General features: G+C 70.6%; 117 protein-coding genes, 2 tRNA genes, 1 pseudogene and 1 riboswitch (2 of these 121 running past the window's edge). Of the genes and pseudogenes, 71 read left to right on the top strand and 49 right to left on the bottom strand.

The window, feature by feature from the left end:
• The 9 genes from coaD to ftsY all read left to right on the top strand — a co-directional run.
• A protein-coding gene (gene coaD, locus OG589_RS29630) for a pantetheine-phosphate adenylyltransferase (RefSeq protein ID WP_405141097.1) crosses the window boundary here: on the top strand, positions 1-226 show its final stretch. The gene continues 251 nt to the left of window position 1, outside the view; only the last 226 of its 477 coding nucleotides appear in the window; its start codon lies off the left edge, out of view; its stop codon occupies positions 224-226.
• A gap of 48 nt (positions 227-274) precedes the next feature.
• A complete protein-coding gene (locus tag OG589_RS29625; protein ID WP_405141095.1) occupies positions 275-847 on the top strand; it encodes a YceD family protein in 573 nt (190 codons plus the stop codon).
• 1 nt (position 848) lies between these two features.
• Positions 849-1,028, top strand: coding sequence for a 50S ribosomal protein L32 (gene rpmF, locus OG589_RS29620; protein WP_189161846.1), 180 nt, complete (start codon positions 849-851; stop codon positions 1,026-1,028).
• Between the two features lie 290 nt (positions 1,029-1,318).
• Positions 1,319-2,008 carry a ribonuclease III gene (gene rnc / locus OG589_RS29615; protein ID WP_392838110.1) on the top strand — a complete coding sequence of 230 codons (690 nt, stop codon included), beginning with the start codon at positions 1,319-1,321 and terminating at the stop codon, positions 2,006-2,008.
• 3 nt (positions 2,009-2,011) lie between these two features.
• Positions 2,012-2,926, top strand: coding sequence for a bifunctional DNA-formamidopyrimidine glycosylase/DNA-(apurinic or apyrimidinic site) lyase (gene mutM / locus OG589_RS29610; RefSeq protein WP_405141093.1), 915 nt, complete (start codon positions 2,012-2,014; stop codon positions 2,924-2,926).
• 20 nt (positions 2,927-2,946) lie between these two features.
• Entirely contained in the window at positions 2,947-3,222 is a 276-nt protein-coding gene (locus tag OG589_RS29605; protein WP_358555262.1) for an acylphosphatase, read from the top strand.
• Positions 3,223-3,411: 189 nt separating this feature from the next.
• Positions 3,412-3,606, top strand: coding sequence for a hypothetical protein (locus OG589_RS29600; RefSeq protein WP_262848107.1), 195 nt, complete (start codon positions 3,412-3,414; stop codon positions 3,604-3,606).
• Positions 3,607-3,858: 252 nt separating this feature from the next.
• Entirely contained in the window at positions 3,859-7,539 is a 3,681-nt protein-coding gene (gene smc / locus OG589_RS29595; protein WP_405152152.1) for a chromosome segregation protein SMC, read from the top strand.
• A 153-nt stretch (positions 7,540-7,692) separates the two neighbouring features.
• On the top strand, positions 7,693-8,871 hold the full coding sequence (gene ftsY / locus OG589_RS29590; protein ID WP_405141090.1) for a signal recognition particle-docking protein FtsY: 1,179 nt from the start codon (positions 7,693-7,695) through the stop codon (positions 8,869-8,871).
• Positions 8,872-8,917: 46 nt separating this feature from the next.
• Here ftsY and OG589_RS29585 read toward each other — a convergent pair whose 3' ends face one another.
• The 3 genes from OG589_RS29585 to OG589_RS29575 are packed head-to-tail and all read right to left on the bottom strand — an operon-like array spanning position 8,918 to position 11,852.
• Entirely contained in the window at positions 8,918-9,715 is a 798-nt protein-coding gene (locus OG589_RS29585; protein ID WP_405141088.1) for an ABC transporter ATP-binding protein, read from the bottom strand.
• Positions 9,712-10,824: a FecCD family ABC transporter permease gene (locus tag OG589_RS29580; RefSeq protein ID WP_405141086.1), complete on the bottom strand. Its 1,113-nt coding sequence runs from the start codon at positions 10,822-10,824 to the stop codon at positions 9,712-9,714. The genes OG589_RS29585 and OG589_RS29580 overlap by 4 nt, the downstream gene beginning before the upstream one ends.
• On the bottom strand, positions 10,821-11,852 hold the full coding sequence (locus tag OG589_RS29575; protein ID WP_405141084.1) for a FecCD family ABC transporter permease: 1,032 nt from the start codon (positions 11,850-11,852) through the stop codon (positions 10,821-10,823). Before OG589_RS29575 ends, OG589_RS29580 begins: the two co-directional genes overlap by 4 nt.
• A 106-nt stretch (positions 11,853-11,958) precedes the next feature.
• On the opposite strand from OG589_RS29575, the gene OG589_RS29570 reads away from it, so the two are divergent.
• Entirely contained in the window at positions 11,959-12,954 is a 996-nt protein-coding gene (locus OG589_RS29570; RefSeq protein ID WP_405141083.1) for an ABC transporter substrate-binding protein, read from the top strand.
• On the opposite strand, the gene OG589_RS29565 is transcribed toward OG589_RS29570, so the two are convergent.
• The gene (locus OG589_RS29565; protein ID WP_405141082.1) at positions 12,955-14,028 is read right to left on the bottom strand and encodes a PLP-dependent cysteine synthase family protein; all 1,074 of its coding nucleotides are present in this window, start codon (positions 14,026-14,028) and stop codon (positions 12,955-12,957) included.
• Positions 14,029-14,312: 284 nt separating this feature from the next.
• On the opposite strand from OG589_RS29565, the gene OG589_RS29560 reads away from it, so the two are divergent.
• Together OG589_RS29560 and OG589_RS29555 are read left to right on the top strand one after the other, a co-directional pair.
• Positions 14,313-14,909, top strand: a complete 597-nt coding sequence (locus OG589_RS29560; RefSeq protein WP_405141081.1) for a sigma-70 family RNA polymerase sigma factor — start codon at positions 14,313-14,315, stop codon at positions 14,907-14,909.
• A gap of 124 nt (positions 14,910-15,033) precedes the next feature.
• Positions 15,034-15,426 (top strand): RidA family protein, encoded by a 393-nt coding sequence (locus OG589_RS29555; protein ID WP_405141080.1) that lies wholly within the window; start codon positions 15,034-15,036, stop codon positions 15,424-15,426.
• A 47-nt stretch (positions 15,427-15,473) separates the two neighbouring features.
• Here the strand turns inward: OG589_RS29555 and OG589_RS29550 are convergent, their stop codons facing one another.
• Positions 15,474-16,310, bottom strand: a complete 837-nt coding sequence (locus OG589_RS29550) for an EamA family transporter (protein ID WP_405141078.1) — start codon at positions 16,308-16,310, stop codon at positions 15,474-15,476.
• Between the two features lie 83 nt (positions 16,311-16,393).
• Here OG589_RS29550 and OG589_RS29545 point away from each other — a divergent pair, with 83 nt between their 5' ends.
• From OG589_RS29545 to OG589_RS29535, 3 genes are all read left to right on the top strand, one after another.
• Positions 16,394-16,975: a helix-turn-helix domain-containing protein gene (locus OG589_RS29545; protein WP_405141077.1), complete on the top strand. Its 582-nt coding sequence runs from the start codon at positions 16,394-16,396 to the stop codon at positions 16,973-16,975.
• Positions 16,976-17,126: 151 nt separating this feature from the next.
• Positions 17,127-17,432, top strand: a complete 306-nt coding sequence (locus OG589_RS29540) for a hypothetical protein (RefSeq protein WP_405141075.1) — start codon at positions 17,127-17,129, stop codon at positions 17,430-17,432.
• A gap of 30 nt (positions 17,433-17,462) precedes the next feature.
• A complete protein-coding gene (locus OG589_RS29535) occupies positions 17,463-18,356 on the top strand; it encodes a polysaccharide deacetylase family protein (RefSeq protein WP_405141074.1) in 894 nt (297 codons plus the stop codon).
• Between the two features lie 247 nt (positions 18,357-18,603).
• On the opposite strand, the gene typA is transcribed toward OG589_RS29535, so the two are convergent.
• Entirely contained in the window at positions 18,604-20,457 is a 1,854-nt protein-coding gene (gene typA / locus OG589_RS29530; RefSeq protein ID WP_405141073.1) for a translational GTPase TypA, read from the bottom strand.
• Positions 20,458-20,963: 506 nt separating this feature from the next.
• Between typA and OG589_RS29525 the strand changes: the two genes are divergently transcribed.
• Together OG589_RS29525 and OG589_RS29520 are read left to right on the top strand one after the other, a co-directional pair.
• Entirely contained in the window at positions 20,964-21,770 is an 807-nt protein-coding gene (locus tag OG589_RS29525; protein WP_405141071.1) for an alpha/beta hydrolase, read from the top strand.
• A gap of 65 nt (positions 21,771-21,835) precedes the next feature.
• Complete coding sequence (locus tag OG589_RS29520) at positions 21,836-22,963, top strand: acetate/propionate family kinase (RefSeq protein WP_405141069.1); 1,128 nt, start codon at positions 21,836-21,838, stop codon at positions 22,961-22,963.
• A gap of 152 nt (positions 22,964-23,115) precedes the next feature.
• Here the strand turns inward: OG589_RS29520 and OG589_RS29515 are convergent, their stop codons facing one another.
• Entirely contained in the window at positions 23,116-24,552 is a 1,437-nt protein-coding gene (locus tag OG589_RS29515) for an aldehyde dehydrogenase (RefSeq protein WP_405141067.1), read from the bottom strand.
• A 396-nt stretch (positions 24,553-24,948) separates the two neighbouring features.
• On the opposite strand from OG589_RS29515, the gene OG589_RS29510 reads away from it, so the two are divergent.
• On the top strand, positions 24,949-25,848 hold the full coding sequence (locus tag OG589_RS29510; protein WP_405141065.1) for a coiled-coil domain-containing protein: 900 nt from the start codon (positions 24,949-24,951) through the stop codon (positions 25,846-25,848).
• A gap of 12 nt (positions 25,849-25,860) precedes the next feature.
• On the opposite strand, the gene OG589_RS29505 is transcribed toward OG589_RS29510, so the two are convergent.
• Positions 25,861-27,186 (bottom strand): GH1 family beta-glucosidase, encoded by a 1,326-nt coding sequence (locus tag OG589_RS29505; RefSeq protein WP_405141064.1) that lies wholly within the window; start codon positions 27,184-27,186, stop codon positions 25,861-25,863.
• 70 nt (positions 27,187-27,256) lie between these two features.
• On the opposite strand from OG589_RS29505, the gene OG589_RS29500 reads away from it, so the two are divergent.
• Positions 27,257-27,913: a TetR family transcriptional regulator gene (locus tag OG589_RS29500; protein WP_405141062.1), complete on the top strand. Its 657-nt coding sequence runs from the start codon at positions 27,257-27,259 to the stop codon at positions 27,911-27,913.
• Between the two features lie 87 nt (positions 27,914-28,000).
• Here the strand turns inward: OG589_RS29500 and OG589_RS29495 are convergent, their stop codons facing one another.
• Positions 28,001-28,930, bottom strand: coding sequence for an aldo/keto reductase (locus OG589_RS29495; protein WP_405141060.1), 930 nt, complete (start codon positions 28,928-28,930; stop codon positions 28,001-28,003).
• Positions 28,931-29,010: 80 nt separating this feature from the next.
• On the opposite strand from OG589_RS29495, the gene OG589_RS29490 reads away from it, so the two are divergent.
• Entirely contained in the window at positions 29,011-29,424 is a 414-nt protein-coding gene (locus OG589_RS29490; protein ID WP_405141058.1) for a MerR family transcriptional regulator, read from the top strand.
• Between the two features lie 123 nt (positions 29,425-29,547).
• Entirely contained in the window at positions 29,548-30,999 is a 1,452-nt protein-coding gene (locus OG589_RS29485; protein ID WP_405141057.1) for a peptidoglycan D,D-transpeptidase FtsI family protein, read from the top strand.
• 93 nt (positions 31,000-31,092) lie between these two features.
• Here OG589_RS29485 and OG589_RS29480 read toward each other — a convergent pair whose 3' ends face one another.
• Together OG589_RS29480 and OG589_RS29475 are read right to left on the bottom strand one after the other, a co-directional pair.
• A complete protein-coding gene (locus tag OG589_RS29480) occupies positions 31,093-33,066 on the bottom strand; it encodes an ABC transporter ATP-binding protein (protein WP_405141055.1) in 1,974 nt (657 codons plus the stop codon).
• Positions 33,067-33,200: 134 nt separating this feature from the next.
• Positions 33,201-33,344 (bottom strand): hypothetical protein, encoded by a 144-nt coding sequence (locus OG589_RS29475; protein ID WP_405141053.1) that lies wholly within the window; start codon positions 33,342-33,344, stop codon positions 33,201-33,203.
• Between the two features lie 789 nt (positions 33,345-34,133).
• On the opposite strand from OG589_RS29475, the gene OG589_RS29470 reads away from it, so the two are divergent.
• The 5 genes from OG589_RS29470 to OG589_RS29450 all read left to right on the top strand — a co-directional run bounded on the left by OG589_RS29470 (position 34,134) and on the right by OG589_RS29450 (position 40,276).
• Complete coding sequence (locus tag OG589_RS29470) at positions 34,134-35,774, top strand: ATP-binding protein (protein ID WP_405141052.1); 1,641 nt, start codon at positions 34,134-34,136, stop codon at positions 35,772-35,774.
• A 452-nt stretch (positions 35,775-36,226) separates the two neighbouring features.
• Positions 36,227-37,009: an AMP-binding protein gene (locus tag OG589_RS29465; protein WP_405141051.1), complete on the top strand. Its 783-nt coding sequence runs from the start codon at positions 36,227-36,229 to the stop codon at positions 37,007-37,009.
• A 156-nt stretch (positions 37,010-37,165) separates the two neighbouring features.
• On the top strand, positions 37,166-38,455 hold the full coding sequence (locus tag OG589_RS29460) for an ABC transporter substrate-binding protein (RefSeq protein ID WP_405141050.1): 1,290 nt from the start codon (positions 37,166-37,168) through the stop codon (positions 38,453-38,455).
• Between the two features lie 61 nt (positions 38,456-38,516).
• Positions 38,517-39,404, top strand: a complete 888-nt coding sequence (locus OG589_RS29455) for a carbohydrate ABC transporter permease (RefSeq protein WP_405141049.1) — start codon at positions 38,517-38,519, stop codon at positions 39,402-39,404.
• Positions 39,401-40,276, top strand: coding sequence for a carbohydrate ABC transporter permease (locus tag OG589_RS29450; protein WP_405141047.1), 876 nt, complete (start codon positions 39,401-39,403; stop codon positions 40,274-40,276). Before OG589_RS29455 ends, OG589_RS29450 begins: the two co-directional genes overlap by 4 nt.
• Here OG589_RS29450 and OG589_RS29445 read toward each other — a convergent pair.
• Entirely contained in the window at positions 40,216-41,271 is a 1,056-nt protein-coding gene (locus tag OG589_RS29445) for a winged helix-turn-helix domain-containing protein (protein ID WP_405141046.1), read from the bottom strand. The two genes, OG589_RS29450 and OG589_RS29445, sit on opposite strands and share 61 nt — an antisense overlap.
• 81 nt (positions 41,272-41,352) lie before the next feature.
• Here OG589_RS29445 and OG589_RS29440 point away from each other — a divergent pair, with 81 nt between their 5' ends.
• Positions 41,353-42,618, top strand: coding sequence for an MFS transporter (locus OG589_RS29440; RefSeq protein WP_405141045.1), 1,266 nt, complete (start codon positions 41,353-41,355; stop codon positions 42,616-42,618).
• 4 nt (positions 42,619-42,622) lie between these two features.
• Here the strand turns inward: OG589_RS29440 and OG589_RS29435 are convergent, their stop codons facing one another.
• The 3 genes from OG589_RS29435 to OG589_RS29425 form a co-directional block, all read right to left on the bottom strand.
• Positions 42,623-43,681, bottom strand: coding sequence for a zinc-binding dehydrogenase (locus OG589_RS29435; protein WP_405141044.1), 1,059 nt, complete (start codon positions 43,679-43,681; stop codon positions 42,623-42,625).
• A 281-nt stretch (positions 43,682-43,962) separates the two neighbouring features.
• Entirely contained in the window at positions 43,963-44,328 is a 366-nt protein-coding gene (locus tag OG589_RS29430; protein ID WP_405141042.1) for a hypothetical protein, read from the bottom strand.
• Between the two features lie 179 nt (positions 44,329-44,507).
• Complete coding sequence (locus OG589_RS29425) at positions 44,508-44,894, bottom strand: ATP-binding protein (RefSeq protein WP_405141040.1); 387 nt, start codon at positions 44,892-44,894, stop codon at positions 44,508-44,510.
• A gap of 191 nt (positions 44,895-45,085) precedes the next feature.
• On the opposite strand from OG589_RS29425, the gene OG589_RS29420 reads away from it, so the two are divergent.
• From OG589_RS29420 to OG589_RS29410, 3 genes are read left to right on the top strand one after another with little or no spacing between them, the layout of a single operon-like run.
• Positions 45,086-45,913 (top strand): Scr1 family TA system antitoxin-like transcriptional regulator, encoded by an 828-nt coding sequence (locus tag OG589_RS29420; protein ID WP_405141038.1) that lies wholly within the window; start codon positions 45,086-45,088, stop codon positions 45,911-45,913.
• Entirely contained in the window at positions 45,910-46,098 is a 189-nt protein-coding gene (locus OG589_RS29415) for a DUF397 domain-containing protein (protein WP_405152151.1), read from the top strand. The genes OG589_RS29420 and OG589_RS29415 overlap by 4 nt, the downstream gene beginning before the upstream one ends.
• The gene (locus tag OG589_RS29410) at positions 46,056-46,289 is read left to right on the top strand and encodes a DUF397 domain-containing protein (protein WP_405141036.1); all 234 of its coding nucleotides are present in this window, start codon (positions 46,056-46,058) and stop codon (positions 46,287-46,289) included. The genes OG589_RS29415 and OG589_RS29410 overlap by 43 nt, the downstream gene beginning before the upstream one ends.
• Positions 46,290-46,352: 63 nt before the next feature.
• Here OG589_RS29410 and OG589_RS29405 read toward each other — a convergent pair whose 3' ends face one another.
• Both OG589_RS29405 and OG589_RS29400 read right to left on the bottom strand, forming a co-directional pair.
• Positions 46,353-47,408, bottom strand: coding sequence for a LacI family DNA-binding transcriptional regulator (locus OG589_RS29405; RefSeq protein WP_405141034.1), 1,056 nt, complete (start codon positions 47,406-47,408; stop codon positions 46,353-46,355).
• 235 nt (positions 47,409-47,643) lie between these two features.
• Positions 47,644-48,435, bottom strand: a complete 792-nt coding sequence (locus tag OG589_RS29400) for an IclR family transcriptional regulator (protein WP_405141032.1) — start codon at positions 48,433-48,435, stop codon at positions 47,644-47,646.
• Positions 48,436-48,866: 431 nt separating this feature from the next.
• Here OG589_RS29400 and OG589_RS29395 point away from each other — a divergent pair, with 431 nt between their 5' ends.
• The 6 genes from OG589_RS29395 (at position 48,867) to OG589_RS29370 (ending at position 55,033) form a co-directional block, all read left to right on the top strand.
• The gene (locus tag OG589_RS29395; RefSeq protein WP_405141030.1) at positions 48,867-49,787 is read left to right on the top strand and encodes an ABC transporter substrate-binding protein; all 921 of its coding nucleotides are present in this window, start codon (positions 48,867-48,869) and stop codon (positions 49,785-49,787) included.
• A 104-nt stretch (positions 49,788-49,891) separates the two neighbouring features.
• Entirely contained in the window at positions 49,892-50,671 is a 780-nt protein-coding gene (locus OG589_RS29390; protein ID WP_405141029.1) for an ABC transporter permease, read from the top strand.
• Positions 50,668-51,453: an ABC transporter permease gene (locus OG589_RS29385; protein ID WP_405141028.1), complete on the top strand. Its 786-nt coding sequence runs from the start codon at positions 50,668-50,670 to the stop codon at positions 51,451-51,453. Before OG589_RS29390 ends, OG589_RS29385 begins: the two co-directional genes overlap by 4 nt.
• Positions 51,446-52,210 carry an ABC transporter ATP-binding protein gene (locus OG589_RS29380; RefSeq protein WP_405141027.1) on the top strand — a complete coding sequence of 255 codons (765 nt, stop codon included), beginning with the start codon at positions 51,446-51,448 and terminating at the stop codon, positions 52,208-52,210. The genes OG589_RS29385 and OG589_RS29380 overlap by 8 nt, the downstream gene beginning before the upstream one ends.
• A gap of 41 nt (positions 52,211-52,251) precedes the next feature.
• Positions 52,252-53,715 carry a benzaldehyde dehydrogenase gene (locus tag OG589_RS29375; protein ID WP_405152150.1) on the top strand — a complete coding sequence of 488 codons (1,464 nt, stop codon included), beginning with the start codon at positions 52,252-52,254 and terminating at the stop codon, positions 53,713-53,715.
• Between the two features lie 55 nt (positions 53,716-53,770).
• Entirely contained in the window at positions 53,771-55,033 is a 1,263-nt protein-coding gene (locus tag OG589_RS29370; protein WP_405141026.1) for a CynX/NimT family MFS transporter, read from the top strand.
• 102 nt (positions 55,034-55,135) lie between these two features.
• On the opposite strand, the pseudogene OG589_RS29365 reads toward OG589_RS29370, so the two are convergent.
• Positions 55,136-55,654 (bottom strand): annotated as a pseudogene (locus tag OG589_RS29365) (ABC transporter substrate-binding protein); the annotation flags it as partial.
• 205 nt (positions 55,655-55,859) lie between these two features.
• On the opposite strand from OG589_RS29365, the gene OG589_RS29360 reads away from it, so the two are divergent.
• Positions 55,860-57,005: a glycerophosphodiester phosphodiesterase gene (locus OG589_RS29360; protein ID WP_405141025.1), complete on the top strand. Its 1,146-nt coding sequence runs from the start codon at positions 55,860-55,862 to the stop codon at positions 57,003-57,005.
• Here the strand turns inward: OG589_RS29360 and OG589_RS29355 are convergent.
• Positions 56,956-57,465: a cysteine dioxygenase gene (locus OG589_RS29355; protein WP_405141024.1), complete on the bottom strand. Its 510-nt coding sequence runs from the start codon at positions 57,463-57,465 to the stop codon at positions 56,956-56,958. The genes OG589_RS29360 and OG589_RS29355 overlap by 50 nt on opposite strands.
• Complete coding sequence (locus OG589_RS29350) at positions 57,462-58,361, bottom strand: amidohydrolase (RefSeq protein WP_405141023.1); 900 nt, start codon at positions 58,359-58,361, stop codon at positions 57,462-57,464. Before OG589_RS29350 ends, OG589_RS29355 begins: the two co-directional genes overlap by 4 nt.
• Before the next feature lie 192 nt (positions 58,362-58,553).
• On the opposite strand from OG589_RS29350, the gene OG589_RS29345 reads away from it, so the two are divergent.
• A complete protein-coding gene (locus OG589_RS29345; RefSeq protein WP_405141022.1) occupies positions 58,554-59,570 on the top strand; it encodes a LacI family DNA-binding transcriptional regulator in 1,017 nt (338 codons plus the stop codon).
• A gap of 10 nt (positions 59,571-59,580) precedes the next feature.
• Here the strand turns inward: OG589_RS29345 and OG589_RS29340 are convergent, their stop codons facing one another.
• The gene (locus OG589_RS29340) at positions 59,581-59,958 is read right to left on the bottom strand and encodes a phage holin family protein (protein ID WP_405141021.1); all 378 of its coding nucleotides are present in this window, start codon (positions 59,956-59,958) and stop codon (positions 59,581-59,583) included.
• 142 nt (positions 59,959-60,100) lie between these two features.
• Here OG589_RS29340 and OG589_RS29335 point away from each other — a divergent pair, with 142 nt between their 5' ends.
• From OG589_RS29335 to OG589_RS29310, 6 genes are all read left to right on the top strand, one after another.
• Positions 60,101-61,105, top strand: coding sequence for an NADP-dependent oxidoreductase (locus tag OG589_RS29335; protein ID WP_405141020.1), 1,005 nt, complete (start codon positions 60,101-60,103; stop codon positions 61,103-61,105).
• 52 nt (positions 61,106-61,157) lie between these two features.
• A complete protein-coding gene (locus OG589_RS29330; RefSeq protein ID WP_405141019.1) occupies positions 61,158-61,433 on the top strand; it encodes a hypothetical protein in 276 nt (91 codons plus the stop codon).
• A 30-nt stretch (positions 61,434-61,463) separates the two neighbouring features.
• On the top strand, positions 61,464-61,862 hold the full coding sequence (locus OG589_RS29325; protein WP_405141017.1) for an OsmC family protein: 399 nt from the start codon (positions 61,464-61,466) through the stop codon (positions 61,860-61,862).
• Between the two features lie 613 nt (positions 61,863-62,475).
• Positions 62,476-62,619: riboswitch (cyclic di-AMP (ydaO/yuaA leader) on the top strand.
• 298 nt (positions 62,620-62,917) lie between these two features.
• On the top strand, positions 62,918-63,526 hold the full coding sequence (locus OG589_RS29320; protein WP_405141016.1) for a hypothetical protein: 609 nt from the start codon (positions 62,918-62,920) through the stop codon (positions 63,524-63,526).
• A gap of 123 nt (positions 63,527-63,649) precedes the next feature.
• Positions 63,650-63,726, top strand: a tRNA-Lys gene (locus tag OG589_RS29315).
• Positions 63,727-63,952: 226 nt separating this feature from the next.
• Positions 63,953-65,278, top strand: coding sequence for an erythromycin esterase family protein (locus tag OG589_RS29310; protein ID WP_405141015.1), 1,326 nt, complete (start codon positions 63,953-63,955; stop codon positions 65,276-65,278).
• Here the strand turns inward: OG589_RS29310 and OG589_RS29305 are convergent, their stop codons facing one another.
• Entirely contained in the window at positions 65,279-65,977 is a 699-nt protein-coding gene (locus OG589_RS29305; protein WP_405141013.1) for a hypothetical protein, read from the bottom strand.
• A 298-nt stretch (positions 65,978-66,275) separates the two neighbouring features.
• Between OG589_RS29305 and OG589_RS29300 the strand changes: the two genes are divergently transcribed.
• Complete coding sequence (locus OG589_RS29300; RefSeq protein ID WP_405141012.1) at positions 66,276-66,968, top strand: hypothetical protein; 693 nt, start codon at positions 66,276-66,278, stop codon at positions 66,966-66,968.
• Between the two features lie 20 nt (positions 66,969-66,988).
• Here the strand turns inward: OG589_RS29300 and OG589_RS29295 are convergent, their stop codons facing one another.
• Entirely contained in the window at positions 66,989-67,621 is a 633-nt protein-coding gene (locus OG589_RS29295) for a hypothetical protein (protein WP_405141010.1), read from the bottom strand.
• Between the two features lie 463 nt (positions 67,622-68,084).
• Between OG589_RS29295 and OG589_RS29290 the strand changes: the two genes are divergently transcribed.
• From OG589_RS29290 to OG589_RS29280, 3 genes are all read left to right on the top strand, one after another.
• Positions 68,085-69,032, top strand: coding sequence for a hypothetical protein (locus tag OG589_RS29290; RefSeq protein WP_405141009.1), 948 nt, complete (start codon positions 68,085-68,087; stop codon positions 69,030-69,032).
• Positions 69,033-69,119: 87 nt separating this feature from the next.
• Complete coding sequence (locus OG589_RS29285) at positions 69,120-69,341, top strand: hypothetical protein (protein ID WP_405141008.1); 222 nt, start codon at positions 69,120-69,122, stop codon at positions 69,339-69,341.
• Between the two features lie 236 nt (positions 69,342-69,577).
• Positions 69,578-69,781 carry a cold-shock protein gene (locus tag OG589_RS29280; RefSeq protein ID WP_405141007.1) on the top strand — a complete coding sequence of 68 codons (204 nt, stop codon included), beginning with the start codon at positions 69,578-69,580 and terminating at the stop codon, positions 69,779-69,781.
• Between the two features lie 176 nt (positions 69,782-69,957).
• Here the strand turns inward: OG589_RS29280 and OG589_RS29275 are convergent, their stop codons facing one another.
• Positions 69,958-70,422, bottom strand: coding sequence for a MarR family winged helix-turn-helix transcriptional regulator (locus OG589_RS29275; RefSeq protein ID WP_405141006.1), 465 nt, complete (start codon positions 70,420-70,422; stop codon positions 69,958-69,960).
• Positions 70,423-70,560: 138 nt separating this feature from the next.
• On the opposite strand from OG589_RS29275, the gene OG589_RS29270 reads away from it, so the two are divergent.
• The 5 genes from OG589_RS29270 to OG589_RS29250 all read left to right on the top strand — a co-directional run bounded on the left by OG589_RS29270 (position 70,561) and on the right by OG589_RS29250 (position 75,608).
• The gene (locus OG589_RS29270) at positions 70,561-71,667 is read left to right on the top strand and encodes an NAD(P)/FAD-dependent oxidoreductase (RefSeq protein ID WP_405141005.1); all 1,107 of its coding nucleotides are present in this window, start codon (positions 70,561-70,563) and stop codon (positions 71,665-71,667) included.
• Positions 71,668-71,883: 216 nt separating this feature from the next.
• The gene (locus OG589_RS29265; RefSeq protein WP_405141004.1) at positions 71,884-72,858 is read left to right on the top strand and encodes an ABC transporter ATP-binding protein; all 975 of its coding nucleotides are present in this window, start codon (positions 71,884-71,886) and stop codon (positions 72,856-72,858) included.
• 9 nt (positions 72,859-72,867) lie between these two features.
• Positions 72,868-73,623: an ABC transporter permease gene (locus tag OG589_RS29260; RefSeq protein ID WP_405141003.1), complete on the top strand. Its 756-nt coding sequence runs from the start codon at positions 72,868-72,870 to the stop codon at positions 73,621-73,623.
• Between the two features lie 28 nt (positions 73,624-73,651).
• The gene (locus OG589_RS29255; protein ID WP_405141002.1) at positions 73,652-74,443 is read left to right on the top strand and encodes an ABC transporter permease; all 792 of its coding nucleotides are present in this window, start codon (positions 73,652-73,654) and stop codon (positions 74,441-74,443) included.
• A gap of 124 nt (positions 74,444-74,567) precedes the next feature.
• Positions 74,568-75,608, top strand: a complete 1,041-nt coding sequence (locus OG589_RS29250; protein WP_405141001.1) for an alpha/beta hydrolase — start codon at positions 74,568-74,570, stop codon at positions 75,606-75,608.
• Positions 75,609-75,625: 17 nt separating this feature from the next.
• Here the strand turns inward: OG589_RS29250 and OG589_RS29245 are convergent, their stop codons facing one another.
• The 3 genes from OG589_RS29245 to OG589_RS29235 form a co-directional block, all read right to left on the bottom strand.
• The gene (locus OG589_RS29245) at positions 75,626-75,952 is read right to left on the bottom strand and encodes a putative quinol monooxygenase (RefSeq protein ID WP_405141000.1); all 327 of its coding nucleotides are present in this window, start codon (positions 75,950-75,952) and stop codon (positions 75,626-75,628) included.
• Between the two features lie 125 nt (positions 75,953-76,077).
• The gene (locus tag OG589_RS29240) at positions 76,078-76,782 is read right to left on the bottom strand and encodes a 4'-phosphopantetheinyl transferase (protein WP_405140999.1); all 705 of its coding nucleotides are present in this window, start codon (positions 76,780-76,782) and stop codon (positions 76,078-76,080) included.
• Positions 76,779-77,603: a metallophosphoesterase family protein gene (locus tag OG589_RS29235; protein ID WP_405152149.1), complete on the bottom strand. Its 825-nt coding sequence runs from the start codon at positions 77,601-77,603 to the stop codon at positions 76,779-76,781. Before OG589_RS29235 ends, OG589_RS29240 begins: the two co-directional genes overlap by 4 nt.
• 135 nt (positions 77,604-77,738) lie before the next feature.
• Between OG589_RS29235 and OG589_RS29230 the strand changes: the two genes are divergently transcribed.
• Together OG589_RS29230 and OG589_RS29225 are read left to right on the top strand one after the other, a co-directional pair.
• Positions 77,739-79,382 carry an ABC-F family ATP-binding cassette domain-containing protein gene (locus tag OG589_RS29230; RefSeq protein ID WP_405140998.1) on the top strand — a complete coding sequence of 548 codons (1,644 nt, stop codon included), beginning with the start codon at positions 77,739-77,741 and terminating at the stop codon, positions 79,380-79,382.
• A 53-nt stretch (positions 79,383-79,435) separates the two neighbouring features.
• On the top strand, positions 79,436-80,500 hold the full coding sequence (locus tag OG589_RS29225; RefSeq protein WP_405140997.1) for a C40 family peptidase: 1,065 nt from the start codon (positions 79,436-79,438) through the stop codon (positions 80,498-80,500).
• Positions 80,501-80,512: 12 nt separating this feature from the next.
• Here the strand turns inward: OG589_RS29225 and OG589_RS29220 are convergent, their stop codons facing one another.
• Complete coding sequence (locus OG589_RS29220; protein WP_405140996.1) at positions 80,513-81,208, bottom strand: MBL fold metallo-hydrolase; 696 nt, start codon at positions 81,206-81,208, stop codon at positions 80,513-80,515.
• A gap of 126 nt (positions 81,209-81,334) precedes the next feature.
• On the opposite strand from OG589_RS29220, the gene OG589_RS29215 reads away from it, so the two are divergent.
• Positions 81,335-81,625 carry a YiaA/YiaB family inner membrane protein gene (locus OG589_RS29215; protein ID WP_405140995.1) on the top strand — a complete coding sequence of 97 codons (291 nt, stop codon included), beginning with the start codon at positions 81,335-81,337 and terminating at the stop codon, positions 81,623-81,625.
• Between the two features lie 15 nt (positions 81,626-81,640).
• Here the strand turns inward: OG589_RS29215 and OG589_RS29210 are convergent, their stop codons facing one another.
• From OG589_RS29210 to OG589_RS29190, 5 genes are all read right to left on the bottom strand, one after another.
• Positions 81,641-82,270 (bottom strand): response regulator, encoded by a 630-nt coding sequence (locus OG589_RS29210; protein ID WP_405152148.1) that lies wholly within the window; start codon positions 82,268-82,270, stop codon positions 81,641-81,643.
• A gap of 14 nt (positions 82,271-82,284) precedes the next feature.
• A complete protein-coding gene (gene macS / locus OG589_RS29205; RefSeq protein ID WP_405140994.1) occupies positions 82,285-83,430 on the bottom strand; it encodes a MacS family sensor histidine kinase in 1,146 nt (381 codons plus the stop codon).
• 421 nt (positions 83,431-83,851) lie between these two features.
• A complete protein-coding gene (locus OG589_RS29200) occupies positions 83,852-84,154 on the bottom strand; it encodes an AzlD domain-containing protein (protein ID WP_405140993.1) in 303 nt (100 codons plus the stop codon).
• Positions 84,151-84,954 carry an AzlC family ABC transporter permease gene (locus tag OG589_RS29195; protein ID WP_405140992.1) on the bottom strand — a complete coding sequence of 268 codons (804 nt, stop codon included), beginning with the start codon at positions 84,952-84,954 and terminating at the stop codon, positions 84,151-84,153. Before OG589_RS29195 ends, OG589_RS29200 begins: the two co-directional genes overlap by 4 nt.
• Positions 84,955-84,973: 19 nt before the next feature.
• Positions 84,974-85,576: a GNAT family N-acetyltransferase gene (locus OG589_RS29190; RefSeq protein WP_405140991.1), complete on the bottom strand. Its 603-nt coding sequence runs from the start codon at positions 85,574-85,576 to the stop codon at positions 84,974-84,976.
• Positions 85,577-85,716: 140 nt separating this feature from the next.
• Between OG589_RS29190 and OG589_RS29185 the strand changes: the two genes are divergently transcribed.
• From OG589_RS29185 to OG589_RS29170, 4 genes are all read left to right on the top strand, one after another.
• A complete protein-coding gene (locus tag OG589_RS29185) occupies positions 85,717-85,986 on the top strand; it encodes a DUF6458 family protein (protein WP_405140990.1) in 270 nt (89 codons plus the stop codon).
• Between the two features lie 216 nt (positions 85,987-86,202).
• On the top strand, positions 86,203-86,595 hold the full coding sequence (locus OG589_RS29180) for a ChaB family protein (RefSeq protein WP_405140989.1): 393 nt from the start codon (positions 86,203-86,205) through the stop codon (positions 86,593-86,595).
• A 241-nt stretch (positions 86,596-86,836) separates the two neighbouring features.
• Positions 86,837-87,274, top strand: coding sequence for a hypothetical protein (locus OG589_RS29175; protein ID WP_405140988.1), 438 nt, complete (start codon positions 86,837-86,839; stop codon positions 87,272-87,274).
• Positions 87,271-87,534 carry a DUF4235 domain-containing protein gene (locus OG589_RS29170; protein ID WP_405140987.1) on the top strand — a complete coding sequence of 88 codons (264 nt, stop codon included), beginning with the start codon at positions 87,271-87,273 and terminating at the stop codon, positions 87,532-87,534. Before OG589_RS29175 ends, OG589_RS29170 begins: the two co-directional genes overlap by 4 nt.
• A gap of 155 nt (positions 87,535-87,689) precedes the next feature.
• Here the strand turns inward: OG589_RS29170 and OG589_RS29165 are convergent, their stop codons facing one another.
• The 4 genes from OG589_RS29165 to OG589_RS29150 all read right to left on the bottom strand — a co-directional run bounded on the left by OG589_RS29165 (position 87,690) and on the right by OG589_RS29150 (position 91,336).
• A complete protein-coding gene (locus OG589_RS29165) occupies positions 87,690-88,685 on the bottom strand; it encodes an SDR family oxidoreductase (protein ID WP_405140986.1) in 996 nt (331 codons plus the stop codon).
• 64 nt (positions 88,686-88,749) lie between these two features.
• Positions 88,750-88,962: a hypothetical protein gene (locus OG589_RS29160; protein WP_405140985.1), complete on the bottom strand. Its 213-nt coding sequence runs from the start codon at positions 88,960-88,962 to the stop codon at positions 88,750-88,752.
• A gap of 228 nt (positions 88,963-89,190) precedes the next feature.
• A complete protein-coding gene (locus OG589_RS29155; RefSeq protein ID WP_405140984.1) occupies positions 89,191-90,087 on the bottom strand; it encodes a glycosyltransferase family 9 protein in 897 nt (298 codons plus the stop codon).
• A 31-nt stretch (positions 90,088-90,118) separates the two neighbouring features.
• A complete protein-coding gene (locus OG589_RS29150; RefSeq protein ID WP_405140983.1) occupies positions 90,119-91,336 on the bottom strand; it encodes a glycosyltransferase in 1,218 nt (405 codons plus the stop codon).
• Between the two features lie 440 nt (positions 91,337-91,776).
• On the opposite strand from OG589_RS29150, the gene OG589_RS29145 reads away from it, so the two are divergent.
• Both OG589_RS29145 and OG589_RS29140 read left to right on the top strand, forming a co-directional pair.
• Positions 91,777-92,058, top strand: coding sequence for a BON domain-containing protein (locus tag OG589_RS29145; RefSeq protein ID WP_405140982.1), 282 nt, complete (start codon positions 91,777-91,779; stop codon positions 92,056-92,058).
• A complete protein-coding gene (locus tag OG589_RS29140) occupies positions 92,055-92,789 on the top strand; it encodes a metallophosphoesterase (RefSeq protein ID WP_405140981.1) in 735 nt (244 codons plus the stop codon). Before OG589_RS29145 ends, OG589_RS29140 begins: the two co-directional genes overlap by 4 nt.
• Before the next feature lie 345 nt (positions 92,790-93,134).
• Here OG589_RS29140 and OG589_RS29135 read toward each other — a convergent pair whose 3' ends face one another.
• The 4 genes from OG589_RS29135 to OG589_RS29120 form a co-directional block, all read right to left on the bottom strand.
• Positions 93,135-93,284, bottom strand: coding sequence for a GPGG-motif small membrane protein (locus OG589_RS29135; protein WP_189166679.1), 150 nt, complete (start codon positions 93,282-93,284; stop codon positions 93,135-93,137).
• Between the two features lie 164 nt (positions 93,285-93,448).
• Positions 93,449-93,949, bottom strand: a complete 501-nt coding sequence (locus OG589_RS29130; RefSeq protein ID WP_405140980.1) for a DUF6328 family protein — start codon at positions 93,947-93,949, stop codon at positions 93,449-93,451.
• Positions 93,946-94,194, bottom strand: a complete 249-nt coding sequence (locus OG589_RS29125; RefSeq protein WP_405140979.1) for a hypothetical protein — start codon at positions 94,192-94,194, stop codon at positions 93,946-93,948. The genes OG589_RS29130 and OG589_RS29125 overlap by 4 nt, the downstream gene beginning before the upstream one ends.
• Complete coding sequence (locus OG589_RS29120) at positions 94,191-94,724, bottom strand: DUF1360 domain-containing protein (protein WP_405140978.1); 534 nt, start codon at positions 94,722-94,724, stop codon at positions 94,191-94,193. The genes OG589_RS29125 and OG589_RS29120 overlap by 4 nt, the downstream gene beginning before the upstream one ends.
• Positions 94,725-94,847: 123 nt before the next feature.
• Between OG589_RS29120 and OG589_RS29115 the strand changes: the two genes are divergently transcribed.
• Positions 94,848-95,429: a hypothetical protein gene (locus OG589_RS29115; protein ID WP_405140977.1), complete on the top strand. Its 582-nt coding sequence runs from the start codon at positions 94,848-94,850 to the stop codon at positions 95,427-95,429.
• 225 nt (positions 95,430-95,654) lie between these two features.
• Here the strand turns inward: OG589_RS29115 and OG589_RS29110 are convergent, their stop codons facing one another.
• Positions 95,655-96,020 (bottom strand): PRC-barrel domain containing protein, encoded by a 366-nt coding sequence (locus OG589_RS29110; RefSeq protein ID WP_405140976.1) that lies wholly within the window; start codon positions 96,018-96,020, stop codon positions 95,655-95,657.
• 247 nt (positions 96,021-96,267) lie between these two features.
• Between OG589_RS29110 and OG589_RS29105 the strand changes: the two genes are divergently transcribed.
• The 4 genes from OG589_RS29105 to OG589_RS29090 all read left to right on the top strand — a co-directional run bounded on the left by OG589_RS29105 (position 96,268) and on the right by OG589_RS29090 (position 98,640).
• Positions 96,268-96,344 (top strand) — tRNA-Lys (locus OG589_RS29105).
• Between the two features lie 282 nt (positions 96,345-96,626).
• The gene (locus OG589_RS29100; protein WP_405140975.1) at positions 96,627-97,073 is read left to right on the top strand and encodes a hypothetical protein; all 447 of its coding nucleotides are present in this window, start codon (positions 96,627-96,629) and stop codon (positions 97,071-97,073) included.
• 27 nt (positions 97,074-97,100) lie between these two features.
• On the top strand, positions 97,101-97,697 hold the full coding sequence (locus OG589_RS29095) for an MEDS domain-containing protein (protein ID WP_405140974.1): 597 nt from the start codon (positions 97,101-97,103) through the stop codon (positions 97,695-97,697).
• Positions 97,690-98,640 (top strand): anti-sigma factor RsbA family regulatory protein, encoded by a 951-nt coding sequence (locus OG589_RS29090; RefSeq protein ID WP_405140973.1) that lies wholly within the window; start codon positions 97,690-97,692, stop codon positions 98,638-98,640. Before OG589_RS29095 ends, OG589_RS29090 begins: the two co-directional genes overlap by 8 nt.
• Positions 98,641-98,650: 10 nt before the next feature.
• Here the strand turns inward: OG589_RS29090 and OG589_RS29085 are convergent, their stop codons facing one another.
• From OG589_RS29085 to OG589_RS29070, 4 genes are all read right to left on the bottom strand, one after another.
• Positions 98,651-98,983 (bottom strand): isoamylase early set domain-containing protein, encoded by a 333-nt coding sequence (locus OG589_RS29085; RefSeq protein WP_405140972.1) that lies wholly within the window; start codon positions 98,981-98,983, stop codon positions 98,651-98,653.
• A 184-nt stretch (positions 98,984-99,167) separates the two neighbouring features.
• Positions 99,168-99,521 (bottom strand): STAS domain-containing protein, encoded by a 354-nt coding sequence (locus OG589_RS29080; protein WP_405140971.1) that lies wholly within the window; start codon positions 99,519-99,521, stop codon positions 99,168-99,170.
• 184 nt (positions 99,522-99,705) lie between these two features.
• On the bottom strand, positions 99,706-100,755 hold the full coding sequence (locus OG589_RS29075; RefSeq protein WP_405140970.1) for an NAD-dependent epimerase/dehydratase family protein: 1,050 nt from the start codon (positions 100,753-100,755) through the stop codon (positions 99,706-99,708).
• Positions 100,756-100,807: 52 nt separating this feature from the next.
• Complete coding sequence (locus OG589_RS29070; RefSeq protein ID WP_405140969.1) at positions 100,808-101,035, bottom strand: CDGSH iron-sulfur domain-containing protein; 228 nt, start codon at positions 101,033-101,035, stop codon at positions 100,808-100,810.
• Positions 101,036-101,129: 94 nt separating this feature from the next.
• Here OG589_RS29070 and OG589_RS29065 point away from each other — a divergent pair, with 94 nt between their 5' ends.
• From OG589_RS29065 to OG589_RS29055, 3 genes are all read left to right on the top strand, one after another.
• Positions 101,130-102,104, top strand: a complete 975-nt coding sequence (locus OG589_RS29065) for a LysR substrate-binding domain-containing protein (protein WP_405140968.1) — start codon at positions 101,130-101,132, stop codon at positions 102,102-102,104.
• A 102-nt stretch (positions 102,105-102,206) separates the two neighbouring features.
• Positions 102,207-105,398: a M28 family peptidase gene (locus tag OG589_RS29060; RefSeq protein WP_405140967.1), complete on the top strand. Its 3,192-nt coding sequence runs from the start codon at positions 102,207-102,209 to the stop codon at positions 105,396-105,398.
• 224 nt (positions 105,399-105,622) lie between these two features.
• The gene (locus OG589_RS29055; protein WP_405140966.1) at positions 105,623-106,525 is read left to right on the top strand and encodes a hypothetical protein; all 903 of its coding nucleotides are present in this window, start codon (positions 105,623-105,625) and stop codon (positions 106,523-106,525) included.
• Between the two features lie 39 nt (positions 106,526-106,564).
• Here OG589_RS29055 and OG589_RS29050 read toward each other — a convergent pair whose 3' ends face one another.
• Complete coding sequence (locus OG589_RS29050) at positions 106,565-107,827, bottom strand: PP2C family protein-serine/threonine phosphatase (protein ID WP_405140965.1); 1,263 nt, start codon at positions 107,825-107,827, stop codon at positions 106,565-106,567.
• A 196-nt stretch (positions 107,828-108,023) separates the two neighbouring features.
• Here OG589_RS29050 and OG589_RS29045 point away from each other — a divergent pair, with 196 nt between their 5' ends.
• Complete coding sequence (locus tag OG589_RS29045) at positions 108,024-108,356, top strand: LuxR family transcriptional regulator (RefSeq protein WP_405140964.1); 333 nt, start codon at positions 108,024-108,026, stop codon at positions 108,354-108,356.
• 28 nt (positions 108,357-108,384) lie between these two features.
• Here OG589_RS29045 and OG589_RS29040 read toward each other — a convergent pair whose 3' ends face one another.
• The gene (locus OG589_RS29040; protein ID WP_405140963.1) at positions 108,385-109,488 is read right to left on the bottom strand and encodes a Gfo/Idh/MocA family protein; all 1,104 of its coding nucleotides are present in this window, start codon (positions 109,486-109,488) and stop codon (positions 108,385-108,387) included.
• Positions 109,485-109,968: the 3' portion of a sugar phosphate isomerase/epimerase family protein gene (locus tag OG589_RS29035; protein WP_405140962.1), read on the bottom strand. Its footprint extends 260 nt past the window's final position; the window shows 484 of its 744 coding nt (coding positions 261-744); its start codon lies beyond the right edge, outside the window; its stop codon occupies positions 109,485-109,487. Before OG589_RS29035 ends, OG589_RS29040 begins: the two co-directional genes overlap by 4 nt.

Raw genomic sequence — 109,968 nt, 5'->3', positions numbered from 1 at the left:
CATCGTCAAGGGTCTGCGCGCGGTCAGCGACTTCGACTACGAGCTACAGATGGCCCAGCTCAACTACCGGATGTCGGGCGTGGAGACGCTCTTCATGTCGACCAACCCGGAGTACTCCTTCCTGTCGTCGAGCAGGCTCAAGGAGATCGCGAGGTACGGTGGGGACGTGTCCGGACTCGTGCCCGATCTCGTGCACCAGATGCTCGTCGAGCGGCTGCGCGGCTAAGTCCTGGTATTCTTTCTCATCGGCCTTGTACGACGGCGGTGATTCGCCATGCCTCAAGAGAGCAGGAAGACGCTGCATAGCCTCGACCCCCGCGCCCCCTGGGTGATTTCTACCCACGATCTGGGTCGGCGACCGGGTTCTATGCGCGAGACCTCCCGTTCCCTCCCGGCTCCGGTGAATCTCTCCGTCGGCATGATCGGCGTTCCCAAGGACGCCGAAATCGAGCTGGACATGCGGCTCGAGGCAGTGATGGAAGGCGTGCTCGTCACGGGCACGGCGAGGGCTCCCCTCAGTGGAGAGTGCTCGCGTTGCCTGGATCCGTTGACCTCGCAGATCGAGGTCGGCTTCCAGGAGCTCTTCTTCTACTCGGCGGAAGACGCCGCCGAGGACGACTCACTCCTCGACGGTGAACTCCTCGATCTCGAGCCGACATTTCGCGACGCGGTGGTGCTGGCACTGCCGTTGAGCCCGGTCTGCAGTGATGACTGCCCCGGGCTGTGCGTGGAGTGTGGGGCCAAGCTGGCGGAAGCCGGCCCGGACCACCGGCACGAGAAGATCGACGCCCGCTGGGCGGCGTTGCAGGGCCTGAAATCCGATAACAACAATGACCCGGAGGGTTGACGTGGCCGTCCCCAAGCGGAAGATGTCGCGGAGCAACACCCGCTCCCGCCGCGCGCAGTGGAAGACCGCCGCGCCCGCGCTCGTGAGCTGTAACCAGTGCCGGTCGCCGAAGCTGCCGCACGTGGCATGCCCGACCTGCGGCACCTACAACCGCCGACAGGTCATCGAGCCGTCGGCCTGATCACGCCTGCGGTGGCCGGTGATCCGGCCGGATGCCCCGCATCCGGCCGGGACGACCGTCCACCGTCCAAGGCGTGCGGTGGCGGTTCGCCCGCGACCGTGGTGGGCGCCGGGGTTGCCGCAATCTCCCGGCGTCCACCACGTTTTCGGGCATTTCCCGCGTTCCATCCGCCATCGCGACCATGGTCGTGACGTGCTACGTGACGGCCGGAGATTCCCGTCCGAGGAGGAGACGTGGCCGCAGGTGGAAAGCCGATCGCCGTAGAGGTCGCCAGAGACGAGCTTGAGCGGGTGCTCGCCGTCCGTCTGGACGACGCGCTTCTGGAGCGGGCGCTGACGCACCGCTCGTACGCGTACGAGAACGGTGGCCTGCCCACCAACGAGCGCCTGGAGTTCCTGGGCGACTCGGTGCTGGGCCTGGTGGTCACCGACACCCTGTTCCGCGGCCATCCCGACCTGCCCGAGGGCCAGCTGGCCAAGCTGCGGGCCGCGGTGGTCAACATGCGCGCGCTCGCCGACGTGGCCCGCGCCCTCGACCTGGGCCGCTTCACCCGGCTCGGCCGGGGCGAGGAGGGCACGGGGGGCCGTGACAAGTCCTCCATCCTGGCCGACACCCTGGAGGCGCTGATCGGCGCCGTCTACGTCGACAAGGGGCTGGACGAGGCGTTCCGCGTGGTCCACCTGCTGTTCGACCCGCTGATCAAGCGCTCCGCCTCGCTCGGGGCGGGTCTCGACTGGAAGACCTCGCTGCAGGAGCTCACGGCCTCCGAGATGCTCGGCGTCCCCGAGTACCACGTGGACGAGAGCGGGCCCGACCACGCCAAGTCGTTCACCGCGGTGGTCAGGGTCGGCGGGCAGGAGTTCGGCTCGGGCGCCGGCCGAAGCAAGAAGGAGGCCGAGCAGCAGGCCGCCGAGGCCGCGTGGACCGCCATCCGCGCCCGCAGCGACGCCCAGGAAAAGCTGGAGAAGGCGACCACCTAGCCCATGCCCGAGTTGCCCGAGGTCGAGGTCGTCCGGCGCGGACTCTCGCGCTGGGTGGCCGGACGCACCATCACCCACGCCGAGGTCCTGCACCCCCGCGCGATCCGCAGGCACGTGCCCGGAGCCGCCGAGTTCGCCGGCAGGCTGGCGGGCCGCACGCTGGTCTCCGCCGAGCGCCGGGGCAAGTACCTGTGGATGCCCCTCCGCGACGCCGAGAGCCCCTCAGAAGGCGTTTCAGGCGCCCCTGGGGCGAACGACTACCTGGGTGGTTCGGACGCCCTGATGGCCCATCTGGGGATGAGCGGGCAGTTGCTGGTGGCCGACCCCGGCTCTCCGGCCGAGAAGCACCTGCGGGTGCGGCTCGGCTTCGACGACGGCGGCCCCGAGCTGCGGTTCGTCGACCAGCGCACCTTCGGCCACCTGCTGATCGCCTCGCTGGTGCCCCTCGGCCGCCCCGTGCCGGAGCCCATCGTGCACATCGCGGCCGACCCGCTCGAAGAGGCGTTCGACGACGACGTGTTCGCGACGCGGCTGAGCGCCAGGCAGACCGAGATCAAGCGGGCGCTCCTCGACCAGTCGCTGATCAGCGGCGTCGGCAACATCTACGCCGACGAGGCGCTGTGGCGGGCCGGGCTGCACGGAGGCACGCCGACCCGCTCCCTGAGCAGGCGGAAGATCGACGAGTTGCTGGCGGCGGTGCGCGGGGTGATGGGCGAGGCGCTCGGCCAGGGCGGCACGTCCTTCGATAGCCTCTATGTCAACGTCAACGGTGAGAGTGGCTATTTCGACCGGTCGCTCAACGTGTACGGCAGGCAGGGCGAGCCGTGCGCCCGCTGCGGCGGGCCCGTCCTGCGGGAGGCGTTCATGAACAGGTCCTCTTACAGCTGCCCCCGCTGTCAACCCCGGGTCCGGGCATGACCGAGGCTCCTGATGCGGGCATGAGTGACATACGTCTCAACGCCTGGGTGCGCGGGCGCGTGCAGGGCGTGGGTTTCCGCTGGTGGACGCGTTCTCGGGCGCTGGAGCTCGGCCTGGTCGGATCGGCGTCGAATCTCGCCGACGGGCGGGTCGAGGTGGTCGCCGAGGGGCCCCGTGAGGCCTGCGAGAAGCTTCTTGCCCTGCTCAGGGGTGGTGACGCTCCGGGGCGGGTAGATGCTGTGGTGGAGCGCTGGTCACCGGTTCGCGGTGGTTTTGGTGGATTTGTGGAGCGGTAGGCGCTTCCCTTAAACCCCCTAAATAGGGTACATTTACATGTCGGGAGTGCCCATTGGTGCATTCATGGGGAGCGTTCAACTTGACCGCCTCCATTGCCGGTGCGACTCTTGATAGGAAACACGCGCACCCCTCCCGCGGCAAGAAGTGCGCGAACCAGTTTGGTCACTCAGCGTGGAGGACCCTTAACCATGGCGAAGGCTCTACTCGGCCACGTCGGCGGTCTTGACCCTCGAATGGTCTCGGAAATGCGCCGTCTCCAGCAGCGAATCCGGGATCTGGAGGCTGAGCTCACAAGGCTCCAGGCCCAGAACGACGCTCTCGCCGCGCAGTCGCGCGATGAGGCGTTCGCACGTCTGCAAGATCGCGAGCCGGCCCTCACCTGAGAGGTTCGGTACGGCAACACACTGTCAGGGACGCCCCGCAAAGGCGTCCCTTGTCATTTACCCGGTTTTTCTTTACGTACTCGTTCCTCGCCGAGGCGGTTACGAGACGTTCGAGCCGGGGTGAAGCGCCCTCCCCCTGCCTGAGCATCGCCGCAAGCGACACTCGAACGGCCCTGAGCCGGTAGTGTGCCCCGCAGGGATCGTCCCGAGGGCCTGCAGGCGATCTCGCAGCAGACGGGGAGGTCGGCGCGCGTGTACCTCAAGAACCTCACGCTGCGCGGCTTCAAGTCCTTCGCCTCGGCCACCGCGCTGCGCTTCGAGCCCGGCATCACCTGCGTGGTGGGCCCGAACGGCTCAGGCAAGTCCAACGTCGTCGACGCGCTCGCCTGGGTCATGGGCGAGCACAGCGCGAAGTCCCTGCGCGGCGGCAAGATGGAGGACGTCATCTTCGCCGGCACGTCCTCGCGCCCGCCCCTCGGCCGCGCCGAGGTGACGCTGACGATCGACAACACCGACGGCGCGCTCCCCATCGACTACACCGAGGTCACGATCAGCCGGCTGATGTTCAGGTCCGGCCAGAGCGAGTACGCCATCAACGGCGACACCTGCCGGCTCCTCGACATCCAGGAGCTCCTCTCCGACTCCGGCATCGGCCGCGAGATGCACGTCATCGTGGGCCAGGGCCAGCTCGACACGGTGCTCCACGCCGGCCCCGAGGAGCGCAGGGCCTTCATCGAGGAGGCCGCGGGCGTCCTGAAGCACCGCAAGCGCAAGGAGAAGGCGCTGCGGAAGCTCGATGCCATGCAGGCCAACCTCACCCGCGTTCAGGACCTCGCCAACGAGCTCCGCCGCCAGCTCAAGCCCCTGGGCCGCCAGGCCGAGATCGCCAGGAAGGCGGCCGTGATCCAGGCCGACCTGCGCGACGCCCGGCTGCGCCTGCTCGCCGACGACGTCGTACGGCTGCGCACCCACCTCGACCGCGAGGCGGCCGACGAGGCCACGGTGCGCGCCCGGCGCGCCCAGGTCGAGGCCGATCTGGAGCATGGGCAGGCCCGCGAGAGCGAGCTGGAGGCGGCGGAGGCCGCCGCCCAGCCCCGCCTGGCCACCGCCCAGGAGACCTTCTACCGCCTGGCGGCACTCAAGGAGCGGCTGCACAGCGTCGAGACCCTGGCCGCCGAGCGGCACCGCCACGCGATCGAGGCCGCCTCCATCGAGCGCCGAGGGCGCGACCCCGAGGACTACGAGCGCGAGGCCGCGGAGGTGGCCGAGCGCGAGGAGGCACTCAAGGTCGAGCTGGAGCAGACCGAGGAGATCCTGGAGCAGGCCGTCTGGCGGCGCACCGAGGCCGAGAGCGCCCTGGCGGCCGAGGAGAGGCGCCTCGCGGCGGCGGCGCGGCAGGCGGCCGACCGGCGCGAGGGCCTGGCCAGGCTGAGGGGCGAGGTGGCCGCCGTGCGCGGCCGGGCCAGGGCCGCCGAGGAGGAGATCGGGCGCCTGGCCAGGGCCCTCTCCGAGGCACGGCAGCGCAGCGAGCGGGCCCAGGAGGAGCACGACGCCCAGGAGCTCAGCGAGCCCGCCGCCGACCCGGTCCTCGCCGAGGAGCTCGCGCGGGCCGAGCAGGGCGTCGCCGAGGCCAAGGCCGCCGTCGAGGAGGCCAGGGCCGCCGTCGAGGACGCCAAGGCGGCCGTCGAGGTACCGAGGAGGGCCTTCGCCGAGGCGCGCTCGGCCATGGGCACGGCCAGGGCCGCCGACCAGGAGGCACAGCGGGCGGTCGCCGCGCTGGAAGCCCGCCGCGACGCCCTGGAGATGGGTCTCTCCCAGGGCGCGGACGGCGGCGCGGCGCTCATGGCGGCGGGGCTGTCCGGGGTGCTGGGGCCGCTCGCCACGATGATGACCGTCCAGGCGGGGGCCGAGGTGGCCGTCGCGGCCGTGCTCGGCGCCGCCGCCGAGGCGGTCGCCGTGGAGTCGCTGTCCACCGTCGTCGACGCCGTCGAGCTGCTGCGGGCCGAGGAGGCCGGCCGGGCCGGGCTGGTCGTCGCCTCGGACGCCGCCGTCGCGAGGCCCGTTCCCGTCGAGGGTCACCCGTGGGCCGGTGACCTCGTGGTCGTGTCCGACGAGTTCCGTCCGGCCGTCGAGACCCTGCTGTCCGGCGTCGTCGTGGTGGACGACGTCCAGATCGCCAGGAAGCTCGTCGAGGAGCGCCCCGACCTGCGGGCCGTCACCTGGTCCGGCGACCTGGTCGGCGCCTACTACGCGCACGGCGGGTCCGGCGGCGGCACCTCGGTGCTGCAGGTGCGCACCGCTCTCGACCAGGCGATCGCCGATCTCAAGGAGGCACGCGCCACCGCCGAGCGCACGGCCGCCGCGCTGGCGGAGGCCGCCGAGGCGGAACGCGCCGCCCAGCAGGCCGTCGAGGCGGCCCAGGCCTGGGCGAACCAGGCGCAGACCGGCGTCAACACCGCCCAGGCCGGGGTGAACACCGCCCAGGGCGTGCTCGACCGCGTGCGCGGCAGGCAGCGCGAGGCAGACCAGCGGGTCGCCGTGGCCGCCAAGCGGCTGGCGCAGCTCGACGCGCAGGCCAGGGCCGCCCGTGACGAGTGCGACCGGCTGGCGAAGAACGTCGCGGCGGCCGAGGAGGCCCGCGACCGCGACCTGGCAGGCGTGGTCGAGCTGGAGGAGCGCCTGGCCGAGGCCGAGTACGCCGACGAGCTTTCCGCCGAGCCGACCACCGAGACGCGCGACGAGCTGGCGAGCGCCTGCTCGGTCACCAGGCAGGCCGAGATGGAGGCCCGCCTGTCCGTCCGCACCGCCGAGGAGCGGGTCAAGGGCATCGCGGGCCGCGCCGACCAGCTCATGCGGGCGGCCAGGCGCGAGCGCGAGGAGCGGGCGGGTGCGGCGGCTCTGCGGGAGCGGCGCCGCGCCCAGGCCCAGGTGGCCGAGGTGGTGGTCCACGGCGCGGGCCGCGCGCTCGGGGTGCTGGAGGCCTCCCTGGCCCTGGCCGCCGAGGAGCGCGACGAGGCCGAGCGGGCGCGCGGAGAGATCGACGCCGAGCTCAAGGCCGTGCGCGTGCGGGTCCGCGAGCTGTCCGGCGAGCTCGACAAGCTGGTCAACCGGGTGCACGGCAACGAGGTGGCCCGCACCGAGCAGCGGCTGCGCCTGGAGCAGATGGAGACCCGGGCGATGGAGGAGTACGGCGTCGAGATGGACGCCCTGATCTCCGAGTACGGCCCCGAGCAGCCCGTTCCCGTCGCCGATGGCGAGATGGCGCCCTACGTCCGCGAGGAGCAGGAGAAGCGGGCGAGGGTCGCCGAGAGGCAGATGACCCAGCTCGGCAAGGTCAACCCCCTTGCGCTGGAGGAGTTCGCCGCGCTTGAGGAGCGGCACACCTTCCTCAACTCCCAGCTGGAGGACCTTCGCAAGACCCGGCGCGACCTGCTCACGGTCGTCAAGGAGGTCGACGAGCGGGTGGAGCAGGTCTTCACGGCCGCGTACGAGGACGTCGCCCGCGAGTTCGAGGCGATCTTCGGCCGGGTCTTCCCCGGGGGCGACGGGCGCCTGTTGCTGACCGACCCCGCCGACATGCTCACCACGGGCGTCGACGTCGAGGCGAGGCCTCCGGGCAAGAAGGTCAAGCGCCTGTCCCTGCTGTCGGGCGGCGAGCGCTCGCTGACCGCCGTGGCGTTCCTCATCTCGATCTTCAAGGCGCGCCCGTCCCCGTTCTACGTCATGGACGAGGTCGAGGCGGCGCTCGACGACACCAACACCCAGCGCCTGCTCACCCTGTTCGAGGAGCTGAGGCAGAGCTCGCAGCTCATCGTGATCACGCACCAGAAGCGCACGATGGAGATCGCCGACGCGCTGTACGGGGTGAGCATGCGCGGCGACGGCGTCACCCAGGTGGTCAGCCAGCGCCTCCGCGAACGCGAGACCGCCTGACGCCCGGCCACCTGACGCCGGGTTCGCCGCACCCAGGACCGCGTGACCGTGGGCGTTCGGCCCGATAGGTAAATCAGTAAATATCGGTATATCGGCGCGGCGTGGGCGAGCCCGGGCGTGAGCACGGCCGGTTGTCTGGAAAACTGACATCTTGTGGATGGGTACCTCGGCATCATCGTGATCGTCCTGCTCGTCGCGTTGCTCGCGGCGGGTGGCATGTTCCTGCTCTTCCGGCCCAGGGAGAGGCACGCTCCGCCGGTCAGGCCGCCGGAGGCGCCGACGCTCCCCGAGCGCGAACAGGCTCCGACCACCGGCGTCGTCGAGGACGACGCCGCCACGACCACCATCCCTCCGCCCGCCAAGCCGGCCGAGCCCGTGGCTCCCCCGGCGCCGGCGATCGAGATCCCGCCGCCGTCGGCTGGCCGCATGGTGCGGTTGCGCGCCCGGCTGGCCCGTTCGCAGAGCGCGCTCGGCAAGGGGCTGCTCGAGCTCCTCTCCCGCGACCGCCTGGACGACGACGCCTGGGACGAGATCGAGGACATGCTGATCACCGCCGACGTGGGCGTCGGGCCCACCCGGGCGATGGTCGAGGAGCTGCGCACCAAGGTCAAGGTGCTCGGCTCCCGCGGCCACGGCGAGGTGCGGGCGCTGCTCCGCGAGCAGCTGCTCACCCAGATCGGCGCCGACATGGACCGCACGCTGCACACCGCGCCCCACGGTGAGCGGCCCGCCGTCGTGCTCGTCGTCGGCGTCAACGGCACCGGCAAGACCACGACCACCGGCAAGCTCGCCCGAGCCCTCATCGGCGACGGCCGCAAGGTGCTCCTGGGCGCGGCCGACACCTTCCGGGCCGCCGCCGCCGACCAGCTCCAGACCTGGGGCGAGCGCGTCGGCGCCGAGGTGGTGCGCAAGGACGAGGGCGCCGACCCCGCGTCGGTGGCCTTCGACGCCGTGAGCAAGGGCATGGAGGACAAGGTCGACACCGTGATCGTCGACACCGCCGGCCGCCTCCACACCAAGACCGGCCTGATGGACGAGCTGGGCAAGGTCAAGCGGGTCATCGAGAAGAAGGCCACGGTCGACGAGGTGCTGCTCGTGCTGGACGCCACCACGGGCCAGAACGGCCTGCGGCAGGCGCAGGTGTTCGCCGAGGTGGTGAACATCACCGGCATCGTGCTGACCAAGCTCGACGGCACGGCCAAGGGCGGCATCGTGATCTCGGTCCAGCGCGAGCTGGGAGTCCCGGTCAAGCTCGTGGGGCTCGGCGAGGGCCCCGACGACCTGGCTCCGTTCGACGCCGAGGTCTTCATCGACGCCATCCTCGGCGACTGATCCCAGCGGTTCCTCGCCCCGGCCACCGCCCGGGCGAGGAGCCGGCTCAGCGAGAGCGGGTGTGCCCGAGGACGCCGATGGGGACGACCATCGGCGTCCCCGCGACGGGGTCGGCGATGACCTTGGCCTCCAGCTCGAAGACCTTCTCCAGCATGGCCTCGGTGACCACCTCGTGCGGCGTACCCGCGGCGATCACCCGGCCGTCGCGCATGGCGATCAGCCGGTCGGCGTGACGGGCCGCCAGGTTGAGATCGTGCAGCACCATCACGACCGTACGGCCGGCCTCGTCGCGCAGGCGCGTGACCAGGTTCAGCACGTCGATCTGGTGAGCCAGGTCCAGGAAGGTCGTCGGCTCGTCCAACAGGAGCAGGCCGGTGCCCTGGGCCAGCGCCATGGAGATCCACGCCCGCTGGCGCTGGCCGCCCGACAGCTCGTCCAGGGGACGCTCGGCGAGGTCGAGCAGGCCGGTCATCCGCAGGGCCTCCTCGACCGCCGACTCGTCGTCCTCGGACCACTGGCGGTACCACGCCTGGTGCGGATGGCGTCCCCTGGCCACGAGGTCGGCCACGGTGAGCCCCTCGGGCGCGGCCGGGGCCTGGGGCAGCAGGCCGAGGACCCTCGCCACCTCCTTGCTCGGCGTCCGGTCGATACGCCTGCCGTCCAGCAGCACATGCCCGGACACCGGCCTGAGCAGGCGGCCGAGCGCCCGCAGCAGCGTGGACTTGCCGCAGCCGTTGGGACCGATGATCGTGGTCACCGTGCCGGTCTCGATGCCGAGGTCGAGCCCGTCCACGATCAGCCGATCGCCGTAGCCGAGCTTGAGATCGACGGCCTGGAGCCTCATATGCCACCCTTGGTGCGCCGCGCGCGGACGAGAAGGTAGATCAGGTACGGGGCGCCGAGCACCGCCGTGACCACCCCGACGGGCAGCTCGACCGGGGTCAGCGTCCTCGCCACCAGATCGGCCCCGGTGACCAGCACGGCCCCTGTGACGGCCGAGACGACCAGCGGCGGCTGGGCGACCCCCGCGAGCCGCAGGGCGATCTGCGGGGACGCCAGGGCGACGAAGGCGATGGGCCCCGCGGCGGCGGTCGCGACGGACGCGAGCAGCACGCCGGCCAGCAGCAGGGACGCCCGGGCGAGGTCGAGCCGCACGCCGAGCCCCCGCACGGTGTCGTCGCCCAGCCGCAGCGCGCCGAGCACGCGGGTGCCGAGCAGGGTCACGGGGACGAGCACGGCCAGCGCGGCCGCCACCGGCACCACGTGCTCGAATCCCCTGGCGTGCAGGGAGCCGCTGATCCACACCATGGCCCGGGTGGCGTCGTTGACGTCCCCCGCCGTGAGCAGCCAGTACTTCAGGTTGGTGAATACCGCGACGATCCCGACGCCCACCAGCACGAGGCGGTAGCCGTCCAGCCCCCGGCGCCACGCGAGCCCGTACACGAGCAGCGCGCCGGCGAGGCCGCCGACCAGGGCCGCCACCGGGATCCCGACCGACGCCAGGGTGCCGCTCGCGCCGCCGTAGGCGGCTCCACCCGCCACGGTGAGCGCCACGACGGTCACGCTGGCCCCGGAGGTGACGCCCAGGATGTCGGGGCTGGCCAGCGGGTTGCGGGCGATGGCCTGGGTGATCGCTCCTGAGATGCCGAGGGCGGCGCCCACCAGGGCCCCGGTCAGGGCCCGGGGCAGGCGGAGCTCCATGATCACGAGGCGGCCGCCTCCCGTGCCGCCGCCGAGGACCGTGCGCACGACCTCGGCCAGGTCCATGGGGATGTCGCCCAGACGGAGGTTCAGGGCGATCAGCAGGAGCAGCAGCGCGAAGCCCGTCACGGTGACGACGAGCCCTCGGGGGCGCAGCAGCCACGAGGCCCGGCCGATCCGCAGGGGCCGCTGGTGCGCGAGCCGGACGGATCCGTGCTCCCTCGTGGCGGTCACCGGCCTCGCGGCGGTCACAGCCGCACCGGCCTCGTGCGGCGGACGAGCGCGACGAAGAAGGGCGCGCCGAGCAGGGCCAGCACGACCCCGACCTCCAGCTCGCCTGGACGCGCCACGACCCGCCCGATGACGTCCGCGAGCAGCAGCAGTGCGGCCCCGGCGAGCCCGGAGTACGGCAGGAGCCTGCGGTGGTCGGGCCCCGAGAGCGCGCGGGCCAGGTGGGGAACGATCAGGCCGACGAAGGCCAGCGCCCCGCAGGCCGCCACGGCGGCGCCGGTGAGCAGGGTGATCGCGGCGATGCCGGCGGCCCTGGTCAGGGCGATGTTCTGGCCGAGGGCCCGCGCGACGTCCTCGCCGAGGGCCAGGGCGTTGAGGCCGGGCGCGTTGGCCATGGCGAGCACCAGTCCAGCGACGACGAAGGGCAGGACCTGCCCGGCCACCGCGGCGTCCCGCCCGGCGATCGACCCGACCTGCCAGAACCGGAACATGTCCATGGCCTGCTGGTCGAGCAGGACGATCGTGGACGTGAGCGCGTACAGGAACGCGCTGACGGCGGTGCCGGCCAGGGCCAGGGTGACCGGGGACGGCCCGCCGCGGCCTCCGGCCAGCCCGATGGCGAACACCGCGGCGCTGGCGATCAGGGCGCCGGCGAGGCCGAACCAGATGTGGCCGTAGACGCCGCTCAGCCGGAAGACCACGATGCTGAGCACCATCGCGAACGCCGCCCCCTGGGTGACGCCGAGCAGCCCGGGGTCGGCCAGGGGGTTGCGGGTGTGTCCCTGCATCAGCGCGCCCGCGACGCCCAGCGCCAGCCCGGCGAGCAGCCCGAGCGCCGTACGGGGGACGCGGAGGCTCCGCACGATGACGTCGCTCTCCTGCCCGGACGGGCTCCACAGGGCCTGCCAGACGTCGCCGGGGGAGACCGGCTTCGCCCCGATCGTGACGCTGAGGACGACCGAGGCCAGCACCGCCAGGGCGAGCCCGATCAGGACGAGGACCGGGCGGGCACGGAGGTCACGCGGGCGCTCCACGGCCACCGCCGCCATGACCACCCCTTTGCCGTGTCCTGTCTTTGCTGAATCGTCCCGAGTATGTCAGGTTAGGGCTGCCTAAGCTAATTTAGGCAACCCTTACTATTTCTGGAGGACTTCTATGCGAGCGCTGAGCGCCCTGGGTGTGGCCGCCGCTGTACTGATCGGCCTGGCGGGATGCGGGTCCGCGGACCCGGTGGCCACGGAGGGCGCAGGCAAGGCGCCCGCGAGCGCCGGCGCCTTCCCTGTCGTGGTCGAGCACGCGATGGGGAAGACCACGGTCCCCGCCCAGCCCAAGCGGGTGGTGGCGCTCGACCAGAGCTTCGTCGACGCCGTGCTGGCCTTGGACACCGAGGTCGTCGGCTTCACGACCTACCGGGCGCTCACCGAGAAGCTCCCTGACTACCTCGGGGCGAGCGCCGCGCAGTACGGCAAGGACGCCCAGGTGGTGGGCACGCTGGAGGCGCCCAGCCTGGAGAAGATCATCGCGCTCAAGCCGGACCTGATCGTCTCCGCCAAGGTCCGCCACGAGGCCCTGTACGACAAGCTGTCCCAGATCGCCCCGACCGTGTTCAGCGAGACCACCGGGGCCCTGTGGAAGGAGAACCTGCGGCTGATGGGCAGGGCGCTCGGCAAGGACGACCTGGCCGAGCAGAAGATCACGGCGTACGAGCAGCGGGCGGCCAAGATCGGCGAGGCGGTCAAGGCCGGGAACGGCGGCACGATGCCGACGGTCACGATCGCGCGCTTCGCCGGCGAGCCCACGGTGCGGCTGTACGTGGAGAACTCCTACTCGGGCATCGTCCTCAAGGACGCGGGCTTCCCCCGCCCGGAGGGCCAGCCGACCACCACGGACACGATCGCCGTGAACATCAGCGAGGAGCGGATCGCCGACCTCGACGCCGACCAGATCTTCGTCGCCACCTACCCCGACGACAAGGGCGACGCCCGCAAGATCCAGGCCAAGTTCGAGGCCAACCCGCTGTGGAGCAGGCTGAAGGGCGAGCGGCACGAGGTGGACGACGTCACGTGGATGACCGCCTGCGGGATCCAGGGCGCCCACGTGATCCTCGACGACCTCGCCGCGGCCTTCAAGGTGGACGCCGCCCGCGCCTGATCAGAACGTGAGGAAGGCGCGGAGCTCGCCGAGCGAGGGTTCGATGTCGATGCCCCGCTCGGCGAGCCAGCCGTCGTCGCCGTACGTGCAGCGGTAGCGCTCGCCGCCGTCGCAGATCAGGGTCACCACGCTGCCCCGCTCGCCGTTCTCGCGCATCTCCCTGATGAGCTGGACGGCCGCGGCGACGTTCGTCCCGGTGGAGCCGCCGACGTCGCGCCCGGTGACCTCGCGGACCCACCGCATCGCGGCGATCGAGTCGGCGTCCGGCACCTGGATCATGCGGTCGATCACCGTGGGCAGGAACGAGGGCTCCACCCGGGGGCGGCCGATGCCCTCGATGCGGGAGCCGGAGGCGGTCATGCCGGCGTCGCCCTCGGTCCACGACGGGTAGAACGCCGACCCGTCCGGGTCGACCACGGCGAGGCGCGTCTGGTGGCGGCGGTAGCGGATGTAGCGGCCGATCGTGGCGGACGTGCCGCCCGTGCCCGCGCCCACGACGATCCACGCCGGTTCCGGATGCCGCTCCAGGGACATCTGCTGGTAGATGCTCTCGGCGATGTTGTTGTTGCCCCGCCAGTCCGTGGCCCGCTCGGCGTAGGTGAACTGGTCCATGAAGTGGCCGCCGGTCTCCTCGGCCAGCCGGCGGGACTCCTCGTAGATCGCCCCAGGCTCGTCGACGAGCCGGCACTTGCCGCCGTAGAACTCGATGAGCGCGATCTTCTCGGGGGACGTTGACGCGGGCATCACCGCGACGAACGGCAGGCCGAGCATGCGGGAGAAGTACGCCTCGCTGACCGCCGTGGAGCCGCTCGAGGCCTCGATGACGGTCGTGGAGGGGCCGATCCAGCCGTTGGCCAGGCCGTACAGGAACAGCGACCGGGCCAGGCGGTGCTTGAGCGACCCGGTGGGGTGCACCGACTCGTCCTTGAGGTAGAGCTCGATGCCCCAGCTCGGCGGGAGCGGGAAAATGTGCAGGTGGGTGTCGCAGCTGCGGTTGGCGTCCGCCTCCACCGTGCGGATGGCCTCGGACACCCACGCACGCGTTGCCGGATCATGCCTGTCCACGTACTTCATGGCTCTACGCTATCGGGTGCCCGATCTATGTGACCCTTACCACACTTTTTCACCTTATGGGTGTTATCTGTTACTATAATGAAACTTGTCCGGCCTCGGGTGTGAAGTCGCCACCCCGGGCCAATCGCTTCAAGACCCTCCTGACCAGCTAATACCCTTAACGTCACCCTTATAGGTGAACCGTGAGCATGTGATCAGCCGTCAGATGGAGTAAAGCGGTTACCGGGCCTGCATGGGTTCATGCCGGATGGGTAACGGGGGACAGCAGGCATGAGGGGGATGAGATGATCTCGATGACCGAACAGCAGCGGCAGGCATGGTTCGAGCGCGACGTCATGCCCGTGACGAACCAGCTCTACGCGTCCGCCATGCGCCTCACCCGCAACACCGCTGACGCAGAGGACCTGGTGCAGGAGACCGTCGCGAAGGCGTACACGTCGTACCACCAGTTCCGCCCCGGTACGAACCTCAAGGCGTGGCTGCACCGCATCCTGACCAACAACTTCATCAACGACTACCGCAAGCAGCAGCGGTCGCCGAAGTTGTCGGCCGCCGAGGACATCGAGGATTGGCAGCTCGCGGCGGCCGAGTCGCACATGTCGACGGGCCTGCGGTCCGCCGAGACCGAGGCGCTGGAACAGCTTCCCGACACGGTCGTGATGAACGCCCTGCGGTCGCTGCCCGAGGATTTCAAGGTCGCGGTCTACCTCGCCGACATCGAGGGGTTCGCGTACAAGGAGATCGCCGAGCGCATGGGCACGCCCATCGGCACCGTGATGTCCCGCCTGCACCGTGGCCGGCGCCAGCTCAGGACCATGCTGGAGGGCTACGCCCACGAGGAGGGCGCCCTGCGCCCGTCCCCCCAGTTCCAGGCGGCCTGACACCGGCGAACAGTTCAGAAAGAGGCCGGTACGGCGTGCGCCGTACCGGCCTTTTTCATGCCTGGGCACAGCCGAGATCGATCTCACATAGACGTACCCCTCACCCTGTCCTACGGTGCTCGCCATGACGACACGGAGATTGATCTCAAGCGGTTCCACCTTCGAGGAAGAGGTCGGTTACTCGCGCGCGGTGGTCGACGGCGACTGGGTGCACGTATCCGGAACCACCGGGTTCGACTACCGGTCCATGACGATCTCCGGCGACATCGTGGAGCAGGCCGAGCAGTGCTTGAGGAACATCGAGGCCGCGCTGCAAGAGGCGGGATGCTCCTTCGCGGACGTGGTCCGCGTACGGTACATGTTGCCTGATCCGGCCGATTTCGAGCCGTGCTGGCCGGTGCTGCATCGGTACCTGGGAAATGTGCGCCCGGCCGCCACGATGCTGGTCTGCGGCCTGTCGGATCCCCGGATGCGCATCGAGATCGAGGTCACGGCGCACCGCGCCCCGGAGGCCTGAGGCGGCGCCGGAGCGCGGCCCGCGCCGCGCTCCGGGGCCTCAGGCCTCTACGCGGAGGCGATGAGGGCGACGGCGCCGAGGGCCAGCCCGACGCCCGCCGCCTGCACCGCGTTCAGGCGCTCCCCGAGGACGTACCGCGCGAGCAGCAGCGTGCTCGCGGGATACAGCGACACGAGCACCGCGACCAGGGCGAGCAGCCCGCGCTGGGCCGCCAGCAGGTAGAGCACGTTGGCCGCCATGTCGAGGACCCCGGCGGCGACGATCGTGGGCAGGGAGCCCTTGCCGGGCCGGAGCGTACGCCCGGTCGACAGGGCCAGCAGGGCGACCACGATCACCGAGGCGAGGCGGGCGCCGAACAGCGGCCACATGCCGGTGTCCTCCGGCACCTGCTTGAGCAGGATGAAGAACCCGCCGAAACCGGCGCCCGAGGCCAGGGACTGCAGGATCGGGACGAGCGTCGCCCGCCCCCCGGAGCCTCCCGAGTCGCGGCTGACGAGGATCACGGCGGCCAGCGCGACCCCCACCCCGCCCAGCGCGAGGGGTGCGGGCCGCTCGCCCATCAGCAGGCCGGCCAGCACGGGCAGCGCCATCGACATGGCGGCGGTCGTGGGCGCCACCACGGACATCACGCCGCCGGCGAGCGCACGGTAGAACATGATGACGGCGAGCCCGCCGGACAGGCCGGCCGCCATGCCCCAGGCGAGCGCGCCGATGCTCGGCGCGCCGGGCAGCAGGGGCAGCAGCGGGAGCACGAACAGCAGGCCGGTGATCTGGGTCAGCATGACCACGGCGAGCACTCGGGAGCGCCGGGTGGCGAGGCCGCCGAAGAAGTCCGCCGTGCCGTAGATCACGGCGCAGGTGGTCGCCAGCAACACCGCCGTCATTCCCGCTCACCCCCAACAGATTGCACTGATAGAGCAATATATTGGGATAATCCATTGCACACAAATGTCACTACACTGCACTCATGCCGGACCCGGAGACCATCACGGCGGCGATCGCCAACAACGTCCGCGCCCAGCGCGCCCACCGAGGGCTGACCCTCGACGCGCTCGCTGCCCGGTCGGGGGTGAGCCGGGGGATGCTCGTCCAGATCGAGCAGTGCCGCACCAACCCGAGTGTGACCACGCTGACGCGCATCGCGGACGCCCTCGGGGTGACGGTCGCCCGGCTGGTCGAGGTCTCCGACACGCCGGTCGTCCGGGTCGTCCACGCCTCGGACGTCGTCACCCTGTGGCGCAGTGACAAGGGAGGCTCGGCCCGGCTCCTGGTCGGATCGGACGCCCCCGCGATCCTGGAGCTGTGGGACTGGACCCTGGCGCCGGGGGAGTACCACGACGGCGACGCCCATCCGGCGGGCACGCGCGAGATGCTGACCGTCATCGACGGCGAGCTCACCCTCTCGGTGTACGGCCGTGACCACGTCGTCGGGCGGGACGAGGCCGTGCTCTTCAGCGCCGACCGGCCGCATCGCTACGCCAACGAGGGGGAGGGCGACCTCCGCTTCATCATGGTCGTCACCGAGCCGAGAGAGACCCTCGACCAGTAGCACGACCAGATGTGCGCAAGTGATTTCTCACGGTCACATCACGTCTCGCTCACGGTGGTGCAAAGCTCTGTCCAATGGGGGTACATCATCGGTGTGTATGCGCTGAAGGCTTACCGCTCTGGCCGGCCGGAAGTCGCCGGGAGGTGGTCAGGTGACTGACTCCCGCGCGGCGATGGCGAAACTCCGCGCGGAACTCGTCGGCCTGGGGGTGACGGACGCATACGAAGTGTGCGAAGACGCCATCCTTTCTGTCTGGATCGGGCTGGTCGTCACGTTTCGTGATGGCTTTTACCGTTGGCAGGAGGGTGTGGTGAAACGTCGCCATCTGGGTACAGATCCGGTCGGATGCGCCATTCGTGTGGCGCGTCGTCACGCGGAGTTGCAGGCCGACGCTCCTCCCTGGTGGGACGAGCTGGCCAAGACCCTGCGAGGGGAAGCGGCCGAGAACTACCCGTGACCCCTGCCGCTGTTCGGGGGGAGGGTGCGGGTGGCTGTGTTTCGTGTCGGAGTCCTGTGGCTGTCGCTCCCGCTCACGCTCTCGATGGTCCTCGGACTGTCGGGATGCGGAGAGGTGGTGGCGCCCGTCCAGCAGGGCCGTAAGGATGACGTCGTCCGGGTGCGGAAGTCCGCGCCCGTCCGCCTGGCGGTGGACCCCGCGCTCCTGGCCGCGCGGGTGATCGCCCAGCAGCCGGGATGGCCGGGCACCCGGCCGATCGTGGCGCCGCCTCAACGTTCCATACCGTGCGGGCAGGTCAAGTGCGTGGCGCTGACGTTCGACGACGGCCCGTTCGACTACACCGGCAGGGTGCTCGACGTCCTCGCGGAGTACCACGCCAAGGCGACGTTCTTCGTGGTCGGGCAGATGGTGAACGCCCAGACCAGGTCCTACCTGCGCCGCATGGTCTCCGAGGGGCACGAGCTGGGCAACCACTCCTGGGACCACCCGTCGCTCACCTCGCTGTCCCACGACGCGCTGCGCGACCAGCTTGAGCGCACCCAGCAGCTCGTCAAGGACACCACCGGGGCCACGATGCGGCTGCTGCGTCCGCCGTACGGCTCGACGAACGCCACGGTGGCGGAGGAGGCCGCCCGCGAGGGGCTGGCGCAGATCCTCTGGGACCTCGACACACTCGACTGGCGCGACAGGAACAGCGCCCTGGTCGTCCAGCGGGCCTCGGTGGCCAGGCCGGGCTCGATCGTCCTGATGCACGACATCCACAGGACCACGGCCGAGGCCGTGCCGAACCTGCTGCGGGAGCTCACGGCCAAGGGCTACACCTTCGTGACCGTGTCCGAGCTGTACGGGGCCCGGGGCCTCACCCCGGGCAGGAGCTACACGGGTGAGGCGGGCGAGCCGGAGCTGGAGAAGAAGCGCCGCTGAGCAGGCACGGCCCGCGTCTCCCCGGACGCGAGCCGTACGGACCGCCGACTCAGACGAGCAGCAGCACGATCGCGGCGAACGCCGTCCACGCGATCACAAGGGCCAGCGTCAGCCGGCCGGGAACCATCTGCATGGCAATTCCCCCTCTCCGGATGGATCGTCACATCCGGGAGTGGGAGGCGGCTTGAACCTGACTTGCCGCCGCCCGCCAAGTGGGGCGGGCGGCGACTTCGGAACGCCGGAACGTTCAGCTGCCGCGCTTGGCGCGGGCGGCGGAGCGGCCGCGGATGGCGGCGTCGAGCACGACCTTGCGGATGCGGACGGTCTCCGGGGTGATCTCCACGCACTCGTCCTCGCGGCAGAACTCCAGCGCCTGCTCCAGCGAGAGCGAGCGCGGCGGGATGAGCTTCTCGGTCTCATCACTGGTGGAGGAGCGCATGTTGGTGAGCTTCTTCTCCTTGGTGATGTTGACGTCCATGTCGTCGGAGCGGGAGTTCTCCCCGACGATCATGCCCTCGTAGACCTCGGTGGTCGGCGAGATGAACAGCGTGCCGCGCTCCTGGAGGTTCATCATGGCGAAGGCGGTGACCACGCCGGCCCGGTCGGCCACCAGCGAGCCGTTGTTGCGGGTGCGCAGCTCGCCGAACCACGGCTCGTACGCCTCGAAGACGTGGTGCACCAGGCCCGTGCCGCGCGTCTCGGTGAGGAACTCGGTGCGGAAGCCGATGAGGCCGCGGGCCGGGACCACGAACTCCATGCGGATCCAGCCGGTGCCGTGGTTGGTCATGTGCTCCATGCGGCCCTTGCGGACCGCCAGAAGCTGGGTGATCGCGCCGAGGTACTCCTCGGGGGCGTCGACCGTGAGCCGCTCGACCGGCTCGTGCAGCTTGCCGTCGATGGTCTTGGTGACGACCTGCGGCTTGCCGACGGTCAGCTCGTAGCCCTCGCGGCGCATCTGCTCGACCAGGATGGCGAGCGCCAGCTCGCCACGGCCCTGGACCTCCCAGGAGTCGGGACGGTCGGTCGGGAGCACGCGCAGCGAGACGTTGCCGACGAGCTCCTTGTCGAGGCGGTCCTTGACCATGCGGGCGGTGACCTTTGAGCCCTTGACCTTGCCCACCAGCGGGCTGGTGTTGGTGCCGATGGTCATCGAGATCGCCGGCTCGTCGACCGTGATGAGCGGCAGCGGGCGCGGGTCGTCGGGGTCGGCCAGCGTCTCGCCGATCATGATGTCGGGGATGCCGGCGATGGCGATGATGTCGCCGGGCCCGGCCTGCTCGGCCGGCTTGCGCTCCAGCGCGTCGGTCATCAGCAGCTCGCTGATCTTGACCCGCTGGATGGTGCCGTCGGTGCGGCACCAGGCGACCTGCTGGCCCTTCTTGATCGTGCCCTGGTGGACGCGGCACAGCGCGATGCGGCCGAGGTAGCTGGAGGCGTCCAGGTTGGTGACGTGGGCCTGGAGCGTCGCGGACGGGTCGTACACCGGCGCGGGGATGGTCTTGGTGATCGTCTCGAACAGCGGCTCGAGGTCCTCGGAGTCGGGCATGCCGCCGTCCTCGGGACGGTTCAGGCTGGCGCGGCCCGCCTTGGCGGAGGCGTAGACGATCGGGAAGTCGATCTGCTCCTCGGTGGCGTCGAGATCCATGAAGAGCTCGTACACCTCGTCGACGACTTCCTTGATGCGGGCGTCGGGGCGGTCGACCTTGTTGATGCACAGGATGACCGGCATCTTGGCGGCGAAGGCCTTGCGAAGGACGAACCGGGTCTGCGGCAGCGGGCCCTCGGAGGCGTCGACGAGCAGCACGACGCCGTCGACCATGGACAGGCCGCGCTCGACCTCGCCGCCGAAGTCGGCGTGGCCCGGGGTGTCGATGATGTTGAGGGTCATGCCGCCGTGCTTGACCGCGGTGTTCTTGGCGAGAATGGTGATGCCCTTCTCGCGCTCCAGGTCGTTGGAGTCCATGACTCGCTCGTCGACGTCCTGGTTGGCGCGGAACGCCCCGGACTGCCAGAGCATGGCGTCCACGAGCGTGGTCTTGCCATGGTCGACGTGCGCGATGATCGCGATGTTCCGCAGGTCGTCGCGGCTGTTCAAAGGCATGATGGAGTCTCGCTCAAGGTCGTGGAGGCCGGCCGCGGACACTGCGGCCTCCATCATTTTAGTTGATCGCTGTTACCACCACGTGCCGGGCCTGCGCAAAGAGGGGCAATTCCGACAGATTTCACAGGTTTGTGGCCCGCCCGTCGAACCCGGTATGACCAGGCCTGGGACGCGGAAGCGGAAGATCACGGGCCCTGCCACAGATGGTCAAGGAATGCGCACTTTGGACTAACACCGCCATGCCCGGGCAGACATGCCAGCATGGTGGACGAAGGACTGACGCGACTCGCCGCCTCCGCACGCCGCGCCGCCGAGCCGTTCGGCCCGTTCCCGTGCAGGCGGCACATGGGACACCGCTGCCGGCTCGTCGTATGGGCACTCGTGCTCGGCGCCTTCGTGACCGGATGCGTCACGCCGATGGCGGCCAAGGCCGACGCCCCGGCGGCCGCGGCTTCGTGGCGCACCTCGTCGATCTGTGCGGACGCGGCCCCGAATAAGCTCGTTCCATGCCTCTCGCCGCAGCATTCCCCGCGACGCTGATCACGAAGGACGGTGTGCGGATCGACGCGGCGCACACCCCCTCGCGAGGCGACGCCGATCTCGGCATCGTCATCGCCCACGGGTTCACCGGCTCCTGGCGTGAGGGGACGACGCGGCGCATCGCGCACGTGCTGAGCGGCTTCGGCGGCGTCGTGGCGTTCGACTTCCGCGGCCACGGCCGGTCGGGAGGCCTTTCCACGGTCGGGGACGCCGAGGTCCTCGACCTCGACGCGGCCGTGCGGCACGCCCGATCCGTCGGTTATGCCCGCCTGGCCACCGTCGGCTTCTCGATGGGCGCCGCGGTTGCCTTGCGCCAAGCGGCGCTGTACGGGGGGACGGACGCGGTGGTGGCCGTGAGCGGCCCCGCCCGCTGGTACTACCGGGGCACCCGGCCGATGCGGCAGGTCCACTGGGCCATCGAGAGGGCGTCCGGGCGCCTGGCGGCGCGGCTGGCCAAGCGCACCCGCATCCAGTCGGGCAAGTGGGACCCTGTGCCGCTCGCGCCGTACGAGGCGGTCGAGCGCATCTCGCCCACGCCGCTGCTGATCGTCCACGGCGACGCCGACACGTTCTTCCCCCTGGAGCACGCCCACCAGCTCTTCGACGCCGCCCGGGAGCCGAAGGAGCTGTGGATCGAGCCGGGCTACGGCCACGCGGAGTCCTCCGCCACTCCGGGCCTCATCAGGCGCGTCGGCACGTGGGTCTCCCACGCGACGGCGGGCGGCGGCCGCGACGAGGGCCCCCGGCCTGCGGGGACGCCCGCCGCCGGTTAACCGCCCTTTCCTGGGGCATCGGTTCCGGACATCGTCACCATTTTCCGGGCACAGGGGGTGGACCAGTGATCCTGGTCATCAACGCGGGGTCGTCGTCGGTGAAGTACCAGCTCATCGACCTCGACGGGCCCACCCGGCCCAAGCGGGGCAAGATCGAGCGCATCGGCGAGCCCGGGTCGGACGTCCCCGACCACGAGGCGGCCCTCATGCGCGTGGCGGACGAGGTGTCGATGGACTCCGCCGGCCTGACCGCGATCGGTCACCGGGTCGTCCACGGCGGGCCCTCGTTCACCGGGCCCGCCCTGATCGACGACGACGTGGTGAAGCAGATCGAAGAGGCCGTCCCGCTGGCCCCGCTCCACAACCCGTCGAACCTCGCGGGCATAGAGGTGACGCGCCGGCTCCGGCCCGACCTGCCGCAGGTCGCGGTCTTCGACACCGCGTTCCACAGCACGATCCCGCCGGCCGCCCGCACGTACGCCATCGACCGCGAGGTGGCCGAGCGCTTCGGCGTGCGCCGGTACGGGTTCCACGGCACCTCCACCGCCTACGTCTCGCGCGCGGCGGCGGCCCTCGTGGGCAAGCCGGACCTCGCCAACGTGATCGTCCTGCACCTCGGCAACGGCGCGAGCGCCTCGGCGATCTCGGCGGGGCGGTGCGTGGACACCTCCATGGGCATGACGCCGCTGGAGGGCCTGGTCATGGGCACCCGTTCAGGCGACCTGGACCCGGCGATCATCTTCCATCTGATCCGCGGCGGCATGACGCCGGACGAGGTCGAGTCGATGCTGAACCACCGAAGCGGCCTGCTCGGCCTGTGTGGCGACAACGACATGCGGACGGTCATGGAGCGGGTGGAGTCGGGCGACGAGGAGGCCGCCCTGGCCTACAACGTCTACATCCACCGGCTGAGGAAGTACATCGGCGCTTACTGCGCGGTCCTCGGCAAGGTGGACGTGATCGCCTTCACCGGCGGGGTGGGCGAGAACTCCGCCATGGTCAGGCGCAACGCGCTCACGGGCCTCGAACCGATGGGCATCCGGCTGGACCCGTTCCGCAACGTGTCGGTCAGGGAGGCCCGGCTGGTCTCCGCCGACGACTCGGCCGTGGCCGTCGCCGTCGTGCCGACCGACGAGGAGCTGGAGATCGCCAGGGAAACTTCTGCCGTAGTGGCGCGAACTTATTCCGAGTAAATGTCGTCTACCTCCAAAGGAGGTATGAGATCCACCAGGAGAATTCCAGACCAGGGCATGTCTCTTGGCGGGGGCGATCTCGGACATCCTTGTATTGCGGGGCCGCCGCCCAGCGACGCGGGGGCGCGCTGGGCGGCGGTTGCGCACTCGTCTCAGCCCAGGCGGGCGATCGACTTGTACTCCAGGTACGACGACAGGCCCTCGGGGCCGAGCTCACGCCCGACGCCGCTGGCCTTGTACCCGCCGAACGGCGCGGACGGCTCCATGGTGTTCATCATGTTGACGCCGTACGTGCCGGTGCGGACCTGGCGGGCGATGTCCATGCCGTGGTCGGTGTCCGCGGTCCAGACCGTGCCGGACAGGCCGTAGTCGCTGTCGTTGGCGATGCGGACGGCGTCGGCCTCGTCCCGGTACTCGATCACCGAGAGCACCGGGCCGAAGATCTCCTCGCGGGCGATGCGCATGTCGTTGGATACGCCCGCGAACACGGTCGGCGCGACGTACCAGCCCCGGTCGAAGGGCCGGTCGAGACCGCCGACGACCGGCTTCGCGCCCTCCTCGATGCCGAGCCTGATGTAGCCCTCGACCCGCTCCTGCTGGCGCTTGGCCACCAGCGGGCCGATGCCGGTGGTGGGCTCGGACGGGTCGCCGACCTGCTGGCCGCCGACCATGTCGGCCACGGCCTGCAGCACCTCGTCGTACCGCGAGGAGGACGCGAGGATGCGGGTCTGGGCCACGCACGCCTGGCCGTTGTTCATGAGGGACGCGATCGACAGGAAGCCCATGGCCGCGCCGAGGTCGCAGTCGTCCAGGACGATCGCCGCCGACTTGCCGCCCAGTTCGAGGCTGCAGCGCTTCAGCTGCTCGCCGCAGATGCCCGCGATGCGGCGGCCGGCGGCGGTGGACCCGGTGAAGGCGACCTTGTCGACGCCCGGGTGGGAGACCAGGTGCTCGCCCGCCTCGCGGCCGGCGGCCACGATGTTGACCACGCCGTCCGGGATGCCGGACTCCTTGACCATCTCCGCGAGGAGGTAGGAGTCGAGGGGCGTCTCGGGAGCGGGCTTGACCACGACCGTGCACCCGGCGATCAGCGCGGGGGCGAGCTTGGTCATGATGACGAACTGCGGCACGTTCCACGGCACCACGGCCGCGACGACGCCGACCGGCTCGCGGCGCACGGTGACAGGGCCGAACATGCCCGGCCGCTCGTCCTCGACCGCGAAGGTCCTGCCCAGCTCGCTGTAGTACTGCAGCATGCCGAGCGGCTGCGGGGCCTGGGCGAGCTGCGAGAAGGTGATGGGGCTGCCCATCTCCAGCGTGATGACGTCGGCCATCTCGGCCTGGCGGGCGGCGTACAGCCCGGCCAGCTTGCCGACCACCTCGGCGCGCTCGGCCATGGACATCCTCGGCCACGGCCCGTGGTCGAACGCCTGACGGGCGGCGGCCACCGCGTTGTCCATGTCGGCCGGGGTGCCGTCGGGCACCCGCCCGACGATCTCCTCGGTGTGGGGGGAGATGACGTCGATCGTCGCCGTGCCCGCGGGGGCAACCCAGTCGCCCCCGATGAAAAGACGGTCGTGCTGAAGCATGTGTCTGCCTCCTGGTCGGGCGGGCCGGGTCTCTATTTGACCGAATGCTTGCTTGTTTTAGTCTTGCCGCCGAGGCCCGGGCTCACAAGGGGCCGCATCGCCCGGTCGCTGAGACAGAATCATGTTCTGTCCCGGTTGGCAAGAGTGGGGAGCTCCCGGGAGTGTCCCTCGGTAAGATCGGTCGCCCGGCCAGCCGAGCTCGGCGCACCCGGCGATCAGCGCAAACGTCATCCGCCTCCGGGAGATCGGGGTGGGGCCCCATTGCCGGGAAACCCACGTCCTGCGTCTTCCCAAAGTGGTAGATAGTTCGCTAAGGGTGTGTAGGTTCTTCCGATCGTGTGACAGCTCCGAAGATCGGCTTCTATAGTTCGGGGCGTCTTGAAGTGGGGAGGGCTGATGCGATCAGGCCGTGTGATGGGGCTGGCCGCCGTCCTCGTCGGCCTGTTCTCGGTGCTCGCCATGCCGGCCGCCGAGGCCAAACCCAGCCCCCAGGCCCAGCTCAACCGGCTCACCAAGCAGGCGGCCGACCTGCAGAAGGCCTACCGGGGCCAGATCCAGAGCCTGGAGGACACCCGGGACGCCGCGCAGAAGGCCGGCGAGCGGGTCAAGAAGCTCAGGGCCGACCTGGCCCGCGCCGAGGAGCAGGTCGCGCAGTTCTACCGCAACTCCTACATGTCAGGCACGATCGACGGCCCGAAGGTGTTCACGTTCAGCGGCGACCCCGACACGATCCTCGGGCAGGTCGCCACCGTCACCTACCTCGCCGACGAGAAGAACCAGCGGCTGAAGCACATCGGCGCCCTGGTCAAGGAGTCCAAGGCGGCCAAGGCGGAGGCCGACGACAAGATCGTCGATCTCAAGAAGGAGATCAAGCAGCTCCAGGCCAAGAAGCAGGACGTCGAGCAGCTGCTCAAGAAGTTCGGGTTCCAGACACCGGGCTCGGCCAGCGGCCTGACCGCGCGCATGGTGAGCGTCCGGGCCCTCATCATGCAGAACTTCCCGATGCCGTTCAGCGTCGGATGCCTGCGTTCAGGCGACCCCGGCGAGCACGGCAAGGGCCGCGCCTGCGACTTCATGATGAGCACGGGCGGCCGCATGCCCGACGCCGCGTCGGTCGCCCGGGGTGACGCCCTGGCCCAGTGGTGCATCGAGAACGGCCGCCAGATCGGCATCATGTACATCATCTGGCGGCAGCGCTACTACGACATCCGCACGGGCGCGGGCTGGCGGACGATGTCCGACCGCGGTGGCGTCACCGCCAACCACTACGACCACGTCCACGTGTCGGTCTTCTAGCCGTCCCGGTGGTCAGGGCTGGGTCAGGGTCGCGATGCGGTCCCTCAGCCAGTGGTAGGAGGCCTTGGGGGTGCGCTTCTGGGTGGCGAAGTCCACGTGCACGAGGCCGAACCTCTGGTTGAACCCCTCGGCCCACTCGAAGTTGTCCAGCAGCGACCACACGTAGTACCCGCGCACGTCCACCCCCTCGGCGATCGCCGCGCGGACGGCCTCGATGTGCCCGTCCAGGAAGGCGATGCGCGCCTGGTCGTCAAACACGCCGTCCGGGCCGGGCTCGTCCGCCTGCGAGCAGCCGTTCTCGGTGACGTACACCGGCGGCAGCGCGTCGCCGTACCTTGCCCTCAGCCCCACGAGCAGCTCGCGCAGGCCGTCGGGGACGACGGGCCAGCCGAAGGCCGTGGTGGGGTGGCCGGTGATGCCGGCGTCCTCGAACGGCAGCGGCGCGGGGTCCGGCCCTGGGGCGGGGGCGGCGATGCGGGTGGGGTTGTAGTAGTTGACGCCGAGGCCGTCCAGGGGCTCGGCGATGATCTCCAGGTCGCCGTCACGGACGGCGTCCAGCGTGCTCACCCCGTACGCCGACAAGTCCGGATATTTGCCGAGAAGGACGGGGTCGTTGAACAGCCGGTTGTGGAGGGTGTCGTACGCCTCGGCGGCCCGCGCGTCTTCGGCCGAGCCGGACGCGGGCCAGACGGGCGTGCAGTTGTTGGTGACGAGCACCCGTTCGGCCCCGTTCGCCCGCAGCGCCCGCACGGCGAGCCCGTGTCCCAGAAGCTGGTGATGGGCGGCGGGCAGCGCGTCGAGGAACAGGGTGCGGCCCGGGGCGTGGGTGCCGAGGGCGTAGCCGAACACCATGTGGATGAACGGCTCGTTGAGCGTGATCCACATCGGGACCCGGTCGGCGAGCCGCTCCGCGAGGATCCCCGCGTAGTCGGCCAGGTAGAGGGACGTGTCGCGGTTCAGCCAGCCGCCCCGGTCCTCCAGGGCCTGGGGGAGGTCCCAGTGGAAGATCGTGGCCGCGGGCACGATGCCCTGTGCGCACAGCTCGTCGACCAGCCGGTCGTAGAAGCCGAGCCCCGCCTCGCTGGGCTTCCCCCGGCCCTCGGGCTGGATTCTCGGCCAGGAGATCGAGAACCGGTAGGAGTTCACCCCCAGCGCACTCATGAGCATGACATCCTCTGACCACCGGTGGTAATGGTCACACGCGACGTCCCCGGTGTGGCCGTCCCTGATGCGGCCGGGCTCGTGGGCGAAGGTGTCCCATATGGACGTTCCCCTGCCGTCCTCCGCCACGGCGCCCTCTATTTGGTAGGACGCGGTAGCCGTACCCCAAAGGAACATGGTGACCTCCGGTGATATGAGTGAAACTCATGTTAAGCCCAGGAAACCGATTCGGGAGGATGATGGGGGCATGACGAACGTCTCCGCAGGGACGCTCCGCCGCCGTCCCGCTCAGCGCCGCAGCGTCGAGCGGGTCGAGCGGATGCTGGACGAATGCGCCCGGCTCCTCGACGAGGTGGGGTACGAAGCGCTCACCACGAAGGAAGTGGCCCGCAGGGCAGAGGTGCCGATCGGCACGTTCTACCAGTTCTTCCCCGACAAGCAGGGGCTGGTGCGGGCGCTCGCGCTGCGCAACCTCGACGTGTTCCTCGCGAGGCTCACCGCCCGGCTGGGCGCGGCCGGCATTTCCGACTGGACCGACGCCGTCGACCTGGCGGTGGACGAGTTCGTCGCCATGAAGCGCAGCACGCCTGGGTTCGCCATCGTCGACTTCGGCGAGGTGCTGCCGACCCCCGAGGGGCCGCCGCTCAAGGGCACGAACCGCCTGCTGGACGCCGCGCTGGAGAACAACGTCATCGTCGCCGACCGGCTCCGCGCTCTGACCATCGACCTTCTGGGGGCGCCGACCGGGCCCGGCCTCGACCGCGCGCTGATCGTGGCCGTGGAGGCGGCCGACGCCGTGCTGAAGCTCGCCTTCCGCGTGCACCCCGAGGGCGACCCCGACCTGATCGCCGAGTGCAGGCGTCTGGTCCGCCGCTACCTGGCCGACCACCTGCCCGAGCCGTGAGGTGGACGCCCGCGTGGTCAGGTCCGCGTGGTCAGGTCCGCGTGATCAGGTCCGCGTGATCAGGTCCGCATGGTCAGGCCCGCGTGGTCAGGCGAGGGCGGGGTCGTCGAGGCGGGCGCGCAGGTCGTCGTCCAGCTTGACGTCCCGCGCCCCGAGCAGCTCGTCGAGCTGCGCGATCGAGCTGGCGCCGACGATCGGCACGACGCCCTGGCCGATCAGCCACGCGAGCACCACCTGGTTGGGTGTGGCGCCGAGCTCTCCCGCGACCTCGCGCAGCACCGCCAGCCGCCGCGTGGTCCCGGGGTGGTCGTACCACTCGGGAATCGGGCGGTCGGCCCGGGTGTAGGCGCCGGTGAGCAGCGAGGTGTAGACCCACAGCCGCAGCCCCTCGGCCCGTACGTAGTCGAGCACCTCCTCGCCGACCTGCACGTGAGCCGCCTCGGGAAGCCGCACGCCCGGCCGGGGGCGCAGGTAGGAGTGCCTGAGCTGAACGTGGGTGTAGGGGGCCAGGTCGCTCGCCCGCGCGATGGCGCGAGCCCGCTCCAGCCGCCAGGTGGGGTGGTTCGAGGCGCCGACGGCCCGCACCGTGCCCTTCGCGACCAGGTCGCCGAGCGTGGCCACCTGCTCCGCAAGGGGCGTCGCCCGGTCCTCGACGTGGGCCCAGTAGACGTCGAGGCGGTCGGTGCGCAGCCTGCCGAGGCTCCCCTCCAGTGCCCTGGTGATGGCCGGCGCGGAGAGGCCCTCGATGGAGTCGAGCGTGCGGTCGCCTGGCACGGTCGGCCGCGCGCCGCACTTGGTGCTCAGCACCACCTGGTCGCGGTTGCCCCGCGACGACAGCCACTTGCCGATGGTGGTCTCGCTCTCGTCGCCCCTGGCGCCCTCCAGCCAGAAGGGGTAGTTGTTCGACGTGTCGATCATGGTGCCCCCCGCCTCGGTGAAGCGGTCCAGGATCGCGAACGACGCCGCCTCGTCGACGGTCGTACCGAAGGGAATGGTCCCGAGTGCGATGTGTGTCATGCGGCACACCCTGCCCGCTCGAGTGGGCTCCAGGTCAAGAGGCTTGACCTGGAGCCCACTCCAGGTGTCATGCTCGTCGGGTGAGCGTCTACACCCCGGGACAGGCCGCGGAGGAGACCGGGTTCAGCCTGGACACCCTGCGTTATTACGAGCGCATCGGCCTCCTTGAGCCGGTCGAGCGGAACGCCGCCGGCCAGAGGCGGTTCACCGACGAGGACCTCGGATGGCTCGGCATGGTCAGGTGCCTGCGTGACACAGGGATGCCCATCGCCGAGATGCTGCGCTTCGCCAAGCTCGTCCGCAGCGGGGACACCAGCATCCCGGACCGCATCACGCTGCTGGAGGCCCACGACCGCGAGGTCCAGGCGCAGATCGCCCAGCTCCAGGAGAAGCAGGCTGCGCTCCGGCGCAAGATCGGCTACTACCGCGACGTGCAGGCCCTTTCCGAGGCCCCGTCCGCCTGTGAGCGTGTCGAGGAGCCCCAGCCGAGCTGATCGCGCGCTGCCGTGCGGAAGCTCGGCCCGCCGACCCGTAACTCCCCTTTGCCCTGGTGTACGCGCCTCTTTCGCAACCGGCTGCTACACCGGTAGCAGAGGGGGAGGGGAGCGGAGGCAAGCATGGCCGGACCGCGCGCCACGCGGATGAACATCCCGCTGCGCCGGGTCGCGGTGGGATGCGCGGTCATGGCGTTCGCGCTCATGGCCAACGTGACCCTCATCCAGGCCTTCCGCTTCGAGACGCTCGCGAACGACCCCCGCAACCTGCGTCCGACCATCGAGCGCTTCGCGCACCCGCGCGGCGAGATCCTGCTGCGCGACGGCACCGTCGTCGCGACGGGGAGGCCGGGCGACCGCAGGTACAGGTACCGGCGGGTCTACACCGACGGCCCGATGTACGCCCCGGTCACCGGCCACCTGTCCATGTACGGCGCCACCGGGGTCGAGCTGGCGGAGGACGGTGTGCTGTCCGGCACGGACCCGAAGGTCAGGCTGCGCTCCCTGATCACGAACGGGGTCGAGCAGGGGGCCTCGGTCAGGCTGACCATCGACGGCAGGGCCCAGCGCGCCGCGTACGAGGGGCTGATGGCCACCGGGCACAAGGGGGCCGCGGTCGCCATCGACCCGGCGACGGGGGCGATCTTGGCGCTGGCGTCCTATCCCTCCTACGACCCGAACGTCTACAGCACATTCGACACCAGGCAACTGGAGGAGGCCGACAGGCGGCTCAGGCGTGACCCGACGCGGCCGCTGCTCAACCGCGCGACCAGCCGCACCTACCCGCCGGGTTCCACGTTCAAGATCATCACTGCCGCGGCGGCGCTCGGCACCGGCTACTACTCGCCGGAGACGGTCGTCAGCGCCCCCGTCGGCCTGCGGCTGCCCGGCACCTCCACCACCCTGCGCAACGCGGGCGGCGAGGCCTGCGGCAACGGCCGGCCGACGCTCGCCCGGGCCTTCCAGCTCTCGTGCAACACCGCCTTCGCGGGGCTCGGGCTCCGCCTCGGGCAGGACGCGCTGCGCGCGCAGGCGGAGGCGTTCGGGTTCAACGGCGACCGCCTGGCGATACCGCTCCCCGTGGCCAGGAGCGTGTACCCCTCGAACCTGGACGACGCGCAGACCGCCATGTCGGCCATCGGGCAGTACGACGACCGGGTCACGCCGCTGATGATCACGATGATCTCGGCGGCCGTCGCGGCGCGCGGCGCCTTGATGCGCCCGTACCTGGTCGACGAGGTGCGGCTGCGCGATGGGACGGTCGTCTCGGTGACCGACCCGGTGAGGTACCCGAGGACGGTCTCCAGGGAGGTGGCCGACCGGCTCACCGCGATGATGGTCACCGTCACCCAGCCCGGGGGCACGGGCTCGGCCGCCGCCATCTCGGGCGTCGACATCGCCGCGAAGACCGGGACGGCCGAGAACGCCGCCGACGCCCGGGACCACGCGGTCTTCACGGCCTTCGCCCCCGCGGCCCGGCCGAGGGTGGCCGTGGGCGTGCTGGTGGAGAACGGCGGCTTCGGCGGCGACACGGCGGCCCCCATCGCCAGAGCCATCATGAAGGCCGTCCTGTAGACCTCCAGGTACGCCGCCCGGTGCGGACGTACCGTCGACGGCGTCCGCGGTGGCAAGACCAGGCCGGACTAGAGCCTGCAGGGAGTGCCAGGGTCAGACCTGGGTTGGGGCCCCTTTCCTGTCGCCGGCCGTGTTGTAGGCGCTGGCCTGGATGTTGTAGAGGTCGGCGTAGATGCCGTCGTGGATCATGAGCTGGTCGTGGGTGCCCTGCTCGACGACCTTGCCGTGGTCGAGGACGTAGATGCGGTCGGCGTAGCGCACGCTGGCCAGGCGGTGGGTGATGAGCAGGACGGTGCGGCCGTCGGCGTGCCTGCGGATGCGCTCGAAGAGCGCGTGCTCGGCGCGGGCGTCCAGTGCCGCCGTCGGCTCGTCGCAGATCAGCAGCGGCGCGTCGCGGTAGAACCCACGGGCCACGGCGATGCGCTGCCACTGGCCGCCCGAGGGCTCGTGCCCGTCCTTGAAGCGGCGGTCGAGCAGGGTGCGGTAGCCGTGCGGCAGCTCGGCGATCACCTGGTCGGCCCCAGCGACCTCCGCCGAGGAGAGCAGCGCCTCCTCGCCCTTCTCAAGACCCATGGAGATGTTGTCCTTCGCCGTCAGCGGCCAGCGGGTGTGGTCCTGGGCGATCACGGCGATGTGCCGGCGGAGCTCCTCCTGGTCGACGTCCACGATGTCCACATCGTCCCACCGGACGTGCCCGCTCCCGGGGTCGTACAGCCCGGCGAGGATCTTGGACAGGGTGGTCTTGCCCGAGCCGTTCTCGCCCACGAGCGCGACCACCTCGCCCTTGTCGATGTGGATGGACAAGTGGTCGAGGGCGGGCTCGTCCTTCCCCGGATAGTTGAAGGTCACATCGTCGACCGTGATGCGCTGGAACTCGGGGGGCGCCCCGCGAGGTCGTGCGGGGCCCATGCGGCCACGCGCCTCGGCGCAGAAGTCGAGGAAGTCGGTGAAGTAGAGGCCCTCCTCGTACAGGCGGTTGGTGGAGTACATCAGGTTGGCCAGGGAGCTCTGACCAGAGCGGATGGCGAGGACGGCGGTGCCGGCCACGGCCAGCGGGACCGCGCCGATCGCCAGCAGGACGCCGAGGGCGACGTAGACGACGGCGGTGCCGATGCCGCCGAGCGCCTCACCGACGACCCTCGCCACCGTCTGCCGCCGGGCGAGGTCGACGACGACATCCTGCTCGGCGCCGGCCACCGCGTCGTACAGCCGCATGAGGAAGCCCCGCATGGTGAACGAGCGGACCTCGGCGGCGGTCTCCCTGTCGGCCATGAGCTCGGTGAGGATCCACTTGCGCCGGCGGACGGGGATCAGGGAGTACATCGTGGTGTAGCGCATGCGGGCGGAGCGGACGGCGGCCCAGGCGTCGGGGATGACGGCCAGCACGAGCAGGGGCAGCAGCACGGGATGCAGGATGCCGAGCACGCCGGCGGCGGCGCCGATGCCGATCAGCCCGGTGAGCAGGTCGATCGCCGAGTTGACCACGGTGTCGACCATGGTCACGCCGCGCATGCGTGCCCGCTGCAGCGAGTCGTGGAAGTCGGGGTCGTCGAAGCAGATCAGGTCGACGCGGCTGGTCAGCTCGTACAGCTGCTTCTCGGCGATGCGGCCGACCTGTGGCTCCAGCCGGGACTGCGCCCACCCGGCCCCGGCCTCCAGGGTCGTGCGCAGGGTGGCGGCCACGCCGACGAGCAGCAGGCTGGGCAGGGCCGCCTTGACGCGGTCGGGAGTCGGGCCCGCGGAGAACAGCGCCTGCAGCACGCCGGTCGTGGCGAGCAGCCCGAAGGCGGTGAAGACGCCGCCCAGCACGCTCAGGGAGATCGTGGCCACGGTGTCGCGTGGGCTCGCCTGCCAGGCCATGCGGACGGCGTGGCCGATGAGCGCCGGGAGCCTGCGCGCCACCGTGAGGAAGCCCACGCCTGTCATCGTGACGATGTGGGCGTTCCAGTCGTTGAAGTTGACCTCGCCGAGGTCGACCAGCGCGTCATCGGTGGCAGGGCCGCCGGGAGGCGGCCCCTTGGGGGTGGAGCCGTCCGGGGCGGGGGTTTCCGGGGGAAGGTCGGCCATGCTCGCAGTGTGACCGGCGGCACCGACAGTTTAAAGCCGTCGCCGTAAAGGCGGGCATTCAAGTTGAAAGTGGCAATTACTTTGGTACGTCCGCTTATGCCGAGCCGAGCCGGTCAATACGGAGTGCGTGACGGCTACCCGCGGCGAAAGGGGGCCGCCCATTTGATCTTGCTCGGCGCGGGCTCGGGGAGCTGTGCGGCAAGGCGCTCGGCCTCCTCGTGCAGAGCGGTGATGAGGAGGAGTTCGAGGCTCAGGTCTTCCAGGTCGGCGGTTTCCATCTGAGTCTCCCGACGTGAGGTGCCTTACCGGTCCGGAGGTCGTCCAGGAGGCCGGTGCTCGTGGAATCTTACCTTCCGTGACCGTAGATCGCAGCTTTGGCCTTTGTCGATCACTCTTCGTGCAGAACGGCCGGTCCGGAACACCGGTTTGGGATGGGGCGTTTCCTCTGTCCGCAAAGGGGTGAGAGGCGGAAAACGTGGCCTACTTCGCGCGTCACCGTCGATCTCCGTCGTTGCTCGTCCGATCTGCCCGCTGAAGCACACTTCACACGGGAACGTGCCAGGGCTCGTACGCGACCCCGCCGGCGAGTCCATCCATGCGACGTGATCAGAGCAGAGTAGCCAATTTGATCACTATTGCGGAAGGTGGGAAATCGAGAAAGTAGTTAACATTCTGTGGCCGCCGCCGAGGGTGCCGCGGCCTTGACAACGATCGCGAAGTCGGCGCCGTGAAGCGAGAGGATTCACCGGGTGGCGAAAGCCTGGTGTCTCTCGTCCGGTGGTACCGGCCTGTGCGATGGGACTGGAGGCCCCGGATTGGGACAAAGCGCTCGATGTCCTTCACCGGGGAGTTCACGGAACCGCAGAAGTCCACAAAGGAGTTCTGCTTTCATGGGCAGATCTGGCCGCGTCCACCAGGGGTGACGCGAATAGCGTCATCAGCCGAGCGCGCTCCGTTATTTGGTGTGACACTTAGGTAATGGCCCGCCCCCCTGCCCCCCGAGGCGTATGACCGCCACCACCAACTTTCCGCCGGAGCCCACCACCTTTGTGGGCAGGCATTCCGATGTGGATGAGTTGGCGCAACTCCTCGCCGTGACCCGCGTGGTGACGCTGTGCGGCGTCGGCGGCATAGGCAAGACCCGCCTCGCCCTGAGGGTGGGGACCGAGATCGCCGGGCGGTTCCCCGGCGGTGTGCGGCTGGTGGAGCTCGGCGACGCGGTCCTGCCGCAGGAGATCGCCGCCCGCGTCGCCGCGGTCCTCGGCGTCTCGCCCGAGGGGTCCCGGTCGCTCGAGGACACCGTCGTGGAGGCGATCGGAGACCGCCGCGTGCTCCTCGTCCTCGACGGCTGCGATCCCCTGCTCGAAGACTGCGCCCGGCTGTGCGGGCGGATGCTGTCGGCCTGTCCCGAGGCCAAGGTCCTCGCCACGAGCCGGCGGCCGATGGGCCTCGCCCGCGAGACGGCCTGGCGCGTTCCCCCTCTGACCCTTCCCGAAGAGGGCGACGACCGACGGATCGGCGATCCGGCCTCCTGCGAGGCCGTGCGGCTGTTCCACGCGCGCGCGGCCGTGGCGCGCCCCGGGTTCCCGGCGACCCGCGCCGGCCTCGCCGGCGTCGCGTCGCTGGTCCGCCGCCTCGACGGCATCCCGCTCGCCATCGAGCTGGTGGCGGCCATGACCTGCCGGCTCACCGTCGAGCAGGCCGCGGCGGGCGTCAGCGGCCACTTCCGGCAGATGAGCCCGCCCGTACGCGAGGGTGCGCTCGCGCGCCACCGCGTCCTGGCCGCCACCATCGACTGGAGCTACCACCTGCTCAGCGACCCCGAGAAGGCACTGCTCCGGCGCGTCACCGTCTTCAGGGACGGATGGACTTCGCGCATGGCCGAGCAGGTCTGCGCGGGGAGCGGCCTGTGGACGGAGGACATGCTCCCGCACACGCGCGGCCTGATCGCAAGGTCGCTGGTCGTGCTCGACGGCGAGATGGCGGGCGAGGCCCGTTACCGCCTGCTCCGCCCCATCCGTGACTACGCCGCCGAGAGGCTGAGCTCGTCCGGTGAGGAAGACCGCTTCCGGCGCCGTCACCGCGACTACGTCCACCAGGTCGCGTTCCAGGTCGGCGCGTGGCTGGAGCGCCTGCTCGACACCGCGCCACCGCACATGTCGGGCGCCCTGCGCGGGCGGGCGCTCGCCCTGCGGGGCACGCTCGCCCTGATGCAGGGAAGGCGGGACGAGGCGGGCGAGCACGCCCAGGCCGCGCTCGCGTTCCACCGCGCCGCCCAGGGCCTGGCGGGCGACGCCCTCGCGCTGATCCTGCTCGCCCTGCTCGACCAGCCCGTGGGGCTGGCCGAGTCGGTCGCCTCGATGCGGCAGGCCGGGCCCGTACGACCGGCCGAGCCGGTCGGGCTCCCGCCGTCGCCCCCGCCCCGCAGGCCGCCGTCGTCCGAGAAGCCGTCCGCGTCCGGTGAGCCGCCCACACCCGCGAGCCACCTCGCTCCGGGGAGCGCCCTCACCGCGCGGGAGCAGGAGATCGCCCTGCTCATCGCCCAGGGGCTCAGCAACCGCGCCATCGCCGCCGAGCTGGTCATCAGCTCGGCGACCGTCGCCCGCCACGTGGCGAACATGCTGGCCAAGCTCGGCTTCTCCTCGCGCACCCAGGTAGCCGCCTGGATGGTCGAGTGGGGCGCCCACAGGCCGGGTGGCCGCCACTGAGCCCAGGCGCCACCCGCTTCCGGCGAGAGCCCGTACATAGGTGGGCGGGCTCCTGGTCACCCTCCGAATGCGCAGTGTGGAGCATGTGCGAGGCCAGGGCTTCCGGCTTAGGTTGGTGGCCTGATCGGTCGATGGCGGCCGTCCCGCGGTGACCCCGGGCAGGGGGCTCGCGGGAGCGGCGCGGACGGGCCACCGGCCGGTCGCGCAGGAACGCCGCGTGTCCCGCGTGACGGGCGAGGTCACCTCGGAGGGGTGGAGACCGAGCTCAGGGGCACGCGGCCCGCGAGCTCGGGTCATGGCATGTCGTGGTGCCGCTGGCCCGAGCTCGTCCCCGCCTCCCGGCATCCCGGGAAGGCCGGGACATGTGTACGGGGTCCGCGGGCGCGGCTACACAGTTATCTACACACATTGGCGGATCCCGTGGAGACGCGGCAGCCCGTACCGTCGTCCAGATGGCTTCCAGCACTTTCCCGGCGACCACCACCGTGTCCGGTGCCCTGCTCGGCAGGGCCGTCGAGCGTGGTGACAGGCACGCCTTGGTCGATCTCGCCGGGGGGGCGGTCTACACCTACCAGCGGCTGGCGGCCTCCGTGACGAGGGCGGCGGCGGGCCTGGTCAAGCGGGGCATGAAGACGGGGCAGGTCTCGGGGGTCTACGTCCACACGGTGCCCGCGCAGATCGTCGCCGTGCTAAGTGTGATCGCCGCCGGAGGGGTGGCGCTGCCGGTGAGCGTGAGCAGCGGCATCGCCGAGATGGCCACGCTGTTCACCCATCACGACGTCCGCCTGCTGTTCACCACTCCCGACCTGGTGGACGCGGCGGTCGAGGTGGCCGACGCCTCACGGGTGCGGCAGATCGTGACCTTCGGCCCCACCCCGGCGTCGGTCGACTTCGAGGAGCTGCTCGCCCCTGGCGTGACGCCGCGGCAGGCACCCGCCACCGATCCCGCACTGGCCACGGCGGACGGCGTGCTCTCCCACAGGGAGTTCCTCGCGGGCGCGCGCACGCTCGACCGTACGGCCGACGTGGTCGCCTCCGACGTCGTCCTGGTGGCCTGGCCGCTCGACGGCGGGTGCGACATCCCCGTGCTGGTGAGCCTGGCGCTCATGCGCGGCGCGACGGTGGTCGCGGTCCCTGGCATCACCCGCCCCCAGTTGCGGGGCATCGTCGAGGACTTCGGCATCACGCTCGCGGCCCTCGTCGACGGCGACCGCAAGGTGATCACCCGGCTCTGAGGTGGTTTGCCCTATGCAGAGACGTTATTTACACACTCTTGACGATCTGCTGTGAGAAGTGGCTTGATTGCGTACTGACAACGTTGTCACCAACGGCCTGGTAGACGGGGGCGGGCTTATGTGGACAGCCTCCATCAACCTTGAAGGGACCAAAGAATGCGACGACGGTGGATGTCGGCCGTCGCGGTCACCGTGGCGGGCGTTCTCTCCCTCTCCGCCTGTGGCGGTGGTGGTGACGCGAGCGGCACCGACGGCGGGCAGACGGCGAAGAAGCAGGTCGAGGTCTTTTCCTGGTGGACGGGCCCCGGCGAGGCCGACGGCCTGAAGGCCATGCGAGAGATATTCGAGAAGCAGAACCCCAACCTGACGTTCTTCGACGCCGCCGTCGCGGGCGGCTCGGGCGACAAGGCGCGGGCGCTGCTCTCCAGCAAGCTCCAGGCCAACCAGCCGCCGGACACCTTCCAGGGACACGCGGGCGCCGAGCTGCAGGGCTACATCAAGGGCGGCAAGCTCGAACCGCTGAACTCCCTGTACGACGAGCTCAAGCTCAAGGACGTCTTCCCGCAGCAGCTCGTCGACCAGATCACCTACGAGGGCAACGTCTACTCGGTGCCGGTGAACATCCACCGCTCCAACGTCCTCTGGTTCAACCCGAAGGTCCTGAAGGCCGCGGGCATCGCCGGGGCGCCGAAGACGATCGAGGAGTTCATCACCGACCTCCAGGCCGTCAAGAAGGCCGGGAAGATCCCGCTGTCGATCGGCTCTGAGTGGACGGCCGTCCACCTGCTGGAGAGCGTGCTGCTCGGCTCCCTCGGCACCGACGCCTACAACGCGCTGTGGGTCAAGGGCGCGGACTGGTCGGGCCCCGCCGTCACCAAGGCGCTGAACGACTTCGGCACGATCATGTCGTTCACCGGCGCTCCGCAGGACGACTGGCAGCCCGCCGCCAAGCAGGTCGCCGACGGCGCCGCCGCCTTCAACATCATGGGCGACTGGGCGTACGGCTACTTCCACAACCCCCCGGACGGCGGCCTCGGCAAGACGTCCAAGGAGGACTTCGACTGGGCGGCGTCGCCGGGCACCGACGGCACTTTCCTGTGGCTGTCCGACAGCTTCACCCTCCCGAAGGGCGCCCCGAACAAGGACGGCGCTCTCGCGTGGCTCAAGGTCGCCGCGAGCAAGGAGGGCCAGGACGCCTTCAACCCCAAGAAGGGCTCCATCCCGGCTCGCAAGGACGCCGACAAGTCCCTCTACCAGGACTACCTGGAGTGGGACCTCGGCCAGTGGGCGAACGACAAGCTGGCCGGCTCGATCCAGCACGGCGTGGTCGCCAACGACGCCTGGAAGACGGCCATCACCGAGGCGGTCGGCCTGTTCCTGCAGAGCAAGGACCCGGCCAAGCTGCAGGCGGCGCTGGTCGAGGCCGCCAAGGCCAACAATCAGTGAGCTGATCTCGTAACGGCCCGCACCCGCGCGTCGCGGGCGCGGGCCTTCACTGGGGGTATGTGTGTCGCGCGTCAAGAGGTGGCTGCCAGGCCTGCTCCTGGTGACGCCGTCGATCATCGCGATAGCGGTCTTCGTGTACGGAATGCTCGGGTGGAACTTCAAGCTGGCCATGACCGACCGGCACGACGAGATCTCCGAGGGCGAGTTCGTGGGCCTCACGAACTTCTTCTCCATCTGGGAGCAGGAGCGCTGGGGCATCTCCGTCCGGCACGCGATCGTCTTCACGCTGGTCTTCGTGGGAGGCGCGCTGGTCCTCGGCTGGCTCCTCGCCTTCCTGATGGAGAAGGGGATCAGGGGTGAGGGCGGCTTCCGCGCCATCTACCTCTTCCCGATGGCCATCTCGTTCGTCGCCACCGGAGTCGTGTGGCGCTGGCTGATGAACAGCGGCCAGGACGCCCAGGCCGTCGGCCTGAACCGGCTCTTCGACGGTCTCGGTCTCGGGTTCCTGCAGAACGAGTGGTACCGGGGCCAGGACTGGGGAATGGCCGCCATGGCCATCCCGGCGATCTGGCAAATGTCGGGATATGTCATGGCGCTTTACCTGGCCGGGTTCCGCGGCGTGCCCGAGGAGCTGCGCGAGGCCGCCCGGGTGGACGGCTGCAAGGAGTGGCAGGTCTACCGGCACATCGTCTTCCCCTTCCTGCGGCCGGTCACCCTGTCCGCGCTGATCATCCTCGGGCACATCTCGCTCAAGGTCTTCGACCTGATCGTCTCGGTGTCCGGCAAGCAGATCATCACCGACGTGCCCGCCGTCTTCATGTGGGTCGCCGTGTTCGACGCCCACGACCCGGCCAAGGGCGCGACGATCGCCGCGTACATCGTGCTCACGGTCGCCGTCTTCGTCGTCCCGTACCTGGTCTGGAACGCCCGTAGGGAGAAGCGCTCATGAGCACGGCCGTCGCGGCCCCGCCCAAGGCCGGGCACGAGGCCCCGCCGGTCGCCCAGCGAGCGCGGTGGCCGGTGTATGTGCGGCTGGTGCTGCTGATCGGCTTCGTCCTGGTCTTCCTGATCCCGATCTACGTGCTGCTGGTCACCAGCTTCAAGCCGCTGACCGAGGCGGACCCGAGCCAGGCCTGGAGCCTGCCCAAGATCTGGACGACCGAGGCCTGGCAGGTGGCCTGGGACAAACTGAAGCCGGGCATCGCCAACAGCTTCCTGCTGGCGATCCCGGGATCGCTCATCTCGGCCGCGCTGGGCGCGATGAACGGGTTCGTCCTGTCCAAGTGGCGCTTCCCGGGTGCCGACCTGGTGTTCACGCTGTTCCTGTTCGGCATGTTCATCCCGTACCAGGGGGTGATGATCCCGCTCGTCCAGCTCATGGTGGATCTGGGCGTGTACGGCGGCATCCCGGGGCTGATCCTCGCCCATGTGGTCTACGGCATCCCGATCTGCACGCTGATCTTCCGCAACTACTACGTGACGATCCCCGACGAGCTGATGGAGGCCGCGCGGGTCGACGGCGCGGGGATGCTGCGGAGCTTCTGGTCGATCGTGATCCCGGTCTCCGGGCCCGCGTTCGCCGTCGTGATCATCTGGCAGTTCACCTCGATGTGGAACGACTTCCTGTTCGCGGTCTTCCTCACCGGGCCGACGTCGTGGCCGACGACCGTGATGCTCAACAACATCGCCGGCGCCCAGACCGTCCCGTACAGCCAGCAGATGGCCGCGGCGATCCTCGCCTCGATCCCGACGATGGTGGTCTACGTGCTGCTCGGACGGTTCTTCATGCGCGGCCTCATGGCCGGCGCGCTGAAGGGCTGATCGGCCGAGGGGCCGAGCAGCGCGTCGCCGAGTGCCGTGCGGTGGTAGAGCACCGCACGGCCCACCCGGGTGCCGGTGATCAGGCCGGCGCCGCGCAGCGCCGCGATGTGGTCGCCGGTCCCGCCGACGCTCAGCTCCAGCAGGGCCGCGAGCTGGGACGTGGTGGCGGGCATGCTGTCAAGGATCAACGCCCGGGTCCTCCCGATCAGCCGGGCGAGCCCGTCCCCGCGTCCCGGGTCTACGGCGATCCCCCGTGCCGGATAGCAGAGCGCGTACGGCCAGGCGTCTTCCAGGTACACCCCCACGCCGCTCCCGATCACGGTCGGAAGGAAGAGCATCCCCCGGCCGTCCAGCCCGCGCGTCTCGTCCTCGCCGGGATGCTCCATGCGCACCTCGATGTGCCCGGACACGCCGTCCGTACGCCAGCGGACCCGCGGATTGAGATCATCGAGGGCTCCGCCCCACCCGTACGTGGCGAGCCGTCCCGCGCGCTGGACGACGTCACGTTCGAGGATCGCGCGGAAACGCGGCCAGTCAGGCGCGACGATCTCCTCCCAACCGGCTTCCAGCGCCTCGGCGAACAGCTCGACCACGTCGGGGCGTTCGAGGGTGGCCATGACTTCCGGCGACGGGGGCGGCCTGCCGGACAGGTTCCGCGCGATCTCGTCGCGGGCCTGGGCGAGCGGCGTCGCCCGCATGGCGGCGAGCTCGTCCTCGATCGCGACGTTCACCCCGGTGGGAGGCGGGGCGATGAAGTCGGCGTTGTAACTTCCCCGCCGGAACAGCGCCGCGAGGGCCGCCATCCCCGGCCCCCGCCGGAGCAGCCGCCGGTACGGCTCCCGCATCCGCTCGGCCCAGGGCCGCAGGACACCGGCCTCCTGGTTGCCCGACAGGAGCCAGAGGGCGTGCAAGGTCTCGATCAGCGGTGAGATCGCGAACCGGCTGGCCATGACGTCCTGCGGGCTGACCTCGATGCGGATCAGCCGTCCAGGCATGCGCCCTCCACCTTTCGCCTATTTCCGAAATATTAGGCGGCCGGGCGCCGTGCCTCCACGATCGTTCGCGGGAGGTGGCGGATGACGATCGGCTCGACGTCGGAACAGGGACGCCGCGCGGCGGAGGAGCAGGACGAGGGCCGGGCCGCGAGCTTCGGTGAGATCCTGCGTGTGGCGGAGTTCCGGGTGCTGTTCGGCAGCTTCGCCCTGTACGTGCTCGGCGACGGGGTGAAGAACCTGGCCTTCTCGGTCCTCGTCTACGCCCGGACCCAGTCGCCCGGGCTGTCCGCGCTGGCCTACATGATCGGATTCCTGCCTCAGGTCATCGGGGCCACGTTCCTGCTGTCGATCACCGACCGAGTACGGCCGCGGCCCCTGATGGTCATCGGCGAGATCGTCCGGATCGGGGTGTGCGTGGCCCTCGCCGTCGGCGGCATACCGATCTGGGCGATGCTGGCGCTCGTCATCGTCACCGGGATCCCCACACCCGTCTTCTCGGCCGCGCGCAACGCCATGCTGCCCGACGTGCTCAAGGGAGACGCGTTCGTGGTGGGCCGGGCGCTGTTCACCGTCGTCGCCGCGGGGTCGCAGGTCATCGGCCTCGCCGTGGGCGGGACGGCACTCGCGCTGATCGGCCCGGAACGGGCGTTGCTGGTCACGGCCGGGCTCTCTCTGGTCAGCGTGTTCGTCCTCCGGTTCGGCCTGGCGGACCGCCCGGCACGGGCCCTGCCGGGCGCGGGCGGAGCCACCGTACGCACCACGCTGCGGGTCAACCGGATGCTGCTCGCCGACCGCCGGATCCGCCCCCTCATGCTGGCCATCTGGCTGCCCCTGCTGTTCATGGTCGGCGCGGAGGCGGTCTTCGTGCCGTACCTGACCGTGATCGGCTCGCCGTCCGGGGCGGGCATCGTCCTCGCCGCCGCGGCGATCGGGATGGGCGTTGGTGAATTCGTGGTCGGCCGCTTCGTCGCGCCCCGGACACGCGAGCGGCTGGTGTTCCCCCTCATGATCGCGCTGGGCGTGCCCCTGCTGGTCTTCGCCCTTCACCCGGGGGTCATGGCCTCGGCCGTACTGGCCGCGCTGAGTGGAGCCTGCCTCGCGTACAACCTCGGTCTGCAGCGCCCCTTCCTGGACGCCGTACCGGAGGAAGTGCGCGGCCAAGCCTTCGGACTGCAGAACGCCGGCACCATGACGAGCCAGGCCCTCGGCGCCGGGCTCGTCGGCGCCCTCGCCGAGTGGGTACCTCCGCACCACGCCATCGCCCTCGCGGGTCTCGCCGCCGTCCTCGTCTCCTTCGGTCTTCTCTTCCTCCGCGAAGGCTCCGGCACGGACGCCGTCAGATCATGAGGGGTCAGATCACCAGAAGGGTCTTGCCGACGACGTCGCGGGACTCGATCGCGGCGTGGGCGTCGGAGGCGCGGTCCAGCGGAAACGTCTGCCCGATGACCGGCTTCATCCGGCCCGCCGCCGCCTCCGCCAGCGCGCGCTCGGCCAGCCGCTTCCGTTCGGCGGGCGCCAGCTGGACGTGCTGGATCCCGCGAACGGTCACCCTGCGCCGCCGGGCCTCGTCCGGATCGATCGGGCTGAAACCGCCGCTGGGGGCCCCGTGCGCGGAGAACCTGCCGCCGTGTGCCGTGATCTCGAACGCGGCCCGCCCGACCTCCCCGCCCGCGCCGTCGAAGACCACGTTCGGTCCCGTATGGCCGACGGCCTCCCGTCCCCGCCCGGTGTGGCCGGTTTCGGTATGGTCAGGTGCGTTGTGGTCGGTCGGGCTGTCGGCGTTCGTGCCGCCGGTCGCCTTCCGAACCCGCTCGGCCCAGTCCGGCTCGGTGTAGTCGACCGCGATGTCGGCGCCCAGTTCCCAGGCCAGGTCCAGCTTCCGCTTGCCTCGGGCCGCCGCCGCGACTCGCGCCCCCGCCGCGTGCGCGAGTTGTACGAGCAGGACGCCCATGCCGCCGGCCGCCGCCGTGATCAGTACCCATTCGTTCGGCTTCACTCCGGCCGCGTCGAACACCGCCAGGCCTGTCACACCGTCGCTGAGCAGCGCTACGGCTTCGGCCAGGCCGAGCCCTTCCGGCACCGGGATCAGCGCTTCGACGGGCACCACGGCCTGCTCGGCGTAGCCACCGCCGCCGCTCGTGCTCGCCACGACGCTACGGCCGACCCAGCCCCGGTCCACTCCCTCGCCGACGGCCAGCACCTGCCCGCCGACCGCGCCCCCCGGCACGTACGGCAGCTCGAACGAGAAGAACTCCCGTCCCCAGCCCTTGCGGATCTGCGTCTCGACGAACAGGGTGTCGGCGACCGAGACGTCGATCACGACGTCCCCCGGCGCGGCCATCGGGTCCGGCACCTCGGTCGTCACCAGAACCTCGGGCCCTCCGAAACGCGTCACCTGTGCTACCCGCATGCCTGCCACTCTCCTCGTACGACGATGTCCGATCCCGGTCCGATCCCGTGGAAAGCAGTCTCGAACCTCAATAAAGGTTGAGGTCAAGTCGACGGTCCGTGCTTCTACAGGGCGTTGAGCGCGGAGACGAGCTGCTGCTCATGCCGCGCCTGGTCGGACGGGCGAAGCAATCCCCATCCCCGAGCGGCTGCAGTCGCTCGACCTCGCGCCGCGGCACCTGTCGTTGCTGGCGTACCTGCTCCCGAGACCCTCTTGTCTCCTGGAGGGTCGGGGGGTTCGGCTCAGATCGCGCGCAGCCACTCGTCGGCCTCCTGCGGCGACGCGAAGCGGATGACCTCCAGCGGCTCGAAGCGGGGGTCGCGGGCGCGCTCGCCGATCTGCGCGCGGCGGACGGCGTGCTGCGACCACGCCCACCTCACCGGATGCTCGCCGCTCAGCCAGTCGGACCAGGTCTCCACGTTGCCGCCGAAGATCCGCTCGCGGCGCAGGGTCCTCCGCAACGACCGGCGCAGGATGCGGGGCATGATCACGGCTCTCGAGTAGTCCAGCCAGACCACGGTGTCGGCACGCGTCCACAGCAGATCGCGCACTTCGGGATACCCGAAGGAGTCGAAGATCCATCCGGGCGTGGACGCGATCGCTGCCACCTGCTGGTGAAAGTCCGGATTTGTCGCCCAGTTCGGACCGACGAAATGAAGGGAGTCCATTTCGTGGACAGGCAACCGAAGCCGTGCCCCAAGAGCCCGAGCCATGGTGCTCTTCCCGGCCCCGCTGATCCCCGCCACAAGAATCCGTTTCACCCGCGAAGGTTACTAACTCCTCCGGATCACACCTTCACCTCGCACCAGACAGCCCGGCCGGTCTCGTCCTCGTAGGTGCCCCAGCACTGAGAGATCTCCTCGACGAGGAACAGGCCGCGACCGCCCTCGCCGCAGAGGTCATCAGAGACGCGGGGCCTGGAATCGGAACCGGCATCCCTCACCGTCACCCGGATGGCCTGACCGCATTCCAGCAGCGTGATGCTCACCGGCCCGCCGCCTCGCGAATCCGAGTGCAGCACGGCGTTGGTCATCAACTCCGAGACCAGGAGCACCACGTCGTCCAGGGCGGGATGCCCCATGCCGAGCATCCCCCGTACAAAAGCCCGCGCCACCGGCACGGAAGCCACCGTCCCAACCAGTTCGAGGGACCCCAACAGATTGCCCGTCGCCATTCGAGCCTCGTTCCTAAAGGTGACATGCGATGTCCTGTACGAGCTGTAGGACTCGTATGGCATTCATCGATTTCGTCATCAAGACTGACTCCGTCTCGTTACTCTGTGGAGTCAATTGATTGCACAATGAACACACGCTTGAGTGCATCGGTGGTAGCACGCCGTACGAAGATCGCCTTCGAGGAGGGCTTGTGCCTCAGCCGGTAGAGTTGAACCCCGAAGGTTCGCCGTTGGCCCGTTTCGGCTTCGAGGTGCGAAGCCAGCGCCTGGCGGCGAAGTTCACGCAGAAACAGCTGGCCAGGAGGCTTCTGTTCTCGACCAGCATGGTGGGAATGGTCGAGCGAGCGGAGCGCAAGCCTGAGAAGGTCTTCGCCGAGCGTTGCGACGAGATCTTCGCGCTTGACGGTGTTCTCACCGAGCTATGGCTGATGGCCGATCGGTGGAAGGACGCCGCGGCTCCATGGTTCCGGGATGGTCTGGAAGCCGAGCAGGAGGCGAGTGCTCTGCGAACCTGGGATCCGCTCCTCGTCTTCGGCCTGATGCAGACGGAGGCCTACGCGCGGCATGTACTGGCGGGGGAGCCTGGGATCACGCCCGAGTTGCTGGAGCAGCGTCTCGCCACACGACTCCAGCGCAAGTCCATCTGGTCGAAACCCGATCCTCCGACCCTTTGGGCCATCATCGACGAAGGAGTCCTGCGCCGACCCATAGGCGGGGTCGACGTCATGCGTGGCCAGCTGAAGTACTTACTGGAACTGGCCGAGCATCCGAAGGTGACGATCCAGATCTTGCCCTTCGCTGCCCAGTCGACCTGCGGATTGATGAGCGCGTTCGTAATAACCGAGCTTCCTGGTCACTGGACAACGGTTTGGGCGGAGTCTTCGATAAAAGGAACAGTGACCGATGCGCCCGAGACGGTGAAGGCGATCAGCGACCGTTACGACGCCCTGCGCGCCGAGGCATTGCCCCAGCACATGAGCTTGAAAATCATCGAAAAGGAGCTGGCCACGTGGACATGAGCCCAGCGCTCTGGCGAAAGTCATCCAAATCAGGCTCGGACGGCGGATCCTGCGTCGAAGTGGCAACGAACCTTCCCGGGGTGGTCGGAGTCCGGGACAGCAAGGACCCGGATGGCCCCGCGCTGATCGTCAGCTCCGACGGGTGGCGCACCTTCCTTGGTGGGGTGAAGAAGGCGATGAAGTGACCAACCTGAGCGGCGCCGAATGGCGTAAGTCAAGCCGGTCAGGGTCGAATGGGGCAGCTTGCGTCGAAGTGGCAACGAACCTTCCCGGGGTGGTCGGAGTCCGGGACAGTAAGGATCCACTTGGGCCGGTGTTGTTGTGCGGTATGGAGGGGTGGCGGGTGTTCGTCGGTGGGTTGAAGGTGTCGGGTTAGGCGGACGCGCACTTCAACTCTGGTCGCGACGGTCCTCTGGTGGTGACGGTCCGCATTCAATGATCAGCGGTGCGGGGGGAGTTCGCCGGAGCCTCGGGGGATTAGGCGGGTGGGGAGCTGGACGCGCTCGGCGGGGCCGTTGTCGCCGGCCAGGCGGCGGAAGAGCAGCTCGGCGGCCGTACGGCCCAGCCCCGCGGGATCCTGGGCGATCACGGTCACCGAGGGGGTGAGGAAGTCGGCCAGCTCGAAGTCGTCGAACCCCACGATCGCGATGTGCGACGGCGACGTGCCGCCGGGGCCCTGGGCGCGCAGGGCTTCGAGGGCCCGCAGGGCGGCGACGGTGGTGCGGCCGTTGCCGGTGAACAGGGCCGTGGGCGGGTCGCCCTGCTCCATCATGCGTTCAAGATCGGCATGGATGCGCCGCTGCTCGGGGGCGCCCATGGTGACCAGCGACCCGTCGTACGGCAGCCCGGCCGTCCGCAGAGCCTCGCGGTAGCCCCGCAGGCGTTCGCCGGCGGTGAAGATGCGGGCACTGTCGCCGAGGAACCCGATGCGCCGGTGGCCGTGCGCGATGAGGTGCGCCACCCCCGTGCGGGTGCCGCCGGCGTTGTCGCACAGCACGGTGTCGACGTCCAGCCCCGGCCCGGCAGGGCGGTCGGCGAAGACGGCGCGGATCCCGGCGCTCAGCTCGGGGGCGAGGTAGCCGTGGTCGGACCCGGCGGGCACGATGACCAGCCCGTCCACCCGGCGGGCGCAGAAGGCCAGGACCAGCTCGCGCTCGCGCTCGGGATCCTCCCCGGATGAGCCGGTGAAGACCAGCGAGCCGTTGCGGATCGCGACGTCCTCGACCGCGCGGCTCAGCCCGGAGTAGAACGGGTCGGCGACATCTTCGATGATGAGCCCGATGCTCGCCGTGCGGCCCCGGCGAAGAACGCGGGCGCCGTCGTTGCGGCGGTAGCCGAGCAGCTCGATGGCCCTACGGACCCGTTCGGCGGTCGCCGCGTTGACCCCCGGCTCGTCGTTGACCACGCGGGAGACGGTCTTGAGCGCGACCCCCGCCGTGGCGGCGACGTCGTTCATCGTGGGCCGCCCGCGTCTGGTCTCTGCCACGGTCCGCATCATCCCGCATTTCAACGGCCTGTGACAACGTTGTCACCCAACCCGCCTCCAGGGTCGGGAACCACGGTGAACCCGTGGGCCGGAGGTTGGTAGTCAGGTGCCCGGACCACCGGTGGCGGAGGCGCGTACTCGGGTGCCGGCGTGTGGGGGCCGGGGGCTCGCCCGCGGCTGTACGGGCGGCGGGATGTTCGTACTCGGGTGCCGGCGTGGCTGTGCGGGTGGTGGGAGGTCGGGTTCAGGTGGCGGGGAGGGGGGCGTGGTGGATGCCGGCGGTGGTGTGGAGGTCGGCCTCTATGCGGGCGGCCGTCGCCAGCAGGGGCGGCAGCAGATCGCGGCGGGCGGACTCGATGGTGGTGCGGCTCGCGTGGGACGAGATGTTGACGGCCGCCACGACCTGCCCGCTACGGCCCCTGATGGGCGCGGCGATGGACCGCAGGCCCTCCTCCAGCTCCTGGTCGACCATGGACCAGCCCTGGGCCCGCACCCGATCGAGCTCGGCGACGAGCGCGTCCCGCGAGGTGACCGTGCGGGCGGTGTGCCGTTCCAGCGTGGCCTCGGTGAAGTACGCCTCCAGGTCGCCGGGCGGCAGCCAGGCCAGGAGCACGCGGCCCATCGAGGTGCAGTGCGCGGGGAAGCGCGTGCCGATGCTGATCGTCACCCGCATGATGCGGGTGGTGGGCACGCGCGCGACGTACACGATGTCCGAGACGTCGAGCACGGACACCGAGGCGGACTCGTGGACCTCGGCGACCAGCCGTTCGAGGTGGGGGAGGGCGACTTCGGGAAGGGACAGGCTGGACAGGTAGGAGTACCCCAGCTCCAGCACCCGGGGGGACAGCGCGAACAGGCGGCCGTCGGTGCGGACGTACCCCAGCTCGACCAGGGTGAGCAGGAACCTGCGGGCGGCGGCGCGGGTGAGCCCGGTCGCGCGGGCCACCTCGCTGAGCGTGAGCTCAGGGGTCGCGGCGTCGAAGGCCCGGATTACCGCCAGCCCACGGGCCAGCGACTGGACGTACTCCTCCGCCATGGTTGGTCCCCTTTCGCGGTGACCGTTATACCAGCAGTGATCGGCCCGTCCCAGAGACCGCCCCCAGCCCCGTCCCGGAGCCCGTCCCCGAGACCGCCCCCCAGCCCCCTCCGGAGCCCGTCCCGGAGCCCGTCCCGGAGCCCGTCCCCGAGACCGTCAGTGAAAGCCGGCCGTCTCTGAGAGCGGAAGCACGCCCACCTCTCTTCTGTTCGGCTCGCGAACAGAAGTTCTCAGCTGGACGGTACGTATCCCCAAGCGGACCGGTCAAGCGACACGTAACCGCAATGTTTCGCGGACGTTGACGCGATCTGCCCGCAGGCGTAGTTTCACTGACACGTTCATGTCAAGAACTCTCGTTCGCATAGCGAACACCACATTGCTCCGACACCCCCCTTGGAGTGCTGATGCGTCGCTCCGCTCGTATTTGTCTGGTGGCCGCCGCCCTCCTGGTCCCCGCGGCGGCATGTGGCTCCGCAGGCACCCCGCAGGGCGCCGGCGGGAAGGACAAGGTCACCGCCGGGGTGATCGCCATCGTGGACACCGCGCCGATCCATCTCGGCAAGGCCAAAGGTTTCTTCGACAAGCAGAAGATCGACCTGTCCATCACTCCTGTGCAGGGAGGCGCGGCGAGCATCTCGGGCGCGGTCGGCGGCCAGTTCCAGTTCGCCTTCGGCAACGTCACCTCGCTGCTGACCGCCAAGGAGCAGGGCCTGCCGATCAAGGTGGTGGCCAACGGCGTCTCCTCCACAGGAGAGCAGGGCAAGGACTTCAGCGCCGTGCTGGTGAAGCAGGACAGTCCGATCAAGTCGGCCAAGGACCTCGCCGGCAAGAAGGTGTCGGTCAACCAGCTCAAGAACATCGGCGACACCACGATCCGCTCCTCGGTGCGTAAGGCCGGCGGCGACCCCTCGCGGGTGACGTTCGTCGAGCTGCCGTTCCCCGACGCTCCGGCGGCGCTCCAGGCGGGCCGCGTGGACGCCATCTGGGTGGTGGAGCCCTTCGTCAGCCAGGCGATCTCCCAGGGAGCACGGCCGGTCGCGTGGAACTACGCCGACGCCGCCCCTAACCTCACCGTCGCGGCGTACTTCACCACCACCAAGACCGATCCCGACCTGGTCAAGCGGTTCACGGCGGCGATGGACGAGTCGCTGAAGTACGCCGACAGCCACCCCGAAGAGGCCCGCGAGATCCTCAAGAGCTACACCAAGATCGACCCGGCGGTCATCGCGAAGATCGTCCTGCCCAAGTGGCCGACGGAGATCAACCGCGAGTCCATCCAGACCATCGCGGACGACGCCCTCGGCGACGGCGTGCTGAAGCAGAAGCCCGACCTCGGGACCCTGCTGCCGTGACCGCTCCGACGGCCGGCGGGTCCGCCATGCCCCCCAGCGCCGGCGGGTCCGTGACGACCCGGAGAACCGGCGGCTCCGTGACGGTCCGGAGGCCCGGTGGGTCCGTGTTGACCGGGCCGGCCAGGGCCGCGTACGGCCTGGCGGGGCTGGCCTGCCTTCTGGCGGTGATGGAGGCGGTCCCCCGGCTGGGCGTCGTCGACCGGCGGTTCCTGCCGCCCGCGTCCGAGATCCTCGGCGCGCTGGCGGCGGAGCTGCGTACGGCCGCGCTGTGGATGGCCCTGGGGGAGACGATCGGCGGCTGGGCGCTCGGCCTGGCCATCGCGTTCCTCGCCGCCGTCGTCATCGGCGTCGTCATCGACGTGGTGCCGGGGCTGCGTGCGGCCTCCAACTCCACGGTCGAGTTCCTGCGGCCGATTCCCTCCGTGGCGCTGATCCCGCTGGCCACCCTGCTGTTCGGCGCCTCGCTCGGGTCCACGCTGCTGCTGGTGGTCTACGCCGCGTTCTGGCAGGTGCTCATCCAGGTCATGTACGGCGTCGCCGACGTGGACACGGTGGCCGAGGACACCGCCCGCTCCTACGGGCTGTCGCGATGGTCCCGTATCCGGCACGTGGTGTGGCCCACGGCCCTGCCGTACGTCATGACCGGCATCAGGCTCGCCGCGGCCGTAGCGTTCATCCTCGCGATCACGGCCGAGCTGGTCATCGGCAGCCCCGGGCTCGGCCTGGAGATCCAGATCGCGCAGTCCAGCGGCGCGGTCGCCACCATGTACGCGCTGGTGGTGCTGGCCGGGCTCGTCGGCATCGTGGTCAACCTGGCCGTGCGGACTCTGGAGCGCCGGGTGCTCGCGTGGCATCCGTCCGTACGAGGCGAGGTGGCGTCGTGACCCCGCCGAGCCAGGGCAGGGCTCGGGGGATCGGCCGGCGGCTGCTCCGCGTGCTGGGGCTGCCCGTCCTGCTCATCCTCGCGTGGTGGGCGTTCAGCGTGACGTCCGAGAGCTTCTACGTGCCCACCCCGCCGCGCATCGCCCAGGCGTTCGCCGAGACGTGGTTCTCGCGGCGTCTGCTCGACGACGCCCTGCCGAGCGTCGCGCGGTTGCTCGCCGGGTACGTCCTGGCGGCCGTCCTCGGCGTGGGCCTCGGGGTGCCGATCGGCCTTTCGGTACGGCTGCGCGCGGCGGCCGAGCCGGTGCTGGAGTTCTTCCGCGCGATCCCCCCGCCCGTGCTCGTCCCGCTGATCATGCTGCTGGCCGGCATCGACAACGGGATGAAGATCCTCGTCATCGTCTCCGGATGCGTGTGGCCGATCCTGCTGAACACGGTCGAGGGCGTCAGGGCGCTCGACCAGGTGCTCGCCGACACCTGCCGCATGTACGGCGTGCGGGGCCGGGCGCGGCTGCGGCACCTGGTGCTGCGCGGGGCCGGCCCGCAGATCATGGCGGGGCTCCGGCAGGCGCTGTCCATCGGGATCATCCTCATGGTGATCAGCGAGATGTTCGCCAGCAGCAGCGGGCTCGGATTCACCATCGTGCTGTTCCAGCGCGGTTTCGCCATCCCCGAGATGTGGAGCGGCATCCTGCTTCTCGGGTTGCTGGGGTTCGGGCTCTCCGTGCTCTTCCGGTGGCTGGAACGCCGCGTCCTTTCCTGGCATTGGAGCCACCGTGCTTGAGGTCACCGGCCTGAAGAAGATCTACGAGACCACCGGGCGCGAGGCGATCGGCGACCTGACCTTCCAGCTCGACGCGGGCGAGCTGGCCTGCGTCGTCGGCCCGTCAGGATGCGGCAAGACCACGCTGCTGCGGTGCGTCGCCGGGCTGCTCGCCCCGACGGCCGGCACGATCCGCGTCGGCGGCGTCCCGGTGACGGGGCCGCCCGACAACATGGCCGTCGTGTTCCAGGAGTACGGCCGCAGCCTGTTCCCGTGGATGACGGTCCAGCAGAACGTCGAGCTGCCGCTGAAGGAGAAGAGGCTGCCGCGCCCGCGCCGCGCGGAGCTGGTCGCCGAGTCGCTCGCCGCCGTGGGCCTGGCCGACGTGCCGCGCTCGTACCCCTGGCAGCTCTCGGGCGGCATGCAGCAGCGGGTGGCGATCGCGCGGGCCCTGGCGTACGAGCCGGAGGTGCTGCTCATGGACGAGCCGTTCGCGGCCGTCGACGCGCAGACCCGCGCGGAGCTGGAGGACCTGGTGCTCCGCATCTGGCAGCGGCTCGGCACGACCACGCTGTTCATCACGCACGACATCGACGAGGCCGTCTACCTCGGCCGGCGGGTGATCGTGCTGTCGGCGTCCCCCACCGTCGTGGTGGAGGACGTCAAGGTGGACCTGCCGCACGAGCGTGACCAGCTCACCACCCGGGCGCTCCCGCGCTTCACCGAGCTGCGCGGCCAGGTGTACGCCCAGATCCAGCGAGCGAAGGACGCCCGGTGAGCACCGGCGGGCGGCACGGCACCACGGAAAGGGGATTCGTCGTGGACTTTCTTGATCCCAAGGTCTGGTCCGGATCGGTGTTCGGCGGTGACGGCTGGGTGCCGTCCCAGGCCGGTGACGCCCCGGTGATCGCGCCCGCCACCGGGCACGAGATCGGCCGGGCCGGCGTCGCGGGTCCCGCGGACGTCGCCGCCGCGTCCGTACGGGCCGCGAAGGCCCAGCGCGAGTGGGCCGCCGCCTCGTTCGAGGAGCGCGCGGGCGTCCTGCGCAGGGCCGGCCGCCTGTTCGAGGAGCACGCCGCCGAAATCCAGGGATGGCTGATCCGCGAGTCCGGCTCGATCCCCGGGAAGGCGGGCTTCGAGACCCACGTCGCCGCGCAGGAGTGCTACGAGGCCGCCGCGCTGGCCTCCCAGCCGCCCGGCGAGATCCTGCCGACCGCCAAGAAGCGCCTCAGCCTCGCGCGCCGCGTGCCGGCCGGGGTCATCGGCGTCATCTCGCCGTTCAACGCGCCGCTGATCCTCGGCATCCGGTCCGTCGCGCCCGCGCTGGCCCTCGGCAACGCGGTGGTGTTCAAGCCCGACCCGCGTACCGCCGTCTGCGGCGGAGTCGCGGTGGCCCGCGTGTTCGAGGAGGCGGGCCTGCCTCCGGGCCTGCTGCACATGCTGCCCGGCGGCGCCGGCGCGGGGGAGGCGATGGTCGCCGACCCCCGCATCCGTGTCATCTCCTTCACCGGCTCGACGGCGGCGGGGCGCAGGGTGGCAGAGCTCGCCGCCCGGCACCTCAAGCGCGTCCACCTGGAGCTCGGCGGCAACTCCGCGCTGATCGTCCTCGACGACGCCGACCTCGACCTCGCCGTCTCGGCGGGTGCGTGGGGGTCGTTCTTCCACCAGGGCCAGATCTGCATGACCTCGGGACGGCACCTGGTCCACGCCTCGATCAAGGACGAGTACGTCGAGCGGCTCGCCGCCAAGGCCGACCACATGCCGGTCGGCGACCCCGCCACCCAGGAGGTCGCCCTCGGCCCGCTCATCGACGAGCGCCAGCGGGACAAGGTCCACGCGCTGGTCACCGGGAGCGTCGGCGGTGGCGCCCGGCTCGCGGCGGGCGGTACGTACGAGGGCCTCTTCTATCGCCCGACCGTGCTGACCGACCTGACGCCGTCCGCGCCCGCGTACGCCGAGGAGGTCTTCGGGCCGGTCGCGCCGGTCATGGCGTTCTCGTCGCCGGAGGAGGCGGCGTCCCTGGCCGCCGACAGCGAGTACGGGCTGTCGCTCGGCATCCTGACCCGCGACGCCATGAAGGGGCTGGCCCTGGCCGACCTCATCCCCACCGGCATCGTCCACATCAACGACCAGACCGTGGACGACGAGGCCGTCGCGCCCTTCGGCGGGGTCGGGGCCTCCGGCACCGGATCGAGGTTCGGCGGCACCAGGGCCAACATCGAGGCGTTCACCGACACCCAGTGGGTGACCATGCAGGGCGACATCGCCAGATACCCATTCTGAAAGGCCGGTATCCGCACGTAAGCATTCGGATGGCCACCGATAGGCTCCCGACCCTATGACCAGTTCCACCTCGGAGCCCGAACCCGAGCCGGGATCCCCCGCGACCGGAGCCCCTCGGGAGCCCGCGACCGTCACCGGAACCGCGCCCGGAGGGCTCGGCAGGGGGCAGGTGCTGCTGATAGCGGGCTTCGTACTGGCCTCGCTCAACCTGAGGCCCGCCCTCGCCGGGATGTCGCCGCTGCTCAGCGAGATCATGGACGACCTCTCGCTGTCCCCCGCGGCGGGCGGGGCGATCACCACGGTCATGGTGGTCTGCCTCGGCCTGCTGGCTCCGGTCGCGCCCGCCCTGGCGACGCGCCTCGGCCTCGACCGCACGCTGCTGATCGGCCTGCTCATCCTCGCCGCGGGGGTCGTCCTGCGCGGGGTGGGCGGCCTCGTCGCGCTGTACGCCGGGTCCGCCGTCGCGGGCACGGCCATCGCCATCATGAACGTGGTCATGCCCGGCGTGGTGAAACAGCATTTTCCGCACCGCGTCGGGCTCTTCACCGGCATCTACGTCTCGGGCCTGGTGACGGGCGCGGCCACGGCGTCGGCGATCATGGTGCCTATCGAGGAGGGGTACGGCTGGCGCGCGGCGGCCGGATCCGTGGCGGTCCTGGCGCTGGCGGCGGCGGCGCTGTGGGCGCCGCAGGCCCTGCGGCGGCACCGTCGCGACCGGGACGGCGGCGGGCACAGGCCGTACGCCATGCTGCTGCGCAGGCGCGTGACCTGGTACGTCATGGCCTTCATGGGCTTCCAGTCGCTGACGTTCTACATCATGCTGGCCTGGCTGCCGACGATCTTCCGTGACGCGGGGCTGCCCGCCGACCAGGCCGGCTACCTGCTGGCGCTGACCAACCTCGCGCAGATCGCCGCCACGCTCACGGTGCCGGTGCACGCGGGACGCGCCCGGTCGCAGGTGCCGCACATCGTGGTGGCCGCGCTGCTGACCGTCGCCGGGTACCTCGGCGTGCTGATCGCCCCCGTCACGCTGCCGTGGCTGTGGATGATCGTGCTCGGGGTCGGTCAGGGCGCCTCGATAGCGCTCGCCCTGCTGATCATCGCCCTGCGGGCGCCCGATCCCGCCTCGGTCACCGCGCTGTCGGCGGTGGCGCAGTCGTCCGGCTACCTGCTCGCGGCACTCGGCCCCTTCCTCATCGGGCTGCTCCACCAGCTCTCCGGCGGCTGGACGCTGCCGCTGGTGACCGGCCTGCTCGTCTGCGGCGTCCAGCTCGGCTTCGGCGTCCTCGCCGGGCGTCCCGTGCCCGCCGAGGCGTGACCCGGCGGGCACCCGGTCACGGGTAGGTGGGGATGAGGTCGGCGTGTCGGGATCGGCCTGCCGGGAGTAGTACCACGCCTCCCAGGGGACGACGGTCGAGACGCACGGGATCCCCTGGGCCTCGCACACCGTCGCGACCGGGTTGGTGGTCTCGGGGGCGGAACTGGTGAGGATCATGTCCGCGTGGTCCCGCAGCACCAGCTCGCGCGCGACCTCGGACGCCCGGCCCGGGTCCGACCGGGTGTCCTTGACCACGATCTCGACCTCGTAGGTCTTCCCGCCGACCGTGAAGCCCTTGGCGTACGCGGCGGTCGCGCGCACGCGGTCGACCACGAAGCCGTCTCCGGAGGCGAAGCCGGCCAGCGACCCCGTCCGGGGGCTGACGTACCCGATCACGATCTTGTTGCCGGTCCTGGCGCCGGGGCCCTTGGCCGAGCCGCACGCGGTCGTGCCGGCGGCGAGGGCTCCGAGGCCCACGCCCTTCAGGAGGGTGCGACGGGGCAGGGACGGTCCGTTCACAGGAGACTCCTCATGAGGTGTCCGATATGTGATGTGCGAAGAGCGACCAGCCCCGGGGCGAGGCGAGCGAGCCCCAGAGGCCGTGGTGCGGCAGGACGCCATTCGGCCCCACGATGCCCAGGGCCCCGGCAATCGCGTTCCCCTAAGCAGTGATCCTTTTAGGTGCTGATAATTGTGGATGAATGGTGACTGGCGCTGGTGATCGCGAATAGTCGCCGGTCGTCAATGGTGGTGGGCGATGCCGTGCCCGGGAGCCCCCTGCGTGTCGACGGAGGGATGAGCATCTGACCAGGCCTAACATCGACCGGTGATCGTCTTTCCGTGGGTACTGGCCGGTGTGGTGTCCCTGCTGCCGGGCGGAATGACCGCCGTCTCCGCCGCGCACGGCGCCGGCGGGCCGGGCCCCCGCCCGATCGTCATCGGGCACCGCGGCGCCTGCGCGTACCGGCCGGAGCACACCCTGCTCTCGTACGAGACCGCCGTCCAGATGGGCGCCGACTTCATCGAGCCGGACCTGGTCTCCACCAGGGACCACGTGCTGGTGGCCCGGCACGAGAACGAGATCTCCGCAACCACGGACGTCGCCACGCATCCGGAGTTCGCCACGCGCAGGACCACCAAGGTGATCGACGGGCGCAGGCTGACGGGATGGTTCACCGAGGACTTCACCCTGGAGGAGCTGCGCACGCTGAGGGCCGTGGAGCGGCTGCCCGGGCTGCGTCCCGGCAGCGCCGCCTTCGACGGCCGGGCCCGTATCGCGACGTTCGACGAGATCGCCGCCCTGGCCCGCCGGGCCGGAGTCGGCCTCTACCCCGAGACCAAGCACCCGGGCTACTTCGCCTCCATCGGGCTGCCCCTGGAGGAGCCGATGCTCGCGACCCTCGGCCGGTACGGCTGGCGCGAGCGGTCGGACCCGGTGTTCATCCAGTCCTTCGAGACCGCCAACCTGAAGGCGCTGCGCGGCAGGACACGCCTGCGGCTCATCCAGCTCCTGGAGTCGTCAGGGGCTCCCCAGGACCTGGTGCTCGCGGGCGACCCGCGCACCTACCGCGACCTTTCGACCCCCGAGGGGCTGCGCGAGATCGCCACGTACGCCGACGGCATCGGCCCCTCCGTGCGCCTGGTGGTGCCGACGGACGCGGGCGGCACCCTCCAGGCCCCGACCACGCTCGTCGAGGACGCGCACCGGGCGGGCCTGGCCGTGCACGTCTGGACGATCCGCCCGGAGAACTCGCAGCTCCCCGCCGACTTCCGCGTGGGCGACCCGGCGGCGCCCGGGTACGCGAGCGCGCACGGCGACGTGGCCGGCTGGCTCAGGAGGCTGTACGAGCTCGGGGTCGACGGGGTGTTCACCGACGACCCCGGCATCGCACGGCGTACCGTCGACGGGCTCCGCACGCCGGTCAGACCAGTGCCTCGGCCTCCGTCTGGCGCAGCTCGTCCGCGTAGCTGAGAGAGACCCGGCGCATGACACCGTCGGTGCTGATCGAGTACTGGCCGAGGCGCCACAGCGGGGGAGAGTAGGCGTGGATCGAGACGCTGGTCTCCGCGTGCCCGTTGACCCGGTGGATGTGGTCGGGCCCGAACGAGATCGCGTCGCCCTCGGACAGCAGGGTCTCCAGGTGCTCGCCCCCGATGCGGGGGTTCGACTCCTTGAGCGTGCCCTCGACGACCCGCAGGGCCCCGGAGGAGACGTCGTGGTCGTGCCACCCGGTGTCGTCGTCGGGGCGCCAACAGATGAGCCACACGTCGACGTAGGAGTCCCGGTAAAGGGAGGCGTAGTGGCGGGCCTCTCCGGACTCGCCGAACGTGACGTGGTGCGACCAGAGCTCAGGCCGCTCCGCCAGATCCTCGACGAGATCGCGCAGCTCGCGCTTGTCGAGAAATCGGTCGGGCAATGACTCCCAGCTCATCTGGGCACAACTCCTTCCATATCTAGCAGGCGCATCGGATTGGTCACCGATATCTGGTGGGTGGCGGCCTCGCCGAGCATGGCGTCGGGCGGTGAGGCGTAGGGGGCGTCGGAACCGAGGACGACGACCTCGATGCCGAGCACCCGGGTGATCGCGTCGATGGCCTTGTGGCCGTACGACGAGGTCTCCAGGAAGGCGTTCGGGTCGACGACGCCCCGGGTGGAGCCGCCCCGGGTGATGAAGCGCTCCACGTGCAATGGCGCGAGGCCGCCGAGCAGTGCGAAGCAGACGCGCAGCCGCGGGTGCCGTGGGCGGCCGAACGCCTGGAAGGCGTACCAGGCGGCGTGCATCTGCTGGACGTACGGGACGACCGCCGGCCACCACGCGGGCCCGTCAGGCGCCCCGGCCGGGCCCGGATGGACGAACAGCGGCAGGTCGCGCTCCTCCAGCAGGTCGAGCAGTGGCGCGACCCTGGCGAAGCCCCCGGCGTCGAGCAGGGTGGTCGCGGGGAGCTGGAGACCGGCGAAGCCGCAGTCCAGCACCTTGGCGGTGCGCGCCGGGTCGATCTCGGTCACGCAGGTGGACGCCCACGCACTGAACGACGCGGGCAGTTCGAGCGCGCCCTCGTGGTAGGCGGTGAGCAGCGGCCAGGCGTCGGCGGGCGGCAGGTGCTCGATGCCGAGCGGGCTCGACAGCGACACCAGGGCGAGGTCGAGACCGTGCTCGCGGTTGAACGCCAGCCGGTGGCCGAGGTCGTGGTCGAGGGGGTTCGCCGCGAAGGGCTCCTCGCCGTCGAGGTGCAGGGTCCAGCCATCGAGGAACGGCGGCTCCGTGCGCGCCCGTAGCGCGCCGACGAATCCGGGCGTCCAAATGTGCTGGTGCACATCGATGCTCACCGCTGTCACCTCCTGGGGACCACACTATCCGACAATTCCTATCGACATTATCGGGTATGCCTGGGGACATGCTGTGAAACGGTTCACTGATTCGTTTCAGTGAACCGCTTCACCTCCTCGGCGTCAACACTCTGTCCAGACATCGAGACGGCAGGCCCCTCGCGCCGGGGGGATTCCGCATAGGCTGGCTTGATGCCGCGCTCCCAGCCACGCAAACGGGCGACGATCCGCGAGGTGGCCCAGGCGACCGGGCTGTCGCCCGCGGCCGTGTCCTACGCGCTGCGGGGCATGCAGGTGTCCGAGGAGACCATCGAGCGGGTGCGCCAGGCCGCCGCCGAGCTGGGGTACGAGGCCGACCCCATCGCCCGGGCCCTGGCGAGCGGCCGCACCGGCATGATCGGTCTGCTCTGCGGGTCCCTGGAGGATCTGTGGCAGCAGTCGCTGGCGTTCGGCATCGGCCGGGCCCTGCGCGACAAGGACCGCTACGCGCTCATCCTCGACGCCGCGGGCGACCCCGCGCGCGAGCGCACCCTGGCACGCCAGCTCCGCGACCAGCGGGTCGACGGCCTGATCGTGCAGCCCGTCGACCCGGCCGCGCCGCTGTGGGCGCAGCTCGCCGAGACGCTGCCGGTGGTCTCCATCGGCGACGCCCTGCTCGACGCCCGCACGGCGGGGGAGGTCGTCTTCGACAACCGCAGGGGGGTCACCCTGGCCCTTGAGTACCTCAGGGGGAAGGGCCATCGCCGCGTCGCCGTGCTGACCCCGACGCGGTCGAGCACTCCCGACCGTCCCGCCGACGTCCACGTGACCGCCGAGGCCGAGCGCCTGGGGCTGGACATCGACGTCGTGACCGCTCCCCACGGGCTGGCCGCGACCACCAAGGTGGCGTGCGAGCTGCTCGGCGGCGACGCCAGGCCGAGCGCGGCCTTCTGCTTCTCCGACTCCATCGCCTACGGGGTGTACGCGGCGGCGGCCGAGCTGGGGCTGCGCGTCCCCGACGAGATCTCGGTCATGGGGTACGACGACCACCCGATGTCAGGGCTCCTCACCCCCGGCCTCACCTCGGTCAACTGGGACATCGACGGCATCGTGCGGGCCGCCGTGCGGCTGGTGGTCGCGGCGGCCGACGGGCAGAACCGCAGGCGCAGGATCATCCAGGCGCCCGAGCTGCGCGAGCGGGGGTCCGTCGGCCCGTGCCGGCCCTCGTAGATTTCTCCGCTCAGTCCTCGTTGAGACCGAGGAGCATGTCGAGGAGCCAGGTGATGAGGCCGACGAGGATCGCCCCGAGGAAGGCCGTCCAGAAGCCGCTCACGTGGAACGGCAGCTTGAGCTGCTCGGCGATCCAGCTCGTGAGCAGCAGCAGGAGGGCGTTCACGACCAGCGCGAACAGGCCCAGCGTCAGCACGTAGAAGGCGCAGCCGAAGGTCTTGATGATCGGCTTGAGCACGGCGTTCACGAGGCCGAAGATGAGGGCGACCGCGAGGAGGGTGGCCGCGGACTTCTCCGTGGTGGCCCCGGAGACGGTGATCCCGGGGATCAGGCGCGTGGCCGCCCAGAGCGCCGCCGCGACGACAAGGATCTTGATAATGATCTTCACGCTCCCGATGGTCGCACGTGCACGCGGGCGAGCGGTAGGGGCGGAAGGTCCGGGGCTCCCGGTCCTGGGGCCGGTGAAAGATCGTTTTAACAGGGAGTGTTCGCTGGAGGGGTGGCCCAATCAGGATCGAAGGGGGTACACCATGACACGCGCGATCACGCTGCGGTCGCGGCCCGTCGGCTGGCCGACAAAGGACGATTTCGAGCTGGTCGAGCTGGAGCTCCCGCCACTGCGTGAGGGCCAGATCCTGGTGCGCAACCTCTACATGTCGGTCGATCCCTACATGCGCGGGCGGATGAACGAGGGCGAGTCGTACGTGCCGCCCTTCGAGCTGGGCGAGCCGCTGCGCGGCGGCGCGATCGGCGAGGTGGTCGAGACCCTCGCTCCGGAGTTCCGGATCGGCGACATCGTCCTGCACGACTACGGCTGGCGGGAGCACGCCGTGCTGGACGCCTCGGAGGCGCGCCGGATCACGCCCCTGCCGGGTGTGCCGCTGTCCGCCTACCTCGGCGTGCTCGGCATGCCGGGCCTGACCGCGTACGTCGGGCTGCTCGACATCGCGGCCTTCAAGAAGGGCGACGCGGTGTTCGTGTCGGGGGCCGCGGGCGCGGTCGGCAGCCTGGCCGGGCAGATCGCCCGCCTCAAGGGCGCCTCCCGGGTGGTCGGCAGCGCCGGCTCTCCCGCCAAGGTCGCGCACGTGATCGAGAAGCTCGGCTTCGACGACGCGTTCGACTACAAGGCGGACGGGCCGGTCGTGGAACAGCTCAGGCGCGCGGCCCCCGACGGCATCGACGTCTACTTCGACAACGTCGGCGGCGAGCACCTGGAGGCCGCCATCGACGTGTTCCGCCGGTACGGCCGCACCGCGGTGTGCGGGGCCATCTCCGTCTACAACGAGGCCGAGCCGGTCTGCGGGCCGCGCAACCTCTTCCTGGTGATCGGCAAGCGGCTCACGCTGCGCGGCTTCATCGTCGGCGACCACGCCGACCGGATGCCCGACATGATCGATGAGGTCGGCGGGTGGCTCCAGGAGGGCAGGATCACCTTCGAGGAGACCGTCGTGGAAGGGCTGGAGAACGCTCCTGACGCCTTCATCGGCATGCTTCGGGGGGAGAACCTGGGCAAGATGATCGTTCGGCTGGCCTAACGTGCATATCCCCCTGATCGCGGGGAAAGGGCCATAAAGGGGGTGAGCCGTAATGGACCAGGACGAGCTGCAGTCGCTGACGCCCAAGGAGCTTCACGACAGGGCGGTGCGCTACGCCGTGGCGCACGGCGACTTCGGCTTCCTGTGGGAGCTCCTGAAGGTGATCCCGGCGGCCGAGGCCGCGAGCGGTCACGCGGACGAGACGGCCAACGACCTCAGCCGGGTGTCGGCGCTGCTCAGCGACGCGATGGCCTCCGGTGAGGGCGAGCTTGGCGAGGCGCTGCGCCCCGTCTACATCGCCTACCTTTCCGAGCACCCCGACGCCTGAGCGTTCCGCGCCGGCTCTAGGCTCCAGGGCATGGCATCGGTGAATGTGGAGCGTACTGACAACGGCTTCGTGGCGCGCAACGCGCGCGGAGCGGAGGTCGCGATGGGCAGCGGCGACGAGGAGGGGGTCTTCACCCCCGTGGAGCTGCTGCTCGCCGCGGTCGGAGGCTGCAACATCGTGACCGTCGAGCCGCTCACCGCGCAGCGCGGGCACAGGCTCGTACGGCTGGCGATGACGGTCCAGGCGGACAAGGTCGAGCCCACGCTGCTCGGCCCGGTCACGATCACTTACGACGTCGAGCTGCCCGAGGGCGACGCGCAGGCGGACGAGGTCTTCCGCGCCGTGGCGCACCGGGTCCATGAGCGGCACTGCACGGTGAGCCGCTCCCTGGAGAAGGGCACCGAGGTCAAGGTCGAACTGCCTGAATAGCCGCCTGGCCCGGCGGGTCCGGCCGTACCCGGTCATCCCAGCGAGTTAGACCGAATCTATACCCTGGGATGACGAGTAGCTCAGGCCCCGGTATGTAGTGTTAAGGCAGGTCAAGAGGGATGCGACCAGCCGCCCGAGAGGGCGCCGCAGAGCTTTTTGCCGGAGAAGGACGCGGTGGGGGACCGCGTCCATACTGCGGGACCGCCCGATGCGTTTGGGGGAAGGCATCGGCGCTGGACCGTATAGATCGGGGCCGGGCAGGCGGGGGACTGCCCGGCCCCGATTCATGTCTCCCGGCCTTCGGCCCTGAACGTTCCGCCGCACGTCCCCGCTCGCGCACGCCCGTCTCGTCGTACGGGCGTGCGCTTTCTTTCGCCGCCATTCGGGTGACCCTCTTCATCACCGGTCACACCGGTCACACCCGTCACATTGATCTCCCATCCGGCCCCTACGCTTAACTCGCCATGCGCCCAGATGTCCGAAGTATGGGGGTTTGTGGTGCGAAGGTAGATCTAATAATGCTTTGTAGTCATTTCGTTTGCTTTGTCCTGACTCGGTGGGTAAGGTTTCAACCACGAAAGAGACGGTGACCTGGTCTTCAGTCCGAAGGCCGCCGACTCGAATGTCGAATCTCCAGGGCTCCAGGGCTCGGGGGAACCGGGGACCCAATCCCTTGGGGTGAATCCGCGCGAGCGGTAGGGCGTACTCCAAGCCCGAACCCGTCAGCTAACCCGGTAGACGTGATTGGAGAGGAGACCCGAGTGGAGCACCCCACTCCGCGCAGTCAGTCCACCGGGCAACCCTAGACCCGGATCTTCGCCGTCAGAAGCGGCAAGTCGGCTGGTAGCAGCCGTGCACCGAGCGACACACCCTCTGTGACACATGGTGGCGAGTGCCACCGCTAACCGACCACGTACGAATGCGGGCTCAGCGCCGCGATGGACCGTGAACCGGTCTCGCTTACGCCCTGAGAACGCTTTCCATCCCCCGCACCGAACTCTTGACCACTCGGAGCGCGGGTCCCCTTGTCTTCTGATGAAAGATCCTTCCCTCCCATGGCCTTTTTCCAGAACACCCCTAGAAGTCGATGGACATCTCGCTTCGCCGGCGTAGCCCTCGCATGCGCCACCGCCGTCTGCACGACCGCCACGGCCCGCGCCGACGACCAGCCGGTCACCTCCGTTCCGGTCCAGGCCGAGAAGCCGATGTTGCTCAAGGGCTCTACGAAGGCCTCCTACTTCTGGGACGACGCCTCCGGCCGCATGGGTGACACGGGACTGCCCGCCATCGGCAAGCCCATGCAGAAGGGCCTGTTCGCCAGCCCCTGCTGGCCCCTCGGCACCGAGGGGTACGTCCTCTACAAGGACAAGAAGGCACCCTTCTTCATCGGTGACCGCGGCCCGGGCATCCCGTCCGAGAGCGGCGTCATGCTGGACATCGACGGGAAGACCTTCGCGGAGCTGACCGGCGGAACCTTCAGCAACTCCTCCCTCGTGGTGACCGGCTTCAACGCCGGCCACATCAAGGTCGACTACGTCATCACCAAGTGGGGCGACGGCGTGGGCAAGAAGAACTACCCGGTGCCGTTCTCGAGCGGCGCGTGGGGCGTCATCGACAAGAACCCCGCCAAGCCCCCGATCCCGGTGGTCCTCGCCGCCGACTGACCCCCGGAGCCCCCCCCGCGCGGAAGGCCTCCCGGGAACCATGTGAAAGCCCCACAAGAAGGCACGTAAAGCCACCGCGGATGTGCGGAGGTTGGCCAGGACTGCTAAAGTCACCGTAGTCACGCGCCGCTAGCTCAGTTGGTTAGAGCAGCTGACTCTTAATCAGCGGGTCCGGGGTTCGAGTCCCTGGCGGCGCACCACAGCTTTGATCGGTGACCTGGGCGCTCTCCACTTCGCGGAGGGCGCCCACAGTCATTTCCGGCCCCCTTGCGCTCGGAGCTTGGCGGGAACCGCCCCTGGGGGATCATCACCTGAGTGGTACCGCTGTCTGTAGGGCCGATCTTCCCGCTGGCGGCATGGTGGCGGCCTCAGCCCCGCTGAAATGGTGGTCGCACCGAGTACCCGATCCACCAGGAGAAGATCCACATGCGGAGCGCACCCCGTCGGCGCCGGTTCTTTCCACCCCTCGCCGCCGCCCTGCTGGCGGCCGTGGGCACGGCCGCCCTGGCACAGCCCGCCGCGGCCGGCGGCTACGATCCCGTGCCCGAGCTGCGCCGGAAGGCCCATTCGCTGAGCGGTACCGCGCCGTCCGGTGACCTTGGCGACCTGCGCCCGCTCGGCCGGGCCGTGGGCGACGCCAAGGTGGTGGGGCTGGGCGAGGCCACGCACGGAGCGCACGAGTTCTTCACGATGAAGCACAGGGTGTTCCGCTATCTCGTCGAGGAGAAGGGTTTCACGACCTTCTCCCTCGAAGCGGGCTGGAGCGCGGGGCTGCGGCTGAACGACTATGTCCTGCACGGGAAGGGCGACCCGAAAACGATCATCAACGAGGAGTTCGGCAAGCTGGGCATGTGGACCGTCCAGGAATACCTGGACCTCATCGGGTGGATGCGCGGGTACAACGCGCACCACGTGAGGAAGGTCCAGTTCATGGGCAACGACGCCAACTACCCCGCTTTGGGTGGGCAGCTCCCGAAGCTGGTGACCGGCTACGCGCGGCGTCACCAGCCCGCCCTGCTGCCGGAGCTCGACGCCCTCTACCGCAACCTGCGCGCCGTACGGGATGCCGACGCCTTCTGGAGCCTGCCGCCGGTAGAGCGCGAGGCATTGGTCTCCCAGGCCGGCCAGGCCCTTGACCTGCTGCGACGGAATCCGGGGCCCGACCAGGAGAGCCACGCGTGGGCGGTGCAGAACGCGCGCTCCATCGTCCAGACCGCCACGGCGCTGTCCTTCGACCCCGGCGACCCGGAGCAGGTGAGCAAGGGCCTCCGGTACCGCGACAAGATCATGGCCGACAACGTCGCGTGGTGGCGGGAGCACACGGGGGAGAAGATCCTGCTGTCGGCCCACAACGCCCACGTGGCGTACGTGCCGTACGACGCGAAGCTCTACCCCAAGGTGCAGGGCGCCTTCCTGCGCGACCGGCTGGGCGCCCGCTACGTCGCGATCGGACTCGCCTTCGGCCAGGGGTCCTTCAGGGCGCAGGACGCGGACGGCCGGTGGGGCGCCGTCACGGTCGGGCCTCCCGCGAAGGGAGGGAACAACGAGGCGTTGGGCCGGGTCGGCTCGTCCGGCTACTTCCTGGACCTGCGCACGACGTCCGCCTCGGCCCGCGCCTGGCTCGACAGGCCCCGGCGTACGCGCGACGCCGGCAGGCTCTGGCCCGAGCCCGAGCGCATGGTCTCGCTGGGAAGGTCCTACGACGCGCTGATCTATCTGCGCGAGACCACGGCCGCGCGTCCCCTGCGCTGATCAGGCGAAGCGTTCGATGGTGACGGGGATCAGTCCTTGCTCGCGGATCGCCTGCCTGTGGTGGTGGAGCAGCGTGCCGATGCCCGGGTCCGGCCCGGGGCCCGGGTTCACGGTCACGTCGAGGCACCAGGCGATGCCCGCCCCGATCCGGCGCAGCTCCCAGGTGACCGTGTGGCCGGCGGCGGTCGCCGTCGCCGTACCTACCACGTGCGCCCGGGGGTCCGCCTGATCGCCGGCCGGCTCCAGCCTCAGCGCCGACCGCAGGCGGGCCAGGCCGCGCTCGTGCAGGTCTCCGGCGAACAGGATGCGGTAGAGGCGCTTCTCGTCACCCGGTGAGCCCAGGTCCAGCGGGTCCTCGGCGGGCAACGGCTGGCAGTCGTGGAAGAAGGCGCGGATCCGTGCTTCCTGCGGCAGTTCGCCCCCGCCGAGCATGGTGTAGGCGTCGGCGGCGTCGGCGCGGCTCACCGGGACCACCCGCTCTCGCAGCAGGGCGTCGGTGCGGATGGCGCGGCTCAACGCCGGGCGATCGCGCCAGGCACCCGTCGCGGGCGTCCACTCGACGCCCGCGATACCGGCCGCGGTGTGGTCGCCGCGCAGGAGGAACTCCTCGACCAGGATGACCGACGGCAACGCCCCACGGCCCCGGTCGCCCGCCGCGGCGAAGATCAGGTAGTAGTCCAGCGGCGGGTCATCCCTCATCAGGGCCTCTCCGCCCACCCTTAGCGGCGAGCCCTCGGCCCCTGGCCATCGCGGACCGTACCGCGCATCCCCACCCACCGTCACATGATCCCCTCCGGGGGCGGCAAGGGCAACGTGCCTTCCGGCGGTCCCTGCTTGCCCGCCGCCGCCCGTGCCGTGCCGCCACCATCGGGAAGTTCGCGGATCACTCGTGACCTTTCCTCCCGGCGGCCGGATTTCCGCACCGGGCACCGGAACATGGACGTGGATCAACGGAACCGTTATCTTCAACGCCACAGCGACCCGAGAGGAGCCGTGGATGGCGCAGAGGACGAGCAGACCACCCCGGGTGCCTCCTCAGCCGGACGTTCGCCGGCCGGGCCTCCGCCGCTCCGTGATCGCCGTCCTCGTCGTCGCGCTGGTAGCGGGCGCGGCGGGAGCGGCGATCGGATATGCCGTCGGCCGCCCCGGCGCCGATCAGGTCGCCATCACCGAGCTGCGGAAGGCGGACGCGAAAAGAGACGTCCAGCAGATCGGGGAGCTGACCGCCCTGGCGCGAGCCACCGCCGGCGATCTCGACAAGGTGCTGTCCGGACTCGCCGAAGCGATCCCCAAGGACAAGACGTCGAATGCGAAACCGGCCACTCCCGTGCAGATCGAAGAGTGGCAGCGGACTCTACGCCAGGCGGCCGAGAGGCATGCGGAGACGCCGTCCGGGACGACCGCCACGAACGTGGCCCGTGGGGGGTTCCGCAGCGCGGTGAACGCCATGACCGCCGCGGTCGACACCTACGCGGCGAGCCAGCGGCTTCCCGTCGGAGTGCGGGAGACCTTCGCCGACCTCGCCGCGCGCCAGCGTTCCGCCGCCATCGCGATGTGGTCCGTCGCCGCGACCCAGCTCGACCAGATCAACGTCGACGCGGGCAACGGCCACCAGCATGCCTACCTGACGGGTACGCCAGAGGACGGCGCCATCACCGCGGACGAGGTTCCGGAGGGCAGGCCGCACTGACACACATAGGCCCGTGACGGTCATTCGTGCGGCGCCGCGCGCCTTCGCCTGAGTGACATCCTGACGAAGTAGGCGCCAAGGAGAATGGCGGCCACTCCGCTTCCCACCACGATGCCGAGGCTCTGGCCGTCGATTCCCGTGAAGGGCAGGTTCCCTGTTTGACGCGGTACGGGCGCGGTGGTCGGGGTGTGGATTATGGCGGGGAGTTCGTTTCCGAATTCGTGGGATTCCAGGCGCGTGCTGCCCTTGTCCTTGTACGGGGAGTCGCCGAATTCATGGACCTCCACGTGGTTGCTCCAGGTGTGGGTCTCGGTGTTCGGCCCCTTTCCGAACTGGCGTGATCCCGATTCGGTGTGCGAGGTTCCGGCGGGGAGGTCGTCGAGATCCCACGGTGCCGAGTCCGTGGTCGAGGCGCCGGTCCCGGTCACAGGGTCGCCGCCGGGCCGGGGCGGGTCCGGACGGCCGGCCGGGCTGCCGCTCGGCACGGGAAGCACCCGCACCGACACCCCGGTGGAGGCCGCCCCGTCCTCGCCGGGGACCGCCTCGCCCGCCGTGCGGCGCCCGTCCCCCTCACCGTCGTGTCCGATCGCCGAGGCGGCCATGGCCGTGGGCGCACAGACGGCCAGCAGGACCGCGACCTCGATTCCCAGCACGATTGACCTGAGCCGTCCACGCATGGTTTTCCCCCGGATAACTTAAATTCTGCCCATTTGATCGCCTGTTGCACATCTATCGGCCTTTCTCGAATTTACCCATTTCAAGCGGGATATCACCGCGATTACGACTTGTCCTGCGCTGTCCGACTGGAGCCTCTGGCCCGACGCGCCGGATTCCGGGATTACCGGATATATGCGGCTGAGCGCGCCGCTCGGCAATGCAAATTTCCGGAAAATGATCGTGTACTTCTGTGCAACGTCCGATAAATGGGGTTAATGTCAGAATTGTCATCTTTGTGAAGGTGTTCGTGCGGCGATGATTCCGCGTGAGACCCGCCGAAGAGGGTTGCGAGCGATCATTCTTGACACTCTGAGTGATCATTCGGATACTGCCTGCAAATGATCACGGTCAGGCAGGGATACTGCGGATGGAAACGGTTGTACTCGGACGGGTGCCCTGATGAAGGGCGTCGTGCCCCGCCGGCTCGGGCGGAAGCTGTGCGGTGTCCTCTCGGTGGCCTGCCTTCTCGCGGCGCAGTGCCCGGCCGTCCTCGCCTTGGCCAGGCCCACGCCAGGGTTCTCGTTGCAGGTGAGCCCGGCCCGCCTGGTCATCCCTGCGGGGACGGTCTCCACCGCCCAGCACTTCCAGGTGACCAACGGAGGCCGGACGCCATACGACGTGATCGTCGAGAAGGCCGACTTCACCGCGAGCGAGAAAGGTGCGCTGAACTTCAGGCCCGACGCCCCCTACGCCGCGTCGGCCTGGGTGAGCGTCGACCCCGTGCGGTTCCGGATGGCGCCCGGCACGACCAGGAACGTGACCGTCCGGATCACGGTGCCCGCCGCCCCGGAGCCGGGCGACCACCAGCTCGCCCTGCTCTTCAAGGTCCCGGCCCGCCGCGACGCGGGCAACTTGCGGATCAACCGGGTGATCGCGGCCCCGGTGTTCATCACCGTCCCCGGCTCCATCGACAGCTCGGTCGAGGTCACGGACCTCCGCGCGCCGGGGTTCGTCATGGACGGTCCCGTGCCCATCACCACGAGGATCCACGACTTCGGCACGGTGCACCGCGACTTCCGCGGCACCGGGCGGCTGCACGTGCGGGTGGGCGGGAGCGATCTCACCTTTCCCGACTTCACCGTGCTGCGCGGCTCGACCCGTGAGGTCAGCACCCGGTGGAACCCGCCGCTGATGTGCGTCTGCCACGCGACCGTCTCCATCCCCGGGCCGGGCGAGGGCGCGCACACCGCCACCGTGAGGATCGTCGTCTTCCCGCTGCACCTGCTGGTGGTCCTGCTCGTCGCGATGGCGGCGCTGCTGCTGCTCGGCTGGCACGCGCGACGCCGCTACCGGGCGAAGGTGCTCGCCGCCGCCCTCCACCGGACCGAGGACGGTTCCCATTTCTAGACCTCACGCCGGCACCCGGCCACCGGCCGCCGCCTTCGGCCGGGCGCCGCGACTCCGCCGCCTGGCCGCCCGGGTCGCGCTCGCGGGGTGCTCGGCCTCTTCGGCGCCACCAGCGTCCCCACCTCGCAGGGCCTGGACGTGACGTTCAACCTCTACCAGTACGGAGGCACCCAGGCCGCCGGCCCCGCCCTCGGGCGCGGGCCCTGGTACGCGGCGGCCGGCGCGGGAGCGCTGCTGGCGGTCTGCCTGGGCCTGCTCGTACGCGGCAGGAGGTACCGGCGCGTACGCGACGGCCAGGTGGGCGAGTGATCGGCGGCGGCGACCCCTGACCGGTCGCCCGGGGCGGTCGCCGGCAGGTGGGGGCGCCGGTGTGCTAGGCTCATGCCAGTTGCAGTTGTGGTACCCATAAACTCTGTGTGCACCTGACGAGACGTAACCTTCAGGTGCATTTTTGTTTGCCGGTCATCTCCGGATGGGCTCATCGCGGCGACGCGGAGTCGGCACAGTGCCGATTCCGGCTCGACCCCCTATCGAAGGAGACTGACATGGCTACTGGCACTGTGAAGTGGTTCAACGCGGAAAAGGGCTTCGGCTTCATCGAGCAGGAGGGCGGCGGCGCCGACGTCTTCGCCCACTACTCCAACATCGCCGCCTCGGGCTTCCGTGAGCTCCAGGAGGGCCAGAAGGTGTCGTTCGACGTCACCCAGGGCCAGAAGGGCCCGCAGGCGGAGAACATCGTTCCCGTCTGATCTGACGCGCGTAACAGGGCCGGGGCCCGCACCTTCGAGGTGCGGGCCCCGGCTCGTTTCATGTGCGGGGCGCCCGAAGGCTCATGTGCGGGGCGCCCGAAGGCTCATGTGCGGGGCGCCCGAAGGCTCATGTGCGGGGCGCCCGAAGGCTCATGTGCGGGGCGCCCGAAGGCGGGTCAGGCCTCGGTGCAGCCGGGGTCGTCAGGCGTGGTCCTGATGCGGCTCAGGAGCCGGTGGAGCTGGGCGATCTCATCCTCGTCGAGGTCGGCGAACAGCTCGCGCTCGACCTCGGCCAGCGCCTGCTCGACCCTGGTGAGCGTGCAGGCCCCCGCGGTGGTCATCTCGACGATGTGGCGGCGCCGGTCGGCGGGATCGCGGCGGCGCTCGGCGAGCCCGTCGCGTTCGAGGTCGTTGAGGATCGCCACCAGCACGCTGGGATCAACGCCCAGCGCCTCGATGAGCGCCTGCTGGCCCATGGGGCCGCTCTCGGCGAGGTTCATCAGCGCCACCGCGTGCCTTGGGGTCAAGCCGGTCACGCCGAGCGCGTGACGCATGCGTTCGTTCGTGATGCCGCCGTGGCGGGCCAGGAGCAGGCCGAGACGGTCCACGGCTCTGGGCGCCTGGATGTCCTCGACTCTCATATCCATACCGTAACACACACGAAATGATCGAGCCTGGAATATAATTGAAGGGCTTCAACGATATGTTAGGGTCAACGAGCTGCGCCCGGCCGTGCCGGACCTGCGCGCTTCCGTCCAGGAACAAGATCGGGGACCCTTATGAGTGACATCGCACCTGCCTGGCAGCCCACCGTGGCGGTGATCGGCGGCGGATACGGAGGCATCCGCGTCGCCAAGGCGCTCGACGACGTGGCCGACGTCGTGCTGGTCGAGCCCAAGGACGCCTTCGTCCACAACGTCGCGGCTCTGCGGGCCCTGGTGGACCCGGCGTGGCTGCCGCGCATCTTCATGGCGTACGACAACCTGCTCGCCCGTGGCCGGGTGGTCCGCGACCGCGCCGCCACCGTCGACTCCAAGCGGGTCGTCGTCGGCTCCGGCGAGGAGATCGCCGCCGACTACATCGTGCTGGCGACCGGCTCCACCTACCCCTTCCCCGGCAAGACCGACGCCACGGAGACCGAGGTCGCGCACGAGCGCTACCGGGCCTCGCATCGGGCGCTCGCCGACGCCGACCGGGTGCTGCTGGTGGGCGCGGGCCCCGTGGGCCTGGAGCTGGCCGGCGAGATCAAGGCCGTCTGGCCCGGCAAGCACGTCACCATCGTCGACACGGCCGACGACATCCTCGCCGGTCCGTACATGCCGGAGCTCCGCGCGGAGCTGCGGCGCCAGCTGGACGAGCTCGGCGTGGAGCTGCTGCTGGGCGGCGCCCTGCGCGAGGCGCCTCCCACCGAGCCCGGCACCGCCGGGACGTTCACGGTGACGACCGCGACGGGCACCGAGATCACCGCCGACGTCTGGTACCGCTGCTACGGCACCACCCCCATCACCGGCTACCTCGCCGACGACCTCACCCCTGCCCGCACGCCCGGGCAGCTCATCGAGGTCACTCCCGAGCTGCGGGTGCTCGGCCAGGACACCGTCTTCGCGCTCGGCGACATCATCACCGTGGGCCCGCCGATGGCCGGGTACGCCGGGCGCCAGGCCGAGATCGTCGCGGGCAACATCCGCGCGCTGATCACCGGCGAGGGCGAGGTCCAGGCGTACGAGCCGATGCCGCCCGTCATCGTCGTGCCGCTCGGACCCGAGCGCGGCGCGGGCCAGCTCCCCGGACAGGACGGCGTCGTCGACAGCTCCGTCATCGCGGACATCAAGGGCAGGGGCCTGTTGGTGGGCCCCCTGGCCGAGATCCTCGGCATCGCCGGGTAGCCCGGCTCCCACGCCCCGGCCATCCTGCGGCCGGGGCGCAGGGCGGTCCGGCCGATGCGCCCTCGCGCCGGTTTCGGCTCATGGCGAACCCGCATTGCATCGCACTGTAAATATGTTGCGTGATTTAAGTCGGGTATTGCAGACTTCGGTGAAATTACTCACTGATGATCTGTGGCTGAGGTGACCGGCCGCACCGGAGAGCCAGAGGTGTGCAGGGTGAGCGACGGCATGGAGGCGCCTCTGATCGAGGCGAAGGGCCTGGTGAAGACCTACCCCGCCAGGGACAGGCCCGGAGGCGTCTTCCAGGCGGTGGCGGGCCTGGACTTCCACGTCGGCAGGGGCGAGGCGTTCGGCTTCCTCGGGCCCAACGGGGCGGGAAAGTCGTCGACCATGCGAATGCTCGGCTGCGTGTCCCCGGTGACCTCGGGCACCCTCCGCATCCTCGGCATGGACCCTGCGCGCGACGGGCGCAGGATCAGGGCCCGCCTCGGCGTCGTGCCGCAGGACGACGCGCTGGACGCCGAGCTGACCGTCCGCGAGAACCTGCTGATGTACGGCCACTACTTCGGCCTCTCCCGCCGCGTGCTCGCCGAGCGCGCCACGCGCCTGCTGGAGTTCGCCCAGTTGGAGGACAAGGCCGGCGACCGCGTGGAGGCGCTCTCGGGAGGCATGCGGCGGAGGCTGACCATCGCCCGCTCGCTGATCAACGAGCCTGACGTCCTCCTCCTGGACGAGCCCACCACCGGCCTCGACCCGCAGGCGCGCCACGTCCTGTGGGACCGGCTGTTCAGGCTCAAGCAGCAGGGCGTGACGCTGCTGCTCACCACCCACTACATGGACGAGGCCGAGCAACTCTGCGACCGGCTGGTCGTGATGGACAAGGGGCTCATCGCCGACGAGGGCTCACCCCGGGAACTGATCGAACGCCACTCCACACGCGAGGTCCTGGAACTGCGGTTCCGGCTGGACGAGCAGGAGCAGGCCGCGGAGAAGGTCCGTGCCCTGGTCGGCGCGCGCGGGGGAGAGCGGATGGAGGTCCTGCCGGACCGCCTGATGATCTACACCCCCGACGGCGAGGACGCGCTGGCGGCCGTCACCGCCGCGAGGCTGGCCCCCGTGACGGCGCTGGTGCGCCGGTCCACCCTCGAGGACGTGTTCCTGCGCCTCGCCGGCCGCTCGCTGACGGACTGAGGAGGCGGCGTGTTCCTTCGCGAGTTCTCCGCCTGGATGCTCCGCTACCGCCGCACCTGGCGGTCGACCATCGTCGTCAGCGTGGCCAACCCGCTGCTGTTCCTGCTGGCCATCGGCGCCGGGCTCGGGCGGCTCGTCTCTCCCGAGTCCCTGGACGGCATGTCGTACCTGGAGTTCTTCGCTCCGGGGATGCTCGCCGCCGCCGCCATGCAGAACGCCTACATCGAGTCGGCGTTCAGGGTGAACAGCGCGCTGCGCCGCGAGCGCGGCTACGTGGTGGCCGCCGCGACGCCGCTTGAGCCCAGGGACATCATGGCCGGCCACCTGCTGTTCATGGCGTTCCGCGTCGCGTCCAGCGCGCTGGCGTTCGCCGTGGTGATGGTGGCCTTCGGCGCCTCCCGCTCGCCGCTGGTGGTGCTCACCGTGCCCGCCGCCCTGCTGACCGGCATGGCCTTCGCGACCCCGCTCGCGGCGTGGGCGGTCACCGTGGAGAGGTTCGCCACGCTCAACACGATCTTCCGGTTCGTCCTGATGCCGATGTACCTGCTGTCGGGCACGTTCTTCACCCTGGACGCGCTCCCCGAGTGGCTGCGGCCGGTGGCGTACGTCCTGCCGCTGTGGCACGGCGTCGACCTGTGCCGCACTCTGAGCCTCGGGACCGCGACCCCGGTGGCCTCGCTGATCCACGTCGCCTACCTGACCGCCCTCGCCGGGGGCGGGGTGGCGGCGGCCCTCGTGACCTACCGGCGACACCTCCATTTCTGAAGGCTCTGAAGGTTCTGAGAGGAGCCACATGCCGGCCCTGGAAGCCCCCGCCGTCCCGCGCGGGGGCGGCGCGCACCTGCTGCTGCTCCGCAACCTGTGGGTCCACAAGGGTCACAGCCCCTGGACCATGGCCCTGTACTCGATCTTCGAGCCCGTGCTGTACCTGCTGGCCATCGGGGTCGGCGTCGGCCGCATGATCGGCGACGTGGCCGGGGTCGACGTCGGGTACGCCTCCTTCGTCGCCCCCGGACTGCTGGCCACGGCGGTCATGAACAGCGCGCTCCACGAGACGATGGAGGCCGCCTTCACCAAGTCGAAGTACGACAGGTTCTACCAGTCGGTGCTCGCCACTCCCGTCACCGTGACCGGCGTCGTGGTGGGGGAGGTGGCGTGGGCGATGACGCGGGCCCTCATCACCGCCGTCGGCTTCCTGGTGGTGATCGCCGTGTTCGGGCTGGTGCCCTCCGCGTGGGCCGTGGCGTCGCTGCCCGGGGCGCTGTTGGTCGCCTTCGCCTTCGGGGCCACGGGGCTGGCCACGACGACGTTCATCAGGGGATGGCACGACTTCCAGTACGTCCAGCTCGTGCTGCTGCCGATGTTCCTGTTCGCGACCACCTTCTACCCGGTCACGGTCTATCCCCGGCCGGTGCAGATCTTCGTCGAGCTGCTGCCCCTGTACCACGGCATCCGGCTCCTGCGAGGTCTCACCCTGGGCCACGTCGAGTCCGGCATGATCGTGAGCGTGGCGTATCTCACGGTCATGGGGGTGCTCGGTCTGGTGGTCGCCCGGCGCCGGTGGGCGCGCATCCTGCTCCACTGACCCCGGCCCGGCTCACCGCCGTCCCTTCTCGCCTGTGAAGTGCCCACCGGTTCGACGGCACAGGGGGAGGCGGAGCGCGCGGGATCCGTGATACGGATGTGGGAGCCGAAGGGGAGGGGTGCCCATGTTGCCGTGGCGGGCCGACCTTGAAGGACGGATCGACGAGCACACCGTCGAGAGCGAGTTGCTGAGAGGGAACCCGTTGGGTGACCCGCACGCGCGGCCCCTCTGGGTCTACGTGCCGCCGGGATACGACGACGACCCAGGCCGCCGCTACCCCTCCGTCTACGTGATCCAGGGGTACACCGGCCACCTGGCCATGTGGGGGAACCGCACGCCCTTCCGTCGGCCGTTCCCCGAGACCGCCGACCAGGTCTTCGCCCGTGGGGAGGCCCCGCCGGTGATCGTGGTCTACGTGGACGCCTGGACGGGCTACGGCGGCAGCCAGTTCGTCGACTCGCCCGGCATCGGCCGGTACCACTCCTACCTCTGCGAAGAGATCGTGCCCTGGGTGGACGCCCGCTACCGCACCCTGGCCGACCGTGACCACCGCGCCATCACGGGGAAGTCCAGCGGCGGGTTCGGGGCGATGATCACCCCGATGCTGCGTCCCGACCTGTTCGGCGCGTTCGCCACCCACGCGGGCGACACCCTCTACGAGCACTGCTACCTGCCGGAGTTCGCCCAGGCCGTCCGCCACCTGCGTGCCTTCGACGGCGACATCGGCCGGTGGTGGGACGAGTTCCGGTCCCGCACCGCGTTCACCCACCCCGCGGACGGCGTGCTGCTGTCGGTTCTCGGCTGCTCGGCGGCCTTCTCGGCCGGGCCCGACGGCGTTCCCGAGCTGCCGTTCGATCCCCGCACCGGCGTGATCAGGGACGAGGTCTGGCAGCGCTGGCTCGACTGGGACCCCGTCCGCATGATCCCGAAGCACGCCGACGCCATGCGCTCCATGCGGGGCATCTGGATCGACGCGGGCACCCGCGACGAGTACTTCCTCGATCTCGGCGCCGAGGCCTTCCGCCAGTCGCTCCTCGACCACGGGGTGCCCGGCGACCTCATCCGCTTCGAGCTCTTCGACGCGGGCCACGGCGCGATCGACTACCGCTACCCGATGTCCCTCGCCTGGCTCGCCGAGCGCATCCAGGCCGCCCCCGGCGCGTGACGCTCTAGGAAAGCTTCCTAAGCAATGCTCGATCTGCCGGCGTCTTCCGGGAGCTTGGTGGCGAGGATGTCGACCCTCTCGATGGTGGGCGGCCGGGTGAAGAGCTCGTCGGACCTCTCCATCAGGGCCGCCGCGACCTTGCCCGCCAGGTGGGCCCGCCGCCCGGCGTCCTCCTCGAAGGCGTCGAAGATGCCGAAGGTCGCGCAGTTGATGCGCACCGCGAACCACACGGCCATCCCCGGCTCGTCCTCTATCAGGGCCAGCTCGTCACGCAGGAAGTTCTCGATCTCCCATTCCTTTCCCGGCCGGGCGTTCACGCGTACGAGCAGTCCGACGGTGACCATTGACGATCCCTCCCTCCGCCGATTGGAACGTGTTAACTCGTACCCGATCACAAATGCGGACGAACGCCCTTAAATCGGAAGTTACGCGGCCTTGGCGGGATGCGGGCTCGGGCCAGGGAAGGGGTCTACGACTCGATCAGTTTGCCGGGCGGAGTCGTGCGCGCCAGGGTGGCAGGGGCGGGGACGACGATGGCGGTGAGGATGAGCCCGTTCCGCACCAGCCAGCGCCCGGAGAACCCCGTGACCTCCGAGCCGTTCACGTGCGGGCCCGGCACCAGGAGCCGGGCCTGGAAGGCGCCCCGTTCAGGATCGATCTCCAGCCGGGCCTCCTCGAAGTCGAGCCACAGCCCGGTGAGCGGGAACCACGCCTTGTAGACCGACTCCTTGGCGCTGAAGAGCAGCCGCTCCCAGTGGACGCGCCGGTCGCGGCGCGAGAGCTCGCGCAGATGATCCCTCTCCTCCGGCAGGGAGATCACCTCCAGCACACCCTCGGCCAGGAGGTCGTTGGGTTCGGCGTCGATGCCGATCGTGGTGACGTCCGCCGCCCTGCCGAGGACGGCGCCGCGGTAGCCCGCGCAGTGGGTCAGGCTGCCGACGACGCCGCTCGGCCACCGGGGCTCGCCCCGCGCGCCAGGGAGCACCGGCGCGGGCGGCACGCCCAGCTCGCTCATGGCACGCCGCGCGCACAGCCGCGCGGTCGTGAACTCCCTGCGCCGCTTTTCGACGGCGTTCTCGATGACTTGCTCTTCCTCGGGGAACAGGCCGGCCTCCGGAGGGTCCTCAGAGAGGTCGGCCGACACCACGTACGGGGGAAGGATGCTCTCGATCACGAGGGAGCCTCCTCGGGGAAGACGTGCCTGATCGCCTGCATGCCGTCCAGCCCGTACGCGCGCCGCTCGCGCGGGTAGCCGAGGGACACCTCCTCGAAGCGCACGCCGTCGTACCAGGTCGTGCGGGGGATGTGCAGGTGGCCGTACACCACCGTCGCGGCGTTGTAGCGCAGGTGCCAGTCGGCGGTCTCCACCGTGCCGCACCACTGCGCGAACTGCGGATAGCGCAGGATGTCGGTGGGCTGGCGCACCAGCGGGAAGTGGTTGACCAGGACGGTCGGGATGCCGGGGTCGCGGGTCGAAAGGCGGCGCTCGGTCTCGCGCAGCCGGGCCCGGCACCAGGCGTCGCGGCTGGGATAGGGGTCGGGGTGGAGCATGTACTCGTCGGTGCACACCACGCCCGCCTTGTGCGCCCACGCGAGCGCCTCTTCCTTGGTGGTGTTCGGCGGCCGGAAGGTGTAGTCGTACAGCACGAAGAGGGGCACGATGGTGACCGGCCCTCCGTGCCCCGTCCAGACGACGTAGGGATCCTCGGGGGTGAGCACGCCGATGCGCCGGCAGATGTCGACCAGGTGGCGATAACGCTCCTCTCCCCGCAGCTGCACCGGATCGTCCTTCGGCGTCCACAGCTCGTGGTTCCCCGGAGTCCACACGACGGTGGCGAAGCGCTCCTTCAGCAGGGTCAGCGCCCATTCGATGTCGGCGGCGAACTCGCCGACGTCGCCGGCCACCAGCAGCCAGTCGCTCTCGGACTCGGGGCGCAGCTTCTCGACGACCTGGCGGTTCTCGGGATACGCCACGTGGAGGTCGCTGATCGCCATGAGCTTGCCGCTGGCCGTGCCGCCGATCGTCACATGGCGATCGTAAACCGTGCCGTTGTCGGGCGGGAAACACATCACGGACGCGGCCGGGCCCGGGATGTGGGATGTCGAGCCGGGGCCGGATAGCGTTTGGGCATGACCGCCACCATCGTCGCCAAGGACCTCGCAGCCGCACACGGTGACAGGGTCCTGTTCTCCGGGCTCGACCTGGTCGTCGCGCCCGAGGACGTCATCGGGCTGGTCGGCGTCAACGGCGCGGGGAAGTCCACGCTGCTGCGGATCCTCGCGGGGCTCGCCGCCCCGGAGCACGGCTCCGTGCAGCTCAGCCCGCCCACGGCGGTCGTCGGCTACCTCCCGCAGGAGCCCGAGCGCAGGCCGGGCGAGACGGTGGCGGAGTTCCTGGCCCGCCGCACGGGCGTCGCCGCCGCGCAGCGCGACCTGGACGCCGCGACCGAGGGCCTGGTCGAGGGCCGTCCGGGCGCCGACGACGCGTACTCCACGGGGCTGGAGCGCTGGCTCGCCCTCGGCGGCGCGGATCTCGCGGAACGGGCCGAGGAGGTCACCGCCGATCTCGGCCTGGCCGTCGACCTGCACCATCCCATGACGGCGCTGTCCGGCGGGCAGGCCGCCCGGGCCGGCATGGCGTCGCTGCTGCTCAGCCGCTACGACGTCTTCCTGCTCGACGAGCCCACCAACGACCTCGACCTGGACGGGCTCGAACGGCTGGAGCGCTTCGTCACCGGCCTGCGGGCCGGGACCGTCGTGGTGAGCCACGATCGCGAGTTCCTCGCCAGGACCGTGACCAAGGTGGTCGAGCTCGACCTCGTCCAGCAGGAGGTGCGCGGCTACGGCGGCGGGTACGAGGCCTACCTGACCGAGCGCGAGGTCGCCCGCCGTCACGCCCGCGCCGAGTACGAGGAGTACGCCGACACGCGGGCCGGGCTCCAGGCCAGGGCGGGGATGCAGCGGGCCTGGATGGACAAGGGCGTGAAGAACGCCCGCCGCAAGGCCACCGACAACGACAAGATCGGCCGCAAGTTCCGCAGCGAGGCGAGCGAGAAGCAGGCGGCCAAGGCCCGCCAGACCGAGCGGATGATCGAGCGGCTGGAGGTCGTGGAGGAGCCCCGCAAGGAGTGGGAGCTGCGCATGGAGATCGCCGCCGCTCCACGGGCTGGGGCGGTCGTGGCGACCACGCGGGGGGCGGTGGTCAGGCGCGGGGCGTTCGTCCTCGGCCCCGTCGACCTGCAGATCGGCTGGGCCGAGCGGGTGGCGATCACCGGGGCCAACGGCTCTGGCAAGTCGACGCTGCTCGCGGCGATCCTCGGCAGGGTGCCGCTCGACGAGGGGCACGTGGCGCTCGGGCCGGGCGTCGTGGTCGGGGAGGTCGACCAGGCGCGTGCCCTGTTCCTCGGCGACGAGCCGCTGCTGGACGCCTTCGGCGCCGCCGTGCCCGACATGCCGCCCGCGGACGTGCGCACGCTGCTCGCGAAGTTCGCGCTGAGGGCGGCGCACGTGCTGCGGCCCGCCGCCACCCTGTCGCCCGGCGAGCGCACCCGGGCGGCCCTGGCGCTCCTCCAGGCTCGGGGGGTGAACCTTCTCGTGCTGGACGAGCCGACCAACCACCTCGATCTCGTGGCGATCGAGCAGCTGGAGTCGGCGCTCTCGTCCTACCCCGGCACCCTGCTGCTGGTCACACACGACCGCCGCATGCTGAAGGCCGTGCACACCACCCGCCACCTCCGGCTCTCCGCCGGCCGGGTCGCGGAATCCGACCGGTAGTACTTTTTCTTCCCTTTCGGTGAACCGCTCGGCGACGTGGGCCGTACCTGCTGGTGCGAATCGCCGTGGCCGGTCCGTCGATGTCGTGGCGGGCCGGCACGGCGCGGCCGACCAGGGAAGGGATCCACGTGCCCGTGCGCAGCGTCCGGAAGAGACTCGTTCCGGCGGCCGCCGGGCTGGCCGTCGCCATGTTGGTGACCTCTCAGGGGAGCGCCGTCGCCGAGCCGCGTCCCACCGTCGCACAGGCCAAGGCCAGGCTCGAGAAGCTCCAGGACCAGGCCGACAAGATGGTCGAGCGTTACAACACCGTCGCCGAGCGCTACAAGGCCGCCAGGAAGAAGTACGGCCTGCTCGACCAGGAGCTGGGCCGCGAGCGGAGCAAGGTCGACTCGCTGCGGGAGAGCGTCGTCTCCACCGCGTCGAACATGTACCAGTACGGCGGCATGATCAGCGTGCCCGGCATCGTCTCGCAGGACGACCCGGCGGGCCTGCTGTCCGGGCTCGCCGTGGCCGGCCAGGTGACTGCGGGGCAGGCGCGCACCCTTGAGGCGTTCGACGCCGCCACGCGCGGGCTCCGCACGCGGCGCGCCAACGCCAAGACGGCCTACGACGACATGTCCAAGATCCTGGCCGACGTCGGCAAGGAGAAGAAGAAGGTCGAGGCGCTGGTCGGCGAGCAGGAACGCCTGCTGCGGCGGCTGAACCAGTTCAACGCGGGCGACCCGAACAGCCGTGGCATCAAGTACGACGGCGCGGCCTCCGGCAACGCCAAGGTGGCGCTGCGGTTCGCCTACGCGCAGGTGGGCAAGCCGTACCGCTGGGGCGCCACGGGGCCGGGCTCCTACGACTGCTCGGGCTTCGCCCAGGCGTCCTGGGCCAAGGCCGGGGTCAAGCTGCCGCGCACCACCTACCAGCAGTGGGCGTGGGGCGCCTCCCGCCGGGTGTCGCTGAACGCGCTGCAACCCGGTGACCTGCTCTTCAGCAACGGGCTCGGCCACATGGGCATCTACGCGGGCGACGGCAAGATGGTGCACGCCCCGCGCACCGGCGACGTGGTCAAGGTGGTCGCGCTGGACGCCTACTGGCGCGGCCGCCTGGTGGGCGCTGTGCGCCCCTGACCCCTGAGGGGGTCAGGTGAAGTTGCGCGAGACGGCGGTGAGGGTGCCGGGGACGTCGGTGGTGATCGGCCGGCCGTGGCCGACGCAGGCGAGGGCCGTGTCGAGCTCGGCCAGGGCGCGGAACGACTCCATGGTCCTCGCGCGGTCGACGTTGAAGACCCCGAGCATCACCTGCCCGTCGACGTGGGCCACGGTGTCGCCCGTGAACAGCACGCCGGACTCGGGCAGGTGGATCGCGATGCTGCCGTCGGTGTGGCCAGGGGTGGCGATCACGCGGGCGCCGCCGCCGAAGTCGATGACGTCGCCGTCTTCGAGCTCGCGGTCGACGGGGCAGGGCGGCGCGGGTGGCAGGCCGGTGGCCACCTGCGCGTGCAGCTCGCGCTCCCAGTCGAGGAAGGCGGGCGCCTGGCCGGGGACCACGCCCCGGACCACGGGCGCTTCGAGCCGGTGGGCCATGACGGTCACCCCGCCCCACGCCCTGATCTCGGCCGCCGAGCCGGTGTGGTCCTCATGGAAGTGGGTCACCACCACGCGGGTGAGCTCACGCCTGTCGAACCCGAGCTTGCCGATGGCCTCGGCGATGCCGGCCCCCGAGCCCACGATGCCGGTGTCGATGAGCGTGAGCGAGCCGGCGTCCCGCCAGAGGTAGGCCTGCCCGAAGCTCGGCTGGAGCATGTAGAGCTCGGGGCGAAGCTGGGTGATCTCCATACGGGCACCCTAGGGCGGCGATGACCTCCCACGTCGCCTCTTTCGCCCGCAGCGCAGGAAGTACTCAGAAGAGGTCCGGTACGCGTACTCAGGCGCCCGGGCCGGCCGTGGTGGAGCATCGAAACCATGACGAAGCCCCTACAGCCCACCATGACCGGTGCCTACTACGCACAATGCGTCCTGTCCTTCGGGCTCGCACTCGGCGGCGTCGCGGTCGGCATCGCCTACCTTCCCGTGGACGCCTGGATCCGCGCGTTCCTGGCCGTCGCCGTGCTTTACACGGTGACGTCGGCCTTCGTGCTCGCCAAGTGCCTGCGCGACCGGCAGGAGGTCGGCAACATCGCCAGCCGCGTCGACCAGGCGCGCCTCGACAAGCTGCTCGCCGAGCACGACCCGTACAAGGTCGACGGCATCTGAGGCACCAACCGGGGGCTACGTCTCGTCGAGGCCGCGCTCGATCGCGTAGCGGACCAGCTCGACCCGGTTGTGTAGCTGCAGCTTGTTGAGGGTGTTCTGCACGTGGTTCTGCACGGTGCGGTGCGAGAGCACGAGCCGCTCGGCGATCTGCTTGTACGACAGGCCCTTGGCGACCAGGCGCAGCACCTCGGTCTCGCGGTCGGTCAGGCGCGGGCCGTCGTCGGCGGGCGCCTGGACGGCCAGGCGGCGGTACTCGCCGAGCACGAGCCCCGCGAGGCCGGGGGTGAACACCGGCTCGCCCTCGGCCGTGCGCCGCACGGCGTCGAGGAACTCCTCCCTGCCCGCCGACTTGACCAGGTAGCCGGAGGCGCCCGCCTTGACGGCCTCCAGCACGTCCTCCTGCTCGCCGCTCGCCGACAGCACCAGGACGCGGGGCGGGTGCTCGGAGGCCGCGAGCCCCCTGGCCACCTCGACCCCGGGCAGGTCGGGAAGCCTCAGGTCGAGGATCACCACGTCGGGCCGTACGGCCGCGGCGACGCGGAGGGCCTGGCGGCCCTCGCCCGTGGTGGCGACCACGTCGTACATCGCCTCGCCGAGGTCGCGGGCGACGGAGTCCCGCCACATCGGGTGGTCGTCCACCACCATCACCCGCAGTGCGCTCACAACGGCAACTGTAGGTCGGTTCCGGCCCCGGCGGGAGCGGGGACGGTCAGCTCGACCTCGGTCCCCTGGCCCGGCACGGAGATGAAGCCGGCGGTGCCGCCGAGGCCGGCGACGCGGCCGCGGATCGACTGCGCGACCCCCAGCCTGCCCTCGGCCTCGGCCTCCGCGAGCCGCCCCGCCGGGATGCCGGGGCCGTCGTCGCGGACGGTCACGGTCACCGAGTCGGCGTCCCCCTCGGCGAACACCCAGGCACGGGTGCCCTCCGCGCAGTGCCGGCGCACGTTGTCGAGCGCGGCGCCCACGGCCGCGGTGACCTCCCGGGCCTGCCGCGCCCGCAGGAGGAGCGGCGTCGCGGGCGTGGAGACGGTCACCGTGGCCGAGCCGTACCTGCGCAGCAGGGCGCCCACGTCGGCGAGCCCCGCGTCCTCGTACCTCGCCCCGACCGGCTCGGCGCGGACCATCTCGCGCAGGGCCGCCTCCTGCTCTCCGGCCAGCCTGCCCAGTTCGGCGGCCTCCCCGCCGATCTCCAGCCCGCGGCGCTGCACCAGGGCCAGCACCTGCAGGACCGAGTCGTGGATGCCCCGGGCGAGCCGCTCGCGCTCGCGGCCGGCCGCCTCCATCTCGGTCGCGCGCTGGAGCCGTTCCTCGGCCTGCTTGGTGAGCCGGGCGACGTGGCCGACCACGGCTCCGGCGAGGACCAGCAGCACGGCCCCGTTGACGGGGACGGAGAGGTCGAACCCGCGCAGGCCGCGCAGCCACAGGTCGCCCACCGACAGCGCGACCGCCGCCACGATCCCCGCGCGGCGCCCGCCGTACACGGCCCACGCGAGCACCGGGCCGCCGATCCAGGTGGCGGTGACCGGCATGACCCCGGCGGGACCGGCGTCCGGGCCCTGGACGTACGGCGAGGCGAGCAGGCATCCCATGGTGACGAGCAGGTCGATCAGCAGAAGGGTCCTGCCGCGGGCGACCGGGTAGGCGAACGTCGTGGCGGCGGTCCAGAGGGCCATGACCCCGATGACGAGCCATCCGAGGACGGGCCGCTGGTAACCGCCCGCGCCCGCGAGCAACAGCGCCGCGTACGCGAGCGAGGCGATGCGGTAGACGGCGATAGCGCGCCAAAAAGACCCTTCTATGCCCATAAATCCTCATCGTGGTGGTGGGCGCCTATCCCGGTGAGCCAACTGTAGGCATATGAGGAGGCGCCGCAGCCCTGTTCGCCTAGCCTTGGAGGTCTGCGCAGCAGGTCACACGCCCGCGACGCGGCTTGCTTTCTAGGGAGAACCGAGTGTTCTGGGAGAAAAGAGGTCATATCGCGGCTACGCTCGATTCATGGTCAGGCAGCAGACAGCGGTAGTACCGGTAGACCCAGAAAACCCTGGCACCTGCCTATGCGGGCATCCAGCCGACTACGTGATCGAGACGAGCTGGTTCTCCGGAAGGCGTTCCAGGGACCCGGTGTGCGAGCCGCACGTCGACGAGGTGGTCCGGGGCATCGCCAAGAAGAACGCGGCGCGCAACGGCGGCGCATAGCTCCAGATGACTCCGGGGGTGGCGGCCAGTTCACCCCAGGAGGCGCAACAAGGCGGTGGTCGCGACGGCCACCGCCACGACTACCAGGAACGGCGCGCGGAACAGCAGCGCGATCACGGCCGCGCCGAGCCCGGCGGCGCGAGCGTCCAGGGTGATGTGGTGGCCGTCGGTGAACGTCTGGGTGGCGATCAGGGCGCCCAGCAGGCCCACGGGGAGCAGCGCGGCGATCCGGCGCGTGCGGTCGTTCCGCAGGATCCGCTCAGGTACGGACAGCCCGGCGAGCTTGAAGAGGTAGCACCCCACGCTCGCGGCGATCACGGCGTACCAGATCATGGAGTCTCCTCCACAGGGTCGGAGGCGGTCGGGGGTCTCGTCGGCTCGGTGTTCTTCGAAGCATCGTCAGAGGGCTCCCGCGAGGGCAGGAGCAGCGCCAGGATTCCCACCACCAGCGCCGCCAGCAGCACGGGGACGCCCGCGGGCAGCAGGGGAGCGGCGATCAGGGCCGCCGCCGCGGCGAGCAGGGCCGCGACCCATGGACGGCCGGCACGCATGCGCGGCGCCAGCAGGGCCAGGAAGGCGGCGGGCGCGGCGACGTCCATGCCGAGCACCTCGGGGTCCGGCAGCACCTGGGCGCCGAGCGCGCCGACGAGGTTGCCGAGGCTCCACAGGGTGTAGAGGGCGACGCCGGTCGCCCAGAACCCGAGCCGCCCGGCCCGTTCGGTGTCGCGGCCGACGGCCATCGCGGTGGTCTCGTCGATGACCAGCTGCGCGGCCAGGGCCTTGCGGGCGCCCCTGACGTTCAGCAGCGAGGCGAGGCGCAGGCCGTACAGGGCGTTGCGGCTGCCGAGCAGGACGGCGACGGCGGCGCCGGCCAGCGGGTTGCCGCCGGAGCCGATCACCCCGGCGATGGCGAACTGCGACGCGCCAGTGAACATCAGCAGCGACAGGGCCAGCGTCTGGAGGACCGACAGCCCCGCGGCCGTGCAGATCGCGCCGCAGGACACGGCGTACGCCCCGCTGGTCAGGGCGATGCCGGCGGCGTCGCGGATGACCGAGGCGCGGGTGGCCCGCCACTCAGGGCCGTCCGGTTCTGTCTGGTCTGTCTGGTCGGGGGGTTGGCTGGAAGGCCGCATGGGACGCAGAGCCTTGGGATCAGTGCTTTTCAGCGGAGATGTCCTCACGGGCGGGCCGGACCTGCGGGTGGCCGTGGTGGGTGTTCCAGTCGGAGGCGAGGACGGACATCACGATCGCGTCGTGCCATTCCCCGTCCCAGCGCAGGGCGTCTCGCAGGACGCCCTCCTTGACGAAGCCGACCTTCTCGTACACGCGGTGCGCCCGCGCGTTGAAGGCGAACACCTCCAGGCTGATCCGGTGGAGCCCCACGGTCTCGAACGCGTGGGCCAGCACCAGGCGGGTGGCCTCGGTGCCGTATCCCTTGCCGTACACGCGCGGGCCGACCAGGGCGATGCGCAGGTTGCAGGACATGTTGCCGGTGTCGAGCTCGTTGAGCACGATCTCGCCGACGTACGAGCCGTCGGCCGCGTCGCAGATCGCGAGGTCGAGCCGGTCGTCGTGCTCGGCCCGGGTGGCGTACCAGAGCTTGGTGGCCTGCTCGTTGAACTCCCCGTGCGAGCCGGTGAGCCGCCGGGTCTCGGGGTCGCGCACGAGCTCCCACAGCCCGTCGGCGTGCTCGGGGCCGGCGGGGCGCAGCACGACGCGCTTGCCGGTGAAGGTCGGTTTATCGCTGAACGTCACGGAAGAGTGCGTACCATCCCCGCGTCTGCCTGGGCAAACGGAATATCCGGCGTACGGCGTGGCGGGACCGGGCGGGCCCCGGACGTTTGAGATCCGTGTGAGGGAAAGAAGGGGGTGCGAGGAGCGAAGGAGGCATTTCCATGACCATAGCCGGAAGCATCTTCCTGATCATGCTCGGCGCCATCCTGACGTGGGCCGTCGAGTTCGACCTCGCGGGCGTCGACATCAACGTCGTCGGCGTGATTCTCATGCTCGGTGGCATCGCCGGACTGCTGTTCGGCATCTGGCGGCTGACCAACATGCGACGGACCGCCGTCACCCGCACGACTCCCGTGAGCCCGGTGAGCCCGGTCGACGCCACGCGGACCCAGGTGTACGAGGAGCGGCGTTACGACGACCCGATCGTCTGACCTCCGCCGAGCCCGGTGGGGACGGCTGCGCAGGCGGGCGGCCTGCCCGAGCACCCAGGAAAGTCATGAAAAGTCATGACAGGTTCTGGGGACGGACAGGCTGGTCAAAGATTCGGGCGGCTCACGTCATGCGAAGACGCGGGCTGGGAATGTAGCCGATCGTCTTCGTCATGCCACCACTTCGCCACCAGCGGTTCTTCGAGGAGGAGGAAAATCATGCCTGGAAAGCAGGAGCTCCCGTCGACCATTGAGCGCTCCCCGAAAAAGGCCCAAGAAACGTGGATAAAAGCGCATGACTCAGCCGTGGAGACGTACGGAGAGGGCGAAAGGGCCCACCGCACCGCGTTCGCCGCGCTGAAGCATTCGTTCGAGAAGGTCGGCGACCACTGGGAGCCGAAGGCCAAGAAGGGCCCGTCCGACGCCCAGGCGGCGCGCAGCACGCCGGCGCGGGGCGAGACCGCCGAGGGCGTCGACGCCAATGCCAGCAAGGAACACCTGTACAAGGTCGCCGCGCGGCTCGGCGTGGAAGGCCGGTCGAAGATGGACAAGGGCGAGCTCGTCGAGGCCATCAAGAAGGCGAACCGCAGGGCCACCGCGAAGGCCAGGTGACCCGTAGCCCGATCCGGCGACTCCAGCGGCGTTCCCATCGGCCGGTCCGGCTCAAGCCGGGCCGGCCTTCTCGCGTGCCCGGCCGCGCGCCAGGAGGTGTACGGGCCGCGCGGCAGGAGGCGTGCCGGCCGCGCGGCAGGAGGGCGTACCGGTGGCGCGGCAGGAGGGCGTACCGGTGGCGCGTAACTCGTTAGAGCCTTTCCTGTAGGGGTAGCGGGGTGCCATGGCAAAGGAGGACACCATGGCGGATATGACGGGCCGGGCACAGGACGTGCTCGCCGAGGCGAAGAAGACCACGGGCGACCTCGCGGGCAAGGCCGGTGACAAGGCCGGGGACCTGGCTTCCAAAGCCGGTGACAAGGCCGGAGAGCTCGCTTCCAGGGCGGGCGACAAGGCCGGGGACCTGGCCGCCAAGGCCGGTGACAAGGCGGGCGACCTCGCGGCCAAGGCGAGCGGCAAGGCCGGTGACCTGGCCGGGCTGGCCGGCGGCAAGGCGACCGAGCTGGCGGGCAGGGCGGGCGACCTCGCGGACAAGGCCCGCTCCAACATGCCCGACGAGGTGAAGGACGCCGCGGACAAGGTCGTCACCCAGGCGAAGAACCGCCCGTGGGTCACCGCGGCGGTGGCCGCGGGAGTCCTGGTCCTCTGGCGGGTCCTGCGGAGGAAGAAGCAGTCGTGAAGAAGCTCGCCTACAGGTCGGCGGGCGCGCTGTCCGGCATGGCCGGCGGCTTCCTCTCCGGCCTGATCTTCAAGCAGGTCTGGAAGCTGGTGGCCGGCAAGGGCGACGCCCCCGAGGCCACGTCCAGGCAGTACGGCTGGAGCGAGGTCCTGATCGCCGCCGCGCTCCAGGGCGCGATCTTCGGCGTCGTGAAGGCCGCCATCGACCGCGCCAGCGCGGAAGGCATCCAGAACGCCACAGGGGAGTGGCCCGGCAAGTGACACCCTCCAGGCCGTGCGTCCGCCAGGAGAGTCCGGGGAAAGCGAGAGGGCGACGGAATCGGTTCCGTCGCCCTCTCGGCGTGTGAGGCGGCCGCCGGCGTGTCAGACGGCCGTCCGTATGGTGAGGCCTGGCCCGGTCCTCACCGGCCCGGCCCTCACCGGCGGCCGGCCAGCACGGCGATGGCCGCCGCGGCGGCGCCGCCCACTCCGGCGGCGACCAGGTTGCGGTGCTGCGACAGCCACACCTGGACGCTGCGGTCCTTGGCACGCTCGTCGAAGCTGCCGTGGGCGCCGTAGTCGCGGTGCTCGTCCGCGGGCTCCCACAGGTTGGCCACGCCGGTCGGCTTGTCGTCGGTCTGCTGGGAGTCGACGCCCGTCTTGCCGAGGTAGCGGTCGATCAGCCCGGGGACGAACTTCTCGCCGATGATCGTCGCCGCGGTGCTGCCGCCCACCCAGTACTCCCGGCGGGACGGATGCTCGGCGGCGTACACGATCGCCTGCGCGGCGACCTCGGGCTGGAAGATCGGCGGCACGGGCTGGGGGTGGCGGCGCAGCCGCGAGAGCACCCAGTCGAACTGCGGGGTGTTCACCGCGGGAAGCTGCACCATGGTGATCTTCACGTCGCTGCCCGCGTTGAGCAGCTCCGTGCGGACCGACTCGGTGAAGCCCTTCATGGCGTGCTTTGCGCCGCAGTACGCGGCCTGGAGCGGGATGCCGCGGTAGGCCAGGGCCGAACCGGTCTGGACGATGACACCACGGTTCCTCGGGCGCATCCGGAGCAGCGCGGCCCGGGTGCCCCAGACGTAGCCGAGGTAGGTGACCCGGGTGGTGCGCTCGTACTCGGCCGGGTCGATCTCGGTGAACGGCGCGAACACCGAGGAGAACGCCACGTTGATCCACACGTCGATGGGGCCGAGCTCCTTCTCGACGCTGTCGGCCGCGGCGTCCACCTGCTCGTGGTCGGCCACGTCCGCGGGGAAGACCTTGGCGGTCCCGCCCTCGCCTCCGACCTCCGTGGCGGCGGTCGCGAGGCCGGTCTCCCCCCGCGCGATGAGGGCGACCTTCGCGCCCTTCTCTCCGAGCATCCGTACCACAGCACGGCCGACGCCACCGCTGGCGCCGGTCACCACTACGACCTTGCCGCTTAACACGTTCTCCCCTTTCAGCAGGTGGACCGCGGACCGCGGCCTCAGCCGGTGGACTGGGACCGTCGCCTCAGCCGGTGGACCGCGGCCCGCCGCCGAGGCGGCGCTGGCGCCCCACGGCCAGGACGACGTCCACGACGGCGAGCACGGCGACCACTCCGAGGACCACGGCAGGCAGGGTGGCCTTCGCGACCAGCGCCAGCACTCCCAGCGCCACCGCGAGGATCAGGACGAACGACCCCAGGCGTATGTGGATGACGTCCCGAGGGGTTCCCGTCACCATGGGCTTACCGGTCGAAGACCGCTGTTCCGGAGTTTCTTTCATCATCACCGGTCCCCCTTTCCACTGACCATTCCCCGTACCCGACAGATCCGACGTCATGTGCGCTCCGGTTCGTTGTCGGCAGGAGCCGGTCGGTGTCGCACGCCGTCTGCCTCCTGCCGGTGGACACCGCTCCCTCCCAGCTACCGTCCAGAAGCCCGTCCAAACCCCTCACCGGCTCAGGGAGCGTCAGGAAACGGGCACGGAGCGCACCTCACGGCCGGCCGCCACGACGTCCTGCACGGTCACCGCCCGGGGATCGGCGCCGCGCGCGAGGGCCCGGTGCCTCGGCCTGCCCGCGGGAGGCCCCCACCGGGCGGGCGAGCCGGGGCCGAAGACGATCACCGACGGGGTGCCGTACGCCGTCGCCAGGTGGGCGACCCCGGTGTCCGCGCTGACCACCAGGGCGGCCCCGGCAACCAGGGCGGCCAGCTCCTTCAGCGACGTACGGCCGGCCAGCACGTCGCGCGGCGCCAGCCCGCCCAGTGCCGCGACGAGCAGGGCCATGGGGCGCTCCCGCCCGCTTCCGGTCACGACCACCCGCAGCCCCTCGGCGACCATGGTCCTCGCCACCTCGGCGAACCGGTCGGGCGGCCAGCGCTTCGCCGCCTGCCCGGCCCCCGGATGGATCACCACGGCTCCGGGCGCCAGGTTGTGGCAGGGCGGGACGGGAAGGGCCAGCTCGCCGGGGTCGACGCGCGAGCCGTACCACTTGACCAGGCGGCACCAGCGCTGCACCTCGTGCTCGTGCTCGTGCCAGCTCGGGCCCCTCAGCCGGGGCAGGGCCGGGTTGGCGAACGCCCACATCCGCCTCGGCCGCAGCTCCAGCATCAGGCGATGGCTCCTCGGCCCGCGCCCGTGCATGTTCACGGCCAGATCGGGCCGCCCGCCGTTCCAGGTGAGCTCGTCCAGCCCGGTCGTGGGCAGCAGGGCCTCGACGGCGCCGGTGAGCGGGGCCAGATCCTTCAGCTCCGGGGGCGCGGCGAGCACGACGTTCAGGCCGCCGCGGCGCAGGGCGCGCAGGGCCGGTACGGCGGTGAGCAGCTCGCCGATGCCGGGCGCGCGCAGCACCAGGGCGACGCTCATGGTCCCGGCCCCTCAGGGACGAGGCGGGGGGTCACGACGCCTTCCTTCCGACGGGGATCCGCCCGTGAGCCTCCAGGACCTCCTCGTAGACGGCGCAGGTCTCGGCGGCGATCCGGGGCCAGGCGTAACGCGCCCGGGCCCGCTCGGCGCCCGCGATGCCGTACGCCGCGCGCCGGTCGTGGTCGTCGAGCAGGGTGTTGAGGGCCGTGGCGAGCGATCTCGGGTCACGCGGCGGCACCAGCGTGCCGGTCAGGCCGTCGACGACAGTCTCGCACTGGCCGCCGACCGAGGAGGCGACCACGGGCAGCCCGCAGGCCATGGCCTCCAGCGTGACCATGCCGAACGGCTCGTACCAGGGCACGCAGACGGCCAGGTCCGCGGAGCGCATGAGCGCGGGGACGTTCTCGTGGGAGACCTGGCCGACGAAGCGGACCCGGGCGGCGACCCCCGCCGCTGAGGCGATCCGCCGCAGGCGCGTCACCTCGGGGTCGTGGTCGAGACGGTGGGCGGGCGGCCCACCCGCGACGATCAGCTCGGCTCCGGGGACCAGGCGCATGGCCTCGATGGCGGTGTCGACGCCCTTGCGCGGCACCAGCCGTCCGATGGACAGCACGCGCGGGCCGCGCGGGCGCGGCGCGGCGGGCCCGGACGGGCCGAACTCGGCGCAGTCGACACCGCACGGGACGACCTGCACCGAACGGCGGGGGATGTCCATGCGGACCAGCTCGTCGGCCTCGTCGCCGCACGTGGCGATGATCCGGTCGACCCCTCGGGCGACGACGGTCTCGGCCTTGAGCCGCTCGCGCGGGCTGGAGTCGCCCGTGCCCTGGTGGCGCCGCTTCACCACGCCGAGGGCGTGGAAGGTGTGCACCACGGGGACCCCGGGGTCGCGGGCGGCGGCCAGGGCCGCGAGGCCGCTCATCCAGAAGTGGCTGTGGACGACGTCCGGCGGCTGGAACATCCAGCGCTGCCGCAGCCAGTGCCCGAAGTCGGGGACCCACGGCAGGATCGCGTCCTTGGGGATCCTGGACGGCGGCCCCGCGGGGACGTGGACCACGGACACGCCTGGGGCGAACGCCACCTCTTCGGCGATCTCCGCGCTGTCCCTGCGGGTGTAGACGGTCACCTCGTGACCCCTGTCGGCCAGGCCGCGGGCGAGGGCCGCCACGTGGACGTTCTGCCCACCGGAGTCCACTCCGCCGGCGATGGCCAGCGGGCTCGCGTGCTCGGACACCATTGCTATCTTCACCGGGTCTCCTCCAGGTTGGCCGATCCCTGCTGAATTCCTGGCTCGGGGGCACGGAGCTCAGGAGGGAGCGCCCGAAATCGGGCACGGATCACGAGCAAGGGCGGATCGCGACACCGTACGGAAGGCGACCGCGGTCGCGAGGTGCACGGGGGGCAGGGTGCACGAGTCGACGTCGGCGAGCTCCACGTACACGAGGGGACGTGCACGAGACCGCCCGGACCTCGTCCGGACGGCCTGGGCGCTCGCGCCTTCAGGCTGGGGGATCGGAGTATCCGCACGCGCTTCCTGCGAGGTCAGAGGCCTCGCAGGAAGCGCGTGCGTCCTGCGCACTTCTTGTTAACGGCCTGTTCTATCCTGAGATCGACGCATCAAACCTCCTCGGTTTCGCCGCCGGTACGACGGGCAGGGCGAGACCTGTACTCGATCGGAGGGGGTAGACGATGTCCCACGAGGCTCAGCACGACGTCGCCTCGCATCACGACGCTCCGCACTACGTGGCCGCCCGCGTGCAGCGGGCGCTCGCGGAGGACGAACGCACCTACGAGCTCGGGATCCGCGTCGACATCCGCGGTGACCAGCTTTTCCTGGGCGGCCAGGTGGAGTCGAGCGAACGCCGGCTCCTCGTGGCCGCCGTGGCCGCTGAGACCGCGCCCGGCCTGAAGGTCCACAACGAGGTCACCGTGGTGGAGGTAAGGGAGCCGGGAGAGGAGGAGACCCTGTGAAGATCAGAGTCGCCGCCGTGGGCGATGTGCACCTGGGTGAGGACCTCCGGGGGAGGTACCGCCGGAGGCTGGACGGCATCGAGGAGCGGGCCGACGTCCTGCTCATCGCGGGCGACCTGACCCGCCACGGCACCCCCGAGGAGGGCAGGGTCGTGGCCGACGAGTTCCGCGACCTGCCGGTTCCCGTGGTCACCGTGCTCGGCAACCACGACTACCAGTCCGACGCCGAGGACGAGATCGTCGCCCTGCTCCGCGACGCCGGCATCCGCGTCCTGCAGGACGACTCCACGGTGATCCAGTGCGGGGACGTGCGTCTCGGCGTGGCCGGCGGCAAGGGCTTCTGCGGCGGGTTCGCGGGTAAGTGCGCGAGCGAGTTCGGCGAGCCGCAGATGAAGGACTTCGTCCGGCACACCAGGGAGATCGCCGAGCTGTGGCACAAGGCGCTCAAGGGCCTGGACACCGACCACAAGGTGGTGCTCAGCCACTACTCCCCGGTCAAGGAGACCCTCGCGGGCGAGCCGCTGGAGATCTATCCCTTCCTCGGCAGCTACCTGCTCGCCGAGGCCGTCGACGCCGAGGGCGCCGACCTTTTCATCCACGGGCACGCGCACGCCGGGGTCGAGAAGGGCGTGACGCCCGGTGGGGTCCGGGTCCGCAACGTGGCGCTGCCCGTGCTCAGCAGGGCGTACGCCGTCTACGGTCTCGGCGGCGAGGACCCCGAGATCTGCTGAGAGCGCCTGCCACGTGAGGTCCTCCTTGCCACGTGAGGTCTTCCCGCCCCGCCTGGGGTTTCCCAGGGCGGGGCGAAGGCTTTTTCACGGGCCGGCGAACGATCTGAGAGCACGATTTGATCCCTGGGAACGGTCGTTCTCCTGGGAATGGGCAGCCAGGGTATCGGCTGACCGCTGGCTTTCTTTCCGGTGAGCGCCCGGGCTTTCCGGTGAGCGCCCGGATCGGCATGTCGGCCGGGCGGGAACCCCGGCCGGGGGATTCACGACATGGAGCCGCGGCGGCGGGCCGGATAGGCCGGTCCGCCGCTTCCACGTCCCAACTTCGCCTCTTGTTTTCGGGTGCTGTTATGGATGGAAGATGCTGACGCCACCGGGGCCGACGAGAAGGCCGACGACGATGAGGACGATCCCCCAGAGGAGGTCGCGACGGGCCAGGATGACGTAGATCCCGGCGATGACGAGAACGACGGCGATGAGCCAAAGAAGTGTACCCATGGGCATCCCTCTGCCCTGACAAATGCCTCATTAACGTGTTTGCGAATCAACTCTTGCTATCGCTGGATTAATGTTCAAGCAACAGCCAAGCAGGGGGCTGGCCAGCGCAAATGTTCGGGCGCCCCCACGTCGCCCGACGTGTGAGGCGCCCGTCCGACCGTCGCCTAGCCCTCCTGGGCGCGGTCCCGCCTGCGGTGGCGCGAGACGAGCGGCTCCACGAACCACAGCCAGCCGCTCAGCCCCGCCACACCTCCCGCCAGCAGCGCCGCCGGCAGGATGCCGAGGAAGGCCTCCACGACCAGCCCGGTCGAGCAGGTCATGGAGACGGCCAGCGCGATGCCTCCCACGACGCCGAGCCGGTTGGCGCGGTGAAGCATGAGCTCCTTCAAGGAGCTGCGGAAAAGGATGCGGTGCTGCGTCGCCGGGGCGATGAAGCAAATGGAGGCCACGGCGGCGCTCAGCATGGCCACGTAGAACAGCCACCGCCCGGCCTGGTCGACTTTTCCGAAACCTGTGGAGAAGGGAAGCGTCAGGAGAAAGGCGAACAGGACCTGAACGCCCGTGGCCGCCACCCGTAACCCCTGGAGGAGCTCGCCGAGTTCACGGTCGACCCGTTCTTTGTGGCTCTCGTCGGACTCGGGCCCGGCCATGTCACTCAACGTCATCTGTACTTCCTGATCCTCTCGCGCCTGTGGGCCCTGACCATGCGCCGCACGGTGAAGAGAGCGCCCGCCAGTGCCGCGTAGGCCAGGATCCCGAGGAGCACGGTCAGCCACACGGCTCCGGCCAGGCCCGCCACCACGCTGAGCAGGGTGCAGGCCACCAGTCCCAGCGCGGCGAACGCGAACCACTTGCCGTAGGGGTTGTCCTGGAAGGCCTTCAGCGACGTGCTGAAGGAGATCTCGCTCATGACTCCTCCTTGGACGGCTCCTCCGTCGACTTCATCAGTCGTGCGTACCCGAGTTGTAACCAGTCGGAGACGGCGACGGCGGACATGGTGGCCCCCACGAGGCGGGTGACTCCGGGGGCGAAGACCATGCCGGCGGCGTAGGCCGTGGCGACCCACTGCGCGACGCAGAAGGGACAGGTCACCAGCTCGCCGACGGCGTGCTTGACGCCGTGGCCGCGAACCTCTTCCCTCAATTCGGCAGGTCCGCTTACACCGGCGTAGCGTGTGAAGGGTGCCCGGAACGGGCTCGTGACCGGGTCCTTCGTGATCGTCCGGGAGAGTCGGTGTGTGCTCAGCCCCATGAGGAACAGGTCCATCGGGGGGATCCGTCCTGGTGCTCTGGCGCCCGTCAGCTTGCCGAGGGCGAGCAGTCCCGCCACCGCGCCGCCGTAGACGCCGAGAACGCGCAGGTAAGATCCAAGCGGCCGATCGGCTCCGTTCTCGTAGGCCCGTTCCTCCTTACGAAGTGTGCTCGTGAATATGTTGGTCATGGGGCGCCGCCTACCCTTCCATGGCGCGACCATGCGCCGTGTTTGTCCTGCGAACAGGGCGGGTAGGTGCGATCTTCAGCCTGCGCTCGTTGGGGGTGAGCCTTGGGAAGTCACACGCACGAGGTGACCGACGCGATCATCGACACGTTGAAGCGCGCCGGGTCCGTGCTCAAAGCCGAGGGGGTGCGGTTCGCCCTCGCCGGAGGCTGCGCGGCCTACGCCCGAGGAGCGGCCCCTTCGCTGCACGACGTCGACTTCGTGCTGGTGGAGGAGGACGTGCCCCGCACGCTGGAGATGCTCAGGGAGGTCGGCTTCCGCACGGCAAGGCCTCCGGAGGACTGGCTGGTCAAGGCGTTCGACGAGGGCGACAGGCTGGTCGACCTGATCTTCAGGATCGAGGAGCGCCCGGTCACGCCCGAGATGATCGCCAGAGCCACCATGATCAACACGGCGGCCTTGAGCCTGCCGGTGCTGGACGCGACCGATCTGGTCATCTCGTGGATCCTGCCGATGTCGGAGCACAGCTGCGACTACGGGTCGATGCTGCCGCAGGTCCGCGCGCTGAGAGAGCAGGTCGACTGGGACCAGGTCGCCATCGTCGCGTCGGTCTCTCCGTACGCCTCGACGTTCCTGACCCTCCTCGACCGCCTCGGCGTGGCCTGCCCCAAGCCCCCACCCGACGACGCCGACACCCGCTGGCCCTGAGCCTGCCCCGAAGGCGCCCGGAAACCCTCGCGTGGACGGTGCTGGAGACCGTCGCGCCGGGTACCGGAAACTCTCCCGCCCGACGGTGCCGGACCCTCCCGCCGACGGTGCTGGACCCCCCCGCCGACGGTGCTGGAAACTCTCGCCGCGACGGTGCTGGACACGCGGAAGGCCGCGCCTTCGCGGCGCGGCCTCCGTTCGTTCGTTTCCTGGGCGGGTGATGGCCTAGAGGGTGCCCGGCCCGAAGGGGAAGCGGCCGTAGTAGTCGCCCACCTGGTTGCGGTACGCGGGCTCCTTGAACGCGGCCTCGTCGAACTCCGGAGAGTCCTTGATCTCCTGCTTGGTGCGGCTGAGGTAGACCTTCTTCTCCTGCGGGTCGATCTGGGTGACCGTGCTCGCGGGAAGCATGACCTTCTTGCCGAAGATCCAGGGACCGGTGTCCACGATCAGGTAGCTCTCGCCGACCTCGTACGTCGCCTCGTCCACCGAACCGATCTTGCCGTCCGTCGCCTCGACGTGGTATCCGACCACGTCGAAGTTCTGGTTGGCGCCGGTGACGGTCGGGCTGTAGCTCCAAAGATCCTGCTGCATGTTCGCGTTCTCCCTTCGATTGACTTCGTCGGGACTCTCCGCTCTACCCGCTCACTTCCCGCCAAACATCGTCACGCGGATACGTCCGCCTTGCCCGGCGGTAAGCCCGGCGCTCGACCGGTACGCCGGCACGTGCGATCCTGGAGTTGCACGCCTGGTGGAGCCGGGGAAGACACGCCCGGTAGAGGGTGAAGCCGGGCAGATGTCACAGCCACCCCGTTTGTACCGCTAATCTAGACGTGGTCGCGCGCCGCTAGCTCAGTTGGTTAGAGCAGCTGACTCTTAATCAGCGGGTCCGGGGTTCGAGTCCCTGGCGGCGCACCACGATTAACATCGATGACCTGGGCATCCTCCACGCGATGGGGGGTGCCCATAGTCATTTCCGGCCCTGCGCGGGTTCTTCGGTCGTTACCGGGTCTCCTGCGCTCCAGTGGGACTGCTCCTGCTTCTCGCTCAGATGGTGTCCACCGGTACCCGCCTTGGAACGCGTCGACGTGCCATCGGCGCCGCCGGTCGCCGCAGCCGAACTCGTAGATCCGCTCGCCGGCGGACGACCGCTCGGGAGCGCACTGGACCGCTGATCGATAAGGCACAAGGATGAACACCGTGGCCTCAGATCCGCTCCAGGTGCTGTTCCCCCTCGTGGTCCTGCTCGCGGTGGTCCTGTACGGCGTGCTCCTGGCCAGGAACGGCGATCTGGCCGCTGTGGTGGTGTCGGAAGGAGAGGTACTGATCAAGCCGCGGGGCGTGTTCAAAGTCCTGTCGTTCCGCTGGAGCATCCGGATTCCGGCCGACGCCATCGCGGGAGTTCATGTGATGGACGCGGGCGACCTCGATCCGCCCGGCATGCGTTACGGGGCCACGCTCTTTCCTGGCCTGACCGCAGGCACCTTCATCGGACCGCAAGGCACGTCGTACTGGCTAGCCGGCCGCACCAGGCGGTCACTCAGGCTGGAGTTGACCGACGGGCCGCTGAACCGAATCGTGGTCCAGGTCGGTGACGACCCCAACGCCCTCGCGGTACGCATCAGGAACCTGGTCCGGGACCGTTAGATCGCGAGCTCTCGACCGCATGTAGTTGTGATTCTCACTCTGGATCGCCCGCGTCGCGCGGTGGCCGACGGCTACGACGGCATGTACGTTATCGGCGAGATGTCCTGGGCAGCTCCTGGTGACGTCCCCGGGGCGGAGCGGCTGGGCGAGTACGAGACGGCGGTGAACGAGGTGTGCGCTACGCGCCCCGTGACGACCCTGTGCCAGTACGACCGCCGTGACTTCGACGTACCAAGGCTCACCGAGTTCGTGGGTCTGCACCCGAAGGTGGTGAGCACTCCGATGGTCTTCGAGATGGGACTGTTGCGCATCGTCGCGGTGCCCAGTGGCAGCGGCGCGGAGCAACAGGTCTGGCTGCGGCTGAGCGGCGAGGCCGACGTCTCCGCTGGCGACGCGCTGGAGCAGGCCCTGGTTTTGGCGGGGGCGTCCGGGACGGGGGACGTGCATGTCGACCTCGCCGACATGCGTTTCATCGATGTGCGTGCGGCACGCCAGTTCACCCAGGCCGCGCGCGGTCTGCGATCCGATCGCAGGCTGGTGCTCCACAACGCGCCCCCGGTGGTGCGTCGCTTGATCGGGCTGTGCTGGCCCGCGCTCACGGGTTTGGAAGTGGCCAATGTCTGAGACCGTTGCCGATCCCTCGAAGCTCGCCCACCTGGCGATGTTCTACTCCGGCACCGACGACTACCTGGACGGGGTGCTCGGCTTCCTGCGTGCCGGACTGACGGACGAGCAGCCCGCGTTCGTCGCCGTTCCCGGCCACCGGCTCGGCATGATCCGCGACGGGCTGAACGGCCAGGCCGACCGGGTCGCCTTCGCGGACATGAGCGAGATGGGGCGCAACCCCGCCTGGATCATCCCCAAGGTGGCCGCGTTCCTCGACGCCCACGCGGGGCGGGCGGTGCGCTATGTCGGAGAGCCGATCTGGGCCGCGCGCACCCAGGAGGAGATCAGGGAGGCCACGCGGCACGAGGCGCTGATCAACCTTGCCTTCGCCGGCCGCGCGGCGGCCATCCTGTGCCCCTACGACACCGCCCGGCTCGACGCGACGACGCTCGCCGATGCCGAGTACACGCATCCGACGCTGGTGAGCGGGGGAGCCGAGCGGGCCAGCGCCGCCTATCGCGGCGCGGCCCTGTACCCGGAGAGCTGCGACCGGCCGCTGCCGCCGGTCCCCGCCCACGCCGCGAGCCTCGTCTACCGCGACGACCTCGCCGCCGTGCGGGCGCTGGCCGCCGGGCACGCACGGCGCGGCGGCCTCGACGGTGATCGTGCCGACGAGCTCGTGTTCCTGGTCAACGAACTGGCGACCAACACCCTGCATCACACCTCGGGCCCGGGCACCCTGCACGTCTGGCTGACCCGCGAAGAGATCGTCGTCCAGGTGCGAGACGGCGGGCACATCGCCGACCCCCTCGCGGGCCGGTGCCGCCCGCCCGCGGGCGCCGGCCACGGCCATGGCCTGTGGGTCGCCCATCAGCTCGGCGATCTGGTGGAGCTGCGCTCCGGTCCCTCCGGCACCACGATCAGAGTGCACGTGGGAGTGCCTGAGCCGCTGACCCCGTGACGCCGGGAGGTCAGCTCGCGGAGACCGGGGCGGTCCTGCCGTTGACGTTGGAGACCTCCGACCGCGCGGGGTCGAGATGGCCGCCCTCGCGGTCGTGCCGGTCGGCGTCGGCGTCGTCGAACCAGACTCCGCCGTCGCCCAGATAGCGGAAGCAGATGGACCGGTCGGCGGGGACGGCGATCGTCACGTGGTAGACGTCGTCCTCCTGCCGCATCGGATGGGCGTAGGGGTCCCAGTCGTTGAAGTCGCCGACCAGGGAGAGGCCGGCCGGGGCCTGGTCGACCGGCACGGTGAAGGTGAATTCGACAAGCCCGTTCTTGGCGGGGCGCCCACGTTTGATCATCGTTTGTCCTCCAGCAGCCGGTCAGGTCCGCGACGAGAGAACGTACGGTCTGACCTGCGAGTGTCGCGGAAAAGCTGCCCCCCGGACAGCCGTATCTGCGTCCTACCCGTGGCCGTCTTCGGCGATTCCTGGGCGCGTGCCAAGCGCAGCCATGGATTCGCCCTGGCCCGGGCAGGAGATCGGTTCAGTGATAGGCGGGCATGAAGCCGTCCGCGCTGTCGGGACGGAAGTCGGTCGTCAGAAGGACCTCACGCAGCCCGGTCACCTCGAGCACGCGGTGCAAGAAGCCGTGCACTCCGCTCAGCCGCAGACAGCCACCGGCGCGCTCCGCCGCGGCCTGGCCCTCCATGAGGGCGTCCACGCCGGTCGCATCGCAGAAGTCCAGGGTGGACGTGTCCACCACGAGCGTCGCGTGCCCGCTGCGTACGAGATCGTGGAGGGTGCCGGCCAGAAGGCCGGCCGTCGCGAGGTCAAGGTCGCCCGCCAGTCGCACTACGGTGACCGGCGGATGGTGTGACACGGAAATCGTTAATTGCATGGCTATCTATGGGCCTTCATCGGATTTTGGGGCTATTTCCAAATCACGCTACCCCTCGGCATGTCTTCAAGGGGTAAGGCCGCGGCCCGCTGCTCGCCGTGCCAAATCGCGCTTTTCCCGAGGGAATTCACGCGCCGGGCAAGTACGCGGAAAGAACGAAGGCCCGCGTCAGGAAGGGCGGGGGTCAGGGGCGGCGTCCCACCCCGGTGGACAGCTCGCGGACGCGCCCGCGCGCCCCGGCGTCGGGCTCCAGCGGGGGCGTGTCCATCCCGGCGGCGCTCCCCATGCCGGCGATCAGCTCGCGGATGGCCTGCAGCGCGGTGCGGCGCGGCTCCCAGCCGAGCTCGGTACGGGCGCGCGTGGTGTCCATCACCGGCATCCGCAACGCCATCTCCAGCAGTCCGGGCGAGGCCGGGATCAGGTGCAGGTGCCACCCCGCGGCGACCGCGGTCCTCGCCACCCACGGCGACACGGGGACCAGGCGCGCCCCGAGCAGCTCGGCCAGCTTGGCGGGCTCGACGGGTGGCTCGGCGGCGAGGTTGAACGGCCCGGAGACGGGCCGGGTCACGGCCAGGCGGTAGGCCTGGCCGGCGTCGTCGGAGTGCAGGGCCTGGATCCGCAGCCCGGGGATGTCCGGCACGAACGGCACCCGGCCGGGACGTACCAGCCGCTGCGGCAGGAAGGGCCCCGCGAACAGCCGCCGCTGCTGGGTGGCCGCTTCCCGTTTGAAGATGAAGCCCGGCCGCATCCGTACGACGCGGATGTCCGGGTGCTCGTACTCGAAGAGGTCGAGCACCCGCTCCAGGTAGGCCTTCTCCCGCGAGTACGCGGCGCGCGGCCAGCCGTGGGTCGGCCAGCTCTCGTCCACCGCCTCCCCGTCGGGGCCAGGCGAGTACGCGCCCACGGACGAGGCGTGCACCAGGGCGGGCACCCCCGCCTGCGCGGCGGCGCGGAAGACCCGCATGCCGCCGAGGACGTTGGTCCGCCAGGTGACCACGGGATCGTGGGTGGGCTGGAACAGCCACGCCAGGTTCACGACCGCCTCCGCCCCGGAGAAGATCTCCGTGAGGTCGGACGTGGCGATGTCGGCCGTGCGCCACTCGGTCCTGCCCGGCTGCCTGCCCGGGGACCGCCTGGCCACCCCGACGATCGAGGTGACGGCCGGGTCGGCCTCAAGAGCGGAGACCACGCTCGTCCCGACGTTCCCCGTCGCGCCCACCACGATTACTCGCATAAAGAGACGGTTGCCCTCCGTGCACGCGCCGAAACGCTCCGGCACCCCAAGGTCAGGACGGCTCGTCCGGTTCACTAGGTGCCCTGAACCCGGTCGCCTTGTGCGAGCCGTCGCAGAACGGCTTGGCCGAGGACCGGCCACAGCGGCACAGTGCCACCGTCGCCCTGCCCGGGTCGATGCGGCGCCCGTCCTGAGTCGTCAACACGAACGGCCCCCGTACGAGAAGCGGGCCATCCTCACACGGCGTCACCGTGACCAGATCCTCACTCCGCTGCCGCATCTCCCCATCGTGCCCGGCCGGGCGAGGGCGAACCCAAGGACGGCCGGCGGCCTTGGGTCTACTCTAAAGTTTCTTTACTTATTACGCTCTTCGCGTGGACCTAGAAGTGCGTCACCTGCGCGCCGTCTGCGCGATCGCCGACCACGGGAGCATCTCCAAGGCCGCCGCCGCGCTGAAGACCCCCCAGCCGTCCCTCGCCGCCCAGCTCCGGCGCATCGAGTCGATGTTCGGCAGCGCCCTGTTCGAGCGGGGGCGCGAGGGGGCCAGGCCGACCGCGCTCGGCGCCTGGGTGCTGGCGCGGTCCCGATCCCTGCTGCCCGCCTTCGAGGAGCTGCGCCGCGACGGCATGAGGTACGCCGGCCGCAGGCTCGTACGCGTGGGATGCATGTCGAGCCACCTCGCGGTCCACGTCATCAGGACGCTGCGCGAGCTGCTGCCGGACGCCGAGGTCAGCATGCGCACCGAGGAGGCGATGGACGTGCTGCCCAGCCTGCTGCGCTCGCAGCGGCTGGAGCTGGCGACGCTGGCCGACTACCCGGGCCGCGCGCTCGTCCCGCCGCCCGGGGTCGGCTACACCCCGGTCGCGCACGAGCCCATCTTCGTCGGGCTGTCGGCGTCGCACCCGCTGGCCGGGCGGGCGGAGGTCGAGCTGGCCGACCTGGCGGGGGAGGAGTGGTCGCTGCCGGTGATGATCGAGGTGGGGCACCGCGAGCACTTCGCGGAGGCCTGCGCGGCGGCGGGGTTCGTCCCGAGGATCGGCTGCGAAGCGACGCTCAGCGTGGCGGTGGACCTGATCGCGGCCTCGCGCTGCGTCGGCATGTTCCAGGCGACCAGCAGGGGCTACCCCGGCATCGTCATCCGGCCGCTGGCGGGCACGCCGCTGCGCTTCCGGCACCTGATCGGCTGGACGGAGGCGGGCCCGGTGGACCCGCAGGTCGGCGGCCTGGTGGCGGCGGTGCGGCGGGCGTACTGGGCCGACGCGGGCGACACGCCCGCCTACCGGTCGTGGCTCGGGCGCCACGGGCCGCTGCCGCAGCCGCAGACCGACGCCCATAGCGCCCCGGTATAGGAACCTGCGGGGTTACCCGCCCCGTGCCCCGGATGCCAACGTGTGGTTCAGCCCCGGCCGGGCTCCTCCCTCAACCCCCCAAAGGGACAGGAGTCACCAGGAGTGAATCCCACCTTCAGGTCAGGCGCGCTCGCCGTCATCACGGCGGTCGCCCTGACCGCATCCTCTCTCATCGGGGCGGCGGGCGCCCCGGCGTTCGCGGGCCGTGCCACGGCCCCCGCCCCGCCCGGTCCCGACGCGCGCCAGCGGGCCGTCGCCAGCGCCGCAAGCGCCCTGACCACCTCGGCGAAGGCCCTGCACGCCGCTCCTTCCGACGACTTCACGCTGGTCAGGAGCATCGCGGGCACGCGGGGCCTGCAGTACCTCACCTACGCCCGCACCCACGCCGGCCTGCCGGTGTACGGCGGCGAGGTGATCGTCTCCACCGACACCTCCGGGGAGGTCGTGCGGTCGGTCACCACCGGGCAGCGCACCGAGCTGAAGGTCGGCACCGTGCCACGGGTGACCGGAGCCGCCGCCGCGCTGAAGGCGCGCGGGGCGCTGACCTCGGTCGACAGCGTGAGCACGCCCACGCTCCTCGTGCAGGCCGCGCTCGACACGCCGAGGCTCGCCTGGGAGGTGGTGGTCACTGGCAGGAAGGGCGACGCCCCGAGCACCCTGCACGTCTACGTCGACGCGGTCGACGGGCGCGTCCTGGACTCGTGGGACGAGGTCAGGGACGGCACCGGCCACGCCTTCTACAACGGCGACCCGGTGACGATCACCACCTCGGGCTCCACCGGCTCCTACTCCATGACCGACCCCAGCCGCCCCGGCCTGCGCTGCGGCGGCCAGGGTGGCACCGCCTACACCGGGGCCGACGACGACTGGGGCACCGGCAGGGGCACCGACCTGGAGACCGCCTGCGTCGACGCGCTCTACGACGCCCAGACGGAGTGGAACATGCTCCGCGACTGGCTGGGCCGCAGCGGCTTCAACGGCCAGGGCGGCGCGTTCCCCGCGCGGGTCGGGCTGGCCGACGTCAACGCGTACTGGAACGGCCAGTACACCAACTTCGGTCACAACCAGGCGGGCAGCCGGCAGGCGACCACGATGGACGTGGTCGGCCACGAGTACGGCCACTCAATCTTCCAGTTCTCCGGCAGCGGCGGCGCGGGCAGCGGTAACGAGACCGGCGGCCTGAACGAGTCGACCGGCGACATCTTCGGCGCGCTCACCGAGCACTACGCCAACCAGCCCGCCAACCTCGACCCGCCGGACTACCTGGTGGGCGAGGAGGTCGACCTGACCGGCCAGGGCGAGATCCGCAACATGTACAACCCGCAGGCCAAGGGCGACCCGAACTGCTACTCGTCCTCGATCCCCTCGACCGAGGTGCACTCGGCGGCCGGCCCGCAGAACCACTGGTTCTACCTGCTCGCCGAGGGCACCAACCCGGCGGGCAAGCCCGCCAGCCCCACCTGCTCCGGTTCGGGGCAGCTCACCGGCATCGGCATCCGCAAGGCCGGTGAGATCTTCATGGGCGGCCTGAACCTCAAGACCGTTCCCTGGACGCACGCCAAGGCGCGGGTGGCCACGCTGAACGCCGCCAAGTCGCTCTACCCGGGGAGCTGCGCCGAGTTCAACGCGGTCAAGGCCGCGTGGTCGGCCGTGAACGTCCCCGCCGTCGGCGACCCGACCTGTACGGCGACCCCGGGCAACGACTTCGGCCTCTCGGTCAGCCCGAGCTCCGGCAGTGCCCAGCCGGGCCGGTCGGTCACCTCCACCGTGGCGACCACGGTCACCGGGGGCGCGGCCCAGCAGATCACGCTCAGGGCGGCGACCCCGCTGCCCGCGGGGGTCACGGCGACCTTCAGCCCGGCCACGATCACCGCCGGCCAGAGCGCGACGCTGACGCTGGCCACCGCCTCGACCACGCCCACGGGGTCCTACTCCATCAGGATCGTCGCGGACGGCGCGGACGTGGACAGGGAGGCGGTGTACGCGCTGACCGTCGGCGCCGCCCCGCCCTCGACGCCCGACATCCCGGTCGCCAACGTCACCGCCCACCTGAGCCAGCTCCAGGCGATCGGCAGCCGCCCCTCGCCCTCCGCCGGCTACACCAACGCGCTGAACTACGTGAAGGGCAAGCTGGACGCCGCCGGGTTCACCACCCGCGTGCAGAACTTCACCTACGGCGGCCAGACCCACTCCAACCTGCTCGCCGACTGGCCGGGCGGCCCGTCCGGGCCCACGGTCATGCTCGGCGGCCACCTCGACAGCGTCGCGGCGGGCCCGGGTATCAACGACAACGGCTCGGGCTCGGCCACGCTGCTGGAGGTCGCGCTGACCCTGGCGGCACGCAACCCGTCCCTGACCAGGCACGTGCGTTTCGCCTGGTGGGGTGGCGAGGAGCTCGGCATGCAGGGTTCGACCTACTACGTCCAGAACGGCGGCGCGTCCGGGGTCGAGACGTACCTCAACTTCGACATGACCGCCTCGCCCAACGCCGGCTACTTCGTCTACGACGACGACGCCGCGCTGCGGAAGGTGTTCGACGACTACTACGCGACGCTGAACGTCCCCACCGAGCCGGAGACCGAGGGCGACGGGCGCAGCGACCACACGCCGTTCAAGAACGCGGGCGTGAAGGTCGGCGGGCTGTTCACCGGCGCGGAGACGGTCAAGACGGCGGCGCAGGCGCAGAAGTGGGGAGGTACGGCCGGGCAGGCGTTCGACCGCTGCTATCACTCCGCCTGCGACACCTACCCGGCCAACATCGCCACCACGGCGCTGGACCGCAACGCCGACGCCGTGGCCTACGCGCTGTGGAAGCTGGCCGTGGGGGACACCCCGCCGCCCGCCGACGACTTCACCGTCTCGGTGAGCCCGTCGTCGGCGTCGGTGCAGGCCGGGCAGCGGGCGACCGCGACGCTGGCCACGCAGGTCAGCTCGGGCGCCGCGCAGCCGATCACGCTGTCGGCCTCGGGGGCTCCCTCCGGGGTGACGGTGACGTTCGCGCCGCAGACGATCACCGCCGGGCAGTCGTCCACGGTGACCGTCGCCACCTCGGCGAGCACCCCCGCCGGCACGTACGCCATCACGCTCAACGCCCACGGCACCAGTGCCGACCGCTCGGCCGCCTTCACGCTCACCGTCGGCGGCGGGCAGGGCACCACCTGGCAGCCCTACACCGCCTACGCTGCCGGCGACACCGTCACCTACCAGGGCGTCACCTACCGCTGCCTGCAGGGGCACACCTCCCTGCCGGGCTGGGAGCCGCCGAACGTCCCCGCGCTCTGGCAGCGCAGGTAACCGCTCGGCACGCGCACGACAGTAAGAGGCGGGCGGCCCGTGACACGGCCGCCCGCTCCACCTGCCAGCCGCTCGCCAACGTGCTGCTGGACTTCTGACAGGCGGACAGGAACGGGGCCTACGACAACACCGGGTTCAACGCTGGGAGCCGCCGAACGTTCCATCCCTGTGGCAGCGCTCATAGGCTGTTGGGTGACCATGGGGCCCTCAGGTAAGGGGTTGGTGTGGACCTTTCCGCGGCGGCGAGCGAGCTGTACGAAGGCACGCCCGACGACTTCGTGGAGAGGCGCGAACGCCTGGCCGCCGAGGCCAAGAAGGCGGGCGACGCCGGCCTGGCCAAGCGCATCGGCGAGCTGCGGCGCCCCACCGTGTCGGCGTGGGCGGTCAACCGGCTGGCCCGTTCTGATTCCGGCGAGCTGGCGCGGCTGCTCGACCTCGGCGCCGAGCTGCGGTCGGCGTGGGCGTCGGGCGAGCCGATCGGCGGCATGGACCAGCGGCGGGGCGAGCTGATCTCCGGCCTGGTCCGCACGGCCCGGTCGCTGGCGAGCGAGGCGGGACGTCCGCTGCGCGAGCCGGCGGTCCGGGAGGTGGAGGACACCCTGCACGCCGCGACGATGGATCCGGCGGTCGCGGAAGAGGTGCGCGCGGGCTCGCTCGCGCAGCCGCGGAGCTACGCCGGGTTCGTTCCCGCCGGTGAGCCCGCCGGGCCGGGCGCGGCGGCGACCGGCGCGACCGTACGGCCGGCCGCCGGCCAGCGGGGCGAGGCCGCCAAGCGAGGCGGTGGCGCCGTGGGGAAGCGGGCCGGGAAGCCGGACGAGGCGGCCAGGAAGCGGGAGGAAGAGGACCGGCGCCGGCGGCTGGCCGAGCAGTCGGCCGCCGCCGACGCCGAGGCGCGCGACGCCGAGCGGGCCCTCGCCGAGTGGGAGTCGGAGGCCGGCGACGCCGATCGGGCCCGCGCGGCCGTCACCGAGGAGGCCGAGCGGCTGCGCGGGGAGCTCAGGGCCGCCCTCGACCGGCAGGAGACCGCCGAGAAGCGGCTGAGCCTCGCCGAGCGGGAGCGCGGCCGCGCCGCCCGTCGCGCCGCGGAGGCCCGCCGCCGCGCCGACGAGATCCGGCGCAAGCTCTGAGCGGTGGAGTAGGCGGGGCCTGTCACAGGGGCGGCCGGGTCACAGGCTCAGCTTGCGGTGGCTCGCGCCGTGCCACTCCACGAGCAGCGCCGTGGCGTCGTCGTCGAGCCGGTAGTCGTGATATTTCATGACGCTGCGGATCAGCCGGCGCAGCGTCTCCGGCACGGCCAGTCCGTCGATGGTGCTGCGGATGATGAAGTCGACGAACCGGGTGAGCCCGAACTCCTGACCCTCGCGGTTGCGGGCCTCGGTGATGCCGTCGGTGTAGAGCAGCAGCCGGTCCCCGGGTTCGAGCTGCTCCCGGCAGAGGGAGATGGGAATCCCGAGGTCCAGGCCGAGGGGATGGGAGGGCAGGCATTCGAGCCGGGTGACCCAGCGCCCGCCCCGGATCACCACGGGAGGATGGTGGCCGCAGTTCACCCAGCTGAACATGCCGGTCGGCACGTCCAGCTCGGCCAGGACCGCCGTGGCGAACCGCTCGTCGGCGCCGAACTCGTCGATCAGGGCCTTCTCGATCGCCTCGCCGGTGTGGACCAGGCCGGCGCCCTGATGGCGGCTGCTCCGGCAGGCGGCCACGGCGAGGGAGGCGGTGAGCCCTGCCGAGGCGTCGTGGCCCATGGCGTCGAACACCGCCAGGTGCAGGGTGTCGCCGGCCACGCCGTAGTCGAAGGCGTCGCCGCTGATCTCGTAGGCGGGTTCGAGGGCCGCCGCGATCACCACCTTGTGGGTGGCGAACGTCAGCGGGGGCATGAGGTTCCACTGCATCTCCGCCGTCACGTTCATCGGCCGGGTTCGCACCAGCCGGGAGTAGGTGTCGCTGTGGGCGCGCTTGCTGACCACCAGCAGCGCCACGGTGGACGCGAGGTGCCGCATGTCGTCCTGGGTGTGCTCGCCGATCTCCCGGGCGCTGACACGGATCACGCCGAGCCGTTCCGTGCCGTTCAGCAGCGGTACCCACCACCAGTCAGGATGATCTCCCGCGCCCGTTTTCGCGACGACCTGGACGTGCTGGAAGGCCTTCCCCGCGAGCGTCCCGTCGATCCGCAGGCTGGCGGTCTCCTCGCCGGCGCACTCGGCCCGGCGGGTCAGCAGGCGAAGCGTCTCCTGCTGCAGGTCGGCCAGATAGACCAGGACGTCGTGCAGACCCGCCTTCGCGGCGCTGTCGGCGATCAGTTCGGGCAGCTCTTCCAGGGCCGTCAGGTGGCTGGCCTCGATCAGCTCGGCCAGCATCGCCGCACCGCCCGCGGAGATCTCCATCGCGGCGCGCTCCCGATCGCCGTTCACGGCGGGTACGCCTGACATGATGCGCCTCCTGTCTCAGCAGTACCCGTTGCACGACGGCCGAACGAACATCTCGGGCAAACCCTTCCTATAGCCCATCCCGCACGTGACCCGCGGAAACGCGCAACCGGGGTAGGCATGAGAGCAGGCCCTCGTCGTCTCGCGCGACCGGGGCGCTCTGGCGGGCGGCGTGCCGAACACAAGGGGAAACAGCGCGATGAAGAAGTTCTCTCTCGTAGCCGTGGCTCGCGCGCAGCTGGAACGCGCGTCCGAGTCGACCGGCGGGCAGGCGGCGGACACCGTCGTCGGCGGGCACGAGCGCGTCCTGCGGCAGACGGTGGTCGGGATCACGGCGGGCACCGTCCAGAGCGAGCACGAACTCCGGGGAGAGGCCACGGTCTATGTGCTGTGGGGACGGGTGCGCGTGGTGGCCGGCGACGTGACGTGGGACGCCCTGGCGGGCGACCTGCTCATCGTGCCCGACGAACGTCATCACGTGGAGGCGCTGGAGGACTCGGCGATCCTGCTCACGGTCGCCATGCCGCGCTAGGCCGCGCGAGCCCTCCCACGGGCCCCGCTCAGGCCAGGGTGGCCTCCTGGGGGTCCCACCCGGCGGGCAGGGGCTCCGGTTCCCGCGCGGTGGTCTCCAGGTGCCTGAACTCGCCGCGCTCGGCGGACTCGCTGATCGCCGTCATGGCCTCCAGCACGTGGAGGGCGAGCGCGCCCGAGGCGCGGTGGGCGACGTCGCCCCGCAGTGCGCGGGCCATGTCGAGCACGCCGAGGCCGCGCCCGATCGTGGTGCCCTCCAAGGGCAGCTCGCGCCAGTCGCCGTCCCCTGCCGCGCGCACCCTGAGCGGACCCCTGAAGGTGTTGGGGTCGGGGAGCGAGAGCGTGCCCTCGGTGCCGATGATCTCGATCATCGTCACGCCGGCCGGCGAGTCGAAGCTGAACGTCGTGGACGCGCTCGCCCCGCCGGTGAAGTCGACCAGCGCCATGACGTGCGTCGGCACCTCGACGGCGAAGCTCGTGCCGCCCCTCGGCCCCGAGCCGATCACCCGGTGCGGCCGTGCCTGCCGCGCGGTGGCCGCGACCTTGGAGACCGGGCCGAGCATCGCGACCAGCGCAGTGAGGTAGTACGGGCCCATGTCGAACAGCGGGCCCGCGCCACGCTGGAACAGGAACTCGGGGCTCGGGTGCCAGGACTCGGGGCCCGGGCTCTGCATCATGGCGGTGGCGGCGACCGGCGCGCCGATCAGGCCGGACGCCAGGGCCCGCTTGGCCGACTGCAGGCCCGCGCCGAGGAACGTGTCGGGCGCGTTGCCGACCCGCAGCCCCTGCGCGGCCGCCTCGGCCAGGAGCTTGTCGCCCTCGCCCGGGTCGAGCGTCAGCGGCTTCTCGCCGTACACGTGCTTGCCGGCGCGCAGGGCGGCGGACGCCACGGCGGCGTGCGCGGCGGGGATCGTCAGGTTGACGACGATCTCGACGTCGGGGATCGCCAGGATGGTGTCGACGTCGCCGGAGACTGGGACGTCGTAGGCGCGCGCCTTCGTCTCGGCGCGCTCGGCGTCGAGGTCGGCGACGCCGAGCACCCGGACGTCGGGGAAGGTGGTGAGGTTGCGCAGGTAGGCGTCGCTGATCGCGCCGGCGCCGACGACGGCGACCCCCACGGGCCCGGTCGTCATGCGCCCTCCAGCCCGGTCAGGTAGGCGTGGCTCCCGGCGAGGGCCTCGACGACGTCGGTGGCGCAGTGGTCGAGCTCGACGATCCGCCACGCGTCCGGAGCCGCGGCGAGAATGTCCGCCACCGGCATCACGCCCCCGCCGACGGCCGTGTGGGGTTCGTCCTTGACGCCGGGGCCGTCCTTGACGTGCAGCGCGGCGACGCGGTCGCCGAGGCGTCCGAGCAGCGCGGGGACGTCGGCGCCGCCCACGGCCGCCCAGTAGGTGTCGATCTCCAGGAACAGCTCGGGGTCGAGCATCCCGGCGAGCACCTCGATGGCGTGGGCCCCGTCGATCCTCGGCTCGATCTCCCACCAGTGGTTGTGGTAGCCAAGCCGCATGTCGTAGCGCGCCGCGTGCCCGGCGAGGCCGTTGAGGAGGTCGGCGGTGCGGGCGAGGCCGTCGCGCGTGGTGAACTCCTCGTGCGGGATGCCGCCCGGGATG

Origin of the sequence: Sphaerisporangium sp. NBC_01403, from assembly GCF_045040145.1 — a bacterium.
GTDB lineage: Bacteria > Actinomycetota > Actinomycetes > Streptosporangiales > Streptosporangiaceae > Sphaerisporangium > Sphaerisporangium viridialbum.
Note: the sequence above shows the minus strand (reverse complement) of the source record. Positions and strands in the feature narration are given on the sequence as shown.

What these genes read in the sequence shown, in the direction of transcription:
- OG589_RS29625 (WP_405141095.1), top strand. Translation starts at nt 275, where the DNA reads ATGCCTCAAGAGAGCAGGAAGACGCTGCATAGCCTCGACCCCCGCGCC.
- mutM (WP_405141093.1), top strand. Translation starts at nt 2,012, where the DNA reads ATGCCCGAGTTGCCCGAGGTCGAGGTCGTCCGGCGCGGACTCTCGCGC.
- OG589_RS29605 (WP_358555262.1), top strand. Translation starts at nt 2,947, where the DNA reads ATGAGTGACATACGTCTCAACGCCTGGGTGCGCGGGCGCGTGCAGGGC.
- OG589_RS29600 (WP_262848107.1), top strand. Translation starts at nt 3,412, where the DNA reads ATGGCGAAGGCTCTACTCGGCCACGTCGGCGGTCTTGACCCTCGAATG.
- OG589_RS29585 (WP_405141088.1), bottom strand. Translation starts at nt 9,715, where the DNA reads ATGAGGCTCCAGGCCGTCGATCTCAAGCTCGGCTACGGCGATCGGCTG.
- OG589_RS29575 (WP_405141084.1), bottom strand. Translation starts at nt 11,852, where the DNA reads ATGGCGGCGGTGGCCGTGGAGCGCCCGCGTGACCTCCGTGCCCGCCCG.
- OG589_RS29570 (WP_405141083.1), top strand. Translation starts at nt 11,959, where the DNA reads ATGCGAGCGCTGAGCGCCCTGGGTGTGGCCGCCGCTGTACTGATCGGC.
- OG589_RS29565 (WP_405141082.1), bottom strand. Translation starts at nt 14,028, where the DNA reads ATGAAGTACGTGGACAGGCATGATCCGGCAACGCGTGCGTGGGTGTCC.
- OG589_RS29560 (WP_405141081.1), top strand. Translation starts at nt 14,313, where the DNA reads ATGATCTCGATGACCGAACAGCAGCGGCAGGCATGGTTCGAGCGCGAC.
- OG589_RS29555 (WP_405141080.1), top strand. Translation starts at nt 15,034, where the DNA reads ATGACGACACGGAGATTGATCTCAAGCGGTTCCACCTTCGAGGAAGAG.
- OG589_RS29550 (WP_405141078.1), bottom strand. Translation starts at nt 16,310, where the DNA reads ATGACGGCGGTGTTGCTGGCGACCACCTGCGCCGTGATCTACGGCACG.
- OG589_RS29545 (WP_405141077.1), top strand. Translation starts at nt 16,394, where the DNA reads ATGCCGGACCCGGAGACCATCACGGCGGCGATCGCCAACAACGTCCGC.
- typA (WP_405141073.1), bottom strand. Translation starts at nt 20,457, where the DNA reads ATGCCTTTGAACAGCCGCGACGACCTGCGGAACATCGCGATCATCGCG.
- OG589_RS29525 (WP_405141071.1), top strand. Translation starts at nt 20,964, where the DNA reads ATGCCTCTCGCCGCAGCATTCCCCGCGACGCTGATCACGAAGGACGGT.
- OG589_RS29515 (WP_405141067.1), bottom strand. Translation starts at nt 24,552, where the DNA reads ATGCTTCAGCACGACCGTCTTTTCATCGGGGGCGACTGGGTTGCCCCC.
- OG589_RS29510 (WP_405141065.1), top strand. Translation starts at nt 24,949, where the DNA reads ATGCGATCAGGCCGTGTGATGGGGCTGGCCGCCGTCCTCGTCGGCCTG.
- OG589_RS29505 (WP_405141064.1), bottom strand. Translation starts at nt 27,186, where the DNA reads ATGTTCCTTTGGGGTACGGCTACCGCGTCCTACCAAATAGAGGGCGCC.
- OG589_RS29500 (WP_405141062.1), top strand. Translation starts at nt 27,257, where the DNA reads ATGACGAACGTCTCCGCAGGGACGCTCCGCCGCCGTCCCGCTCAGCGC.
- OG589_RS29495 (WP_405141060.1), bottom strand. Translation starts at nt 28,930, where the DNA reads ATGACACACATCGCACTCGGGACCATTCCCTTCGGTACGACCGTCGAC.
- OG589_RS29485 (WP_405141057.1), top strand. Translation starts at nt 29,548, where the DNA reads ATGGCCGGACCGCGCGCCACGCGGATGAACATCCCGCTGCGCCGGGTC.
- OG589_RS29480 (WP_405141055.1), bottom strand. Translation starts at nt 33,066, where the DNA reads ATGGCCGACCTTCCCCCGGAAACCCCCGCCCCGGACGGCTCCACCCCC.
- OG589_RS29475 (WP_405141053.1), bottom strand. Translation starts at nt 33,344, where the DNA reads ATGGAAACCGCCGACCTGGAAGACCTGAGCCTCGAACTCCTCCTCATC.
- OG589_RS29465 (WP_405141051.1), top strand. Translation starts at nt 36,227, where the DNA reads ATGGCTTCCAGCACTTTCCCGGCGACCACCACCGTGTCCGGTGCCCTG.
- OG589_RS29460 (WP_405141050.1), top strand. Translation starts at nt 37,166, where the DNA reads ATGCGACGACGGTGGATGTCGGCCGTCGCGGTCACCGTGGCGGGCGTT.
- OG589_RS29450 (WP_405141047.1), top strand. Translation starts at nt 39,401, where the DNA reads ATGAGCACGGCCGTCGCGGCCCCGCCCAAGGCCGGGCACGAGGCCCCG.
- OG589_RS29445 (WP_405141046.1), bottom strand. Translation starts at nt 41,271, where the DNA reads ATGCCTGGACGGCTGATCCGCATCGAGGTCAGCCCGCAGGACGTCATG.
- OG589_RS29440 (WP_405141045.1), top strand. Translation starts at nt 41,353, where the DNA reads ATGACGATCGGCTCGACGTCGGAACAGGGACGCCGCGCGGCGGAGGAG.
- OG589_RS29435 (WP_405141044.1), bottom strand. Translation starts at nt 43,681, where the DNA reads ATGCGGGTAGCACAGGTGACGCGTTTCGGAGGGCCCGAGGTTCTGGTG.
- OG589_RS29425 (WP_405141040.1), bottom strand. Translation starts at nt 44,894, where the DNA reads ATGGCGACGGGCAATCTGTTGGGGTCCCTCGAACTGGTTGGGACGGTG.
- OG589_RS29415 (WP_405152151.1), top strand. Translation starts at nt 45,910, where the DNA reads ATGAGCCCAGCGCTCTGGCGAAAGTCATCCAAATCAGGCTCGGACGGC.
- OG589_RS29405 (WP_405141034.1), bottom strand. Translation starts at nt 47,408, where the DNA reads ATGCGGACCGTGGCAGAGACCAGACGCGGGCGGCCCACGATGAACGAC.
- OG589_RS29400 (WP_405141032.1), bottom strand. Translation starts at nt 48,435, where the DNA reads ATGGCGGAGGAGTACGTCCAGTCGCTGGCCCGTGGGCTGGCGGTAATC.
- OG589_RS29370 (WP_405141026.1), top strand. Translation starts at nt 53,771, where the DNA reads ATGACCAGTTCCACCTCGGAGCCCGAACCCGAGCCGGGATCCCCCGCG.
- OG589_RS29355 (WP_405141024.1), bottom strand. Translation starts at nt 57,465, where the DNA reads ATGAGCTGGGAGTCATTGCCCGACCGATTTCTCGACAAGCGCGAGCTG.
- OG589_RS29345 (WP_405141022.1), top strand. Translation starts at nt 58,554, where the DNA reads ATGCCGCGCTCCCAGCCACGCAAACGGGCGACGATCCGCGAGGTGGCC.
- OG589_RS29335 (WP_405141020.1), top strand. Translation starts at nt 60,101, where the DNA reads ATGACACGCGCGATCACGCTGCGGTCGCGGCCCGTCGGCTGGCCGACA.
- OG589_RS29330 (WP_405141019.1), top strand. Translation starts at nt 61,158, where the DNA reads ATGGACCAGGACGAGCTGCAGTCGCTGACGCCCAAGGAGCTTCACGAC.
- OG589_RS29325 (WP_405141017.1), top strand. Translation starts at nt 61,464, where the DNA reads ATGGCATCGGTGAATGTGGAGCGTACTGACAACGGCTTCGTGGCGCGC.
- OG589_RS29320 (WP_405141016.1), top strand. Translation starts at nt 62,918, where the DNA reads ATGGCCTTTTTCCAGAACACCCCTAGAAGTCGATGGACATCTCGCTTC.
- OG589_RS29310 (WP_405141015.1), top strand. Translation starts at nt 63,953, where the DNA reads ATGCGGAGCGCACCCCGTCGGCGCCGGTTCTTTCCACCCCTCGCCGCC.
- OG589_RS29305 (WP_405141013.1), bottom strand. Translation starts at nt 65,977, where the DNA reads ATGAGGGATGACCCGCCGCTGGACTACTACCTGATCTTCGCCGCGGCG.
- OG589_RS29300 (WP_405141012.1), top strand. Translation starts at nt 66,276, where the DNA reads ATGGCGCAGAGGACGAGCAGACCACCCCGGGTGCCTCCTCAGCCGGAC.
- OG589_RS29290 (WP_405141009.1), top strand. Translation starts at nt 68,085, where the DNA reads ATGAAGGGCGTCGTGCCCCGCCGGCTCGGGCGGAAGCTGTGCGGTGTC.
- OG589_RS29280 (WP_405141007.1), top strand. Translation starts at nt 69,578, where the DNA reads ATGGCTACTGGCACTGTGAAGTGGTTCAACGCGGAAAAGGGCTTCGGC.
- OG589_RS29275 (WP_405141006.1), bottom strand. Translation starts at nt 70,422, where the DNA reads ATGAGAGTCGAGGACATCCAGGCGCCCAGAGCCGTGGACCGTCTCGGC.
- OG589_RS29270 (WP_405141005.1), top strand. Translation starts at nt 70,561, where the DNA reads ATGAGTGACATCGCACCTGCCTGGCAGCCCACCGTGGCGGTGATCGGC.
- OG589_RS29255 (WP_405141002.1), top strand. Translation starts at nt 73,652, where the DNA reads ATGCCGGCCCTGGAAGCCCCCGCCGTCCCGCGCGGGGGCGGCGCGCAC.
- OG589_RS29250 (WP_405141001.1), top strand. Translation starts at nt 74,568, where the DNA reads ATGTTGCCGTGGCGGGCCGACCTTGAAGGACGGATCGACGAGCACACC.
- OG589_RS29245 (WP_405141000.1), bottom strand. Translation starts at nt 75,952, where the DNA reads ATGGTCACCGTCGGACTGCTCGTACGCGTGAACGCCCGGCCGGGAAAG.
- OG589_RS29235 (WP_405152149.1), bottom strand. Translation starts at nt 77,603, where the DNA reads ATGGCGATCAGCGACCTCCACGTGGCGTATCCCGAGAACCGCCAGGTC.
- OG589_RS29230 (WP_405140998.1), top strand. Translation starts at nt 77,739, where the DNA reads ATGACCGCCACCATCGTCGCCAAGGACCTCGCAGCCGCACACGGTGAC.
- OG589_RS29220 (WP_405140996.1), bottom strand. Translation starts at nt 81,208, where the DNA reads ATGGAGATCACCCAGCTTCGCCCCGAGCTCTACATGCTCCAGCCGAGC.
- OG589_RS29215 (WP_405140995.1), top strand. Translation starts at nt 81,335, where the DNA reads ATGACGAAGCCCCTACAGCCCACCATGACCGGTGCCTACTACGCACAA.
- OG589_RS29210 (WP_405152148.1), bottom strand. Translation starts at nt 82,270, where the DNA reads ATGGTGGTGGACGACCACCCGATGTGGCGGGACTCCGTCGCCCGCGAC.
- macS (WP_405140994.1), bottom strand. Translation starts at nt 83,430, where the DNA reads ATGGGCATAGAAGGGTCTTTTTGGCGCGCTATCGCCGTCTACCGCATC.
- OG589_RS29200 (WP_405140993.1), bottom strand. Translation starts at nt 84,154, where the DNA reads ATGATCTGGTACGCCGTGATCGCCGCGAGCGTGGGGTGCTACCTCTTC.
- OG589_RS29195 (WP_405140992.1), bottom strand. Translation starts at nt 84,954, where the DNA reads ATGCGGCCTTCCAGCCAACCCCCCGACCAGACAGACCAGACAGAACCG.
- OG589_RS29185 (WP_405140990.1), top strand. Translation starts at nt 85,717, where the DNA reads ATGACCATAGCCGGAAGCATCTTCCTGATCATGCTCGGCGCCATCCTG.
- OG589_RS29180 (WP_405140989.1), top strand. Translation starts at nt 86,203, where the DNA reads ATGCCTGGAAAGCAGGAGCTCCCGTCGACCATTGAGCGCTCCCCGAAA.
- OG589_RS29175 (WP_405140988.1), top strand. Translation starts at nt 86,837, where the DNA reads ATGGCGGATATGACGGGCCGGGCACAGGACGTGCTCGCCGAGGCGAAG.
- OG589_RS29160 (WP_405140985.1), bottom strand. Translation starts at nt 88,962, where the DNA reads ATGGTGACGGGAACCCCTCGGGACGTCATCCACATACGCCTGGGGTCG.
- OG589_RS29155 (WP_405140984.1), bottom strand. Translation starts at nt 90,087, where the DNA reads ATGAGCGTCGCCCTGGTGCTGCGCGCGCCCGGCATCGGCGAGCTGCTC.
- OG589_RS29145 (WP_405140982.1), top strand. Translation starts at nt 91,777, where the DNA reads ATGTCCCACGAGGCTCAGCACGACGTCGCCTCGCATCACGACGCTCCG.
- OG589_RS29135 (WP_189166679.1), bottom strand. Translation starts at nt 93,284, where the DNA reads ATGGGTACACTTCTTTGGCTCATCGCCGTCGTTCTCGTCATCGCCGGG.
- OG589_RS29130 (WP_405140980.1), bottom strand. Translation starts at nt 93,949, where the DNA reads ATGACGTTGAGTGACATGGCCGGGCCCGAGTCCGACGAGAGCCACAAA.
- OG589_RS29125 (WP_405140979.1), bottom strand. Translation starts at nt 94,194, where the DNA reads ATGAGCGAGATCTCCTTCAGCACGTCGCTGAAGGCCTTCCAGGACAAC.
- OG589_RS29120 (WP_405140978.1), bottom strand. Translation starts at nt 94,724, where the DNA reads ATGACCAACATATTCACGAGCACACTTCGTAAGGAGGAACGGGCCTAC.
- OG589_RS29110 (WP_405140976.1), bottom strand. Translation starts at nt 96,020, where the DNA reads ATGCAGCAGGATCTTTGGAGCTACAGCCCGACCGTCACCGGCGCCAAC.
- OG589_RS29090 (WP_405140973.1), top strand. Translation starts at nt 97,690, where the DNA reads ATGTCTGAGACCGTTGCCGATCCCTCGAAGCTCGCCCACCTGGCGATG.
- OG589_RS29085 (WP_405140972.1), bottom strand. Translation starts at nt 98,983, where the DNA reads ATGATCAAACGTGGGCGCCCCGCCAAGAACGGGCTTGTCGAATTCACC.
- OG589_RS29080 (WP_405140971.1), bottom strand. Translation starts at nt 99,521, where the DNA reads ATGCAATTAACGATTTCCGTGTCACACCATCCGCCGGTCACCGTAGTG.
- OG589_RS29075 (WP_405140970.1), bottom strand. Translation starts at nt 100,755, where the DNA reads ATGCGAGTAATCGTGGTGGGCGCGACGGGGAACGTCGGGACGAGCGTG.
- OG589_RS29070 (WP_405140969.1), bottom strand. Translation starts at nt 101,035, where the DNA reads ATGCGGCAGCGGAGTGAGGATCTGGTCACGGTGACGCCGTGTGAGGAT.
- OG589_RS29050 (WP_405140965.1), bottom strand. Translation starts at nt 107,827, where the DNA reads ATGTCAGGCGTACCCGCCGTGAACGGCGATCGGGAGCGCGCCGCGATG.
- OG589_RS29045 (WP_405140964.1), top strand. Translation starts at nt 108,024, where the DNA reads ATGAAGAAGTTCTCTCTCGTAGCCGTGGCTCGCGCGCAGCTGGAACGC.
- OG589_RS29040 (WP_405140963.1), bottom strand. Translation starts at nt 109,488, where the DNA reads ATGACGACCGGGCCCGTGGGGGTCGCCGTCGTCGGCGCCGGCGCGATC.